The following is a 112,463-nucleotide window of genomic DNA, read 5'->3' on the forward strand; positions in this document are numbered from 1 at the left end:
CGCGCGGCCGTTCGAGGTCGACGTACCGATGACGACGATGCCCGCGAACGCGACCAGGCCGCCGATCACCAACTGCCGTGGGAATCCCTCGCCCAGACCGAACCCGGCGAGTACGGCGATCAGCAGCGGGGCGACGTGCACGAGCATGGCGGCCGTACCGGCGTCGAGGCGGCGTTCGGCCTCGTTCAACGCGAGGTTGTAGACGCCGAACCACAGCACGCCGCAGGCGATCAGCGGTAGCCAGTCACCGCGTACCGGCCAACGGTGTCCTCCCGTCGGCCGTCTGAGGAGGAGCGCGCCGAGGAAGACGCTGCCCAGGCCGAGCCGGGCAAGGGAGAGAGCGCCCGCGGAGATCTCGGTGCCGACGTGCCGGATGGCGACGAACGACGAGGCCCAGAGAACGACGGTGATCGCTGCGGCGCCGGCGGCGAGACCGGTCCGGGCCGGAGCTTCGGTCGAAGTTGTCACGTCGACTACCGTAAGAACGGATGTTGGAGATTTCTATGGCGGTTCGGAGCCTAGGAGGCGGATTTGCTTACCGAAACGAGAAGTCAATTGCTGGATGAGCTCAATTCCCGGATCCTGCACGAGTTGTCCGCGGATCCCCGGCTGCGGACTACCGAGCTGGCCCGGCGGCTCGGGGTGTCGACGCCGACGGTCCGCGAACGAGTCGGCCGGCTGGAGGAGTCCGGCGTGATCCGCGGGTACCGCCTCGACGTCGACCCGGCCGCGCTCGGCCGCCCCGTCGCCGCCTGGGTCCGGCTGCGGCCCGGGCCGAACCAGATCCCGAAGATCATCGAGCTCGCCGGTCGTACGCCGGAAGTCGTCGAGTGCCACCGGATCTCGGGTGAGGACTGCTTCCTGATGCGGGTCCAGGTCGCCGAGATCGCCGCGCTCGAGGACGTTCTGGACAAGTTCCAGGTGCACGGCCAGACCACGAGCTCGTTCGTCGTCTCGACGCCGGTCCCACCACGCAGCGTGCCCTTGTCCGCTGGGTGAACCCCAACCACCGTTGGGAGTGGTCTGCATCACTAGTCTGGTGGCGACTTCAAGCGACGTTCCCCGGAAGGACCCTCGACCATGGCTGTCCGCAGAGTTGCCCTGCTCACCGCCGGCGGGCTCGCGCCCTGCCTGTCGTCCGCTGTCGGCGGGCTGATCGAGCGCTACACCGAGGTGGCGCCAGACGTGGAGATCATCGCGTACCTGAACGGGTACCACGGCCTGCTCAGCGGCCGGTTCCTGACCGTCACGCCCGAGGTGCGGGAGAAGGCTGCGCTGCTGCACAAGTTCGGTGGCAGCCCGATCGGCAACAGCCGGGTGAAGCTCACCAACACCGCCGACCTGGTCAAGCGCGGCCTGATCGAGGACGGGCAGAACGCCCTCCAGGTCGCGGCCGAGCGGCTGGTCGCGGACGGTGTCGACGTACTGCACACCATCGGCGGCGACGACACCAACACCACGGCCGCCGACCTCGCGGCGTACCTGCACGAGCACGACTACGACCTGACCGTGGTCGGTCTGCCGAAGACCATCGACAACGACGTGATCCCGATCCGGCAGAGCTTGGGCGCCTGGACCGCGGCCGAACAGGGCGCACTGTTCGCCCGAAACATCATCGGCGAGCACAGCTCGAACCCGCGGATGCTGATCGTCCACGAGGTGATGGGCCGGAACTGCGGCTGGTTGACCGCCGCCACTGCGCAGGCGTACCAGCAGTGGGTCGACGAGCAGGAGTGGAACCCGGGCATCGGCCTGGACCAGGCCGGCTGGTCGGTGCACGCCGTGTACGTGCCGGAGGCAACGATCGACCTGGACGCCGAGGCGGAGCGGCTGCGCAAGGTGATGGACGCCGAGGACTGCGTGAACATCTTCCTGTCCGAAGGCGCCGGCGTGTCCTCGATCGTCGCGGAGATGGAGGCGCGCGGCGAGGAGGTCGGCCGGGACCCGTTCGGGCACGTCAAGCTCGACACGATCAACCCGGGCGCGTGGTTCGCGAAGCAGTTCGCGGAGCGGATCGGCGCCGAGAAGACGATGGTGCAGAAGAGCGGGTACTTCTCCCGCTCGGCCGCGGCCAACGACCGCGACCTCGCGCTGATCAAGGAGTGCACCGACTACGCCGTGGACGCGGCGCTGCGCGGTGAGTCCGGCGTGGTCGGCCACGACGAGGAGCGCGGCGACGAGTTGCGCGCGATCGAGTTCCCGCGGATCGCCGGCGGCAAGGAGTTCGACCCGGGCGTGGAGTGGTTCGTCGCGCTCAAGTCGGAGATCGGTCAGGCCTGAGCGGCGAGGCGGTCGACCCAGACGTCGGCCGCCTTCTCGATCTGGGCGAGGACGTCGTCGAAGTCCTCGTCCACCCCGAAGTACGGATCCGGTACGTCGTCGCGCGCGAACAACCGCGCCGCGGCGCCGTACCGGTTGAGCGTTTCCAGGTGGCTCGAGTCCATCGCGAGCACCAGGTCCCGGTCCCAGGACCGTTGGTACTGCTGGGCGCGATGCGAGCTCCCGTCGTACCCACGGCGCCGTAGCGCTGCCGCCGCGCGCGGGTCCATCCGGTCGCCGACGTGCCAGTCGCCGGTACCCGAGCTGGTCACCTCGACGCCGTCGATCCCGGCCGCGGCCAGCTTGGCCCGCAGTACGACCTCGCCCATCGGCGACCGGCAGATGTTCCCGGTGCAGACGATCTCGACGTGCGGCACTAGTGGACTTCGGCCTTCTCCGGCAGCACCGCGTTGATGATCATGCCGACGACGCTGATGATCAGCGCGCCGAACAAAGCGGACCAGAACCCGTCGACGTGGAACTGCACGTCGAGCTTGCCGGTGATCCAGGAGGTCAGCAGCAGCATCGCCGCGTTGATCACGAAGGTCAGCAGCCCCAGCGTGAGGATCAGCAGCGGGAAGGACAGCACCTTCACCACGGGCTTCACGATCGCGTTCACGATCCCGAAGATGGCAGCCACGATCAGCAGCGTGAGCACCCGCTTGCTGGTGGTCGCGCCCTGCAGGGTGATACCGCTGACGATCCAGCTCGCCACTGCCAGGGCGACCGCGTTCGCCAGCAACCTGATGATCAAGTTCTTCATGTGTCGATCCTCCCATCCACTCGGTAGCACCACGCCCTGTACACACCCTGATCCGACCCTGGGTCTTGACACTGAAAATGACCAAGTGATCTGATCATTTTCATGTCACGTCCCCTGGTTGCGGTTGTCGCGTTGTCACTTACGGCAGCGAGCCTCGCTGTCCCCGCCGCCTCCGCGGCTCCGTCGACCTGCAGCGCGGTCCAGACGAACTGGACTGCCCAGACGACGCCGCATGCTGCGCCCGAGGGCCTGCTGAACGCCTACAGCAACACCGGGAAGGGTTGGACGGGTGCGGACAGTACGTACTCCGTCGCGCTTCCCGGCGGCCGTACGGCGTGGATCTTCTCGGACACGTTCCTCGGCCCGGTGAACGCGGACGGCAGCCGGCCGACCACGGCGCCGTTCATCAACAACTCGTTCGTCATCCAGCACGGCACCGACCTGAAGACAGTCACCGGCGGTACGGCGACCAACCCGACTGCGCTCGTCCCGCCGCCGTCCGACGGCTGGTACTGGTTCGGCGCTGCTCAGACCAGTCACGCCGGCCAGGACCTCGACGTGGTCGCACTGCGCTTCCAGAAGACCGGCACAGGTCAGTGGGACTGGCGCTGGGCCAGCAACTACCTGGCGCGCTTCGACAGCACGACGTTCAAGCTCAAGTCGCTGACGCCGATCCCGTCCGCTGCGAACGTGCAGTGGTCCGGCTGGTTGCTGAGCGACCAGGGCTACACGTACATCTACGGAGTCGAGGACCTGGGCGCGTCGAAGTACCAGCATGTTGCCCGCGTCCGCGGCGACGACCTCACTGCCAAGCCCTGGGAGTACTGGACCGGCTCCGGCTGGTCGGCTGACGAGACAGCCTCGGCTCGGGTGCTTGAGGGCGTCGCCAACGAGCACAGTGTGACCCGCTGGGGCGACGGCTATCTGCTGGTCACGCACAACACCAAGGAGCTCTTCAGCAAGAGCGTCCTTGGGTACTTCTCGTGCTCGCCGACCGGTCCGTGGGTGAAGCCGGTGGAGCTGTACCAGACTCCTGAGACGGGCGGGAACATCATCACGTACAACTCCCACGAGCACCCGGACCTGCGGAACGGTACGTCGCTTCTGGTGAGCTACAACGTCAACAGCCTGGTGAGTGACGACCTGTACGGCGACGTGAGCATCTACCGACCGCGGTTCGTGTCGGTCACTCTGGCGGCGAGCAAGTGAGCGCCTCGGGAGGCGTCGTACGGCGAAGTCTGCTGGACGACCTGGCGACGTCGATGCTCGCCCTGATCGCGGAGCGCAAGCTGGCGCCGGGGGATCAGTTCGAGGCAGTACGGTCGCTCGCAGAGCGGTTCAAGGTCGCCGTGCCGACTGTCCGCGAGGCCCTGCGCCGGCTGGAAGCCACCGGGGCTGTGGAGCTCCGGCATGGCTCTGGCGTGTACGTCGGCCCGAACGTGAGCCGGCTGGTGCTGGCGAACCCGTTGGCGCTGGCGCCGAGCCCTGACCGGCTGGTGGAGCTGCTGCAAGCACGTGCACTGATCGAGCCGCCTGTTGCGGCACTGGCCGCGAGGACCCGTGTAGAGGCCGCGCTGGAGCAGATGGCGAAGGACCTCGAGGCTGCAGCCGAGCTGATCGCGTCTGGCGACCACGCGCAGCTGGCCGAGGTGAACATGGACTTCCACCGCTCCCTCGCCCAGGCGTCCGGTAACGCGACGCTGGCCGAGGTGGTCGAGTCCGTGACGGTCGTGAACGCCCGCGAGCAACTGGAGATCCTGCACATCCACGGTGACCGCCAGGCCGACCTGGACGAGCACCGCGCGATCTACGACGCGATCCGGTCCGGTGACCCCGACCTGGCCGAGCTGCTCACCCGCGAGCACCTCGACGGCGTCCTCGCCGTCATCAACGAACGTCTTCAGCAACCCTGAGCTGGAAGGACGCAACACATGCAACGCATCTCCAAAGGCAAGGCGTTCACCGCGCTGGCGGTGGTCGGTGCGCTCGCGCTGTCGGCTTGTGGCGGCGGCGCCAAACCCGGTAAGGCCACCGAGGACAAGCCGGTCGACTCGCTGAAGTTCTACAACGACAAGGGCGGCTGGAAGGACGCGTTCACGCAGGTCGGCGCGGCGAGCAAGAAGGACATCGGCGTCGGCATGGAGCCGGTCGGATACTCCGACTCGAACACGTACACGGCCTTCATCCGGTCGTCGTTCCGGACCAAGGAGAAGGCCGACCTGTTCACCTGGCACACCGGCAAGGAACTTCAGGATCTGGTGGACCAGAAGCTCGTTGCCGAGACCACCGACCAGTGGACAAAGGCGGTTGCTGACGGCAACATCCCTGAGCAGCTCAAGCAGTACTTCACCTTCGACGGCAAGCAGTACTGCGTGCCGCTGAACGCCGGGTACTGGGTGATGTACTACAACAAGGCCGTCTTCAAGAAGGCCGGAGTGACCGCGCCGCCGAAGACCTGGGCGGAGATGCTCGCTGCCGCCGACAAGGTGAAGGCGATCGGCGTGAAGCCGTTCTACCAGACCAACATCCTGTTCTCGTTCGTCTGGTTCGAGACGCTGCTGGCCGGCAAGGACCCGGACCTGTACGACGCGCTCGCGACCGGTAAGGCGAAGTACACCGACCCGGGTGTGGTCGACGTGATGAACGAGTGGAAGAAGATGATCGACGCCGGGTACTTCAGCGACCCGGGCTCGAAGACCGAGCCGCAGGCCCAGCTGAAGAACGGCGACGTCGCGATGGAGAACTTCGGCACCTGGTTCAGCGGCAACCTGAACACGCTGAAGATGAAGGCCGGCACCGACTACGACTTCTTCATCATCCCGAACGTGAACCCTTCGTTGCCGAAGACCTCGATGATCTTCGAAACCGGCCCGGTCTGCTCGGCCGCCGCATCCGACCACGCGTCGACGGTCAAGAAGTGGACCGACTGGTGGGTCACCCCGCAGGCGCAGACGGCCTGGGCGAACTCGCGCGGTGACCTGTCGTTCAACCCCAAGGCCGAGATCAAGGACCCGGCGCTGGCGCAGCTGAACAAGGACGTCACCGGGTACCGCCTGATCAACCGGTGGTTCGAGGCGACGCCCGTACCGGTGGCGAACAAGGCACTCGAGGTGTTCGGCGCGTTCGTGACCAAGCCGGGCGACCCGATGCCGGGCCTGCAGAAGATCCAGGCCGAGGCGGACGCCTACTGGGCCAAGCAGAAGTGAAGGACCGTACCGGTGCGCGCGCAGCTCCGCTGTTCGGACTGCCGGCGGTAGCTGTCGTAGCGCTGCTCCTGTACCTCCCGTTCCTGTGGACGACGTACGTCAGCTTCACCTCGTACGACGGGCTCGCGTCACCGGTGTGGTCCGGGCTGGCCAACTACAAGGCGATGTTCAGCGACCCCGACCTGGTCGGGGCGCTGGTCAACACGCTGCTGTGGGTGGTCGGCATGATCACGCTGCCGGTGGCGCTCGGGCTGCTGGTCGCCGTACTGACGTACGGCCACAAATGGGGCACGTGGTTGCGGCTGCCGTTCCTGCTGCCGTATGCGATCTCTGGTGTCGCAGTGGGTGTCATCTGGGGGTTCGTACTGCAGCCGGACGGCGCACTGGGCCAGGCACTCGGGTTCTTCGGGCTCCCGGGTGCCCACACCGGGTGGCTGCAGTCGGGCCCCGGCAACACGATCATGATGATCATCGCCGTCACCTGGCAGGCCGCGGGCGTCAACGCGCTGTTGTTCGTTGTAGGCCTCCAGTCGATCCCTACCGAGCCGCTGGAGGCTGCCCGGCTGGACGGCGCCGACGGCTTCAAGCTGTTCCGCTTTCATCTCTGGCCACAGCTCAGGGCCATCACCACAGTTGTCATCGGACTGTCGCTCGTCGGAAGCCTGAAAACGTTCGACGTCGTCTGGGTGATGACGCAGGGCGGCCCAGGGACCTCGTCCGAGACGCTGGCGTTGTCCATGTACAAGGAGACCTTCGTCCTGAACGACTACGGACAGGGTGCCGCGATCGCACTGTTCCTGAGCCTGGTGACCTTCGCCGCGTCGATCCTGTACCTGCGTTACCAGTTGGGAGACGCCCGTGAGCAGAGTTAAGACGGGGGTTCTGCTGGTACTGGGTCTGTTGTGGATCGCGCCGATCTATTTGCTGATCGTCAACGCCTCGAAGTCCGTCGACGGGTACGACGCCAAGACCGTGTGGAAGCCGGCCGGTTTCGACCTGTTCGCGAACTTCGGGGACGCGTGGAGCAAGGCGTCGCTCGGTGACACGTTGGTGTCGACCACGATGTACTCCGTCGTCGCGCCGGTGCTCGCGGTGCTGGTCGGCGCGGCGGCCGGGTACGCGATCGTCGTACTGCGATTGAAACGCGGTTTCCTGTGGTTCGTGTTCATCTTCGGCGGGACGATCTTCCCGTTGCAGATGATCCTGATGCCGCTGTTCTCCGGGTACGCGAACTCCGGGCTGTACGACACCCGGGTCGGGATGATTGTCGTCTACACCGCGATCAGCGTGCCGTTCTCGGCGTTCGTGATGCGGAACTTCTTCACCGGGATCGCGCGCAGTGTGTTCGAGGCCGCGGTGGTCGACGGCGGCGGGCTGTTCCGGATCTTCCGCAGCATCTACCTGCCGATGGCGGGCTCGGCGCTGGCCGCGATCTTCATCCTGCAGGCGACGTTCGTCTGGAACGACCTGCTGCTCGGCCTCACTCTGAGCCAGTCCGACTCGGTCCGCCCGATCATGCCGGCCCTCACCGGCTTGCAGAGCACGTACGGCGGCGCAGCGCTGCCGACCGTACTGGCCGGCGGCCTGCTGGTCTCGCTCCCCACCGTCATCCTGTTCCTCGCCGCCCAACGCTTCTTCTCCCGGGGCCTGGCCCTGGGTCAGTTCTGAGAGGACACATATGAGTAGCCGCACAGTCGTCGTGACCGGTGGAGCAGCCGGGATCGGACGAGGTGCCGTAGAACGTTTCCTCACCGCCGGTGACCAGGTAGTCGTGCTCGACCGTGACACGTCTGCTCTGGGTGACGAGGTGACCGGCATCCAGGTGGATGTTTCGGATCGGGCTGCGCTGGCCTCCGCCGCGGAGGAGCTCGGCGCGGTGGACGCGCTGGTGTGTGCCGCGGGGATCCAGCGGTACGGAACGGTGGTCGACACGCCTGGAGACGTGTACGACGAGGTGATGGCGGTGAACGTCGGCGGCGTGTTCTTCGCCTGCCAGGCATTCGTACCGAAGCTGCCTCGCGGTGGAAGCGTCGTAGTAGTCGCTTCGGTTCAGGCGTACGCCGCCCAGACGAGCGTTGCGGCGTACTCGATGGGCAAGGGCGCGCTGCTCAGCCTGGTCCGCGCGATGGCCGTCGACCACGCCGCGGACGGCATCCGCGTGAACGCGGTCTGCCCGGGCTCCGTCGACACCCCGATGCTGCGGACATCGGCCGCGCAGTTCGCCGCCGGGCGAAGTACCGACGAGGTGGTCGCGGAGTGGGGCCGGTCGCACCCGCTCGGCCGTGTCGCGACACCGGCGGAAGTTGCCGAGGTCATCTATTTCCTGTCGTCGCCGGCCGCGTCGTTCATGACCGGAGCGGACGTGAAGGTGGACGGCGGACTGACCGCCGGCCTACCTGTCGTACTGCCGGAGGACGCGAAATGAAGATCGTCGACATCCGCGCGACCACGGTGACGATGCCACTGGAGGCGCCGCTGCGGCACAGCAACGGGGCGCACTGGGGACGCTTCGTACGGACTGTCGTGGAGGTCGAGGCGGACAACGGGCTGATCGGCCTGGGTGAGCTGGGCGGCGGCGGGCAGAGCGCCGAGGCCGCGGTCACCGGGCTGAAGCAGTACCTGGTCGGCCATGACCCGGCCCGCACTGAGGCGCTGCGGTGGATGCTCGCGAACCCGACCGCGAGCCTGTACAACAACCGCACTCAGTTGCTCGCGGCAATCGAATTCGCTTGCCTCGATCTGCAGGGCCGCGAGCTCGGTGTGCCCGTGCACGCACTGCTCGGCGGCAAGGTGCGCTCTGAGGTTCCGTTCGCCGGCTATCTGTTCTTCCGGCACGCCAACGACGACGGCACCGGCGAGATCCGTACGGCCGAACAGCTGGTGGCGCACGCTCGTGCGCTGGTCGACGAGCACGGGTTCAGCGTGCACAAGCTGAAGGGCGGCGTCTTCCCGCCGGACTACGAGCGCGAGTGTTTCCGCGCGCTGGCCGAGGCGTTCCCGGGGCATCGTGTGCGGTTCGACCCGAACGGTGCGTTCGGTGTCGAGGAGGCGATCCGGTTCGCCCGCGGTATCGAGGACCTGGACAACGACTACCTCGAGGACCCGACCTGGGGCCTGAACGGGATGCGCCGGGTCCGCGAGAACACCCGGATCCCGCTCGCCACCAATACGGTCGTGGTGAACTTCGAGCAGCTCGCCGCGAACGTCCTGAACCCGGCCGTCGACGTGATCCTGCTGGACACCACGTTCTGGGGCGGGATCCGCCCGTGCATCAAGGCGGCCGGCGTCTGCGAGACGTTCCAGCTCGGCGTCGCCGTGCACTCGTCGGGCGAGCTCGGCATCCAGTTGGCGACGATGCTGCACCTCGGTGCCGTCGTACCGAACCTGTCGTTCGCCGCCGACGCGCACTACCACCACCTGCGCGACGACATCATTGCCGGCGGCAAGCTTCCGTACGTCGACGGCGCGATCGCGGTACCGGACGCGCCCGGCCTCGGTGTCGAGCTGGACCGCGACAAGCTGGCCGAGTACGCCGAACTGTTCCGCGAGCTCGGCCCCTACCCGTACGACCGCGATCCGGCCCGCCCGGACTGGTACCCGCTGCTTCCGAACACCGATTGGGCCGACCCCTCATGATCCCCCGCAGTGCCGACCTGGCCAGCGACGTCCTCACCCACACCTACGACGACATGTTCAACCCGCCCGGGCTGACGAACTTCCTCGGTACGGCGCAGGTGGACCACGATGTGGTCGCGATCCGGAGCGTGAACTTCCCGCCGTACTCGCACGGGGACACGATCACCGCCCAGCTGTACGTCGACGGCCGCCTCGCCCGCTCGTACGGCGGCACCGTCGAGGTCGTGTGGCGCCCGGACCGCGTCGTCCGCTCCACCACGGTCGCCGGCCTGCACATCCGCACGACGACCGCCTGCGTGCCCGGCAGACCAGCTGTGGTCGTACAACTGGACATTGCTGGACAGCCGGGGCGATCGGTTCGGGTTGGGCTTTCACTCGCGAGTACCGCGACCCGCTCGTCCGCCGGCTGGCTGCGCCCGGAGCCTCCGTCCGAACCCAACACGCTGTCGATTGTCGACAATCGGATTGTCGGCACCGGCGCGTCCGAATCAGCCGTCAGTCTGCAAGGTCTCGACGTTCCCAGCACTGTGGACAGAGGGATGCTCGAGGCCACCGTTGAACTGGACGCCGACGGCCGCGCGAGGCTGTCGTACGTGCATGTGCTGGCCGGAACGTTGGAGGAGGCTACGGAGCACTTCGACGTGTGCGTGGCCGACGTACCGGCGGTGATCTCGGTCGCGGAGAGCATGTGGGACGTGGCGATCGCGGACGCGTTCGACCCGTCCAGTGAGGGCTTCAGCGGGTCGCTGCCGGTACTGGAGACGTCCAACGAGGCACTGCGGAAGCTGTACTGGTGGGGCGTCCTCGGAGTGATCTGGTTCCGCCGCGACAACCCGGCGAGCGTACTCGGGCGCACGTACGACACGTTGATGCCGCGGTACTGGCAGACCACGACCTTCATCTGGGACTACAGCCTGTCGTCGCTGACCCATGCCCTGCTCGACCCGGAGCCGATGCGCAAGCACATCGAGCACTGGATCGACCTGGACATCCACAAGCACTTCGGCACCGAGTGGCTGACCGGGGGACCCGTCGGTTACTGGTACTCGGTCAACGACTTCGCCATGACCCGCCTGGTCCGTGACTACGTGCGCTTCACCGGCGACTCCTCGTTCCTAGACGCAGAGGTCGGTCCGAAGGCTGTTGGCGAGCACGTACACGACTGGGCGACCGCCTGGCGCGGGTTGCGCGGTGCGCACGCGCTGGCGGACTACGGCGGCATCGACAACCTGCTGGAGTGCGTGAGCAGCTACGTGCATGAGGTGGCCAGCTTCAACGCGGCCAACGTCTGGTGCATGAGGGTGGCCGCTGAGATCGCGGACCGGTCGGGTGACACGGACCGTGCGGCGCTACTGCGCAAGGAGGCGTCCGCGCAGGCAGGGCACGTCAACGAGCTCTACGTGGACGGCAAGGGCTTCTGGAACGCACGGCAGCCCGACGGCACGCTGGTGCCCGTACGGCACTGCTACGACTTCAACCTCATCGGTACGACGATCCCGGACGACCTGTCCGAGTCGCAGTGCGCGGAGATGGTGACGTTCTTCCAGCAGGAGCTGCAGACACCCACCTGGATGCGCGCGCTGTCACCGTACGACCCAGACGCCGCTTTTAGCGTCCGTCCGGACCACCAGTGGAACGGTGCCTACCCGGCATGGCCGGCCGACGCGGGGCGCGCACTGTTCGCGCTCGGGCGTGGCGACGTACTGCTGGACTGGCTGCCCGGTCTCGCGAAGACCGCGAACCAAGGTCCGTGCGGTCAGGCGCACTTCGTCGAGGAGGCGCAGCCCGCGGTGGCCGGCGGCGCGGCGAAGGCGCCGTCGCAGTTCCCGTACCTGATCGACTGGTCCTGCTCGTCGTCCGGCGCGTGGGTCAGCCTGATCCTGGAGGGCGTCTTCGGTATCGAGGTGGCCCTCGACGGGACGGTCACCGCGAACCCACAGGTCGCCGGCCTCGACCCCCACGCCCGCCTGACCGGCCTCCGGGTCGGTTCCCGGACGTACGACGTGACGGCGGACGGACTGGTCTGAGACTCAGCCCGGCGGTGTCGCGATGGCCTCGAGGAGCGACTCCTCGGCGCCCGCGAGGTGCCGCCGGAGCTCCTCGACGCACTCGTCCAGCTCGCCGCGCTCCAGCAGCCGGATGAGCTTGCGGTGGGACGCGACCTGCTGGCGCGCGTCCTGCCGCAGTGCGTCCACCCGGGCCAGCGCGAGCCGGGCCTCACCGGTGACCGAGTCGGCGGTCGCGATCAGCCGCTCGCTGCCGGTCAGCGCGACCAGGCTCCGGTGGATCGCCAGATGGGTCTCGGTCAGCGCCTCCGGGTCGGCGCCGTCCTTGGCGGTCGCGGCGAACACCCGCATCGCCTCCCGGACCCGCTCCCGCGCTGGCTCGTCGGCGTCGTACCAGGCGCGGATCCCAGCCGACTCCAGCACGAACCGGGCCCGGCAGATGTCCGCCACCGCCTCCGGGTGCAGGATCGCGACGCTGACCCCCTTGTTCGGCTCCCGGACCGCGAGCCCTTCGGTGACCAGCATCGTCATCGCCTCGCGGATCGTGCTCCGCGCGACCCCCAGCGCCTCGGCCAGCGGCTGCTCGCGAAGCGGCGTACCGGGCTCCAGGTCACCCGCGAACATGGCGGCCCGCAGGGCGTCGACCACCCGGTCCACCGTGGTCGAGCGGTCCACCCGCAGCCGTTCGTACATGGGAGGATTCTCGTCCAGACCCGGGCTGTTGTCGCGTCCGCCCCGCCCCGGCCGCCCGGCCTGTGGATAACTCCCGACACGATGACCCGGTTTTCAGGCACCATTTTCCTCAAGTGGCCGCCCCTTCCGCGGACCGGCGCGGAAGTCCACTCGAGCGAGCGAGGAGCAGAACGTGGATTCCAAGAAACTGCTGGTGTTCCTCGCGTCGCCGGCGTTTCTGATCTTTGCGCTGATGCTCGCCATGCTGTTCCTGATGGGCTCGTGCATGAACATCAACGCCCAGGCCGCGGCCTGCACGATGTCCCCGGCGAACGCGGACACGGCCTCGTTCGCCTGGCCGACCGACAAGCACGAGATCTCCCAGGACTGGGCCGACCCCGACCCGGACACCGGCTACAGCCACTCCGGGATGGACTTCAAGGTCGACGAGGGCAGCAAGGTCTACGCGATCGCCGACGGCACCGTCACCTCGACCGCGAACAAGGAGATCGTGCTCAAGCTCGAGGATGCGGTCGAGGCGCACTACCAGTACCTCAAGGACGTCCTCGTCACCAACGGCAAGACCGTCAAGAAGGGCGACCAGATCGCCACCTCGGGATCCGGTGACGAGGACCCGCCAGGGCTGACCGGCGCGCACATCCACCTCGAGATCTGGGTCGACCAGAAAGGCGACGGCCACCTCGAGAACCATCACATCGAGGCCAAGGACAACCCGTTCGTGGTCCAGAGCACCGGAGACGAGGGCGGCGGAAACGCCTGTGGCTGTCCTGCAGGCGATCTGTCGGGTGCGAACAACCAGCAGAAGGCCTTCAACTACTTCGTCTCCCAGGGGTACACCAAGGAGCAGGCAGCGGGCATCGTCGGCAACATGATCGCCGAGTCCGGCGTCGAGCCGCAGGTGCTCAACGGGACCCCCGTCTCCCAGGTCACCACACCCGCCCAGGCACTCGGGATCTCCAAGGCCTGGGGCCTGGTGCAGTGGTATCCCGGCTCGAAGATGATCAACCCGGCGCGGAGTGCCGGCGCCGACGACACGACGATCGGAAGCCTGGCGTTTCAGCTCGATTTCGTGCACAAACAGCTTCTGGGCCAGCCTCCCCTACCGGAGAAAGCTGCGGGTGACGCAGTCAAGGCTGCCACGACAGTCGAGGACGCGGCCTTCCAGTTCGCGTACAAGTTCGAGCGCTTCAGCACCAGTACGACGGACCCCGAGTACGACAAGCGGCGGGCGAATGCCGAGCACGTGTTGGCGACGTTCGGTGGCGGCGCGCCGTCCGATCCGAAGGGTGCCCCGGCATCGGTGGATCCGTGCGGCGCCGGCAGCGGCAACATCGCCCAGGTCGCGAAGAACCTCGCCTGGCCGCAAGGCCCGCACGAGCACTGGAGCGTCGAGGCGAGCGCGGCGAAGCCCGAGTACGTGGCGGCGATGGCGAAGTACAACGACGGCCCCAACGGTGAGACTCCGTACAGTGACTGTGGGCGCTTCGTCGCCACCGTGCTGCACATGAGCGGCGCCGACCCGAAGTTCCCGAACGTGTCCACGTCGACCCAGAGGCAGTACATGCTGGATCACCCGGAGCTCTACGACCACTGGGATTCGACGCCACCCGGCGGGGTGAAACCGGGTGACATCCTGAACGGCCCGGGCCACACGTACCTGTTCGTCGGCCCGTGGGGCGACGGCGGCGGGTGGAACGCGGCGGCGGCCTCTCTCGGTGACCACGTCCCGACGGCTGACATGTTGTACGACGTCGGCCCGGACAAGTTCTGGGTCTTCAGGGTCAAGGGTGGGACCACACCGACGACGACGCCGAAGAACTGAGCAAGGACGGGATGAGCAATGCTGGATGAGAACCGCGGGCTGTTGAAGTTCGCCGGCGTCGCGCTGGTCATCGTTCTCGTACTGGTCGGCGGTCTGCTGCTGTTCCGCGGCAGTTCCAGTACGAAGCTCACCGTGCAGTCGATCCCGAGCGACCTCACGCTGCGCCTGGACGGGCACGAGATCCCGGCGAACGGCCAGGTGAACGTCAAGGCAGGCCGGCACACGATCGAGGGCTCGCGGCGCGGCTTCCAGAGCTACACCCAGACCATCGACGTGTCCGGCAAGGCACTGAACTACAAGATGTACCTGTACGCGAACAGCGCCGAGGGTCGCGAGTGGGCGCAGAAGAACCCCCAGCAGGAGCTGGAGCTGGAACGCGCGGCCGGCCAGCACTACGACGAGATGACCGCCCGGCTGCGCGCCAAGTACCCGGTCCTCGCCTACCTCCCGTACGTCGGCGACGGCTTCGAAGCGACCCAGGCCCCGTCCAAGTCCGACCCGAAGAACCCGGAAGCCATCTCCCTGGCCATCGACGTCTACGCCCCCGACGGCAAGACCAAAGCCCTCCAATGGATCCACGGCTACGGCTGGGACCCCACCACCCTCGACATAATCTGGATCACCAGCAAGTAGTACTGCCTGTGGATAAACCGGTTGTGCCGGCCGCCTAGGCTTTGCCGTTGTGACCGAGAGCTTTGATCCCGTTGCGTACAACCGTGCCGCCTGGGACCGCGAGGTGGAGAACAGCAACGAATGGACCAAGCCGGCCGGGCCGGACGTCATCGCCCGGGCCCGGGCCGGCGATTGGTCGGTCGTCCTGATCGGCTACCAGGCGGTGTCGCGCGACTGGTTTCCGGCTGAACTGGCCGGTGCCGAGGTGCTGTGCCTGGCGTCCGGTGGAGGGCAGCAGGGGCCAGTGCTCTCGGCAGCAGGCGCGGCCGTGACGGTGCTGGACAACTCGCCGCGGCAACTCGACCGCGACCGGGAGGTCGCCACCCGCGAGGGACTGGCCGTCCGGACCGTGCTCGGCGATATGCGCGACCTGGGCGTGTTCCCCGATGCGAGTTTCGATGTCGTCTTCAACCCGGTGTCCAACGTCTTCTGCCCCGAGATTGCCCCGGTCTGGCACGAGTCGTTCCGCGTGCTGCGCCCGGGCGGAATCTTGATGGCCGGGTTCATCAACCCCGACATCTTCATTTTCGACGTCGAGGCGTTGGAGGAGCGGGGTGAGCTCATAGGGCGCCACCCGCTCCCGTTCAGCAGCCTTGATCTGCCGGACGCCGAGCGAGAGCGCACGTACGGGACCGGGCCGATCGAATACAGCCACTCACTCGCCGCGCAGATCGGCGGCCAGCTCGCGGCCGGCTTCATCCTGACTCACTTCGACGAAGCCCCGCACCACGCGGACGCCACCGCCCGCTACCTGCCCGGCTACTTCGCCACCCGAGCCCTCAAGCCGTAACCGCTGCGCGCGCCGGTCAAGCGGGGAGGAGGAGACCGCCGCCTGGGATGGTGATCGGGGTGAGGGGGAAGTCCAGGGGGTTGGTGAGGCAGCGGGCTGAGCCGCCGCCCTTGTGGAACTCGGAGAGGTCGAGGACGACTACCCGCAGGCCGAGGCCGATGAAGATCTCCCGCAGGCGCGGGGAGCAGGCCGGCATGATGATCGTCTCGCCGACCACGATCGAGTTCGCCGAGAACGCGAACGCCTCCTCGTCGGTGAGCACGATCGGGTCCGGCACGATCCCGGACAGCTCCGCCTGGCTCGCGGCGTCGAAGGCCGGCGGGTAGATCATCGCGTGCGTGCTGTCCACCGGGCAGAACGGCAGATCCAGGTGGTACATCCCCTCGTGCGCGATCCGCAGCCCGCGGACGCGGATGTTCCACTCGGTCGCGAGGTGCTTGAGCGCGTCCCCGTCGGTCCGCGGCCCGTACCCGACGACCAGGCTGTCACCGAACACGAACGCGTCCCCGGACTCGAAGTGCGGCCCGACGCCCTCGCCGCCGACCTGGTCCAGCCGGAACCCGTGCCCGGTGAACCAGCCCGCCGCGCTCAGCGACTCCTTCCGGCGCGGCTCGAACCGCATGTGCGAGAGCATCACGCGCCCGTCGGCGGTGGCCAGCCCGAGGTTCATCGCGTACACCATGTCGGGTGAGTCGGCGCGCTGCTCGAGCACCTCGACCTCGCCGCCCGCGTCCACGATCGCCTGCCGCAGCGACTCCCACTGCTTCAGCGTCAGCGCCGGGTCCGGCTGGTCCTGCGTCGACATGTACGGGTTGATCACGTAGTCGATCCGGAAGTGGTCCGGCCGGACCATCAGATAGTGACGCCCCCACCCCAGCGGCTGACCCATGAACACCCTCCCTGACCGTTGAGACCTGATTGCAAGATCCCCTGATTGTCCGACAATCAGTCAGTTTGAGGCTCGCCGTACCCGGAGTCAAACGGTGTGCGCGAGGTCGCTCCGGGGAGGGTGGTTCCCGGGTGAGGTAAGGATTAACCTGCGGGCATGACCCCTGACAACGAGGTTCGCTTTCGCGCCTGCCTGGACGACGTCGCGGCTTACAAGCCGGGCCGCCCGCCGGAGCGCTCGGACGGCCGTCCGACGTACAAGCTGTCCAGCAACGAGAACCCGTACCCGCCGCTCCCGGGCGTGCTCGCCGCCGCGACCGAGGCCGCCGCGCAGATGAACCGCTATCCGGACATGGGCGCGGTCGACCTGCTCGAGGCGCTCTCGGACCGGTTCGGCGTCCCGGTGAGCGACCTCGCGGTCGGTACCGGTTCGGTCGCGCTGCTCTACCACCTGCTGCAGGCCACGGTCGCGGACGGTGACGAGGTCGTGTACGCGTGGCGCTCGTTCGAGGCGTACCCGATCGCGGTGCAGCTGACCGGCGCCACCTCGGTCCGGGTCCCGCTGACCGCCGACGCCCGCCACGACTTCAAGGCGATGGAGGCCGCGATCACCGACCGTACGAAGGTCGTGCTGGTCTGTACGCCGAACAACCCGACCGGCCCGGTGGTCCGGCGGGACGAGCTGATCGGTTTCCTCGACGCCGTACCGGCCAACGTGCTGGTCGTGGTGGACGAGGCGTACCGCGAGTTCGTCCGGGAGACCGACGTGGTCGACGGGGTCGAGCTGTACCGCGACCGGCCGAACGTGGTCGTACTGCGGACATTCTCGAAGGCGTACGGCCTCGCCGGGTTCCGCGTCGGGTACGCGATCGGACGTCCGCCGGTCGTCGGCGCGATCCGCAAGTGCGCCCTGCCGTTCGGGGTGAGCTACGTCGCGCAGGCGGCCGCGATCGCGTCACTCGCGGTCGAGGACGAGCTGCTCGAACGCGTCGATGCGCTGGTCGAGGAGCGGCAGCGGGTCGTCGGCGAACTGCAGGCTGCCGGGTGGAACGTTCCGGAGACGCAGACGAACTTCGTCTGGCTCGAACTCGGCGACGACACGGTCAAGTTCGCCGAAGCCGTCCAGGCCGAGGGCGTCTCGGTCCGCCCGTTCCCCGGCGAAGGCGTCCGGGTAACAATCGGCGAACGCGAAGCCAACGACCTCTTCCTCACGGTCGCCCGCACCTGGAACCAGTAGAGGAAGTCGCGCACCTCGGCCTGATTGTCCATCTCTTCCACCGTACGGCCGGGTAGCTGTCTGTAGGGGTGACTGCCAGTACAGGTATTGGCCGTCCCTCGCGCCCTCGCTGGACCGGTGCTGCACTGGGTCGCACCGAATTCTTCCCACCACTGATCAGGAGCCGACATGCCATCCCAGCCTTCGCCCGCCCAGCAGCTGCTCGGTGACTTCGCACCGAAGATGGTGCAGCTCACCGACGACGTACTGTTCGGTGACGTCTGGCAGCGCGCGGGCCTGTCTCCGCGGGACCGCAGCCTGATCACCGTCGCGGTCCTGGCCGCTACCTCCCGCCCCGACCAGCTGGCCAGCCACCTGCGCCGGGCCCTGGACAACGGGCTCACCCAGGAGGAACTCGTCGAAGCCCTCACCCACATCGCCTTCTACGCGGGCTGGCCCAGCGGCATCGGCGGCCTCACCCAGCTCAAGGCGATCGTCGAGCAAGACGAGAAATAGCAGCACGAACGAAGGAAAGAGTCCCATGCAGACCGTCACCCTCAGCACCGGCGTCGAGATGCCGATCCTGGGATTCGGTGTCTACCAGATCCCGCCCGAGCAGACCGAACAGGCCGTCACCGACGCGCTGGCCGCCGGCTATCGCCTGCTGGACACGGCCGCCGCCTACGGCAACGAAGAGGCCGTCGGCCGAGCGATCAAGAGCAGCGGCATCCCGCGCGAGGAACTGTTCGTCACCACCAAGCTCTGGGTCCAGGACGCCCCCGCCGAGGACAACACGCTGCGCGCCTTCGAGACCTCACTGGCCAAGCTCGACCTGGAGTACGTCGATCTGTACCTGATGCACCAGCCGTACGGCGACGTCTACGGCCAGTGGCGCGCCATGCAGGCCCTCAACAGCGAAGGCCGCGCGAAGGCAATCGGCGTCGCCAACTTCTACCCCGACCGGCTGATCGACCTCATCCTCAACAACGAGATCATCCCCGCGGTCAACCAGATCGAGACTCACCCGTTCTTCCAGCGCACCGCCGACCAGGCGCTCATGCAGCAGCACGGGGTTCAGATCCAGTCCTGGGGAGGATTCGCCGAGGGTAAGAACAACCTGTTCACCAACCCGGTGCTCACCGAGATCGGCGCCGAGTACGGAAAATCCGTGGCCCAGGTCGTGCTGCGGTGGCTCACCCAGCGCGGTGTCGTCGCGATCCCGAAGTCCGTACGGCCCGAGCGCATGGCGGAGAACCTCGACGTCTTCGACTTCGAACTCACCGCCGACCAGCTGACCGCCATCGCCACCCTCGATACCGGGACCACGGTCTTCTTCGACCACCACGACCCCGCCATGGTCGACTGGCTCGCCAAACGGCGCCTGGACGCCTGAGCCACAAAGGGGCGGACCGCCTCAACACAAAGAAGCGGCGCCGGGACGAGTGAGGCTTGGTCCCGGCGCCGCTGTGTTGCGGGTGTTGCGCCGAATCAGTCAACCCACCGAGGTGGCTGGTTCGGGTCCTGCATCACTGACCAGGGAGGGTCAGTTGTTCTGCTCGTTGCTCTGCTCGCAGGTCTTGAGCGAGTCGATGGAGTTGCCATCGTTGTCGAAGCCGAGGATGCCCGTCGGGTTCGTCAGCGGCACAGTGCCGCCGATGCCGGTGGCGTCGATCTCGTTGTGGCAGACCTGCCACGGGCCGACCTTGTTGTCGCTCACCGAGACAACGCCGTTGCCGTCGGCCTTGTACCACTTGCGGTTCTGCTCGTTGCTCTGCTCGCAGGTCTTGACGGCGGTGATGCTGTTGCCGTCGTTGGCCCAACCGATGATGCCGGTGATGTCCTCGGCCGGCACGGTGCCGCCGATGCCGGTGCCGGCACCGAAGTTGTGGCAGGCCTGGACCGCACCGAGGTCGTTGCGGTCGATGGCGACCAGCGAGCCGTCCTTGTGGACGCCCCACCAGCGAGCGTGGCCACCGTTGTAGGAGCCACCCTGCTGGCTGACGGCCGAAACCGTGTCAGCGAGACCCGCGACCTGGGCCTTCTTCTGGGCGTCGTCGAGCATGTTGGCGCCCGCGAAGCTCGCGACACCAAGGGTGGCAACGGTCGCCGCCGCAGCTGCGATGACGATCTTGCGAGTTACCTGCATTTTGCCAGGTTTCCTTTCGGGTTTGACGGATTCGTCTTAGTGGTAACGACGCCTGGCACACCCGGTTACAACCTTTTTTGTCAACTATCTACCGCAGCGGGATGCCTGATGAAACAGCAATATTGGCGAGCGGAAGTTGAAACAGAAGCGCCCGTAACCAGGCCGGAGATCCGTCGTTGAGTCAGCGCGGGTGACGGATGGCCCGGTGAATCCGATCATTGTTTCGGTGGGCTCGGTGGCTGCCGAATTGGCAATAGCACGATTCGTCGGAACAATTTGGACCCATTGCCGGAGTTTCGTGCCGTGTTTTTTCGGGGCAGGGCGCGACCGGCAGCCAGACCCGCTGCCGCGCGCATCGGCAGCGGTGGGAGACCCGGGTCCCTTGGGCCCGGGTCTTTCCTTTTGCCGGCCGTTACGAGCGCCGGCGCTCCGAGGTGACGACGAGGGCGACCCCGACGATGATCACCGCGCCGCCGAGCAGGATCTGCCAGGTCAGGCTCTCGCTCAGGATCAGCCAGCCGAGGAACACCGCGACCGCCGGGTTCACGTACGCGTACGTCCCGACCAGCGAGATCGGCGCGTTCGCGAGCAGGTACGAGTACGCCGAGTACGCCAGCAGCGACCCGAACACCACCAGGTACGCGAGCGCGATCCACCCGCTGCCTTGGATCCGGTCGAGGTGCAGTCGTCCCGGCTCACCCCGTAGTACGCCGAGCAGCACCATCGCCGTACCACCGAAAACCATCTCGTAGAGCGCCGTCACCAGCGGGTCCCGCGGCAACCCGAGCCGGGGTGCGAACCGCGAACCGGTCGCCCAGCAGATCGTGCCGACGACCAGGATCGCGACCGACAGCGGCTTCGCGCTCGTGTTGCCGCCTGACAGCGACAGCAACGCCGCGCCGGCGAAGCCGATCAGTACGCCGGCCCAGGTCAGCGCACGCGGTCGCTCACCGCCACCGACCCGCAACAGCATCAGCCACAGCGGAACGGCGGCCACCAGCAAGGCTGCCAAGCCCGACGGCACGGTCTGCTCCGCGACCGCCACCGCACCGTTGCCGAAAGCAAGGAGCATGATGCCGACCGCGGCCGCGCCGATCGCCTCCCGGCGAGTGATGCGCAACCGGCGCCAGCCCGACTTCACGGCCAGGATCGCCGCCATCAGCACCGCGGCGGCGAGGAAGCGGCTGGCCATTCCGAGCATCGGCGGGATCTTCGCGTCCACGACCACCCGGATCGCCAGGTACGTCGAACCCCAGACCACGTACACCACCGCGAGCGCGGTCCAGATCATCGCGCCGGAGGCCGTCCGGGAACCGGTCTCGACCGCTCCGGCGGGGGCGGCAGTCGTCACCGCGACCTCCTCGAAAATCTGTCAGGGGTGTTCTGCAGGAACGATAATTACGCTACGGCTCGCGCGCGTGGGCGCGCAAGGCGATTTCCGGCCAGTAGGCGGCGGGATCCCGCCAGCGCGGCCTGTCGAGACCAACTTGTGACACTTGCCGTCGACAGGGCCCGGGTTCTGTAATATGAGCGTGCCGATAGGACCAGTGGCTGGACTGGTGTCTCACCTCAGGACCGATTTCGGTACCGCCGTACCTGCCGGAGTCCAGACAGTTAGCGGATCAGGCACCTGGTCGGTACGGTGTCCGGCAAGATGGGAGTGAGACCAGTGAGGGGTCCACTGCCAGCAGTGCATCAACCCCTGGAATCACGCGGACCAGCCTTGAAAGCCTCATCCGGCGCAATGGGCCGGGCCCCGTGCAACGTTGCGGTCGCGGCGATCCCGCGCTCGAACCCGAGGAGTGCATGTGAGTGAGTCGGTGCCGGGCCCTGCCCCGGAAGTGTTCGCGCCCCACAAGGCGCCCGTCAGTCCGCCCCAGGCCTCCGAAGAGGTTGAGTTCGTCCAGCTCCTGACGCCCGAAGGCGAGCGCGTCGAGCACCCGGACTACACGTTCGACCTCGACGACGAGACGATCAAGGGCTTCTACCGGGACATGGTCCTGGTACGCCGGATCGACACCGAGGCGACCGCCCTGCAGCGGCAGGGTGAGCTCGGCCTGTGGGCGTCCCTGCTCGGCCAGGAGGCCGCGCAGATCGGATCCGGCCGGGCCCTGAACAAGAAGGACATGGTCTTCCCGACGTACCGGGAACACGGCGTCGCGTGGTGCCAGGGGGTCAACCCGCTGAACCTGCTCGGCCTGTTCCGCGGCGTCGACCAGGGCGCCTGGGACCCGAAGGACAACAACTTCCACCTGTACACGATCGTGATCGGCGCCCAGACGCTGCACGCGACCGGGTACGCGATGGGCCAGCAGCGCGACCACGCGGTCGGCGACCCGGACAACGGCGAGGCCACGATCGCGTACTTCGGCGACGGCGCCAGCAGCCAGGGTGACGTCAACGAGGCGTTCATCTGGGCCTCGGTGTTCAACGCCCCGGTGGTGTTCTTCTGCCAGAACAACCAGTGGGCGATCTCCGAGCCGATCGACCGGCAGACCCGGATCCCGCTGTACCAGCGTGCCGCCGGCTTCGGCTTCCCGGGCGTCCGCGTCGACGGCAACGACGTACTCGCGACGTACGCCGTCACCCAGCAGGCCCTGAAGCGCGCCCGCGAGGGCAGCGGGCCGACGCTGATCGAGGCGTACACGTACCGGATGGGCGCGCACACGACCTCCGACGACCCGACGAAGTACCGGCTGAACGAGGATCTCGAGCACTGGAAGCTCAAGGACCCGATCGAGCGCGTGCACGCGTACCTGGCCCGGCACGCCCGGGTCGACCACGACTTCTTCGACGAGGTCGACGCCGAGGGCGACAAGATCGCCGCCGAGCTGCGGGCCGGCTGTCTCGCCCTGCCGGACCCGGTGCTCACCGACTTCTTCCAGAACGTGTACGTCGACGAGACGCCGCAACTGGCCGAGCAGCGCGACCAGTACGTCGCGTACGCCGCTTCGTTCGAAGGCGAGGGCTGAGCGATGACCAAGATCACTCTCGGCAAGGCCATCAACGCCGGGCTCCGGGCCGCGATGGAGAAGGACCCGAAGGTCCTCGTGATGGGCGAGGACATCGGCAAGCTCGGCGGCGTCTTCCGGGTCACCGAAGGGCTGCAGAAGGACTTCGGCGAGGACCGGGTGATCGACACCCCGCTGGCCGAGTCCGGCATCATCGGCACTGCCGTCGGCCTGGCGCTGCGCGGGTACCGGCCGGTGTGTGAGATCCAGTTCGACGGCTTCGTGTTCCCGGCGTACGACCAGATCATCAACCAGGTCGCCAAGATGCACTACCGGTCGATGGGCAAGATCAAGATGCCGGTCGTCATCCGGATCCCGTACGGCGGCGGCATCGGCGCGGTCGAGCACCACTCGGAGTCGCCGGAGACGCTGTTCGCGCACGTACCGGGGCTCAAGGTGATCTCCTGCGGCGACCCGGTCGACGCGTACTGGATGATCCAGCAGGCGATCGCGTCCGACGACCCGGTGGTGTTCTTCGAGCCGAAGCGCCGGTACCACGAGAAGGCCGAGCTGGACGAGTCCACGCCGCCCACCTTGCCGCTGCACAAGGCGAAGGTGGTCCGCGAAGGTACGGACGCGACGCTGCTTTGCTATGGGCCAATGGTGAAGACCTGTCTGCAGGCCGCGGAGGCCGCGGTCGAGGACGGGCGGAACCTGGAGGTCATCGACCTGCGGACGATCGCGCCGTTCGACCTGGCGACGATCTTCTCCTCCGTGAAGAAGACGCGTCGCGCGGTTGTCGTGCACGAGGCGCCGTACTCGTTCGGTCCCGGCTCGGAGATCGCGGCGCGGGTGACCGAGGAGTGCTTCTACCACCTCGAGGCTCCGGTGCTGCGCGTAACCGGGTACGACACCCCGTACCCGCCGTCGCGGATGGAGGACGAGTACCTGCCGGACCTGGACCGCGTCCTGGACGGCGTCGACCGGGTGATGGGGTACTGATGGGCATCCAGCAGTTCCGGCTCCCGGACGTCGGTGAAGGCCTCGTCGAGGCGGAGATCGTCAGCTGGAAGGTCAAGCCCGGCGACACCGTCAAGCTCAACGACACCGTCGTCGAGATCGAGACCGCGAAGTCCCTCGTGGAACTCCCGGTCCCGTTCGCCGGCATGATCACCGAATTGCTGGTGCCGGAGGGCGAGACGGTCCCGGTCGGTACGCCGATCATCGCCGTACAGACCGAGTCCGCCGGTGACGAGCCGCTCGCGGACGACATGGTCCCGTCCATCCCGGAGCCGGAGGAGTCCGGCGGCCGCACCGCGGTCCTGGTCGGCTACGGCCCCAAGACGACGGAATCCAAACGCCGAGCCCGCAAGTCAAGCGGGCCTGCTCCGGTGGATGTTGTCGCGGCACCGGTTGCTGCCCCCGCACCTGCACCTGAGCCTGTTGTTGCTAAGAGCAATGAACCGGCTGGGTCCGTGCATGTGTTGGCCAAGCCGCCGGTGCGAAAGTTGGCCAAGGATCTGGGGATTGATCTGGCTGCGGTGACCGCGAGTGGGCCGGGTGGGATCATCACTCGGGCTGATGTCGAGGGTCACGTGGCGGCTCCGGCTGCACCTGTTCCTGAAGCTGCACCGGTGGTGAGCGCGCAGGGCGACACCCGCGTTCCGGTGAAGGGTGTGCAGAAGGTGATGGCGCAGGCGATGGTTGCCAGTGCGTTCACCGCGCCGCATGTGACCGAATGGATCACCGTCGACGTCAGCGCCACCATGGAGCTCGTCGAGCGGCTCAAGACCGACAAGGCGTTCCGGGACCTCCGGGTCTCCCCGCTGCTGATCGTCGCGAAGGCCGTCACGCTGGCGGCCCGCCGTACGCCGATCGTCAACGCGGCCTGGGACGAACAGGCCCAGGAGATCGTCTACAAGGGCGCGGTGAACCTCGGCATCGCCGCGGCCACCCCGCGCGGGCTGATCGTCCCGAACATCAAGGGCGCCGACTCGCTCACCCTGCCGGACCTGTGCCGGGCGCTCAACGACCTGGTCGCCACCGCCCGCGAGGGCAAGACGCAGCCGGCGGACCAGGCAGGCGGTTCGTTCACGATCACCAACGTCGGCGTGTTCGGCGTCGATGCCGGTACGCCGATCATCAACCCGGGCGAGGCCGCGATCCTCGCGTTCGGCGCGGTCCGCAAGCAGCCGTGGGTGGTGGACGACGAGATCGTCCCGCGCTGGATCACCACGCTCGCGCTGTCCTTCGACCACCGCCTGATCGACGGCGAAAAGGGCTCCACCTTCCTCGCCGACGTGGCAAGCATCCTCGAGGACCCGGCCCGCGCCCTGATGTTCTGACCGCGAAGGCCCGGGCACCCGCCCGGGCCTTTCCGTTCAGGCGGACCTCCACCACTCGCCAACCTCGCCTACGACACCCGCCGCTCGCGGGCTCCCGCGTGAACGCGGGCATTGTGCGTTGGTTGGTGAGTCGTGCAGGTCCGGGTGCGCTGCTTGACCTCAAGCGCTTTAAGTGTGTGACCGTGGGCGGCATGACGGTTTTCACCATTCAGGAGGTTGCGCGGCGGAGCGGGCTGAGCGAGCCGACGCTGCGGTACTACGAGGACGTCGGGCTGGTCGGCCCGATCGACCGCGACACGCAGAGCGGGCACCGCCGGTACCGGACCGCGGATGTCGACACCCTCGAAGCCCTCGCCTGCCTGCGCGCGGTCGGCGTCGGCATCGGCGACATGCGTACGTACCTGGCCAACCGCGCCCGCGGCCGCGCCGCAGCCGGCGAACAACGCGACCTGCTCCTCCGGCACGCCGAACGCATCGAGACCGAGATCGCCGCCCAGCAGACACGGCTCCGCTACCTCCGCGAGAAGGCGGCCCTCTGGGACGCCCGCGACCGGGGCGACGAGGCCGCGGAGGCCGCAACGATCGAGCGCCTCGTCGACGTGGTCGACGGTCTGGGAGCCCTCCGATGAGCCCGGCCGGCGGGCAGCGGGAGCTGAGCCCGGCGCTGGTGACCGGTGGATCCGGCTACCTCGCGACCCACCTGATCGCGCGACTCCTGCGTGACGGCCAGGACGTCCGTACGACGGTCCGTTCTCTGGCCCGTGCCGACTCGGTGCGGGACGCCGCACGCCGCGGTGGCGCCGACGACGCCCGCCTGGCGTTCGTCGAAGCGGACCTGCTGTCCGACGACGGCTGGAAGGCGGCGGTCGACGGCTGCGCGGAGATCCACCACGTCGCGTCACCGATCCCGGCGGTACAGCCCGACAACCCGGACGACCTGATCGTCCCCGCCCGCGAAGGCACCCTCCGCGTACTCCGAGCAGCACGAGACGCCGGCGCGCGCCGCGTCGTACTGACCTCGTCCTTCGCCGCGGTCGGGTACACCCCGAAGCCCGGCGCCGAGTACACCGAAGAGGACTGGACAGACCCCGACACCCCCGGCCTCGCGCCGTACCCACGTTCGAAAGCCATCGCCGAGCGCGCCGCCTGGGACCTGATGCGCGACGCCGACACCGAACTGGTCGTCGTCAACCCGACCGCGATCTTCGGCCCGACCCTCACTACCGACCTACGCTCCTCGACCCAGCTGATCAAGATGATGCTCGACGGAAGCGTGGAGGTGGTGCCGCGCGCCCGCTTCGGAGTGGTCGACGTACGTGACGTGGCCGACCTCCACGTCCGCGCCATGGTCAGCCCCGATGCCGCCGGCAACCGATTCCTTGCTGTCAGCAACGACCCCGCCACCAGCTTCCTGGAACTCTCCCAACTCCTGCACGCCCGGCTCGGCATCCCCACCCCCACCGAAGAAGCGCCCGGTCCCGACCTGCCTCGCCCCACCATCCACAACGACCGAGCCCGAACCTTGCTCGGCTGGCAACCCCGAAACGCCGAAACCACCATCCTCGGCACCGCCCAGAGCCTGCGCGACCTAGGCCTGCTACCCCCACGGATCCTCTGACCGCCAGCGCCGCCCCGCCATCGACGGGCGCCCTCGTCGACCGACCACCAATGAGCGGTACGTCGCACGCCAGCTCCTCGGCGGTTGGCGCAGAGTGCGCCGTACCTCGTCCGGCTGCGTCTCGATCGGGAACCGCACGAAGATCTGGAACTGCTCGTCCCTCGCGTGCAGAGCGACCAGGAGCTTCTGCGGATCCCGATGGTCGACGCCCGCCCAGCTGAGCTCCAGGCAGGCGAGGTCGACCTGCCCGATGTCCACCAGCCGCTGCCAGCTCCGGTCGGTGCCGAGCCGGTCGACCTCCGTGTCGTACTGCGTCGAATCGAACGAGACGCCGTGGTCCATCGGCACGTCGCCGAACCAGTCCCAGTGCACCACGCCGTTCCCTCGACTGATCAGCGCCTCCGTCGAACCGCACCCGCTGTCGCCACACCCACACCGCCCAACCACGACCCGTCGCCGAGTAGCCAGCAAGTTGTCGGGCACGAGGAGGTCGAACGGATGCATCCCGATCCCTCCGGCCTCCTCGGCGATCCTCACATCGTTGACGCGGACAACCACCTCCGGCCCGAGCTCGCCGCTCACGACCTCGAGCCGGAGCGTGTCGGTCGGCAGTCGCGCGTACGAGGTGCCTTCGACAACCTGCCCCGGCGCGCGCGGATCCGGCCGAGGGATCGACAACTCGTCAAGTGCCTTCAGGAGAAGGGCCCTGAGCTGACGGTTCCGCATCGTCACCGGCGCATCGGCAAGCTCCCGAAGTGAAACCGACTCGAACCCGTCCGCGACCGCCCGCCGCGCCGCTCCGATCGCCCAGTTGGCCGCTGCGACCGTCTTGCCGCGCGCCGCACACCGCGCCGCGGCGTCGTACAGCCGCTGCTCGGGCGAGGCTGAGGTGTCCACCGCAACATAATCCGCCTGACCCGCCGCCGACACAGTGAGAGGGTGTGGGTGTGGTGGTGATCTTGGTCGTACTCGGTGCGGCCGTGCTGCACGCGACGTGGAACGCGATGGCTCACGGCGCACCGGACCGAGTCGCCGGGCTGGCGTTGTTCGAGCTGGCGGCCGGGGTGATCGGCCTCGTTGCCGTACTGCTCATGGGGTTGCCGCCGGCCGGTACGTGGTGGTACATCATCGCGTCGGCGCTCCTCCACCTCGCGTACCTCGGCGGCTTGTTGGCGTCGTACCAACTCGGCCAATTCAGTCAGATGTACCCGTTGGCCCGCGGTACGTCGCCGTGGGTCGTGGCCGTCGTCTCGATCGTCGTACTCCACCAACACCTCGCCGCGGTCGAACTGGCCGGCGTACTACTCGTCTCAGCCGGCCTGATCGCCCTCGTCTTCATCGGCCGGCCCGGGCGCAACCAACTCCCGGCGATCTTCGCCGCGATCGGCACCGGCCTAATGATCGCGTCGTACACCGTCGTCGACGGGGTCGCGGTACACAAGATGCCGGTGGCAACGTACATGGGCTGGGTCTTCATGCTCCAAGGATTCGCGGTACCGATCGCCGTCCTCGCCTGGCGCGGCCCCAAGACCTTCAACCTCCCGCGCCCGGCGATCCTCTCCGGCCTGGCAGGCGGCGTCGTCTCGATGGTCGCCTACGGCCTCGTCCTCTGGGCCCAGACCCGCGGCACCCTGGCCGCCATCGCCGCCCTGCGGGAAACCAGCATCATCTTCGGCGCCGTCATCGGCGCCCTCTTCTTCCACGAACGCTTCGGCCCCAAACGAGCCACCGCCGCCGCCGTGGTCGTCGCCGGTATCGTCCTGATCACCACCGGCTGAGCCACGACGGCCGCCGAGTCGTGCGATTCGGTCGACGATTCGAACCTCGATCCACGATTCGGCGATCCGAGGCGGAGCCGCATCGCGCCTGGCGGGTGTTTACTCGGGCTATGCGGACCATTGGTCGTGGTGTGAGGTGTGGGGCCGCGCTTGGTTCCTGCTTTCTTTCTTGTCGTGCTCGCTGCGGCGTCGTGCGGAAACGAGAGAACGCCGGCCTCCGGGGCGAGCAGCGCGACGCCAAGCGCCGGTTCGGCGATGCCTCGGAAGACGGCTGGAACGCAGATTCCGGTAGGTCCGGCGACTACGGCGTTTCTCGAGCGGGCGCGTGCCGTCGAGCAGGCCGTCCGGGCTGCGGGGATCCCGCAGGCCCGGAAAGGCATCTTCCTCTACTCTTCCCGGACGCCGGGGCTGGGCTTCGACACCGTCGAGCAGAAGGTTGCGTGGGGTGCCGGGCACGTCACTATCGCGGCGGGAGTGCACGGTGGATCAAGGGGCACGACCCGTATCGAATTCGGCGACGGCTCCAGCCTCGAGGCGAGCGTCCTCGATCCCGGGCGCGCGCTGACCCAAGCGATCGGAACGCCGTACGACAACTGCCGTCAGATGGCGATACCGGCTTCGAAGTGCAAGCTCACGATCACCGGCGTGGTGTTGAAGACAGCTGACGTCGAGACCAGCAGCGGTCGCGCGACCGTACCTGCGTGGTCCTTCACAGCGCAGGGCCTGTCCCGACCGATCGTCGTCCTGGCAATCTCCACCGAGGTACTGCAGCCTCTGGTGGAGCCCACCCCACCGCCCGGACTGAATCAACGGCTGGACCCGAGTCTCGTGCCGGTTGGATGGCTCACCGGGGTCGACGACCGCACGCTCACCTTCACCCTTGATCACGGGTCATGTGACCGCGACCTTCGGGCTCAGGTCCGCGAGTTGAAGGACATGGTGGTCATCGGCGGGAGCATAAGTCTGGTGCGCGACTCCTGTCAGGGCGTCGGTGCCACCTCGCCGGCGACCGTCACCCTTGCCGAGCCTCTCGGAGATCGAGCCGTGATCAACGTCCGCAACGGTGGCAGACTCACCCTCTACCCTCACATTCAGTAATCCCGGAGTTCCTAGCGCCTGACACAGCCTCCTTGAGGGTGAGTGGGGGTCCCGGGCGGTGGACCCCCACTCGGCTTGGGGGTTAGCGGCTTACGGCGTCCAGGGCGTCGGCCAGGCCTTCGCCGTAGAAGGAGTTGTTGGCGGTGGTGCCGGTGCAGCGGGCGTCCGGGGTGGCGGTGGGGCAGGCGACGTCGTCGGCCTCGCGTTGGAGGGCTTGTTCGATGTCTCGGGGGCCCCACCACGGGTGGGTGGATTTCATCAGGGCGGCGATGCCGGTGACGTGGGGCGAGGCCATCGAGGTGCCGCTCAGTTTGGCGTAGCCGCCGGGGACGGTTGACAGGATCGAACTGCCGGGGGCGGCGACGTCGATCTTGTTCAGGCCGAAGTTGGAGAAGCTGCTCTTCACGCGGGCCTGGGTCGTGCTGGCGACGGTGATGACACCGGGCAGCTCGGTCGGCATGTCGAGGCAGTTGTTGTTGATTGTCCGCGTGACCGTGGTCGCGTCGTCCGGACTGTCGCTGTCGGTGGTCTTGTTGGCGAGGTCATAGTTCGAGTTACCGGCTGCCGCGACCGACAGCGTGCCCTGGTCCGACGCCCAGGCGTACGCCCGGCGGACGGCCTCCTGGACGGCGCCCTGGTCGCCGTTGTCGTCGCACCAGAACTCCCACGGGTCGATGAAGTAGCTGTGGTTCGTCACTGCCATGTGGTGCTGGGCGGCCCAGACGATCCCGCAGATCGAGTACTCCGGGTAGATGAAGCCGGCGTCGTTGACCACCTTGACCGAGGCGATCCGGACTCCCGGCGCGACGCCGACGATCCCGACGCCGTTGCGTGCTGCGGCGACGATGCCCGCGACGTGGGTGCCGTGGATGCTGGTCGTCGGCCGCCAGGCGCCGGGCGTGGTGTCGGGTACGCCGTTGTTCACGCAGTTCACCGAGTCCGCCGCATCGAAGTTCGGGGCGAGGTCGGGGTGGGTGTCGTCGACACCGCTGTCGTTGATGCCGACGAGCACGTTCCGCGAGCCGTCGGTCACCGCGTGCGCCTGGTCAGCCTTGATCTGGACCAGGTTCCACTGCTCGCCTTCTCGCGGGTCGGGCACCGGGGTCGCCGTACTCTCGTCGGTCGAGTTCGCACCGCCGGGTCCTTCGCTGACGCCGACCGTGCGGGTGGCGCCGACCGACTCGACCTCGCGGCCGTTGTGCACGGTGCGTATGTCGGTCTTGAAGTCCGGGTTGGTGGACTGTGCGATGACGACGCCGAGCTGCTGGTACGAGACGAGGACCTTGCCGCCCGCGTCCTTGACAGCCTCCTCGGTCTTCCGCACGTGACCGGGGGTGGCCTTCGTGTTGATCACGTAGTTCATCAGCGGTCCGGCCGTCGTGGCGGCGTGCGCGTTCGTCGTGGCGCCGAGCGATACGCACACCAGCGCGGCGGCGGAGAGCCCGGCGGCAAGCCGGCGGGGGCGGGGCGTACGGGACACGAGGCCTCCTCAGGGGCAGGGACCGGACGGACGGGTCCGGACCGGTAACCCGAGACTCTAGGCCGGATCGCGCACCGACGGAGTTCTTCGTCCACAACGCAGGGGAAACCCTGCATGCAGCGGCAGGATCACGCTCAGTTGCCCACATTCTGTGGATCCACCTGTGGATAACTTGGGGAATAACCCGCTTCGACAGTGGATTACCTGTGCATGTAAGATAGATACAACAGAGATACGAGTCGTATGGGTGGGAGTGCAGTGGTAGGCGGGGACGCGGAGAACGACGCGGTGACATTGGGTGACGAGACCGCGGAGATCGCGCGGGTAGTGGTCGAGGCCGCGCCGGGGGTGGAGAAGATCCCCGCGGCCGAGCGCGTGTACGCGTACGTGAAGGCAGCGATCCTCGACCGGGCGTACCCCGGCGGCGAGCTACTCACCGAGGGTGAGCTGGCGACCGCGGTCGGTGTTTCCCGTACGCCGGTCCGCGAGGCTCTGCTCCGTCTCGAGGAGTCCGGCCTGGTCAAGCTCTACCCGAAGAAGGGTGCGCTCGTCCTGCCGGTGCTGCCGCAGGAGATCGAGGACGTGCTCGAGGCCCGGGAGCTGATCGAGACCCACGCCGCCGCGAAGGTCTGGCCGCGCCGCAAGCAGCTGATCGAGGCCCTCAGCACGCGCGTCGACGAGATGCGCGCACACCGCAAGGACGGCGACGCGAAGAGCTTCCTGGAGGCCGACCGGGCCTTCCACGAGGCGATCGTCGATGCCGCAGGCAACCAAATCCTGGCCAAGCTCTACAACAGCCTGCGGGACCGCCAGGTCCGGATGGGCGTGCCCGGGATCGAGGTCCAGCCGGCCCGGATGGACAAGTCGATCACCGCGCACCAGGAGATGATCGACGCGCTCGGCGGCAACAGCGTGAAGCGCTTCCGCGAGCTCGTGATCGCCCACATCGAGACCGCCGCGACGGATCTGCGGGGCACGCGGTGAACGAACTTCGCTACCCCCTGGGCGGACGGCGTGCCTGGGCGGTGTGGGCCATTGCTGTCCTCACGTACCTCGTCACCGTCCTGCACCGCGGCTCGATGAGCGTGGCCGGTCTGCAGGCGGCGGAGCGCTTCCACATCTCCGCGTCAGCACTGGCCAGCTTCACCGTCGTCCAGTTGACCGTGTACGCCGCCATGCAGGTCCCCGTCGGCGTACTGCTCGACCGCTACGGCTCGAAGCGCCTCTTGATCGCTGCGTCCGCGCTGCTGTTCGTAGCGCAGTCTGCGTTCAGCATGGTGAACTCGTACCCCGCTGCGCTAGCCACCCGTGCAGTACTAGGTGTTGGCGACGCCCTGGTGTTCATCAGCGTGCTGCGGGTGGTCATGTCGTGGTTCCCCGCGCTACGCCAGCCCGTGATGTCGCAGGCGACAGGAATGCTCGGTGGTCTCGGAGCGATCATGTCGACGGTTCCGATGGCTGCCGCGTTCCATGCCTTCGGCTGGACACCCACGTTCGCTGCGGCGTCCGTACTGAGCCTGGTGACCGGCGTACTCGTACTACTGCTGCTCAAGAACTCCCCGTACGACGAGCAGCTCCGCCGCGCCAAGCAGCCGCTCAGCGAGGTGAAGAAGAACCTGCGTCGCGCCTGGAACGAGCCAGGTACACGGCTCGGGCTGTGGACGCACTTCACCACCAGCTTCTCCGGCAGCACGTTCGGCCTGCTCTGGGGATACCCGTTCCTCGTACAGGGACAGGGGGTAGCCCCAACGACCGCTGCGGCCATGCTGATCATCCCCGTACTGGCAGGCCTCTGCTACGGCCCCCTGGTCGGACGGTACGCCGCCAGGTTCCCGTTCTACCGCTCGTGGATCGTGCTGGCGGTCATCGCAGGCTCCGTGGTCATGTGGACCGTAGTACTGCTCTGGCCGGGCCGCGCGCCGATGCCCGTGCTGCTCGCACTGATCGTCGTACAAGCGGCCGGTGGGCCGGGGTCGATGCTCGGGCTGGACTACGCGCGGACGTTCAACCCCACCACGCGGTTCGGTGCCGCGAACGGGATGGTCAACACCGGCGGATTCATCGCGACGCTGCTCTGCATCGGCATGGTCGGCGTACTGCTCGACGTCTCGTCCGGCGGCGCTCCGCAGGAGATCGGTGACTTCAAGGTCGCGCTGGCGTTCCAGTACGTGCTGTGGGCGATCGGCACCCGCCAGATCCTCAAGTACCGGCGTAAGGCCCGCGGCAACCTCGCGCGCTACAACCCCGAGGCGTACCAGGCGCTGCTGGCGAACCAGGTCGTCCCGCTGAAAGGCTGAGACAGCGGCGTGCCAGGCCCGTGCCAGCACCTGAGGAGACGGTAGTCCCAGTGAAGTAACAACTGGGAGGTACCGATGACCACAACGAACCAGGCCGCCATCGAGGCGGTCGGTCTGGTCAAGAAATATGGCAGTACCACGGCGCTTGCCGGCGTCGACCTGACCGTGCCGACCGGCACGGTCCTCGGGGTCCTCGGCCCGAACGGCGCCGGCAAGACGACCGCGGTCCGCATCCTCGGCACCCTGCTCCGGCCGGACGCCGGGCACGCGGTGGTCGGCGGGTACGACGTGGTCCGCGAGGCCGGGAAGGTCCGCGGCATCATCGGGCTGACCGGGCAGTACGCGTCGGTCGACGAGGACATGTCCGGCCGCCGGAACCTGATCATGATCGGCCGGTTGCTCGGGTACTCGCGCCCGCAGGCCCGGGCCAAGGCGGCCGAACTGCTGGAGCGGTTCGAACTGACCGACGCCGGCGACCGGATCGCCAAGACGTACTCCGGCGGTATGCGCCGCCGCCTCGACCTGGCCGCGAGCCTGGTCGGCAACCCGAGCATCCTGTACCTGGACGAGCCCACGACCGGTCTCGACCCGCACGCCCGCAACGGCGTCTGGGAGACGGTCCGCAACCTGGTGCTCGACGGTACGACGGTCCTGCTCACCACGCAGTACCTCGAGGAGGCCGATGCCCTGGCCGACTCGATCGTGGTCTTCGACAAGGGCGCCGTGGTCGCGAACGGGCGGCCCGCCGAGCTGAAGGCCCAGGCCGGCCGGCAGTCGCTCGACGTACGCCCGGCCGAGCCGTCGCACATCGAACGGGTCGCCGCGATCGTCGCCGAGTCCGTCGGTACCCGGCCGACCGTCGACGTGGTGAACGCCCTCGTCAGCGTGCCGGTCACGGACGGTTCGTCGATGCCGGTCGTCGTACGACGGCTGGACGAGGCCGGGATCGCGGTGACCGAGTTGTCGCTGCGGCTGCCCAGCCTGGACGAGGTGTTCCTGGCGCTGACCGGTCACACCACCGAAGAGCCGAAAGTCCTGGCAGGAGCCGGCCGATGAGCACGGTGGCAATCGAGACCAGACGGACCAATCCGTTCGCCTGGGTGCAGCAGAGCCTGACGCTGGCCTGGCGGAACATCGTCCGGATCCGCCAGAACCCGGAAGCCCTGGCGGACGTCACGTTCCAGCCGATCATCTTCCTGGTGCTGTTCCTGTTCGTGTTCGGCGGTGCGATCGCCCAGGGCGCCGGATGGCGCGACTACCTGCCGTTCCTGTTGCCGGGCCTGCTCGTGCAGACGGTGGTGTTCTCCACGATGGGTACCGGCGTCGCGCTGAACGACGACTTCGCGAAGGGCGTGTTCGACCGGTTCCGGTCGCTGCCGATCGCCCGGATCGCGCCGCTGGTCGGCGCGGTGCTCGGCGACGCGGTCCGGTACTCGTTGTCGATCGTGATCCTGATGAGTACCGGCTTCGCGCTCGGGTTCCGGTTCCAGAACGGCGTCGGGTACGGCCTACTCGCGCTGCTGGTCGTGCTGGCGTTCGCGTTGTCGATGTGCTGGATCTGGGTCTGGCTCGGACTCTCGCTGAAGACTGCCCAGGGCGTACAGGGTGTGGCGTTCCTGGTGATGTTCCCGCTGACCTTCGGCAGCAACGTGTTCGTGAAGACGGACACGCTGCCCGGGTTCCTGCAGGCGTTCGTGAAGGTCAACCCGGTCAAGTACCTGGTCGACACGATGCGCGGCCTGATGCTCGGCGGCCCGATCGAGAAACCGCTGCTGATCACGCTCGCCTGGATGGTCGGCCTGGTCGCGGTCTTCGCCCCGCTGGCGATCCGCGCCTACCGCCGCCGTACGTAACAACTGTGCCGACCCGGCGCTGGTACGCGTCCGCCGGGTCGGCACCGACTGGTGTGTGGTCTACGAGTTGAGCTCGCCGAAGGACAGGGGTTCGCGGGTGCAGAGATAGGTTGCCCAGTGCAACTTTGTGGGGTGGCCCGCGGGGTCGCGGGTGATGCGGAGGAGTTCGCCGGTTTCGCGGCCGGAGACGGTTCGGTAGACGTCTTCGGAGAGGCGTTCGAAGACGGCGGGGGACTGGTACTCGGCGGCCGCGGGGGACTTGGCTTCGAGGACGCCCTGCTTCACCGAGAAGACGAACGGGTCGCCTTCGGAGAACCAGGTGCCGAGTACGCCGGACAGTTCCTCGGGTACCGACGTACCGGGGACCCAGGCCTCCGGCGGCAGCGGGTCGTCCTCCAGGACCTTGATGATCAGGTCGGTCGCCAGCGCACTCGGGGCCGGCGACGAGGTGGCGCCGAACAGCGCGATGCCCGCCGTACCGGAGGAGCGGTCGACGAACGTCGACGTGATGTGGCCGGGCATGCCGCCGTCGTGGCCGACGAACAACCGGTCGCCGCGCCGCAGCAGCATGAACCCGAGCCCGAACGCGAGCTGCCAACGGTCCACGTCGGCCATGATCTGCACCTGGCACATCTCGTCCAGGGTGTCCTTCGACAGCACCTCGTCGACCGGCTCCGCGATGAACATCGCCCACTTCGCCAGGTCCTCGGCCGTCGACGCCAGCCCGCCGCAGGCGTCCATCGCGCCGATGTCGAGCAGCGGCTCGCGCACCGGTACGTCGGAGAACGGCGGTACGTAGTACCCGGTCTGCGCCGGGCCACCGTCCATGCCGACCGTGGTCCGGCGCATCTCCAGCGGGTCGAGGATCCGCGCCTTGATCGCGTCGTACCAGGACCGGCCGTCCAGCCGCGCGACGATCTCGCCGAGCAACGAGAAGACGAGGTTCGAGTAGTGGAACTTGTGGTGCGGCCTGCCGACCCGCTCGGCCGCGTTCCAGCCCGGGACGAGCTCTTCGCGGGACGGGAACTTCATCAGATCCCACACGTCGCCGACCGGCTCGCGCTGCATCCCGCTGGCGTGGCTCAGCATCTGCCGGACGGTGATGCCCTCGTGCTTGCTGTCCGGGATCAGCTTCTCGATGGCGTCGTCCAGGCTGAGCTTGCCCTCGTCGCGCAGCGCCATGATCGCCACCGCGGTCAGCGTCTTGCTCTGCGACGCGATCAGGAACTGCGAGTCGGCAGTCGGCGGTACGCCGGGACTGTCCAGATCCGCCGATCCGACCCCGACGGACCAGGCCAGTGAGCCGGCGCGGGCGACAGCGCCCACGACTCCCGGCACCCGGCCCTTGGACTGACGTTCAGCGACGATTCGGGAGAGCGCGACCTGCGTCTGCGCGGCGATTTCTGTCACGCCTTCCGACCCTAAGGGAGCTGAGTGACAAAAGGCAGGGGTAATTGGGCAGCGGGATGTGCGAGGCTGGTGGAGTGCGCATAGCGGTGCTTGGGCCTCTCGCGATGTGGGCGGCCGACGGGACTCCGCTCGACATCCGCGGCGTACGCCTGCGCGGGTTGCTCGCACGGCTCGCGTTGAGCGCGGGGCGGCCGGTCAGCGTCGAGACCCTGGTCGACGCGCTGTGGGGGAGCGAGGCCCCGAGCGCGAACGCGCTGCAGTCGCTGGTGTCCCGGCTGCGGGCGAGTCTGCCGGCCACCGAGTCGAGCATCTCGGTGCAGTCCGGCCCAGCCGGCTACACGCTGACGATCGGTCCGGACTGCGTCGACGCCCTCCAGTTCGAGGAGCTGGTACGGCGAGGTCGTGCCCTGCTCACCTCCGACCCGGAGCAGGCGCACGCACTGCTCATGCAGGCCGACAAGCTCTGGCGTGGTGATGCCCTGGCCGACCTGCGCGACCTCCCGTTCGCCACGGTCGAGGCGGACCGCTTGGCAGAGCTAAGACTGGCCGGTGCGGAGGAGCTGGCAGAGGCAGCCGTCAGCTGCGGCCGCGCCCGCGACCTGATCGCCGACCTCGAACGCCTCGCCGCCACGCACCCGCTCCGCGAACGCGTGCACGAGCTGCTCATCCGCGCCCTGTACGCCGACGGCCGCCAGGCGGAAGCGTTGACGGCGTACGAACGTATCCGGGCCACCTTGGCCGACGAGCTCGGTGCTGACCCCGGCAGCCGTCTGCGGGACCTCCACGTGTCCGTACTACGTGGTGACTCGGTTGACCCTGTCGCCAAGAACACCGCCGTACCGGCTTCTGCTCCGGCAGCACCGCGTAGCAACCTGCGGGCGCCGCTGACGAGTTTCGTGGGTCGCCGTGAGGACGTGGCCGAGCTGACCCGGCTGCTGAGCAACGGGACCCGGCTGGTGACCATGGTCGGTCCGGGCGGTGCCGGCAAGACCAGACTCGCCACTGAAACCGGCAGGACTCTCGTGGACCAGTCCGGCGACGGCATCTGGTTAGTGGAGCTCGCACCGCTCGGTGACGCAGCGGACGTGGCACCGGCAGTCCTGTCCACACTGGGCGCGAGTGAGTTCGTGGACCTCACGCCAGCGTCCTTCGCGCCCAAGCACATCCCGACCAGCCGTGCTGCGACGCAGCGACTCGTAGAGGTCATCGGCGACCGTCGCATCCTCCTGGTGTTCGACAACTGCGAGCACCTGGTCCAGGAGGTCGCAGGACTCGTCGACTCGCTCCTAGCCTCCTGCCCGCGGCTGCGGGTGCTGACGACCAGCCGAGAGCCGCTGAGCATCCCCGGCGAGCACCTGCACCCGGTTGGACCGCTCGGGCTCCCGCCAGAAGACACCACGCCGGACGACTACCCGGCGATGCAGCTGTTCGTCGACCGTGCTCGCGCCGTACGCCCTGACTTCCAGCTGACCGACACCAACCGGCAGGCGGTCGCAGAGATCTGCCGCCGGCTGGACGGGATGCCGCTGGCGATCGAGCTGGCCGCAGCACGTCTGCGTGCGCTCACACCGCCGCAGATCGTGGACCGGCTCGCGGACCGCTTCCGGCTGCTCACCAGCGGCTCACGCACCGCCCTGCCGCGGCACCAGACGCTCCGTGCCGTAGTGGAGTGGAGCTGGGACCTGCTGGACCCGGACGAGCAGGCGGTCGCTCGACGACTCTCGCTGTTCTCCGGCGGCGCCACGCTCGACGCGGCCGAGCAGATCTGCAGCGACGAGAGCATCCCCGCGGAGTCCGTGCTCGGCGTACTCGCGTCGCTTGTCGACAAGTCGCTCGTCGAGGCGGCCGCTGACGAGCGGTCCGTGCGCTACCGGATGCTGGAGACGGTCCGCGCGTACGGGGCCGAACAACTGAAGGCCTCCGGTGAGTACGACCGGTTCCGGAAGGCACACACTGCCTACTTCAGCCGCATGCTCCGCAAGGCGCGACCGAAGCTGCGGACCGGTGAGCAGATCGAGTGGATCGCCCGCCTGACCGCCGACAACGAGAACCTGATCGACGCGCTGCGGACCGCGATCGACACCGGCTCCGCGCGGGTCGCCGTACAGATGGTCGCGGTTCTCGGTGAGTACTGGACGATGAGCGGCCGGCCGGCCGAGGCGGTCAACTGGATGCAGACCGCGCTCGCCGTACCGGGTCCGACCGTGCCGCTGGACAAGGCCGAGGCGCTGTACCTGCTCGCGCTCGGGCGGATGTCGTCCGGCGAGGACGCGGCCAAGTCGTTCCGGCAGGCGATCCGCGGTCTGGCCACGGTGCGCTGGATGACCCGCAAGCACCGCATCCTCGTCGACTCGGGGATCGGGTTGTTCACCAACGCGGTCTGGGCCGCGATCCGCCGGGACAAGGCGACCTGCTTCGCCGAGCTGGAGGCCGCGGGCCGGCATGAGGATCCGTGGATCCGGAACATGGGCGTGATGACGAGCGCGATGTTCCGCGAGAACGAGGGCGAGGTCGACGAGATGGCGGCCAACCTCACGGTCGCCCTCGCCGGCTTCCGCGAGCTCGGCGACCGGTTCGGTACGTCGATGGCGCTGCGCGGGCTCGCCGGATACCAGGCGAGCACCGGGGACCACGCCGCCGCGCTGGAGTCGCTGGTCGAGGCGCTCCGGCTGATCGAGGAGCTCGGTACCACCGAGGGCGTCGCCCAGCTGCTCGGAAGCTGCGCGTCGAGCCGGGTCGAGCTGGAGGACTACGACGGTGCCCGCGCTGACCTGGAGCGGGCGCTCCGGTTGTCCGAGGAGACGGGTTCGCGCGGTGGCGAGGCGATGGCGTACATGGGCCTGGCCAAGGTGGAGTTCCGGCTCGGCCGGGTCGACCAGGCGCGCGAGCTCGCGGAGCGCGCGTACGCGACGCTCGACCTCGAGACCGAACGGATGGCGCCGCACGGCCAGGCCGTGATGCTCGGGCAGCTGAGCCGGATCTACGCGACCACCGGCGACGTCGAGAAGGCGCAGGACTGTGCCCGCCAGGCGATCGGGCTCGCACTCGGCACCGAGGACATGCCGGTCGCGGCGGCGGTCGTCGAGATCGGGTTGCACGCCGACCTGCTGACCAGCAGGCCGGAGGAGATCGCGCGGCTGCTCGGCCTGGCCGCCACCATGAAGGGCCTGCGGACGATCCCGGACGCCGACGTCCAGCGGCTCGTCGACGAACTCCGCGATGCCCTGGGCAACGAAGCGTACGAGGCGACGTACGCGGCCGGTGCCGCCGTACCGCGCGACGAAGCCCTCGCCGAAATCCGCAAGCGGTATATCGATTAGGCGGTGATCAGCTCCACGGCGAGGTCGCGCAGGGAGTTCTGCACCTTCTGCTCCGGTGGTCGCGGGTCGGCGAGCATCCAGTCGTGGACGACCGCGTTCACCGCGCCGAAGAACGCCAGCGCGAGGAACCGGAAGTCCTTGCGCTTGATCTCGCCGCGCTCGACCGCGGTGTCGCCGAGGTCCCGGACGTTGCCGATCAGCAGCTCCCGGAACGCGTTCCGCTGCTCCTCGACCGCCGGGCTGGTGCCGACCACCTCGACGAACGAGATCCGGGCCCGCCGCAGGTCGCTCATGATGGTCCGCAGGTACGAGTCGACGGCTGCCGCGATCCGCTCCCGGACCGGCCGGTCGGCGGTCCGGCGAAGCGCGTCCCCGGTACTCCGGACCGCCAACTCGATCACCTGCGCGTGCACCGCGAGCAGCACGGCTTCCTTGTTCTGGAACTCGTGGTAGAAGTGCCGGGTGGACACTTTCGCCTGTGTGCACAGGCGTTCCACGGATGTCGCCGGATAGCCTTCGGTCCCGAAGAGTTCGAGCGCGGCAGCCAGCAGCCGTTCCCGGCGCGCGGCCTTCCACTCCTCGACTGACCGCCCGGAATAACGGCGTACGGAGGGTTCCCTCATCACACCTCTTGTCGCTACCCCGTGCCAGATCCCGGACATCCTATCCACCCCTCGGCGCAGGCGTAACCAGGTCAGTCCAGCTTCGTGTAACCCTTCGTGCCGTCGATCAGCTCGCGGATGATGTCCAGGTGGCCGACGTGGCGGGCGGTTTCCTCGATCATGTGGCACAGCACGTGCCGCAAAGAAGCTGCCTTGTCAGCAGGTTGCCCTACCTCGACGGCCTCCAGTGGCAGGTCCGCGATCGTGGCGTTGGACCGCCGGCACTCCTCGTCGTACTCGTCCAGCAACTGCGCGATCGGTACGTCGTCGACGAACATCTCGGCGTCGGGGTGCCCGTCCTCGGTCCACGGCGTCTGGCCGGTGTCGGGGACGCCCGCGACACCCAGCTGGAACCACGAGTACTCGACCCAGCGCAGGTGCGCGACCAGGCCCGCCGGAGACATCAGCGGCGAGGTCGGTACGACCTTGCGATGGGCATCAGCCTCGCTCAGCCCGGTGCACTTCATCCGGACGAACGAACGCTGAACGTCGAGCCATCCGGTCAACTGCTCACGCTCACCGGCGGTCAGGGCCGGACGCTGTACTTGGGTCATGAGCGCGCACCGTACAGGGCGTCCTCGAGAACCGACCAACCATTTAACGGTCGGCGGGTGCACACAGTCGGCTGGTGGGGTGGCATGCTCGTCGGGTCGGCGACCGCCTTTGGTGAGGGGTGAGACGTGGATCCGCGGTTCGACCTGCCTTTGTACACGCGTGCCGAGGTCGCGCTCCACCTCGGGCTGCCGGCCACCACGCTCGGCGACTGGCTGCGGTCCGGGGCGCTGGAGGCGCGCAGCGGTGGCCGTGGCGAGCCGACGATCACCTTCGCCGGTTTGGTCGAGACGCACATGCTGCGGCACCTGCGCCGTACCGGGCTGTCCCTGCACGCGATCGGCGAGGCCGCGGTCGCGCTCCGCTCGCGGGCCGGCCGCCGGTACCCGCTGGCCTGGTCCGGTCTCGCCCACGACGGCCGCGACCTGCTGGTCGAGATCGCCGCCGAGGGTCGCGAGGCCGGCTGGGAACGGATCCGCGACAGCCAGGGCGGCTTCCCCGGCGTCCTCCGCCGCGGCTCGGCCGCGATCGGCTGGTCCGACGACGGGTACGCCGGAACGCTGCGCCTGGTGATCTACCACGACATCGACGTGATCGTGGACCCCGCACGCGCCTACGGCCGCCCGCTCGTCGGCGACGTCCCGGTCGAGGACGTGATCGACGAGGTTCGTACCGGCGCCTCCTACCGGGACATCGCCACCAAGTTCAACCTCGAGGACTTCGAAGTGGAAGCCCTGGTCCGGCCTCACATCCGCCCACCGGCCTTCCGCAAACCCCGCTCCCTGGAAACCCAAGCCGAGTCTTTGCTCTGAGACCTACTTGCGGTCGTCGCGGATGCGTTTGGCCTTGCCGAGGGAGCGTTCGAGGGCGTGTGGGTCGAGGACCTCGACGGCTGCGGTGACGCCTACCCGGTCTTTGATGCGGCGCGCAAGCGTGGATGCGGCCGCCGAACGGTCCGCGAGGTCCGGGGCGGCCTCGACCTGGACGGTGAGTTCGTCGAGGCGGCCGGGGCGGGTGAGGACGCACAGGTAGTGCGGGGTGAGGCCGTCGACGAGGAGGATCTGTTCCTCGATCTGGGTCGGGAAGACGTTGACGCCGCGGACGATCATCATGTCGTCGGTGCGGCCGGTGATCTTCTCCATCCGGCGCATACCGGGGCGGGCGGTGCCCGGGAGCAGGCGGGTCAGGTCGCGGGTGCGGTAGCGCAGTACCGGGAAGGCTTCCTTCGTCAGCGTGGTGAAGACCAGTTCGCCCTCGGAGCCGTCCGGGAGTACTTCGCCGGTCACCGGGTCGATGATCTCCGGATAGAAGTGGTCCTCCCAGATGTGCAGGCCGTCCTTGGTCTCCACGCATTCCTGCGCGACGCCCGGGCCCATCACCTCGGACAGTCCGTAGATGTCGACGGCGTGGATCCCGGTCCGTTCCTCGACCTCGGTACGCATCGCCTCGGTCCACGGCTCGGCGCCGAAGATCCCGATCCGCAACGCGGTGTCCCGCGGATCAAGGCCGCGCCGTTCCAGCTCGTCGACGATCGCCAGGAAGTACGACGGGGTGACCATGATGATCCGCGCGCCGAAGTCGCGGAGCAGATCCACCTGCCGCTCGGTCATCCCGCCGGAGACCGGTACGACGGTGCACCCGAGCCGCTCGGCCCCGTAGTGCGCGCCCAGCCCGCCGGTGAACAACCCGTACCCGTACGCGACATGGCAGACATCTCCCGCGCGCCCACCCGCAGCCCGGATCGACCGCGCCATCAAGTCGGCCCAGTTGTCCAGATCCCGCCGCGTGTACCCGACCACCGTCGGCCGCCCGGTCGTACCCGAGGACGCGTGCACCCGCACAACCTCGGTCCGCGGCACTGCGAACATCCCGAACGGGTAGTTGTCCCGCAGATCCTTCTTCGCGGTGAACGGCAACCGGCTCAGATCGCTCAACGACTGAAGGTCACCGGGCTTGAACCCGACCGCATCCAGCCCGGCCCGATAGTGCGGCACGTTCTCGTACGCCCGCCGTACAGTTGCCTGCAGCAACGACAACTGGCGGGACCGGAGTTCGTCGACGGACAGCTTCTCGCCGGCGTCGCGCAGCTCCAACGGGCAAGCCTCACCGAACATGACGTCCTCCTAGGGACGGGCGAGCAGGGTCGCGATGCCCTGGCCGACGCCGATGCACATGGTGGCCAGCGCGTACCGGGCATCGCGGTGGCGCAGCTCGAACGCGGCGGTCAACGCCAGTCGCGCGCCGGACATGCCGAGCGGATGCCCGAGAGCGATGGCGCCGCCGTTCGGGTTGACGTGCTCGGCGTCGTCGGGCAGCCCGAGCTCCCGCAGTACGGCGAGGGACTGGGACGCGAACGCCTCGTTCAACTCGATCACCTCGATATCGGACAAGGCGACGCCGGTCCGCGAGAGCAGCTTCCGGGTCGCGGGCGCCGGCCCGATCCCCATGATCCGCGGCGGCACCCCCGCTGCGGCGGTCCCCACCACCCGGGCGATCGGAGTGGCCCCCAACCGCTCCACGGCCTCTCCACTCATCACGAGCAAAGCGGCCGCCCCGTCGTTCACGCCAGAAGCGTTCCCAGCGGTAACGGTGCCAGGAGAGCGGAACGGAGTCTTCAACCCCGCAAGAGCTTCGAGAGATGTTTCGCGCGGGTGCTCGTCAACGTCGACCACGGTCACAGCGCCGCGCTTTCCGGGCACCTCGACCGAGACGATCTCCTCGGCCAACCGCCCGTTCGCCTGCGCCTTCGCCGCTCGCTGCTGCGAGCGCACCGCAAACAGATCCTGGTCCTCACGCGACACGTTGAACTCAGCGGCCACGTTCTCCGCAGTCTCCGGCATCGAGTCGATCCCGTACTGCTCCTTCAGGACCGGATTCACGAACCGCCATCCGATCGTGGTGTCGAACACCTCCGCCTGCCGCGAGAACGCAGTCGTTGCCTTGGGCATCACGAACGGTGCCCGCGACATCGACTCCACGCCACCGGCCACCACGATGTCGTTGTCGCCGGCAATGATCGACCGGGCCGCGTACGCGACCGCGTCCAGGCCCGACCCGCACAGCCGGTTGATCGTCGTACCGGGCACCGAGTCGGGCAGGCCCGCGAGCAGCACCGCCATCCGCGCGACGTTGCGGTTGTCCTCGCCGGCCTGGTTCGCGCAGCCGAGGATCACGTCGTCGATCCGCGCCGGGTCGAGTGCGGTCCGGTTCAGCAGCGACGAGATGACATGCGCGGCCAGGTCGTCGGGACGCACGGCCGACAGCGCACCGCCGTACCGCCCGATCGGCGTCCTCACCCCGTCGACCAGAAACGCCTGGCGGGTCATGCGCCCTCCTCCGATGGAACGATCGTGCCTGACAGTTGCCGGCTGCGGCCGCGGAACTCCGCGATCACCTCGTCGCCGCGGGTGACCGTGATGTCGTAGATCGCGTTCCGGCCGAACGTGGTCCGCTCGCGCGCCTCCGCGACCAGTACGTCACCGCGGTGCGCCGGTGCGACGAACACGATGTCGCAGGCCTGCGCGACCGTCACCCGGTTGCGCGAGTTGCACGCGAACGCGAATGCGGAGTCGGCGAGACTGAACACGAATCCACCATGCGCGATCCCGTGCCCGTTGACCATGTCCTCGCGGACGGTCATCTCGAGCCGCGCCGTCCCTTCGCCGACGTCGACGAGCTTCATCCCGAGTCCGGCGCTGGCGGTGTCCTCCGCCCACATCGCCGCCGCCACCCGAGCCGCCAAATCACTCATCCGCCGCCCAATCGAGAAGAAGGCTTGTGACACCCTGGTCCACGTCGCGCCAACGACTGTAACATCGCAGTCATGACCACGGACCTGCTCTCCTCCCACCGTGAGCGCCTCGACGGCGCGCTGAAGGCGATCCACGACCGCGGCTACCACTCCGCGTTCCCCGAGTCGCCGAGCCCCCGGGTGTACGGCGAGACCGCGGCCGCCGACGGCAAGGCGGCCTTCGAGGCTCACCTCAGTACTGCGTACGAGCTCGACATCCCCGGTGCGCGCGGCACGGTGGTGACCGAGCAGTCGCCGTACGGGATCGCGATGGACGTCGCGTACCCGCGGGTGGTCGAGGACGGCCTGGACGAGTTGCTCACCGCCGCCCAGCAGGGCCTGGCGGACTGGCGGCGCGCCGGGATCGACGGGCGGACCGGGGTCACACTGGAGATCCTCGACCGGCTGCACAAGCGGGTGTTCGAGCTGGCGAACGCGGTCCAGCACACCAGCGGGCAGGCGTTCGTGATGGCGTTCCAGGCCGGCGGTGCGCACGCGCTGGACCGCGCGCTGGAGTCGGTCGCGTACGCCTACGAGGAGATGAACCGGTACCCGGCCACCGCGACCTGGGAGAAGCCCGCGAAGGGTGACCCGATCCGGATGGAGAAGACGTTCACGGTCACCGGCCGCGGCGTCGCGCTGGTGATCGGCTGCAACACGTTCCCCACCTGGAACTCGTGGCCCGGCCTGTTCGCCTCCCTGGTCACCGGCAACGCCGTAGTGGTCAAGCCGCACCCGCTGGCGGTCCTGCCGCTGGCGATCACGGTCGAGGTCTGCCGCGAGGTGCTCGCCGAGGCCGGCTTCGACCCCAACCTGGTCACCCTGGCCACCGAGCGGGCCGGTGACGGCCTGGCCAAGCCGCTGGCCCAGCGCCCCGAGGTGAAGCTGATCGACTTCACCGGCGGCAGCGAGTTCGGCGAATGGCTCGAGCAGAACGCGACGCAGGCGACCGTCTTCACCGAGAAGGCCGGTGTCAACGCGGTCATCATCGACTCCACGGACTCCTTCACGGCGCTGTGCAACAACCTCGCCTTCACCCTGAGCCTGTACTCGGGCCAGATGTGCACCACCACCCAGAACCTGTTCGTCCCGGCCGGCGGGATCGAGACCGACGAGGGCCACAAGTCCTTCGAGGAGGTCGGCTCCGGGATCGCGACCGCGATCGGCAAGCTGCTCGGCGACGACGCCCGCGCGGTCGAGATCCTCGGCGGCATCGTGAACCAGGCCGTGATCAGCCGCCTCGAGCTGGCCCCGGAGTACGGCGAGGTCGTGCTCGAGTCCCGCGCGATCCAGCACCCGGCCTTCCCGGAGGCGGTCGTCCGTACGCCGCTGCTCGTCGCGATCGACGCCGAGGACGCCGATGTCTACCGGCGCGAGTGCTTCGGCCCGGTGTCGTTCCTGGTGAAGACGGCCGACACCGCACAGGCGATCGAGCTGTTCCGGTCCACGGTGACCGAGGGTGGCGCGATGACCGCGGGCATCTACTCGACCGACCCGAAGATCCTGGACGAGGCCCGGGACGCAGCCCTCGACGCGGGCGTCGCGCTGTCCGAGAACCTGACGCAGAGCGTGTTCGTGAATCAATCGGCTGCTTTCAGCGATTTCCACGGCACCGGGGCGAATCCGGCGGCCAACGCGACATACACCGACGGCGCTTACGTTGCGAGTCGCTTCCGCGTCATTCAATCTAGGCGTCATGTCTGAGGCCCTGGATACTCCGCTCGATTCAGCGAACCTGCGCGAAGCGCTCACCTACTACGACAGCTGGCTGAGGTTCAACCAGCGGTATCAACGCGTCCCCGGGGTCCAGGCCGCCGTGTACGCCACGGACGCCGTGGTGTTCTCGAGCGCGTACGGCCGCGCCGACGTGGAGAACGACGTACCGCTGACCGACCAGCACCTGTTCCGGATCGCGTCGCACTCGAAGACGTTCACCGCGACCGCGATCCTGCAACTGGTCGAGCAGGGCCGGCTGCGGCTGGACGACAAGGCGTCGCAGCACGTCACCGAGATCGTCGGTACGGCGGCCGGTGAGCGGACCGTACGGGAGTTGCTCGCGCACGCCGGCGGCCTGACCCGGGACAGCGACGACGCGAACTGGTGGCAGTTGTCCAAACCCTTCCCGGACCGCGACCAGCTCCTCGCCGTGCTGCGGAACGAGGCGTCGGCCGTGATCGCCGAGAACGACCGCTTCAAGTACTCGAACATCGGCTACGGCCTGCTCGGGTTGCTCGTCGAGGCGGCGAGCGGGACGTCGTACAACTCCTACGTCCAGACCGCGATCGTGGACAAGCTCGGGCTGACCGGCCTCGGCCCGGAGCTGGACCCGAAGCGGTCGTCGGAGTACGCGGCCGGCTACAGCGCGCTGGCGTACGCCGACCAGCGGGTGCCGATCGAACACGTCGACACCCGCGCCCTGGCCTCCGCGACCGGGTTCTTCGGCAACGCGCGCGACCTGGTGACGTACTTCTCCGCGCATCTGCCCGGCGACGACCGGCTGCTGTCGGACAAGTCGAAGCGCGAGATGCAGCACCCGCTGTGGATCACCGGCGCCGACGAGAAGGGGCGGTACGGTCTCGGTCTGTCGGTGACGAAGGTCGGCGAGCGAGACGTGTTCGGACACGGCGGGGGCTACCCCGGCCACATCACCCGGTCCCTCGTCGACCCCAAGCAGCGAGTCGTCGTGTCGGTGCTGACGAATGCCATCGACGGCCCGGCCGGGCAGCTCGCCGAGGGCTTCTTCCGGCTCCTCGACCTCGCCACGACGAAGGAACGCGGTGACGCGACCGGCCTGGCCCGGTTCACCGGCCGCTTCGCGAACCTGTGGGGAGTCGCCGATGTCGTGCTGCTCGGGGGCCGTCTCTACGCGACCGACCCGACCGGCGCGAACCCGGCCGAGGAACCCCAGGAGCTCGAGGCCGACGGCGACACCCTGCGCATCATCAGCGGCAACGGCTACGGGTCCTACGGGGAGTCGTACAGCTACGCCTTCGACGCCAACGGTGAAATCGCCTCGGTCAGCGGCGCCGGCGGGCTCACCCTGCACCCGATCGACAAGTTCAGCCTCCCGGAGCGGGTTACCGTGGCGCAGTGACCATTCACGGCGATCACCCGTTCCTGCCGCCCGAGTCCGAGCGGAGTCCGGTCCGCCGGTTCCGCGGGCGGCTGCCGTCGCCGGTCGGCCTGTGGACGACGGAGTACGACGGGAAACGGGCCGGGCTCACCGTGTCGTCGATGCTGGTGGCGGACGGCGAGCCCGGGTACGTGATCGGGCTGCTCGACCCGGACTCGGACCTGTGGGAAACGTTGCGCGAGGCAAGGACCGCGGTGGTGTCGCTGCTCGGCGAACCACACCGGCAACTCGCGGACGCGTTCGGGTACGTCGCACCGGCTCCCGGTGGCCCGTTCCGGCTGATCGACTGGACGGACACCGCATGGGGTCCCGCGCCGGTCGGCGTCAGTACGTGGGCCGGCTGCACGCTGGTCGATCCGGACCCGCCTGAAGTCGGGTGGAGCCTGCAGGTCCAGCTCGAGATCGCGCACGTCGAGTTCGGCCCGGACGACGTACCGGCTCTGGCCCACCGGCGCGGACGGTACGTGACGATCTGACCCTGTTGACGACGGCTGGCTAATGGCATTAGCCTCTGGGCTATGGTCGTTAAAGGGTCGCTGACGCCTGCTGCCGTGGTCGAGGTGGCACTGCGCATCGTCGACGAGCACGGGCCGGACGGCCTGACGCTCGCCGCCGTCGCGCAGGGCTGTGGGGTCGCCACGCCGTCGCTGTACAAGCACGTGGCGAACCTCGGCGAGCTGAAGACACTCGTCGGGGTGCGGGTCCTGGAGGACATGACCGAGCAGTTCACCGCCACTGTCCTGGGCATGAGTCGCGACGAGGCGGTCACCGCACTGATGCACGCCTACCGCGCTTACGTCGCAACCCATCCGAAGCGGTACGCCGCGATGCCGGTGGACCCGCTGCACGACCCGGTGCAGGAGGCAGCGGGCAAGAAGCTGACCGGCGTCATGTTCGCCACGCTGCGCGGCTACGGTCTCGAGGGCCCGGCGGCGGTGCATGCGATCCGGCGTCTCCGGGTGCTCGTGCACGGCTTCGCGTCCGTCGAGTCGGCAGGCGGCTTCGGCCTGCCCGAGGACCTCGACGAGACCTACGACCAAATCGTCCGGATGTATCTCGCCAGTCTGAGGAATGAATCATGAGGATCCCGCTGTCCGTCGCAGGCGTTCTGTTCCTGCTCTATCCCGCCCTCCGCCCGTGGGAGGACGAGTCGACCACCGCCGGTGCCGCCGCCGCGATGGGCGCCGGCGCCTGGGTGATCGCGCACCTGTGCGCGATGATCGGGTTCATCCTGGCCGCGGTCGCGTTGCTGCCGATCAACCGCACGGCGGCGATCGTGTTCTGGATCGGCGCCGGCCTGACCCTGCCGTACTACGGCGCCGAGGACTTCGGCCTGCACGCGATGGCTCACCAGTCGAACATCCTCGACCTGGCCTCGGCTGTGCGCTACAACCCGTTCGCGATCACCATGTTCGGCGTCGGGCTGCTGACCATGGCGGCCGGCGCGATCATCGTCGCGATCCGGCTGTGCAGCGTCCCGGCGATCCTGTTCGCGGTCGGCTTCGGCCTGTTCCTGCCGCAGTTCTTCGGCCCGCCTGCGCTGCGGATCGCCCACGGCGTACTGCTCGCGGCCGCCTGCGTGTGGCTGGCGTGGGACGCCAACCGGGTCTCGAAGGTGCCCGTTCCGGCCTGATCTAGTGTGGGCTCCATGCGAGCCACGGTGATTCATGGAGCGTTCGACGTACGGCTGGAAGAGCGGCCGGACCCGAAGATCGACGGGCCGGGGGACGCGGTGGTCAAGGTCGTTGCCTCGTGCATCTGTGGCTCCGACCTCTGGCCGTACCGCGGGGAGAACCCGGTCAAGCAGCCGCGGCCGATCGGGCACGAGTTCGTCGGCATCGTCGAGGAGATCGGGTCCGAGGTCCGCACCGTCAAGCCCGGCGACTTCGTGATCGCGCCGTTCGTGGTCAGCGACGGCACCTGCCCGCACTGCCTCGCGGGCTACCAGACTGCTTGCCAGAACCTGGTCGGCTACGGCAGTGCGAGGGCGGACGGCGGCCAGGGCGAATACGTGAAGCTTCCGTACGCCGACGGCACTCTGGTCGCGACGCCCGAGGTGCCCGACGACTCCCTCGTACCGTCGCTGCTCACACTCTCAGACGTCATGGGCACCGGGTGGCACGCGGCGCGATCGGCCCGGGTGAAGGCCGGCGACACGGTCGTCGTCGTGGGTGACGGCGCGGTCGGCCTGTGCGGCGTCCTCGCGGCCTCCCGGATGGGCGCGGCGCGGGTCGTTGCCTTGTCGCGTCATGAGCCCCGGCAGAAGCTGGCGAAGGAGTTCGGTGCCACGGACATCATTTCCGAACGTGGCGACGCGGCGCGGGACGCCGTACTCGAACTGACCGCCGGGGTCGGTGCGGACGCCGTACTGGAGTGCGTCGGTACGAAGCAGTCGATGACGACCGCGTTCGAGGTCGCGCGGGCCGGTGCGACGGTCGGCTTCGTCGGCGTACCGCACGGCGTCGAGGTGCCGATCGGGACCATGTTCGGCCGGAACGTCGGGCTGAACGGCGGCGCCGCGCCGTGCCGTGCGTACCTGCCTCAGTTGATGGCCGACGTACTGAGCGGGGAGATCGACCCGGGCAAGGTGTTCGACTCCGAGATCCCGCTCGCGGACGTCGCCGGAGGGTACGCCGCGATGCACGAACGCCGCGCGATCAAGGTGCTGCTGCGGCCCTGATCTTGTGCGCAACGGGTCTGTTCGAACACCCGATGTGCGCGCTCTCACACTGTCAAGGTGTACGGGGTCACGGCTGCGCAACGCGCCTGCGCGGAACGTTGACACCCGCCAGTAACCGGCCGAGAGTTGGGCCGTCAAGGGGGCATCGTTGTCACAGGCGGCTCCATCAACTGATCGGAGAGTGAATCATGCGTGGTGGTCTGAGTAAGACCCTGGCGCTGGTGGGTGCAGCGGGTCTTCTCGCGGTGAGCGCCTGCGGGAACAGCGACAACAGCGGTGGCGGTGGCAACTCGTCGGCGAGCAAGGACGTCACGGTCTTCACCTGGTGGGCAGCCGGTGGCGAGAAGGCCGGTCTTGACGGCCTGGTCTCGGTGTTCGGCACGACCTGCAAGGATTACAAGTTCGTCAACTCCGCCGTCGCCGGTGGCGCGGGCTCGAACGCCAAGCAGGTACTGGCGAACGACCTGCAGGCCGGCAAGCCGCCGTCCACCTTCCAGGCACACGCGGGTGCCGAGCTGAAGGACTACATCAACGCCGGTCAGGTCGACGACGTCACCCAGCTGTACAAGGACTACGGGCTGGACAAGGCGTTCCCGCAGAACCTGATCGACAACCTGACCGTCGACGGCAAGATCTACTCGATCCCGGCGAACATCCACCGGGCGAACGTGGTCTGGGCGAACCCGACCGTGCTGAAGAAGGCGAACATCGACGCCACGACGGCCCCGGCCAACGTGGACGCGTGGATCGCTGACCTGACCAAGCTGAAGGCCGCCGGAGTGAAGGCGCCGCTGGCCGTCTCCAAGGGCTTCGCGCAGGAGATGCTGGTCGAGGCCGTACTGCTCGGCGAGCTCGGCGCGGACAAGTTCAAGGGACTGTGGGACGGCAAGACCGACTGGTCCGGCGGCGACGTGACGGCGGCGCTGAACAAGTACAAGACGCTGCTCACCTTCACGAACACCGACCGCGAGGCGATCGACTGGCCGGACGCACTGGGCTACGTGAACAGCGGCAAGGCCGGCTACACGCTGATGGGTGACTGGGTCGCCGCACAGCAGTTGTCGGACAAGGTTCCGGACTCGGCGTACACCTACTGGCCGTCGCCGGGCACCGGTCAGGACTTCCAGTTCCTGGCGGACTCGTTCACGCTGCCGACGAACGGCGCCGACCCCGACGGGGCGAAGTGCTGGCTGAAGGTCGTCGGTTCGGCCGAGGGCCAGAAGGCGTTCAACACCAAGAAGGGCTCGATCCCGGCCCGCTCGGACGCCGATCCGGCCGACTACCCGAAGTACCAGCAGGGCGCGATGGCCGACTGGAAGAAGGACACGATCGTTCCGTCCTGCGCCCACGGTGCCGCCTGCACTGCCGGTCAGAACAACGACATCCTGTCCGCGCTCAGCCAGTTCAGCGGCAGCCCGGACGTCGCCAAGTTGCAGTCGGCGCTCGGCACCGCGATGAAGACGAGCTGATGCGCAGCGAGTTGCGGACCGGTTCCGGAACGGAGGACTGAGCATGCACGGAAGAATCCGCACCTGGGGACCTGGCGCCCTGGTGCTGCTGCCGACCGTGCTGCTGCTCGGGTACTTCGTCTACGGGCTGATCGCGTGGTCCTTCAACACCTCGCTGACCAGTCGGCACACCGCTCGCAAGGGTTCCTACCCGTACGTCGGGTTCGAGAACTACGGGCATCTGTTCAGTGAGGACCGGTTCCTCAACTCGCTGAAGAACCTCGGCGTGCTCACGGTGGCGTTCATCGTGGGCACGCTGGTCTTCGGTCTGCTCTGGGCACTGCTGCTGGAGAAGGGCGTACCCGGCGAGTCGATCTTCCGGTCCGTCTACCTGTTCCCGATGGCGATCTCGATGATCGCCTCGGGGGTGGTCTGGGGCTGGTTGCTGAACCCCTCCACCGGGGACGACGCCCGCGGCCTGAACCGGCTGTTCGAGATCCTCCACCTGCATTTCCTGGAGAATCCGTGGTGGACCGGTGGCAGTCGATGGACGACGATGGCGTCCATCGCGCTGCCCGCGGTCTGGCAGATGTCGGGGTACATCATGGCGCTGTTCCTGGCCGGGTTCCGGGGTATCCCGCCGGAGCTGCGGGAGGCGGCCCGGGTGGACGGCGCGTCGGAGTTCAAGCTGTACCGGCACGTGCTGTTCCCGCAGCTGTCGCCGATCGCGTTGTCGGCGCTGATCATCCTCGGCCACATCTCGCTGAAGCTGTTCGACCTGATCTACGCGATCACCGGGCCGAACCAGTTCCGTACCGAGGTGCCGGCCATCCTGATGTGGAACACCCTGTTGCGCAGCGACATGGCCAAGGCGGCCGCGATCGGGATCGTGATGCTCGCCGTCGTCGCCGTACTCGTCATCCCGTACCTCGCGTGGACCGTCCGGCAGGAGACTGAGGAATGAGCGCCGACACGACGGCTGTGACCGGGCAGGCCGCAGCGGCGATCCGCCGGAAGCCTTCGAAGAGCCGCGGCGTCATCGCGGACGGCTCGACCAGGCGCAGCCGGACGATCCGGTACGTCCTGCTGTTGCTGTTCCTGCTGTTCGTGCTGATCCCGGTGTACGTCGTACTGATCACCAGCTTCAAGACGTCCAGCGACACCACGGCCGCCGCGCAGTGGAACCTTCCGAAGACCTGGACGCTGGCGCCCTGGCGGAACGCCTGGGACGTGCTGCAGCCGTACATGATCCGGTCGCTGTCGCTGGCGATTCCGGCCGCGATCATCTCGTCGATGATCGGGTCCATCAACGGGTTCGTGCTGGCCCGCTGGCGGTTCCCGGGCGCGAACATCGTGTTCGCGTTCATCCTGTTCGGGATGTTCATCCCGTACCAGGCGGTCATGCTGCCACTGCGGGTGACGTTCACCGACCTGAACGTCACCCGGGGTATTCCGACCCTGATCATCGCGCACTGCATCTACGGCATCCCGATCTGCACGCTGATCTTCCGGAACTACTACGCCACGATTGTGCCGAACGAGATCATCGAGTCGGCCCGGGTGGACGGCGCCGGGCTGGTCCAGACGTACGCGCGGATCATCCTGCCGATCTCGATCTCCGGGTTCGTGGTGACGCTGATCTGGCAGTTCACCTCGGTCTGGAACGACTTCCTGTTCGCGTTGTTCCTGACCCAGCAGAACAACGGCCCGGTGACACTCGGCCTGGCGGCGCTGGCCGGTGGTCAGAAGGTCGACTACGCCGCCTCGATGGCAGGGGCGTTGATCACGTCGTTCCCGACGCTGATCGTCTACATCCTGCTCGGCCGCTGGTTCATCGGCGGTCTGATGGCCGGCGCGCTCAAGGGCTGACGCCCACTTCGACGACCCGTGCTCGGCTGAGCACGGGTCGTTGTCGTTCGAGTTGTCCACAGGGCGCGCGGAGGGGCCTGCGGCGGACTGGCTCCGAACGGTAATCTCACGGAGGTGACCAAGTCTCCGAGTGGACGGGACGGACGGCGCAGCCATTTGCGGCTCGTCGGCTCCGATCCCGACGAGCCCTACGCGCCGCCGGTGGGTGTCGATGTCGACACCACGCCGAGTGTCGCTGTGCTGGAGACCCTGCTGGAAACGCTCTCCCTCGACCTGGCCGCGGTGCCGGCCGCGCTGCACCCGGTGATCGCCGAGGCATCCGTGGCCCGCTCGGCGGCGATGCTCGCCGACCAGTTGTGGCCGGCCGGGCGCCCGGACGAGATCGGTGAGGTCGAGCGGTTCTTCTGGGCCGACGCAGCCCACGTTCTCGGTGAACGCCGTGACCTGGAGTCCTTCGTACTGCTGACCAGTCTGGCCCGGACGGTCGGTCCGGCCGGCCGGCTGCCGTTGCAGCGCGCCCACGTGTCCCGCCTGCGGACGCAGGACGAGGTCCCGGAGTGGGTGACCCGGATCGCCGGGTTCCGGCTGACCAGCGCGATCGTCTCCGAGGACATCACCGGCGACGGGCTCAGCGTCGTCCTCGACTACGACGACGAGCAGCATCCGCACACGCTGGTGGTGTTCGTCGACAACAACCTCGGCGGGATCATCAAGGACGTGTTCGTCGGCCCGCCGGTGGACCGCGTCCTGGACGCGTACCAGCGCGGCGGTCGGGTGACCGTCCGGACCGTGCGGCCGCCGATCGCGGCCGGGATCATCCTGCAGGCGCTCGGCGAGACCCGCGACTACGACGATCCGCCGGTCAGCGAGGACTTCGAGTTCTTCACCGGCCTGCTGGTGAACCGGCTCACCCAGATGCCGGAGCGCCCGGTCCGCCCGCCGATGCGGCCGCTGCTGTCCCCGCGGCAACGCGAGCACCTGGTCGAGGACTTCCTCGAGTCACAGCAGGCCGTTGGTCTGCCCGACGATGCCGCGGACATCGTCCGGCTGTGGATCGACCATGCGGTCGACCACACCGTCGGCGGTCCGCTCCGGGTCAGCGGGGTGCTCGTCGAGCTCTTCCTGGCGCACTGGCTGCCCCGCAAGGTCCTTGCCGACAGCACCTATTTCGACGCGGTGCCGGTCGTGGTGAAGGCCTGGCTGGAGTTCGCCGGCGAGCAGGCCAACCTGCCGCTCGACACCGTCGAGGAGGCCGTCGACGCCGTCGACGTCTGGCAGCCCGCGCTGGAGGCCGCCGCGATGATCGACCCGGTCGGCTCGAAGCCCGGCGAACGGGTCTTCCTCGACGACGCGACGAACGATCTGGAAGACGCTTACCGCGCCCTGGCCGGCCTCGGTTCACCACCCCAGCCCGACCTCCAGGGCCTCGACAACCACCAGGCCGCCACCCTCTCGGTCCTGGCGCCGCACGCCTGGCTGATGGCCGGCGAGACGTTGGGTACGGCGTATGCCCCCGACGCCTTCGACATCGCCGAACGCCTGGTCCGCGACGCCCCCGACCTGCTCGCCAAGGCCCGCCTCTCCACCTGGCCCCGCGCCATCGTCTGGCTGATCGCCCACCGCCACCGCCTGGTCGGCCCCGGCGAAGCCCTCACCCCCTACACCCTCGCCGCCGACCTGTCGTCCTCCCCGGCAACCCTCCGCAAAACCGCCAAACTCCTCACCGACACCCTGATCCTGCCCCGCTGATCTCGCCGGACGGTCCGGTGGCGGCTGCGGTTGAGTCGCGGCGGACAATGGTGGGCATGCATGTGCGTGCGCCTGAGTTGCGGGGTCGTGGGTGGTTGAACACCGGGGGACAGGAGTTGGCGCTGGCCGACTTCCGGGGCCGGTTTTTGTTGCTGGATTTTTGGACGTTTTGTTGCGTTAACTGTCTGCACGTGCTGGACGAGTTGCGGCCGTTGGAGGAGAAGTACGGGGACGCACTCGTGATTGTGGGGGTGCACTCGCCGAAGTTCGCGCACGAGGGTGAGGAGGGGGCGGTCCGGGCCGCGGTCGAGCGGTACGAGGTGGGGCATCCGGTGCTGGACGACCCGGAGCTCGTCACCTGGCAGAACTACACGGCGCGCGCCTGGCCAACGTTGGTGCTGGTGGATCCGAACGGGTACATCGTCGCGCAGTACTCGGGCGAGGGGCACCTGCACGCATTGGACGCGTTGCTGTCCGAGTTGGTCGCCGAGCACGAGGCCACGGGGACGTTGACGCGCGGCAGGTCGCCGTACGTCGCTCCTGTTGCCGAACCGACGGACCTGCGGTTCCCGGCGAAGGTGGTTGCGCTGGACAACGGGTTCCTGGTCGCGGACGCGGGCAACCACAGCATCGTGGAGCTGGCTGCCGACGCGACGACGGTCGTACGGCGGATCGGTACCGGCGAGCGTGGTTTCGTGGACGGAGGCGACTCCGAGGCGCGTTTCTCCGAGCCGAACGGACTGGTGCTGCTCCCGGACGAGGTTGCGGCCCGGACCGGGTACGACGTGGTCGTGGCGGACACGGTCAACCACGCGCTCCGCGGCGTCCACCTGCAGAGCGGGGAGGTGACGACGCTGGTCGGCACCGGCAAGCAGTGGATGGACGGTGACGGGACCGACGTACTGAGCTCACCGTGGGACGTCGCGTGGTGGGGCGGCAAGGTGTGGATCGCGATGGCCGGCGTCCACCAGCTGTGGACGTTCGACCCGTTCAGCGGGGTGACGTCGGTTGCCGCCGGTACGACCAACGAGGGGCTGAAGGACGGGCCGCTCGACGAGGCCTGGTTCGCGCAGACCAGCGGGCTCGCGGCGGACGGGGAGCGGCTGTGGCTCGTGGACTCGGAGATCTCCGCGCTGCGCTGGATCGACATGTCCGTTCACACCGCTGTCGGCACGGGCCTGTTCGACTTCGGGCTGCGCGACGGGAAGGCGAGCGAGGCGCTGCTGCAGCATCCGCTCGGGGTCACCGTGCTGCCGGACGGCTCGGTCGCGATCGCGGATACGTACAACGGCGCCGTACGGCGGTACGACCCGGCCACCGAGACGGTCGAGACGATGGCCACCGGACTGGCCGAGCCGAGCGGGGCCGTTGTCGTGGGCAACGAACTGCTGGTGGTCGAGTCCGCCGCGCATCGGTTGACCCGGATCCCGCTGGGGGCGTCCGCGGTCGCGGACGAGTTCAGTACCCGTGCGCAGCGCCCGCCGATGGATCTGGCTGCCGGTGAGGTGACGCTGGAGGTCGTCTTCACGCCGCCACCCGGGCAGAAGCTGGACGATCGCTACGGCCCGTCGACGCGGCTGCTGGTGTCGTCCACACCGGACAGCCTGCTCCGGGAGGGCGCCGGCGACTCGACGGACCTGGTCCGCCGGTTGGTGATCGATCCGCACGCCGGTTCCGGCGTACTCCACGTCGCCGTCCAGGCCGCGTCGTGCGACGACTCCGCCGAGGTCGAGTTCCCGGCCTGCCACATGCACCGCCAGGACTGGGGCGTCCCGGTCACCATCACCCCCGACGGCCCGAACCGGGTCGAACTGGTCCTCTCCGGAGCCAAGTAGTACCGGCCGCCGGCTGGGCCTGTTCAGAGTTTGGTGTTCGGGTACAGGGAAGACGTCAACCAGCCGCGGCCCGGAGGGAAGCGAGACGTCGATGAGTATCGGTGTGGGGATCTTTCTGATGGTGGTGGGCGCCATCCTGGCGTTCGCCGTACGCGACAGTTGGGACGCGGTGAACCTGCAGGTCGTCGGCTACATCCTGCTGCTCGCCGGCGTGGCAGGCATCGTCCTCTCCTTCTACATCACGAACCGCCGCCGTCGAGTGGAAACCAACGCGATCGACCCCGCAGTAGAAGAGGAATACCGAGTGGTCGAAGAACACCACCGAGACATCAGCGAGTAGCTGACCGGTGAGCGCAGCGATCTGCTGCGTCGCGCGCGGGGGTGCCTCTGTGGGCTATTCCGAGCGGAGTTCTATGTCGCCGGAGGTGGTGGTGGCGGTGATGGTGTGGCTGCCGCTCGCAGTGTTGCCGAGGTTGTCGTCGACATCGCCGTGCTTGCTGTCGAGCTTGGTCTTGTAGTCGGTGCCGGGGGCCTTGATGTCGATGTCGCCGCTCGTACCCTTGGCGGTGACGTCGTTGGCTTCGGCGAGGGTCAGTTCGATGTCGCCGGAGGTGGTTTCGACGTCCACCGCGCCGCCCTTCAGGTCCTTGCCCTCGATGTCGCCGGAGTTCGCCTTGAGGGACAGTTTGCCGTTGAGGCCGTGGACCGAGACGTCGCCGGACGTGACGTGCAGGTTCACGTCGCCGTCGACGTCGCGCAGTTCGACCTTGCCGGACGCGGATTTGGCGTCGACGCCGGCGACGCCGGAGATCTGGATGTCGCCGCTGCCGTTCTCCCCGGTGACCTTGGTTCCGCGCGGAACGGTGACCTCGTAGTCGGCGGTGCACTGCCATCCGCAGTCGCCGTCGAGCTTCAGTACGCCGTCGTTCACGGTGTACGCGTCGCCGTGCTTGAAGAACCAGAACTTGCGCGTCTCCCGGACGCTGGTCTGGTCGTCGTCGGACACCTTGATCGTGATGTCGGAGTGACCGGCGGCCAGTTGAACGGTGGCGATCTTGTCGGAGATCTTGTGGGTCTCGTCGGAGTCCCGGTCCCCGAACTGCCAGAACGCCAGCCCGGCTGCCGCCACCAGCAGGATTATGCCGAGCTGCTTGTTCTCTGCCATCGTCCGCCTCTTCTCGAGCCCCACCCAAGTTGTCGGAACGACAGTAGGCGCCGAGGCGGGTGCCGAGGATCCGGCAGATCCCCCGAGGCGTCCCTGAGCCGCCCCCTCGGTTCGCTCGGGGGCGGGGTTGTCAGGGGTGCAGTTCGCCGCGCGACACCGCGGCGGCCAGGTCGTCGCCGGTGGTGCCGAAGAAGGTCCGCGCCCAGAGCGAGTCCTCGTACCAGTACGGCCCGTCCTTGCCGGGCAGTGACGCCGGCGCGGCCCCGCGCTTCAAAGCCTGCCGGCATTCGTCGCACAACGGCAGCGTCAGCGTCGTACCGTCGGACTCGACCTTGGTCGGCCGCCCGGTCGCCCGCCCGTGCAGCGGGTTGAAGGCACACAGGTCCGGTACGGCGTCCGCCCGGCGGCCCGCCGCGGCCGCAACGGCAGCGTCGTACTCGCGCCGCCCCTTGTCGAGAAGCACCATCGCGCCGACCAGATCGACGAGATCCGGTGACGACGAGTCGAGGATCTTCGAGGCGGCAGCGTGATCGTCCAACGCGGCCTGCTGGTGGACCAGCCCCGCGCCTTCGGTCGTCGGCAGTGCCGCGAGCTGGGACCCGAGCTTGGTGAGCTCGGCGTTGGTGTCCCGCGTCAGCTTCCGCCGCCGCTCGGCCGCCACGGTTGCGGCGACATGCGGCGGGATCCGGAACGTCTGCTCGCGCCGCGGCGCCGAACCCGAACCGCCGCGCCGCCGACCGATCACCAGCCCGAGCCCGATCAGTACGACCAGACCGCCGGCGAGCGAGACCGCGACGATCCACCCGTGCCCGCCCGGTTCCGAGTCGTCGTGCCGATCCGGCGTACCCGAGGAGGGCCGCGGTGACGTACTCGGGATCCCCGGCTGGGCGAGCAGCTCGTACATCCGGGCGACCACCTCGGTCGGCCCCGCGTCGTACCCTTCGTCGTCGAGTGCGCGTTCCCGCGAGGCGTCGAGCTTCTCCTCGCTGAGCTGTGGCACGTCCTTCGTCTCGTACCAGGGGAAGCGGCTGCCGCCGTCGACGACGACGTACAGCCCCGGCTTCTGCATCGCGTCCATCACCAGCGTGAGGACGTTGCTCTCCTGGCCCTGGAACTCGTCGCTCGGCGTCAGCGGCAGGATGATCGTGTACACCGGGTACCCGAGCGCCTTGGCCTTCTTCGAGACGTCCGCGCGCAGGTTCGCGGGCAGCGCGGTCTTGTACGCCGGATCGACGTACAGTGGGTCCTTCGTCAACGCGGTCGCGATCTCGCGGGCCCGCTCCGCCGGCGTCCCGGCCGGCGCGGCTTGTGCCGGCGCGGCGACCACAAGAGTCAGCGCCGCCGCCAGGCAGGCGAACAGGATCCGGGCCTTCACGAGCGTTCCTTCCGTCGTCGTGGGGTGGCGATCGCCGCCACGATCAGTACGATGCCGCCGAGTACGCCGCCGCCGATCAGCCCGATCGCGGTCCCGCCGAGGCCGTTCCCGATCGCCTTGCCGGCGGTGAACCTGTCGTCGCCCGAGGACGACGACTCGGGTGCGGGCGTCGGCGTCGGCGTCGTCCGGGCCGGCTCCGGCGTGCTGTTCTTCGTCTGCACGACGCCGTCGAGGTACTCGGAGAGCTGCTTGCTCAGCGACTCCTTCCCGTCGGGAAAGGTCCAGCTCGGCGCAAACGCGGCGACCTGGTTCGCGACGCCGTACGTCTCGTCGCCGTTCATCACGACGTAGATTCCCGGCTTTCCGTTCGCGGCGGCCATCCGGCCGGCCAACAACCCGGTGTCGCCCTTCTCCGGGAACCACTCGCCGGTCGGTACGACGGCCACGTACACCGGCACCTTGAGACCGGAGATCACCCGGAGCATCTCGTTGCCGTCAGCAACCGATGCGAAGTCCGGGTCGACGTACAGCGGCTCGTGCGCCCAGGCCGCGACCGCGCCGCTCACGCGCGGATCATCAGCCGCCCAGGCGGTCCCGGTGAGCAGCACCAAGGTTGCCGCAAGCAACAGTACGAGCCGCCTCATCGGACCTCGTCCTTCCAGGCCGCGACCCGCTCCGGCAGGTCGTCCGAGAGCGCACCGAACCCGGTCGCCACCATCGGGTTGTCCTCCGGCTCGAGCGTCCAGTACGGCACCTGCTTGCGGTCGTGACCGAGCAGCCCGGACTTCGTCCACACCCGCAGCCCGCGCGGCGTCTTGCCTCGCCGCACGACGGACGCGCACTGCTGGCACGCCGGTACTTCGACGTCGTCCGACCAGTCGACCCTCGCCGTACCGGGGTTGTGCGTCGGGTCGAAGAAACACGGCGGCTGTACGGCGGCACCGGACGCACCCCGCTCCGCCTGCCGGGCGAGTACGAGCGCGCCGGCCGAGGCGAGCAGGTCGTCCGGGTGGTCCGCCCGGAGCGTCCGCGCCGCATCCAGCCGGCGGTACGCGTCGTCGCGCCGGTCCAGCTGCTCCGTCGTCGGATTACGCCGTTTGTCGAGCCGGGCCACCGCCCGCTCGGCCGCCCTGATCCTGTCGTCGGCCTTGAGCTGTACGTCCCACGCGTCGATAGGCGGCTCGTCCTTCGCCGGCGGCTTGCTGCGCTTGGTCACCTTCCCGCGCCGCCGCAGCCCGATCAGCAGGGTGAGCGCGAACCCGAGGACCGCGCCGACCCCCAGGCCGACGTACGCCGACCGGTCCTCCTTGTCGGTCGTCGACAGGCCGTGGTCGCCGTACGAGTGCTCCGGCTCCAGGTCACCGGCCGGTACCGGCGGTAGCGCGCGCCCGTCGAACGCCGTGGACGCCTGCTGGATCGTCCGGACGACCCGCGGCGCCGGGCGGTCCGAGACCAGGTCGAGGCGCTGCTTGTCGTCACCTTCCACGCTGCCCAGGTCACGCCCGCGCAGCCCGCCCTGGCGGTACAGGCCCGCGGTCGTTCCCCAGTAGTTGCCGTCCACAACCGCGAGGACGTACAACCCCGGCGTACCGATCCGCGCATGCAGCAGCGTCGGCATGTCGTACGTGTTCTTTTCGAGGTACGGCGTCCGCGGTACGAGCGCGACGTACACGGGTACGGCCGCGGTGCGCATCGCCGTCCGGATCCGGTCGAGCTCGGTCTTCGGGATGCCGGCCGCCAGCCGCGGGTCGACCGACAGGTGGTCGGTCCGCCAGACGGCGGCGATCCGGTCGGGCAGCTCGGGCGTGTTCGCGCGCGCCGGGAGGGCGGGCAGGAACGCGAGGGCCGCGAGCAGGGCGGTGAGGAGTCGGGCGCGCATCGCGGACAGCGTACGACGACCGGGGGTGGACACATCCAGACGGACGCAGGCAGCCATCGAGCGGTTCCATTCCCCGGAGTTGACGCGACCCTGGCTCGGACAGGGGAGACCAAGCCAGGGTCACGGTGTTTCAGGGCAGAAACGTTGCTACATCCGCACGCCCCGCAACAGGGCAGATCGTGGGGCAACCTGGGGCAGATTCGGCGAATTCATGCCCCGGCGGCCTCCGGCTCGACCCGCGCAAGTGGCCGAGCCGGAGGAGCTCAGAACGCGGTCTCGGGGAGGTCCATCACGTCCAGATCGGTGAGCTCGGCCTTGATCCGCTCGGCCCGCACAGACGGCATCGTGGACCGGACGAACCACTGCGCCGCGGCCACCTTGCCGGTGTAAAAGTCCTGGTCAGCGGCCGAAAGCTCGCCGCCGAGCCGCTCCAGCGCGACCTCGGCCTGGCGCAGCATCAGCCACGAGCAGACCACGTCGCCGAGGACGAACAACAGCCGCGAGGTGTTCAGGCCGACCTTGTAGATGTTCCGGGGGTCGCCGTTCTCGGCCTGGGGGTTGCTGGCCATCAGGGCCTGCCCCATGATGCCCAGGATCTTCTGCGTGTCCTCGAGGCCCTTGGCGAGCAGTCCACGCTCCTCCTTGAGGCGGCCGTTGCCCGCCTCGGAGGCGACGAAGGCCTGCACCTGCTCGGCCAGATGGCCCAGTGCCTTGCCCTGGTCCTTGATGATCTTGCGGAAGAACAGGTCCTGCCCCTGGATGGCGGTGGTGCCCTCGTAGAGCGTGTCGATCTTCGCGTCCCGTACGTACTGCTCGATCGGGTAGTCCTGCAGGAAGCCGGAGCCGCCGAACGTCTGCAGCGACTCGGTGCCGAGCAGCGTCCACGACTTCTCCGAGCCGTACCCCTTCACCAGCGGCAGCAGCAGGTCGTTGACCCGCTCAGCGAGGTCGTCGTGCTCCCCGGCGTACCGCGCCTGCTCGGCCCGGTCCTGGTACGTCGCCGTGAACAGGACGAGCGCCCGCAGCGCCTCCGCGTACGACTTCTGCGTCATCAGCGAACGACGTACGTCCGGGTGGTGGGTGATCGTGACCCGTGGCGCGTCCTTGGCCGGCTGGGTGAGGTCCGCGCCCTGCACCCGCTCCTTCGCGTACTCGAGCGCGTTCAGGTAGCCGGTGGACAGGGTGGCGATCGCCTTGGTGCCGACCATCATCCGCGCGTACTCGATCACCTGGAACATCTGCGCGATGCCGTCGTGCACCTCGCCGAGCAGCCAGCCCTTCGCGGGGCCTCCGTTGTTACTGTCGCCGAAGGTGATCTCGCAGGTCGTGGAGACCTTGATACCCATCTTCTTCTCGACGTTCGTGACGAAGGCGCCGTTGCGCTCGCCGGTCAGCTCACCGGTCTCGAGGTCGAAGTCGTACTTCGGAACCACGAACAGGCTCAGGCCCTTCGTGCCCGGGCCGCCGACACCCTCGATGCCCTGCGGGCGGGCCAGCACCAGGTGGATGATGTTCTCGGTCATGTCGTGCTCGCCCGAGGTGATGAACCGCTTGACGCCCTCGAGGTGCCAGGAGCCGTCGTCCTGCAGCGTGGCCTTGGTGCGGCCGGCGCCGACGTCGGAGCCGGCGTCCGGCTCGGTCAGCACCATGGTGGCGCCCCAGCCGCGCTCGATGATGTGGTGCGCGATCTTCTTGTCCCGCTCGGTGCCGTTGCGCCACAGGACGTGCGCGAAGTTCGGGCCGGCGGCGTACATGTGCACCGGCGGGTTCGCGCCGAGCACCAGCTCGGCGGCGGCCCAGCGCAGCGACGGCGGGGTCGGCTGACCGCCCAGCTCGGCCGGCAGCTCGAGCTTGAACCACTCGGCGTCCATGTAGGCGTGGTAGCTCTTCTTGAACGCCTCGGGCATCCGGACCTCGTGCGCCTCCGGGTCGAAGACCGGCGGGTTCCGGTCCGCCTCCGCGAACGACTCGGCCAGCTCGTGCTTGGCCAGCCGGTCCACCTCCGCGAGCACCTCGCGGGCGGTGTCGACGTCCATCTCGGCGTACGGGCCCTGTCCGAGCACGTCACCCCGGCCCAGGACCTCGAGCAGGTTGAACTCGATGTCCCGCAGATTCGACTTGTAGTGACTCACAGAAGCTCCCTTACTCACGAGTAACTTAAGTATATACCCGCCGGTAATGAAGACAAAGGGGGTTAGCTGTGACTCGTGACCAGGCTGATATACGAGACGCACTCGATCACTGTGGACAACGAGAACGGGATCGCGACCGGATGGTTGCCGGGTGAGCTGTCGCCGGAAGGTCTGCACCTGGCGAAGGAGCTGGGGGAGCGCCGCAAGGACGTCGACGTGGTGTTCAGCTCCGACCTGTTGCGCGCTGTCCAGACCGTGGAGGTGGCCGGCTTCGTAGTGCCGCACCTGCAGGACTGGCGGCTGCGAGAGTGCAACTACGGCGAGCTCAACGGAGCGCCGGTGGACGCGCTCGCCCCCAGGGTCGAGCGCGTCCGGAACCCGTTCCCGGGCGGTCAGTCGTACGCCGATGTCGTCGAGCTGACTCGTTCGTTCCTTGCTGATGTGAAGCAGTGGTACGACGCAGCAACCGTGCTCGTGGTTGCCCACTCCGCCAACAGGTGGGCGCTGGAGCACCTGCTGGGGAGTGGGCGACCGATGGAGGAGCTGATCGAGGCGCCGTTCGACTGGCAGCCCGGCTGGACCTACGCGTTGTAGACGGTGTTGCTGCCGTAGAGCTTCTGGGTGAAGGCGGACATGTACGCCGACGTGTCGGACTCGGTGAGGTTGTACGTGAGGAAGACGCCGTACCCCTCGTTCACCGTCCGCTGCGCGAGGCTGGCTGCGGTGGACGAGCTCGTGTCGGTGTACGAGACGGCGGCCGGGGAGAGGCGGGACTTCTCGCTCGGTGCGCTGGGGACCGACCAGGTGCCGTAGTACGGGTTCCAGCCGTAGTCGAAGGTCTCGACGATGCTCTGGCCGTTGTAGGTGAGGCGGTCGGCCGCCGGGCCGATGTCGTAGAGCGTGATGAGCTTGTTCGGCAGCTTCGCGCGGAGCGCCTGGACGAGGTACACGAACGAGAAGTCGTTCGGCTGGCCGGTGCCGTTGTTGCCGTACTCCGCGTACTCGTCGTCGAAGTCGATGCCGTCCAGGCCGTACTGGTTGACCGCATCGGCGAGCTGCTGCGCGAACGCGTCGGCGGACGCCTGGTCCGGGAAGTTCGCGAAGCCGGCGCCCTGGTGGTTGCCGAGGATCGACAGCAGCACCTTGATGCCCTTCGCCTGCAGCGGGCGGACCTGGGTGGCGACGTTGTTCAGTACGTTCGTCACCTGGTCGTTGAAGTACAGGTAGGCGTTCGAGCCGTCGTAGTTGATGTTCGCCGCGAAGATCACCGCGACGTCGATCACCTGCGCGCCCGTCTTCGCCAGCGTGTACTTGCCGGCGCTCAGCATGCTGTGGTCGTTGACCTCGATGTACGCGACGGTGATCGGGCCGCTCGTCGCGCGCGGCCGGCGCTTGTCCGCGGCCTCGGCCGGCAAGGCGGCACCGGTTGCGGCGGCCGCGGTTCCGGCGGCCAGGGCTGACAACAGGGTCCTTCGCTTCATGAGCTGATCGACTCCTCGTCACAGGTGGGCGGGTCGCTATAACGGTTAAGTACCTGCGACCGCGTGGCGATCCAGCTCCGGCGGTCAGAGCAGATAAACCGGTATAGCGACACCGATCATCGACTGGCGAAAACCCGGGTGTCAAGGGTTCACCGCGGCGGGCCAGGCCCGCGCGGCGACAGCAGGAAGGTTACGCGCCGCGGCGACCGATGAACGAAGATGGACGCTGCGACCGGCCATCGACGGGAGTGACATGCGAGTGATCGGACTGATGTCCGGGACGTCGTACGACGCGATCGACGCCGCTGCCGCGGACCTGCGGCTGGACGGCGACCAGCTCGTACTGACACCGCTGGGGATGCTCAGCCAGCCGTACCCGGACGACCTCCGGGCCGCGATCGCGGCCGCGTTGCCGCCGGCCCCGACCTCGATGGAGCAGGTGTGCAAGCTCGACACCGGGATCGGGCAGGCGTTCGCGGCGGTTGCGCGGCAGGCCGTCGAGCAGCTCTGCGGCGGGTACGCGGACCTGATCGTCTCGCACGGGCAGACGATGTTCCACTGGGTCGACGGCGACGCGGTCCGCGGGACGTTGCAGCTCGGACAGCCCGCGTGGATCGCGGAGGCGACCGGCGTACCGGTGGTGTCGGACCTGCGCGCGCGGGACGTCGCCGCGAGCGGGCAGGGTGCGCCGCTGGTCAGCATCATCGACGTACTGTGGCTGCGCGGGCGTCCTGGCGTACCCGTGGCGCTGAACCTCGGCGGGATCGCGAACATCACCGTCGTCCACGGCGAGCCGGTCGCGTTCGACACCGGACCGGCGAACGCGCTGATCGACGCCGTCGTGCTGGAGCTGACCGGGCGGCCGTTCGACGCGGACGGGGTGATGGCGGCGCGCGGGCAGGTCCATCTCGAGCTGCTCGACCGGTTGCTGGCCGAGCCGTACTACGAACGACCGGCGCCGAAGTCGACGGGCAAGGAGCTCTTCAACCTCGCGTACGTCGCCCGCGCTCTGGAAGGGCTGCCGGTGATCCCGGCCGAGGATCTGGTCGCGACGGTGACGACGCTGACGGCGCGGACCGTGGCCGACGCGGTCCGGCGGTACGGCGGGACCGAGGTGGTCGCCTCCGGTGGCGGGATCCGGAACCCGGCGCTGATGCACCTGCTCGCGGACGAGCTGGAGGTACCGGTCCGGACCACGGACGAGCTGGGCATGCCGTCGGCGGCGAAGGAGGCGTACGCGTTCGCGGTACTCGGGTTCCTGACCGTACACGGCCTGGGCGGGACGGTGCCGAGCTGCACCGGCGCGGCGCACTCCAGCGTCCTCGGCTCGGTCACGCCCGGGCTCAGCGGGCTACCGACGATTTCCGGCGAGGCACGACCTCCCGCGCGCCTTCTGGTCGAATGACCGCACACTAGGACTGTGACGAGGTTGTTCGTGGTGACCGGTGCGCCCGGATCGGGGAAGTCGACGGTTGTGCCGGAGCTGGTCCGGCTCAACCCGGGCAACCTGGTCGTGATGGACATGGACGAGTTGCTGGACGACAACGGGCGGCTGCTCGGGCTCTCCATCGCGAGTCCGACGGCGGCGCCGATCTGGCCGGCGTACAACGCGCTGTGGCTGCGGATCACCGAGCTGATCCGGCGCTCCGGCATCCCCGTGCTGCTGCTCACGCCGGGGCTGCCCTCCGAGCTGCCGGAAGGTCGCTGGCTGCATCTGGACTGTCCGGACGCGATCCGCCGGAAGCGGCTGGCCGTGCGTGGCTGGACTTCGGAGCAGATCGACGAGGCGGTGGCCGACGCGGCGGAGTTGCGCAAGTACGTGCCGCGCTCGGTGCGGTCGGACGTGAACCCGGAGCGATGCGCGAAGGGAATCCTGGACTGGATCCGGGGCGAACGCTTCGGCAAGACCCTCAGCCTGTGGGGCCGGCTCCGGAGTTGACCTTCGAGTTGGTGCAGGGATGAGGGTCGAGCGCATGACGATCAGTGAGTTCGCTCGACTGGTGGGGCTGGCGCCGAGCGCGCTGCGGTTCTACGACGACTGCGGCCTGCTCCCACCCGCGGAGGTCGACACCACCAACGGCTACCGCTACTACGACCCGTCGCAGGCCGACCGAGCCCGCCTCCTCCGCGACCTCCGCGAGCTCGACCTCCCCCTCCCCGACGTCCGCCTCGCCCTGGACGCGCCGCCCGCCGAGATCGCCGAACTCGTACGCGCCCACCTCCGCACCCTCGAAGCGAAATCCACCGCAACCCGCGAAGCCGCCACCCGCCTCCTCACCCAACTCCTCTCCCAGCAAACAACAGCGGTCCTCGGCGGCCCCGAACTGGCCAGCGCCATCCGCCAAGTAACCCCCGCCGCAGCACAGGCCGCTGACGTGAGGACAGACGACGCTGCCGCGGGCGCAGACGCCGAACCAGCTACCGCCGGCGCCGCAGGTTCGTCCGGTGCTGCGGGTGCGTCCGGCGCTGTGGGTGGGCCCGCCCCAGCTGCTGCCGGATCTGCGGGTGCGGCTGGCGCTGGAGGTGGTGCCGGACCTGCGGGTGCGGCCGGCGCTGAGGGTGGTGCCCGTGCTGTGCCGGCGACGGACTCGGCCCCGGGTGGCCGATCCGCCCCGACGGCGGGAGCGCTTGCCGACGCGACCTCCCGCGACTCGTCCACCTCCCGCGGGGCCTCCGCGGCGGGTGGAGGTGAGGACTTGGGGCGGGTGTTGAGTTGTGTGCTGATCGAACTGTCGCCGGACGAAGTCGTGTTCGTGGCGACCGATCGGTATCGGTTGGCGGTGCGGAGTGTCCGGCCGGTGGAGTTCGGGGGGACGTCGGGACGGGTGCTGGTGCCGGCCGCGGAGCTTGCCGCCGTCAGCCGGTGGGTTGCGGCGGGAGACGTCGTACGGGTCGAGGTGGACGGCGGGCTGCGGCTCGTTCGGGGGGACGAATCGCGCGAGCTGGCGACGGTTGATGCGGAGTATCCGGCGTACCAGCAGATCCTCGAGGGATTGGCGCCGCCGGCCTGCCGGGTGGTGGTGGATCGGCTCCAGTTGCTGACAGCGCTGGAAGGGCGCGAGGTTGTTGCCTTCGACATCGACGCGGAGGAGCTGCGGATCGGCGACGAGGTGCGGCTCGACGTGATCGGTACCGGGGCCGTGCGGATCGGGTTCACCGCGAGTCTGTTGGCGGCGGCGTTGGCGGCGAGCGTCGGACCCGACGTACTGCTGGAGATCTGCGAGCCGTCGCGACCGGTCGTCGTACGGTCGGCCGATCAGGGAACCTTCACCACGCTGGTGATGCCCGTCCGGCTGGACGGGTGAACCGCGCGTACTACGGCTGGCTCGCAGGCTCCACCCTCTCGGTACTCGGCGACAACGCACTGTTCTTCGCGCTCGGATGGGCCGCGACGGGCATCGGCCCGCGGGTCGCGGCGCTCGTGCTGACCGGGTTCACGCTGCCGCGCGCCGTCCTCCTCGTGCTCGGCGGCGTACTCGGCGACCGCCTCGGTCCGCGCCGCCTTCTCCTCACCTGCACCGCGATCGTCGGCACCTGCTGTTTCCTGCTGGCGCCGGCGGTCGGGATCCACGGCGTATCGGCCGGCGTCCTCCTGGCCACCTCGATCACGGTCGGCACCGTGGACGCGTTCGCCTTGCCGGCCGCCGGCGTACTGCCCCGGCTCTTCGTACCGGACGACCAGTTGCCCAGGGCAATGGCCCTGCGGACGTCGGCCACGCAGGTGATCACCCTCGCCGGCGGTCCGCTCAGCGGCCTGCTCGTCGCGACGGTCGGCCTCGTCGGAGCGCTCACGCTCGACGGCCTTACGTTCGCCGTCCAGTTCCTCGTACTGCTCCTGCTCAGACCGCCGTACGACGTACCGCCGCAGGCCGATCGTCCGCCCGTCGTCCGCGCCGCGCTGGACGGTTTACGCGTGGCGGTGGCGAATCCGGTACTGCGAACGATCCTGAGCGTGGTCGCACTGGTCGCGGCCTTCGTCCTGCCGGTGACGTCGTTGTGCGTGCCGTTGCTTGCCCGTTCGCACGGCTGGACAGCGGGTCAGGCGGGGCTTGTTGTGGCAGGCAACGTTTGTGGCGGACTGCTCGTAACGGTCCTCGTCGCACGCCTCGGCACATTCGACCGCGCCGGGTCGGCGGGTGGCCTCGGCTGCCTGCTCGCCGCTGCGGGGATCGTGGGCCTCAGCCTCGCGCCGTCCATCCCGGCCGCGGTCGGCGCCACCCTCACACAAGGCCTCGGCGTCGGCCTCTTCACGTCACACCTAGCACCGGTCTTCGTCCGCAGCACGCCGAAATCCCACCTGACCCGCCTGCAATCCCTGCTGTCCTTGGCCCAAACCATCCCCCTGATCGCCTCGACGAACCTCCTGGCAACCGTCGACGTACGCCACGCCCTCGCACTGGCGGCCGGCGCAACCGCGCTCGCCGGACTCGCACTCCTCCACCTCGAACCAGCCGCCGCCAATCACCTGGCCGGATGACGGCCTTTGCGGAAGAAAATCTGCAGATAACGACGAAAAGTTTCCACAAATCGGGGTGCGGCTACTTGGCGAAGTCGATCTCGAAGGTCGGGTAGTCCGGCTGCTGATGGCGCGGCCCGCCCCGCAAATGCGTCCCGTAGTTCTGCACCGCCGCGTACCCGACCAACTCACCCCCGTCCTCATGCCCGAACGCCACCCACCGCGGATCCACCACCAGCTCCGCGAAGAACCCCCGAGACTCCACCTCCCCGAACCGAGTCCCAAACCCTTCCACCAACGGCCACAACCGCCCCCAGTCACCCAACGTCAGCTCACGAACACCCATCTCCACACCCTCCCAGGCCCGGCGGCTCACAAGACCCGGATTCTGGTGGAGTAAGACGGCTTGTCTTACACTGATGGTATGGCAGACACGATCACGATTCGAACCGACGCGGAGACCGAGCATGCGCTGTCGGTGCTGACTCACGACGGCAGTTCGCGGTCGGCTGTGATCCGGCAGGCGGTGCTCGAGGCGGCAGTGCGTCGCGAGCGGGCCGCCGAGATGCGGCGAGCGGTGCTGCGGATGCCGATCGGCGAGCCGGACGGCGTCGATGTCGGCGCGGAGCTCGCCCGGGAACGGGACGGCGACCGCTGATGATCTATCTGGACTCGGCCGCGATCGTGAAGCTGGTCCACGCCGAGGCCGAGTCGGCCGCGCTGCGCGACTGGCTGGACGAGCGGGCCGAGACGGCGTGGGTGAGCTCGGTGCTCGCGGAGATCGAGTCATTCCGGGCGCTCGCGCGGCACGCACCGGAGGCGGTCTCGCGGCTGCCGCGCGTCCTGGATCTGATCGACCTTCGCCACCTGGATGCCGGCAGCCGGATCCTTGCCCAGACCGTACGCCCGGCGACAGTCCGGAGCCTGGATGCGATCCACCTGGCGACAGCGCTCCGAGTTCAGCCGCTCACCTCGTTCGTCACCTACGACAAGCGCCTCGCCGACGCCGCCCGCGTTGCCGGTTTGGTTGTGGATACCCCGGCCTGAGTTATTGACAGCATGTTGTCGTAGTGACAGCATGTTGTCTATGAAGACAGTTTATGTGGCGGTGTACGAGACGTTGGCGGACTGGGAGATCGGGCATCTTCTGGTGGAGTTGCGGACTGGGCGGTTCACCGGGGTGCCTTGGACTGTGGTGACGGTGGGGGAGACGGCTGAGCCGGTCGTGACGATGGGTGGGTTGCGGATCGTTCCTGATGTGGTGATCGGGGATGTGGTGCCGGCTGCAGGGGATCTGCTGGTGCTTGCTGGGTCGGGGCAGTGGGATGCGGGCGGTGGGGACGCGTTCGCGAAGCTGGCGGGGCGGTTCCTGGAGGAGGGCGTACCGGTGGCGGCGATCTGCGGGGCTACGGTTGGGCTGGCTCGGGCCGGGTTGCTGGACGAGCGGGCGCACACGAGCGCGGCGAAGGAGTACCTGCAGGCCACCGGATACCAGGGTTCGGATCGGTACGTCGACGCGCGCGCGGTTGTCGGCGGGGATCTGATCACGGCGGGGCCGGACTCGCCGGTGCAGTTCGCGCGGGCGGTGCTGGAGCGGCTCGAGCTCGCGGACGAGCAGAAGCTGGACGCGTACGAGGGCGTGTTCCACCGCGCCGACCCGGCCGCCTACGCGACGCTGGTGGGATGACGGGCAAGGACGAGACGGCGGTTCCGCCGCGGGACGAGTGGCCGAAGCCTGGCCCGCAGTCGGAAGGTGGTGCGGCGTTGACCGATGTCGTACTCGCCACCTTCCGGCTGAACGCGCGGCTGATGGAGGCCGCGCAGAGCCTGGCCGCGAACGGCGGGCTGACCGCGGCCTGGTGGCAGGTGCTCGGTGGCGTACTGCGTGAGCCGCACTCGGTTGCCGATGTCGGCCGGATCATGGGCGTGAGCCGGCAGGGGGTGCAGCGGATCGCGGACCTGCTGGTGGAGCGCGGGCTGGCGGAGTACCGGCCGAACCCGGCGCATCGGCGGGCGAAGTTGCTCGCATGTACGGAGGCGGGGCACTACGCGATTCGGCAGATCGCGGTCGCGCAGCATCCGTGGACGTCGGAGCTGGCGGAGACCGTCGACATCGACGATCTCCGTACGACGCTCCGCACGATGCAGGCGCTGATCACCAAGCTGGAAGAAGCTTGACGGCGAGACTGCTCCCGTAGGTGTGGCGCGTGGTGAAGGTCAGGCGGGTGCCAGTTGTAGTTCGCTGCACTTGCACGCCAGGCGTCGCGGTCGCAGGCTTCAGGTACTGCGCCGGGAGGTTGATCGTGACGGTGTCGCGCTGCGTCGTCGGATCGGACACGGCAACCTGCACGCTTGCAGCCTCACGACGGATGAGCAGCGATGCCGGACCGTCGACGGTCAGCCCGGGGAGGTGGTGCCGGCCTGGTGTGAAGGTGTTGGCGGCGGTGAGGCGGAGGCTGTTGTGCTGGATCGCCTGCATTTTAACGGTGTTCGACAGTACGGCGAGATTCCCGTGCTGGTAGGCACCGAGGCCCGTCTCTGTTGCGTTGGGCACCAATGCGTAGGCGAGGGAGTGCTTCGGGCCTGGTGGTTGGGTGTGGGTGATCGCGAAGACCTGTTTGGTGACTGCGGTGTCCGGGTTGGACGTACGCACCACTCGACGGCTTCGGGTGACAGTCTGAACATCCACCGAAACAGCCGCCGGCTGTAGGAAGTAGTAGCCCATCGCAACTGTTCCGTCGGTGTAGCGCAACCACCGCGGGTCGGTGCGCGTGACGTCCACCGCAGCACCGGCGGCGGCGATCCGGGTGTCGAGGGTCGTGGTCACTGGACGGGTGTCGTCGCCGACGCCTGCTGCCAGTACGACGATTTCGTTGTCCATGAGGAACCACGACTTGGTCGCACTGGCGTTCTTGTACGTGACGAAGTCGGACGGCAGCTCCGCGCGGGAGGCGTACGCGAAATCGTCCGACTGGATCCAGCCGACGGCACCGTAGGCGTCGAGGGTCGCGCCGCCGGAATACGTATTCGTGCCAAGCGGAAAGTAGACGTACGTGTTCTGCGATTCCGACGACGCGGTGAAGCCGAGCGCGGCGTTGTCGTAGTACGCCGTTCCGTACAGCTCCGGCACCGACTTGCGGGTCTCGACCGGCGCCGTCACCCCGGCGAGAGCGTACGGCGAGACCGTGGTGAAGTAGTCGATGCCGTACGCCTGCGTCTGGTCCTGTCCGGACAGGTACAGGTAATGCGCCCCGTCGCCCTGGAACCACGGCAGCAGGTTCTCCCCGCTCATGTACTCGTACTTGCTGATCCGCGAAGAGTTCCGCGCCAGCGCGAACGCGTACCCCGGCCGCCGGTGCACCGTCCGGTCCATCGCGTTGAAGGCCGTACTGAGCTCCGCCGGGTTGAGATCGGCCGGCACGATCGACGCGTCCGCCTTGAGGTCGGCGAACCGGCCGATGCTGACCGGCGACACGAAGCTGTTCACGTTGATCGTCGGCCGCGACGTGAACTTCGCGAACGCCTTCAACCGCAGGGCGTCAGCGCCGGCGGCGTAATCGGCGAGGTCCACGACCGCCTCGACGATCACCGCGACGTCGTCGTACCCGGTCCCGGTCCGCGACACCGCGCGGCCCTTGACGATCTCCATCATCCAGCCCTCGAAGATCAGCGGCGCGAACCCGTGCTCGACCCAGCCCTGGACGACCCCGACCAGGTCGTCGCCCTGCGCGTACTCCGTCCCCGCGAGCACCTTGATCGTCTGTACGACGCGACTCAGCAGGCCTTTCCCGTACGAGCCCGTGTACGCGACCGACGCGTGCTGGATGAACGAACCGTCCGTGTAGTACCCGTCCGTCACACCGTGCTGCAGGTTGTACGGGTCGACCGTCGCGAATACCGTGAACTGGTCCTGCAGCGCCTTGCGGATCCGCGCGTCGTCGTTCAGCAGCGCGCCCTGCAGTACCCGGTTCGCGGTGATGTCGACGAGGTTCGCACCGGTGTGGAACCGCGAGTCGAGGTCGACGTCGCCGTCCTTCCCGTTTCGCAGGTACGCGTCCATCGACGTGACGTACGTCGTGACCAGGTCGGCTGGTGCGTCGATCAGCGCGAGCGTCTTCGACACGAACGTGGAGATGCCGATCTCCCAGGTGAACCAGTTGCCGTAGTACCCCTTCGACTGGTCGCCGTAGTAGTTGGCGTGCAGCCAGGTCAGCCCGTTCACGATCCGGTCGCGGACGGCCGGGGTCTGCAGGTCGGACGCCGGCCGTGGGCGGCGGTACGCGAGCGCGATCTCGTACAGGTGCTGGTACGACGAGCTGAGGTTCGGGTCGCTCGTACCGAGCGGGAGGCCGGCGAACAGCTCGCCGGTGCCGGCGCGGTCCAGGGCGGACAGCCAGGTACGGGCGGTGCTGTCGATCGCGGTGACCTTCGCGGCGACTTCGGGTCGGGCGTTGGATTCCGGCGTACCGGCGTAGATCGCGATCGCATTCGCCAGCAGTACGCCGGGGTCGGCAGCGATCGCGGTGGCGCGCGCCGTCGAGGCGGGTCGTACGGCGGTCAGCAGCGCGGCGGCGGGGACGACGGACAGCAGGCGGCGACGGGTGAGGTCCACTGGTACTCCCGGGCGGATGGGAAAACCTAACCTCGGAAGTCAACCAGTCGGAACTATTCTTCAGCAACCGCTTGCCGCTGACTTCTCAACCAGCTGCCGAGCTGTCATCGTTGCCCCGTGACCACACACACCCCGCCGTCCGGCCCCGCTACGACGTCCGCGCCGGACACCCGTCTCGCCTCGGCGCTGCGGTTCGGAACCGAGTTGATCGCCTGGGTCGGTGCGCCCTGGGCTCTCTGGTCGCACGGCGCCTGGCTAGCAATTGCGTCGGTTGTCGTGCTGATCGGTCTGCCGACGGTCTTCCAGACGCCGGGTGACAAGCCGCGCGTTGTCGTACCGGTGCCTGGAGTCGTCACCGTTCTGCTTGTTCTGATGCAGCTGGTCGCCGCCGTGGTGGCCGCGTGGTTCGCATGGCCGACCGTTGTCGCCGCGGTCGTCAGCGTCCTCGCGGCCGCCTGTGTAGTCACCGAGCAGCCGCGCTGGCGCTGGCTGCTCGGCCGTGGTCGTCAGACGCCGCCGGCGCCGACCAGCTGAGGATCGACCGACAGCACCTGGACCGGCTTGCCGGACGCCTTGGTCGGGATCACCAGTGCGACCTGGTGCAGGTAGTCCTGGTGCAGGCTCTGCGTGTACTTGACCATGCTGCTGAACGCGGTCGCCTCGCCGCTGGTCCAGTACGCGTTCGAGCCTGGCTCGACGCGCTGCAGGTACTGCTCGGTCAGCGACAGGAACACCAGCGCGTCGCCCTTCGAGGTGATGAACGCGAGCGGCGTGCCGGATGGCAGGAACGCGTCGGTGACGCTCGCGATGTACGGCTCGGCGGTGTCGGCCGTCTTCGCCTTCGCGCGCAGGTCGAGCAGGTTGCTGAGGCTCGCCGACTTCGCGAAGCTGCTCGCCTGCGGGGCCTTCGCGCCGCCAGTCAGGTACGCCGCGAGGTCGCGGGCGACCGCGGCCGGCTGGGAGCGGAGGTTGTTCAGGTCCGTGCTGTCCGGGGTACGCAGGCCGTCGAGGGACGGTACGCCGGCGGACTTCGCCGGGTAGACCGAGTGGGTGAGGAGCCACGGGCTGCCCGCGTCCTCCCGCTGCCAGACACCGAGCTGACGGCTGCCCGGCGCGTTCGAGACGCCGGAGCTGACCACGAAACGCATCGGGTACGACGTGAACTGCGGTGCGCCGATCTCCGGGTCGGTGTAGCTGAACGGCTTCGACACCTCCTTGCCGGCCGCGTCGAGCTTCCGCCCGATCTCGAAACCGGCCAGGGTCTGCGCGAGCGTCGGGTTGCCCTCGATGGTGGCCGACAGCTTGCCGTCGCGGGTGCGGTTCGCCTGGTTGTTCAGCTGGTTGTACCGCTGGACGACGGCCTGCGCGTCCGCCAGCGTCACCGCGGGCCTGCTGTCCGGCGCGGTCAGGCTGTTCTTCGGCGGCATCAGCCCACAGCTCGTTGCCGTCAGCAACATAGCCCCGGACGCCAGCAGCGCCGCGGTCCGCCGTACCGCCTCATCACTCTTCACAAACTCCGGCGACTCGTTCAGCGGCACAGTCTCGGTCGCCCCGTCCGCCGTCCGCCCTTCGTCAGCCGCCCCGGTCGCGTCGGTCGTCCGGGTCCCGTCGGTCGTCCGGGTCGCGGCGGACGCGACGTCCGCGGACGTCGGCACGGCGGACGTCGCTTGCTCGTACGGCGGTTCGTCGTACGACGGCCGGCCGTTCCCGTTGTGCCGGGCGCCGGCGCCGATCAGCACCGGCGCCTTGGCGCGCGCAACCGCGGCAGCCGACATGAACATCGGCGCCGCCGGCACCGCAACCGGCGCAGTCCGCACCGCACCCGTCCGCACCAGCGCCGGATGCGCCGACACCACAGGAGCAGGCACGCCCTCGCCCGCCGGAGCGGTCGTCTCCGCCGCAGCAGACGCCGCCAACGGAGCGCTCGTCTCCGCAACGGACGCCGCCAACGGAGCGGTTGTCTCCCGAACGGTCGCCGCCACCGGCGCGAGCTCGGGATCTGCCGGAGCCGACTCGAGCGGCGCTTCCTCTTCTTGCTTCTCCTCTGAGAGAGGAGCGAAGGGGCTCACCCGGTCGGGGTGGAAGGGGGAGACTCGGTACGCCGGGGTGTTCTCGGCCGGCTTGGCGGGCGTTGAGACGAGGGCCGGGACGCGGGTGAGCTTGACGACCGGGATCTCGATGGTGTCGGTGACCTCGGCATTCCCGGCGGCCGGGCGACGGCGGCAGAGCAACCACAGGCCGACGCCGAAGAGCAGAACGCCGGCTCCGAGCACCAGCAGGCAGATGCCGAAGAGCCGGTGGACCTGGATGCCGAAGGTGACGTCGGCGCCGACCGCCGGCGAACCGTCCGCGTTCATCACGACGACGTCGTACCGCCCGTCCTGGACCGGCCAGCTGACCGACTGCGCACCCGCGGCGGACTGCGCGACCCACCAGTCCAGCTCGCCGGGCGGCGTCAACTTGTTGGTACGGCCACGCATCTCCCGCGTGCCGAACGTGGCCGGCAGGTCGACGCGAACCACCTGCGTGTGCGCGGCCCCCGAGAGGTAGTCGCGGACGTCGAGGTCCTGCCCGACGCCGATGAACAGCGGCTTGTCGCCGGTCGCGGACACGTGCAGCGTCGGGCCGTGCCGGTCCAGCAGCGACGGCGCGCTGACGACCGCGAGGCCCGTACTGGCGAGCTGACGGCTGGGGGTGGTGATCGTGTTGTCCGGGCCGACCAGCCAGAAGGCTGCGACCGCTCCGGCGGCGGCGGCCGCCAGGCCTGACAGTGCCAGCAGCAGACCCAGGGTGATGCGGGCGAAACGCATGAAGAGGCTCCCGTTGTACGACGAGCCCGGCGACGGACGGGTGCACCGGACGGCGGGGCTGCGGTCCGGACCCCTCTCCACGACTGCACGGTGTCCGAACGCTTACCCGTTGTCACTGACTAACTGAGCGAACAAGGATCTGTTACGATCCCGTGTGTTAACGAATGGCGATTCACAAACTCGGAGGCGAACGGATGGCCCGCCCGCGGCTGGTGAGCGACGACGTCATCCTCGACGCGACCCGCGAGGTGCTGGCCGAGCTCGGACCGGTGAAACTGACCCTCGCCGCGGTCGGATCCCGGGTCGGGCTGGCCCCGCCGACCCTGATGCAGCGGTTCGGTTCCAAACGCGGCCTGCTGCTCGCGTCCGCCGCCCGTTCGCCGGTGATGGTCCAGCGACTGGCCGAACAGGTTGCCGGCCGCAACACCTCACCGCTGGCCACCCTCCGGGACTTCGCGCTGTCCGCGGTCGCGCACATCGAGCACCGCGAGCAGCTCGGCAACGGTCTCGGATTCGTCCAGCTCGACGTCGCGGACCCCGAGTTCCGGCAGCACGCGCTGGCGCACTCGGCAGCGATCGTCGACAGCTGCGACCGGCTCTACCGGGCGGCGGTGGCAGCGGGCGAGCTGCGCGCGGACTCCGACGTACCGGCGCTGGCGCGGCACACCCTTGTCTGTTTCAACGGCGCACTCCAGGTCTGGGCGGTGAACGGCTGGGGCTCGTTGACCGAGTTCCTCAGCGAGCAGCTCGACCTGATGATCGCGCCCTATCTCATCCAGGAGTAGCAGTGTTCTTGCGGGTGGTGGTCTTCTACCTGACCACGATGATCTTCAGCGGCATCCTGAACGCGTTGCAGTCGGCAACCGGTCCGAGCCCGGACCTGATCCAGCTGGTCCAGTTCGCGCCGGCGCTCGGCGTGGGCATGATGTTCCTGCTGTTCCGCCGTACGACGCGGGTCGACGCGCGGTTCGCGCCGGCGAAGGTCGCCGCCGGGCGGAGTGCCTTGGTGGTGGGCATCGTCGTGGTGGCGATGCTGGTGTCGGTGCTGGTGCACGTGATCGCGGGGCGGCCGTGGCGGGCGGAGAGCCTGTCGTTCCCCTTCTGGACGTTGGTGATCACGATGATCGTCGGTGCGGCCGGCGAGGAGCTCGGCTGGCGCGCGTACCTGCAGCCGTACCTGCAGACCCGCTTCTCGGTACTGCGCTCCTCGCTGATCGTCGGCGTGCTGTGGGGGTTCTGGCACATCGGTGGGTTCGCCAACGGTCTCGTCTACATGGGCCTGTTCGTGGTGATGACGACGGGGTTGTCCGTGGTGATGGGCGCCGTGCTCCGGGACGCACGCCGTACGAACCTGGTCGTCGCGACCGCCGCGCACGCCGCCGTCAACCTCTCGCTGATCCTGCTGTTCACCGAGGAGGACGGCGACGTGTTCCCGATGGCGGTGCTCGCTGGGGTCTGGACGGTCGCCGCCGTCGTCGTCAGCTCAGTGCAGGTACGACGCCCCGTTGAAGTCGAGGACCGCTCCGCTCGCCCAGTTCGCATCGGCTGAGGCGAGCCAGTAGATCGCGTTGCCGACCTCGTCGGCGGTGGCGACCCGGTTGAACGGGCTCTGTGCCCGGATCGCGTCGCCACCGGGGCCGGCCAGGAACGACTCGGTCATGTCGGTGGCGGTGAATCCGGGCGCGATTGACGTCACCGTGATGTCATGTGGCGCCAACGATGCCGCCAGCGACTGTCCGAGCGAGTGCACTCCGGCCTTCGAGGCGCCGTACGCGGGTACGTCGGGCTCCCCGCGGTACGCGCCGCGGGACCCGACGTTGACGATCGCGCCCCGCCGTACGCCGTCCGCGGGCTCCGTGTCGAGCATCTGCCGCGCCACGCACCAGGTCACGTGCGCGGGCCCCTCCAGGTTGACGGCGAGCGTACGGCGCCAGACCGCGACCCACTCCTCGTACGGCGTATCGGCCAGCGGGTGACCGACCCGGCGCGACCCCGCGACCGGCTCGTCGACGAACATTGCCGCGTTGTTCACCAGTACGTCGATCCGCCCGAGCGCGGCGGCCGATTCCTCAACCAGGGCAGGGATTGTGGCCGGATCGCCGAGGTCCGCGGCGACTACCGCATGCCCGTCGCCGGGTAGTGAGTCCCGGACCTGTTCGGCCCGGTCGACGGCGCCGCGGCAGTGCAGCACGACCCGGTCGCCGGCTCGTGCGAACGCCTGCGCGGCCGCCGCGCCGACTCCTCTGGATGCACCGGTGATCAATACGCCTCTGCTCATGGGCTCATTCTGCCCTGACGCCGGTTCGACGGCGTCGTGACATCACCAGAGGTTGACAGTGACGTCATGATGACGTCATGATTGCGTCATGGAACTTGACCACTACCTCGAGTCGGTCCGGCGGAGCGTGGAGAACGCGACCGCCCTGGCCGACGAGCAGACTCGCTCCGTGGCACAGCGCCTCGGAGCCACGCTGGACGACGCGGGCCGACTGGCCCTCATCTCAGCCCTGTCCGACGCCGCCGGGGAGATCAGCCGCGAGCTGTCCCCGGGCTCGGTCGAGCTCCGGATGGCCGGTGGCCGCCCGGAGTTCGTGGTCACGCCGGCGCCGAGCCAGCTGACCGGTCCGGACGAGATCGAAGAGGACCTCGAGGACGAGGCGGACGACGGCGCGGAGCAGTTCGTGCCGGACGCCGACGAGCCGAACGCGCGGATCACGCTGCGGCTGCCGATGTCGATCAAGAACAAGGTGGACGAAGCCGCCGACGCCGAGGGCATCTCCTCGAACGCGTGGCTGATGCGCACCGTGATGACCGAGCTCAGCGTCGGCCGCCGCGGCGGCCCGCGCCCGCCCCGTCCGCCCCGCCCACCGCGCGGCCCGGTCTTCGGCCCGGAGGGCCCGCTGGGTCCGAACGGTCCGCTCGGTCCCGACGGAGTCTTCGGCCCGAACGGTGTGTTCGGCCCGAACGGTCCGTTCGGTGAGGAAGGCGTGTTCGGTACGGACCGCGGGCGCGACCGCCGCCGGGACGACCGGGAGCGTCGCCGCGAGGACAAGGAACGGCGTCGTGGCGGCCACGGCCCGGGCCAGCGAGTGACGGGATGGGCGGAATGAGCGACCACGGCGCGACCCAGTTCATCGACGACGAGAACGAGCGGATCGACCGGATCCGGATCGACATCGGCTCCGGCCTGGTCGAGCTCGGGCCCAACCCGGACGGTGCCGGCACCACGGTGTCGATGGAGGTCGACGGTGACGACGACGGCGTGATCTTCGAGGTCACCGGCGGCGAGCTGATCGTCGAGAGCCCGCGGAACGTCCGGCGCGGACCGGAGATCACGGTCCGGATCGCCACCTCCGCGGTCCTCGACGCCCGGGTCAAGACCGGGTCCGGTGACATCGTCTCCGAGGTCCCGCTCGGTTCGGCGCGGCTCGCGACCGGCTCCGGCGACGTCAGGCTGACCCGGGTCGAGGACGAGCTCGGCATCAACACCGGCAGCGGCGACGTGAAGGTCGAGAGCGCCGCGAGCGCGGTACGTGCCAGTACCGGCTCGGGTTCGATCGACATCGAGGAGGCCGAGGACGCGCTCGGGCTGAGCACCGGCTCCGGTGACGTCACGATCGGCGACGCCGCCGGTCCCACCTCCGTCAAGGTCGGCTCGGGTGACATCACCATCGAGCGGATCCGCGACCACTCGGTCGCCACCTCCGGCTCCGGCGACGTCAAGGTCGAGATCGCCGACGGGCCGAGCGTTCAGGCCGAGACGGCCCGGGGCGACGTACAGATCGGGGTCCCGGACGGACTCCCGACGTACCTGGACCTGAAGACCGTCACCGGACGGATCCGCTGCGACCTGCAGCCCGGCGCGAAGCCGGCCGAGGGTGAGCGCGCCCTGATGCTGCGCGCCCGTACGGTCTCCGGCGACATCACTGTCGTCAAGGTCTGACCCAGCGCCTGCACGTGTCGGACTGAGGCGTTCGGGTTCGTTGTCTTGATGTAGCCAACGGTCCCGCCACTGGGGGCGGGACCTGGGCGAAGCATTGCCGAAAACCAACCACAGCACGGGGATTACGCAAGGGGAGCACCATCATGATCAGCGAACAGCAGGAAGTTGCGCGGTACCGCGTCGCCGAGCAGTTGCGGGCGGCCGAGTCGAGGGCACGCCGGAACGAAGGCAAGATCCGCAGCACCCCTCGGGAAGGGCTGGCCGGCGCACTGCACCGGCTGGCCGACCGGCTGGCGCCGGCCTCCCGGGCGCTGACGGAGCCGGCCACCCGGGTGCTGACCGAGCCGCAGCCGCGGCGCCGCGGGACCGGCCTGTCGATCGTCCGGTGACCGGCGTACCGGTCAACGGCGCCGCGGTCTTCGGGCTGCTGGGACGGCTGGGGCTCGTCTAGCCCGCGGCGCCGAGGACAGCACCCCAGAGGTGTGTTGCAGGTTCGTGCAATGCCTGTGGATAACTGCCGGGCGGACCCGCGAACACTGCTAGCGTTCAGTCGATCATTCTCGGCGACCTGGGAGAGAAGCCAACGATGTTGCGTCCGATGGTGGCGACCACAGCTGTCACCGCAGCCCTGCTTCTGGTAGCCGGCTGCGGCGGCAACGACAAGAAGTCCGACTCGGGCTCCGGCACCAACGGTGGTGGTTCCACCAGCTCGCCGACGCCGACCGCACCGGCCGTCCCGACCTTCGACCCGCCCAAGGCCTTGGCGATCGGCGGCGCGTTTCCGGTGTTCAAGGACCAGACCATGGTCTCCCTCACCGAGGCTCAGATGGCGATCGTCGGCAAGGTCGCCGTGGCCGGCACGATCAAGAGCCTCGCCGGTCACGATGTCACCGACCCGAGCAAGTCCTGGTCGGTTCCCGCGGCGCAGGCGGCGACCACGAAGGTCAACACAGCATTCCGGGCGAAGGCGGTGAAGGTCGACGGCAAGGACGTCGCGGTCGTCGTCTACTCGGAGACCGACAAGGGCAACGGCACCCAGAAACCGCAGGGCCTCGTGGTGATCCAGTGGATCGACGTGGCGACCGGCGACAAGATCGCCGAGACGTCGACGAAGACCGCGTACGACGACGCCGCGATCGGGAGCGTGGCCTACGACGTGGAAACCGGTCAGGTCGCCGTCGGGACGACGGGTGCGGGCTCGGGCGGGAACGTGCAGTACGTGACGGTGTACGCCGACCCGGCGACCAAGAAGAGCACGCTCGTGCCGGGTATCACCCCGGCCGCTGTGCACGGCGGCGTGATCGCGGGCACGAAGGCGCCGACGTCGACCAACACGAACGACGCCGTGCTGGCTCTCGCCGACGGCCCGAGCGGAAAGGTCACGAAGCAGGTCGGGCCGCTGCAGACCAACTACCAGCCGATCGCCGGCACCGGCAAGCACGCCTACTTCCTCGGTGACAAGTACATCGGCGACCCCGGGTACGACATCGCGCTCTACGCGGTCGACCTGTCGACCGGAGCTGTCGTCGTCACGCCGCTCCCGCGGCTCCAGAACAGCACCGACATAGGCGGATGGTCCTGCTTCGGTGACGAGGCGGCCTCCGTTGTCTGCACCGGGAAGACGAAGTCGCAGAGCAACCAGACCGACACGATGATGGGCTTCGACGATACGACCGGCAAGAAGGCCTGGAGCTTCTCCAACGACTCCGGCAACCGCATCGTTCCGAACATGACTGCGGCTTACCACGGCGTCGTCTACGCCCAGACCGAGGCGCAGCCGGTGCTGCTGGACGCGAAGACCGGTGCGGACCTGCCGAGTCCGACGCCGTCCGGGAGCCCGGGCTCGAGCGACACCCCGTCCAGCGGCAGCACACCCTCGGACGGCAGCAGCCCGACGGTCGGCGACACTCCGTCCGACGGAAGCACCCCGTCGGACGGCGGCAGCCCCGGGAACGGTGACCTCGGCCTCTGGGACGGCAAACTGCGGTCGCCCGAGTCCGTCTCGCCGTACGGCGGCGTGTACATGCAGCTGCCGCACGGTGACTACAGCGTCACGAACGAGCTCGATTCGGTGTGTGTGTTCGTGAAGGCGACCGCCTGATCGACCTGACGAGGGCCCCGGGATTCCCGGGGCCCTCTTTCGTTGGTCAGATCTCGGTACGGTGGAAGTTCTGGTAGGAACGGGACGGCGTCGGGCCGCGCTGGCCCTGGTACCGGGAGCCGTACTTCGCCGAGCCGTACGGGTTCTCCGCGGGCGAGGACAGCCGGAAGAAGCAGAGCTGGCCGATCTTCATCCCGGGCCAGAGCTTGATCGGCAGCGTGGCGACGTTCGACAGCTCGAGGGTCACGTGACCGGAGAAACCCGGGTCGATGAAGCCGGCCGTCGAGTGCGTGAGCAGACCGAGACGGCCCAGCGACGACTTGCCCTCGAGGCGGGCGGCCACGTCGTCGGGGAGCGTGACCAGCTCGTACGTCGACCCCAGGACGAACTCACCGGGGTGCAGGATGAACGGCTCGTCGCCGTTCGGTTCGACCAGCCGGGTCAGGTCGGGCTGTTCCTCGGCCGGGTCGATGTGCGGGTACCGGTGGTTCTCGAAGACCCGGAAGAACCGGTCCAGCCGTACGTCGACGCTCGACGGCTGCACCATCGCAGCGTCGAACGGATCCAGCTGGACCCGCTTCGCGTCGAGCTCGGAAAGAATGTCGCGATCGGAGAGCAGCACGGTCGCACGTTAGCAGCGTGCTGCTCATCCGCACAGCGTCGAGTCCCCCGGGAGCCGGTTCTGGTGATGGAGTCGTCCGGAGCCCTCAGCTCTCCGGCTGCCGCACCACCAGACCTGGGCCTGAGGCAACTATCGTCAGTTGGCCAGCTTGTTGAACTTCGACACCTGGGTGGCGAAGGTCTTGACCTGCGCGGGCGACCAGTCCTTGAGCAGGTCCTCGATCACCTTGTGGCGCTTCTTCCGGGCCGCCGTCAGCTTGCGCTTGCCGGCCGCGGTCAGCGTCAGCAGAGTCGCCCGGGCGTCGGACTTGTCGGCCGCCCGCTTCAGCAGGCCCTCTTCCTCCAGTCGCGCGCAGGCCCGGCTGACCGGACCCTTGTCGACCTCGAGCGCAGCCACCAGGTCGGCCATCCGCACCGGCGCCAGCTCTTCCACGTGGTTCAGCAACGCGTACTGTGCCGGCTCCAGGTCCGGGTGCGCCTCGTCGGACAGCGTCCGCTGCAGCCCGCGCAGCCGGCGTGCCAACGTGACGAGCTCCTTCTCGAGGTTGTCCACCGCGTCACTTGTGTCTGTTGCCACCGTTCACCCCTTCATCCAGTTGCCCCGCAACCATCTTCGTCCGGTCCAGGGACCGTCATCCTCACGTTGCGTCAAATGTTGCCCCCGGCAACGCGTTCTAATCTGCCAGAAGATGACGTAGCTGCCCAGTCCTGAACGTGCCCTTTGTGGAAAACTGCCCAAGAACCCCCGGTGCAAACCGCCCACGGGGCTCTTTTCGATGCGCGGGGCACCTTCTTCGGCTGTATCCGGCTGACGCCGCAGCAACCTGGCTTTGAATGCCGAGGGAAGGCTCGCTGCCCGGAAGTAGTCAGTTGATTCCGGCGCGCGGACCCGGCGTGGTTGAGAGCCCCGACATCGGCTATGCTCTTCACCGCCGCCGGGAGACCGGCCAGGCGGGTGTAGTTCAATGGCAGAACATCAGCTTCCCAAGCTGACAGTGCGGGTTCGATTCCCGTCACCCGCTCCACAGCTCAGCCCCAGGTCAGAGGCAATTTCTGACCTGGGGCTGAGTCATCTGAGGGTCTATTGTTTGGCGGCATGAGCTACCAGCAGCAGCCGCCGCCCTCGCAGTTCCAGCCGCAGCAGCCGTACCAGCAGTATCAGCCGCAGGGTCCGATGGGGATGCTGCAGCTGACCATCCAGGGCAGTGCGATGACGTCCAACCTGGTCCCGCCGACGGTGCGCCTGAACGGCTACCCGGTGCCGGTCAAGTACGGCCGGAACGACATCCCGGTGCCTGCTGGACCGCTGCACATCGACGTCCACTCGCAGTGGGTTCTCACCTACGGCAAGGCCACGCTCGACTGCACGGTGCAGCCGAACCAGGCCGTGCCGGTGTTCTACGCGTCGCCGTACCACCAGTTCACCTCCGGCAGCATCGGCCACACCAAGGTGAAGCGGAAGGGCCTCGGTACGCTCCTCGGCATTGTCGGGGCGATTCTTGTAGTGGTCGTTCTGGCGGGCGTCCTCGGGGCGCTCGGCTGACGATCAAACGGTTGACCTAGGCGGCTGTTGCCCAGGTCAACCGTGTTGGGGTCAGATGATCGGGCCGGTGTTGATGGACGTGCTGGCCTGGGCGCCGATGAAGGGGTTGTTGACGGCCCAGAGGACGCCGGGCTGGTAGTTCGGTACGTCGAAGTCGCACATCACCCAGCCGCCGGCCTCGCCACGGGTGTTGAAGCATTCGCGGTACCAGCTGGTGTGGCTCGGGAGTGACTTGATCGTGCCGGCCGCTGACTCGCCGTTCGCCTTGGTGTCCTTCACCCAGACCTTGTCCGAGCCCTCCTGGTAGCACGCCTTCGCGCCGGTCACCGACACGCAGGTGACACCCGACGGCGGCGCGCCGCTCGGCGTGCCAGTGGTCGCCGATGCTGCTGTCGCCGTGCCGGCGGTGATCGCCAGCGCCACCAGCGGAACAGCCATCAATGCGCGCCACTTCTTCATGCAGTACTCCTTTTCAGCTCCCGTAGACCTCGAGTTCGACGATCCGGGAGTACGTGTGGTCGTTGCCGTCGAGGCAGAGGATACGTACGGCGTCGGCTCGGACCGGGGTGAACGTCGACGTGACATGACCCACGGTGTTGCCGCGGACCTGGGCCACGGTCTGCCAGCCGCCGTCGACCTTGACCTGGACGTCCCAGTCGCGCAGGCCGTTCACGCGGGCGGGGTACTTCGCGGAATCGAGGGTGTACAGCTCCACCCGGCTGATCGTGGCGGGGGCAGAAAGCGCGACGTCGTACGTGTCGGGGAAGACCGCGCGGGTGCCGTCGTTCCAGCCGGTCAGGGTGTCCCAGTGCTCGGAGTCCTTGTCGCCGTCGACCGCGCCGCAGAGAGTGAAGTTGCCGTGCGTCGACGACGCCGTCGCCTGCTCGCCGAGGGCGAGGTTGTCGCCGGCACCCTTGGGCGGCAGCGGCTCGACGGTCACCGGTACGTTCACCCGCGTCCGGTCGACCTCGACGCCGATCGCGTACGAACCGGGCTTCGCGTCCCGCGGTACCCGGACCTCGACCGGCGCGGACACCGGCTGGTCCGGGTCGACCGCGGGCAGCCACGACGAGAACAGCGTGCGGGACAGCTGCAGCGGCCCGGTCGGCTCGAGCGTCAGATCGGCGTACCGCGGCTGCGCGCCGGTGTTCGTCATCGTCAGGTTGAGCTGCCCCGGGAAGCACGGGAGGCCGACGACGCTGAGCTGCTCCGGCGCGACGCCGACCGCCACCTCGGCGGCCCCGGCACCCGACGCCGACCCGCCGGCGTCTGAAGTTGCCTTAGGCATCGAACTGGAGCCGAGCAGCGCGGCGGCGACGAGCGTACCGGCCGCGACCACGGTCTGGCGGGGGAGCTTCATTCCTGGACCTCCGCGATGCCGGGCCGGCCGTCCTCGACGAGGAGTTTGGCGCGGGTGGTGACGGTGCCGTTCTGGACGGACACCTTGTCGACGACGCGGTAGTCGGAGATCCACCGCTGGGGGGTGATGCTGCAGCTGACGTAGCCGCGCTGGAAGTTGCCGAACTTCATGTGCGGGTTCTCCCGCAGCAACGTCGCGCCTCCCGGGTCCAGATCCTCACCGTCGATGCCGGACGTGATCGACGTACCGACGAACTCCGCGCCGACGGTCGCGGAGGCCGGATCGGTGAAGTCCAGCTTGAGGTCGGACGCCACGCTGCGGTGCAGGTCGCCGGCGATCGAGACGAGGTTGCGGACCTTGCGCTGCGCCGCGCCGCCGAGAACGCGGTTCCGGGACGCCTCGTACCCGTCCCAGGTGTCCATCGGGACCAGCACCCCCGGCCCGTCCTTGGTGTCCAGCCGGGCGATCGCGGTCTGGTGCGCGAGCACGTTCCACCGGGTCTGCGACGCCGCCCAGCCGTCGAGCAGCCACTTCTCCTGCGCGTCGCCGGTGATCGTCCGCGCCGGGTCGGCCGTCTCCGGGCCGGGCGCCTTCGTACCGTCGCCGTACGCCTGGTCGGAGCGGTACTGCCGGGTGTCGAGCACGCTGAACTCGGCCAGCCGCCCGTACCGGATCCGCCGGTACAGCTGCATGTCCGGCCCTGCCGGCAGTTGCGCGAACCGCAGCGGCATGTGTTCCCAGTACGCGCGGAACGCGTTCGCCCGCCGTACCAGGAACTGCGCCGGCGGCGCGCTCGGGTGCGCCTCGTCGGCCCAGTTGTCGACCACCTCGTGGTCGTCGAGCGTGACGATCCACGGCGCGACCGCGTGCGCGTTCTGCAGATCGGGGTCCAGCTTGTACGCCGCATAGCGCTGGCGGTACTCGTCCAGCGTCACGGTCTGCTGGGTGATGTACGGCTCGTTCGAATGCGGGCGGATGCCGCGGTCGATGCCGAACTCGTAGATGTAGTCGCCGAGGAAGAACACCACGTCGTGGTCGCGCTGCGCCAGGTCGGCGTACGCCGTGTACCAGCCCTCCCACCACGCCTGGCAGGACGCGAACGCCAGCGACAGCTCGGACAGTTGCGTGTCGTACGCCGGAGCCGTCTTGGTCCGGCCGACCGGGCTGACGTGCCCGTTCACCCGGAAGCGGTACCAGTAGTGCCGCCACGGGCGCAGGCCTCGTACGTCGACGTGCACCGAATGGCTGGACTCCGGACCGGTTCGAGCCGTCCCACGGCGGACGATCCGGCGGAACTGGTCGTCCTCGGCGACCTGCCACTGGACCTCGACCGGCCGCCGGTCCATCCCGCCGAACGGCGCGAGTGGATCGGGGGCCAGCCGCGTCCAGATCACCACCGCGTCCGGCAAGGGATCGCCGGACGCGACGCCGAGCGTGAACGGGTCCCGCCGGTCCGGGCGGCCGGTCCGGCCGGCCGCCGCGGCCCGGACCTCCGGGAGGCTGCCGCTCAGCGCGAGCGCCGCCGCTGCTCCGCTGACGGTGAGGAAGTTACGTCGACTGCTCAACATCGGCACCCACCCACCCGATCATCCCGAGGTGATCACATCCGCAACGGGAGATTACGAGAAGTTCACACGATCGGGTGGGAAGATGACCGATACCGGCCGTTACTTCACGATCTTGCTCGCCGGCGGCGCGGTGATGTGCACCGGCTTGTTGTAGTCGGTCATGTTCATCACCATCGAGACGCTGCTCAGGTCGAAGCTGAGCCGGCGGATCAGGTGCGACTTGTCCATCCACATCACGTAGGTCAGCGTCGCCGGGACACCGGCCGGGACCTTCTTGCCCTGTGCGGCGAGTGCCTTCGCGGTGTTGACCGTGACCTGGTACTTGTCGAGCTTCTGGCCGCCGACCGTCTCCTCGCCGACGAACTTGGCGTCGACCAGGCTGGAGCGGAACGACTGGTAGATCTTCGTCGGGTCGCCGCCCTGGACCAGTTGGGACAGCTGGTCGTTCGAGCCGGACTTGAAGGTCGCGAACTTCCCGGCCGGGGTCAGCCCGGGGATCGACACGTAGCCGATGTTCTTGATCACGAGGATCTTCGCGGTCTTGCCCTGGAAGGCTTGGCCGCTCATCTCCATCGACACCGCGACCGGGTTGGCGGTCTGGTAGCCGTCCATGGTCATCATCGTGGTGCCGTTCATCGACATCGTGCCGGTGATGTGCCAGGACTTCTGCTTGCTGACCGCCGACGTCATCGCCGGGACGAAGGTCACGCGGTTCAGGTGCGCGACCGGGGCCGGCTGGGCGGGTTCGGTGGTCTTGGTGGCGACCGGCGTCGGCGCGGTCGACGTGGTCGTCGTGGTGGCCGGGACCGTCGGCTTGTAGCCGGTGGCCTTGGGCTCGCTGTTGCCGCAGGCGGCGAGGCCGAGGGCGAGTGGTACGGCGGCGGCGGTGGCCACGGCGGCACGGAACTTCATGATGCTGATTCCTCCCCAGGTGATGCAGACGGTGGATCTTATGGTCTGGACCGCCTGGGAAGGAAGGCTTTTGCAGCTAGTTGCAGGTCAGCTTTCGCCACGCTTTACAGACGCCAGCAGGAGCTGGGCGACGTCCTGGACCTCGACGGACTCGCGGGCCGAGCCGTCGGCCTGCTTCGCGGTGAGGCCGTCGGAGAGCATCACCCGGCAGAACGGGCAGCCGGTCGCGATCTTGTCGGCGCCGGTTTCCACCGCCTCGGTGGTCCGGTTCAGGTTGATGCGGGTGCCGAGCTTCTCCTCCATCCACATCCGGGCGCCGCCGGCGCCGCAGCAGAACGACTTCGTCTGGTTGCGGGGCATCTCGGCGAATTCCGCGCCGGGGATGATGTCGAGCAGTTCGCGCGGGGCGTCGTACACCTGGTTGTGGCGGCCGAGGTAGCACGGGTCGTGGTACGTGATCTTCTGCCCGTTGAGCGAGCTGTCGGCCGGTGCGACCGGGGTCAGCTTGCCGTCGCGGACGAGCCGGTTCAGCAGCTGGGTGTGGTGGATGACGTCCAGCTCGACACCGAGCTGGCTGTACTCGTTCTTCAACGTGTTGAAGCAGTGTGCGCAGGTCGAGACGACCTTGCGTACGTTGGTCTCCTTGAAGACCTCCGCGTTCTGCATCGCCAGCTGCTGGAACACGAACTCGTTGCCGGACCGCCGCGCCGGGTCGCCCGTACAGGTCTCACCGTCACCCAGTACGGCGAACGAAACGCCGGCGATGTTCAGCAGTTCCGCGACTGCCTGCGTGGTCTTCTTCGCGCGGTCCTCGAACGCGCCGGCGCAGCCGACCCAGAACAGGTACTCGACCTCGTCCAGCGACTCGACGTCCGTCCCGACCTGCTTGACCTCGAACGGCAGGTCCTTGGCCCAGTCCATCCGGCCGGACGGGTTCATGTTCCACGGGTTGCCCTTGTTCTCCAGGCCCTTGAACAGCCCGTTGAGCTCGGACGGGAACGACGACTCGATCAGCACCTGGTACCGGCGCATGTCCATGATCGCGTCGACGTGCTCGATGTCGACCGGGCACTGCTGCACGCACGCGCCGCACGACGTACAGGCCCACAGCGCGTCCTCGTCGATGACCGCAACGTCCGCGGGACCGACCAGCGGCTTCTCCTGCTCCGCGAGCACCAGCTCGGGCAGCGACTTGCGCGCGTCGTCATCGGCGGCGAGCAGATACGGCGCTTTCGCGTACGCGTGTTCGCGAAGGCCCATCATGATCAGCTTCGGCGACAGCGGCTTGTCGGTGTTCCACGCCGGGCACTGCGACTGGCACCGCCCGCACTCGGTGCAGGTGGTGAAGTCGAGCAGGCCCTTCCAGGTGAAGTCCTCGACCTTGCCGACGCCGAGCGCCGCGTCCTCGTCGAGCTCGTCGATGTTCTCGAAGTCGATCGGTGCGCCGTTCACCATGATCGGCTGCAGCGCGCCGAGCGCCGTACGACCGTCGGCCTCGCGCTTGAACCAGATGTTCGGCCACGCGGTGAACCGGTGCCACGCGACACCCATGGTCGCGTTCAGCGAGATCGTGATCATCCAGGCGAACGAGATCAGGATCTTGATCATCGCGACCAGGTAGACCGCGTTCTCCAGACCGTGCACGCTCAGCCCGCCGAACAGCCCGCTGCCCAAGAAGAACGTCATCGGGAAGTGGAACGTCGAGGCGCCGCTCAGCTGGTACTCGAGACCGCGGAGCAGCAGGATGCAGATCAGTACGCCGAGGATCGTGTACTCGACGTAGTACGCCTGCCACGACGTCGAGCCGTAGAACCGGGACGAGCGCGGGTTGTCGCCCTTCGGCAGATGCGTCAGCCGGTAGATCATCAGTCCGACGATCGACACCAAGCCGGTCCAGGTGAGCGCTTCGCTGACCCACTCGAACACGAACCAGTGACCGATCACCGGCAGCGCCCAGTGCGGGTCGAAGAGCTGGCCGAACGCGGTCACCAGGGTCAGGAACAGCCCGATGAACCCGAACGCAACGAACCAGTGCATCACCCCGATGTGACTCCACTGCAGCATCCGGGTGTGGCCGAGACTCTCCTTGACCAGGGTGACCGTCCGCTTGCCCGGGTCGTTCGTCCGCCCGGCCGGCTGCCCGAGCTTGATCACGGACACGATGTGCCCGATCGTCTTGCCGAACAACGCCACGGCGACAAGCGTCACCGCGAGCGAGACGACGATGGCGAGGATCTGCATACCAGCGATGTTATTGGTTGGTTACTCGTGAGTCATGTGCATGCGGCCCTCATCACGCCTGCGTGTTCCGTGTCACTTCCGTTCAGCGTTCAGCGTTCGAGACGGTCGAGGCGGGCGGCGACGGCCGCGCGCCGCGGGTCGTCCCGCGGGAGAGTGGCCTCCAGTGATTCGAAGATCTCCAGGTCCTCGGCGCCGGTCGGGGTTTGGGCGTAGCGCCACAGGAGGTCGGAGTCGTGGAGGTCGAGGGTGGCGCGGCGGAGGGTGGCGTCGAGTTCGTCGCGTTCGGCGCGGAGCGCGGGGGCGTCGGAGCGGGCGAGCAGGGGACCGGCGTACAGGTCGAGGGCCTTCGACAGGTCGCCGTTGCGCAGCGCCGCCTGGACTTCGGTCACGTCGCCGGTGACGTCGGCGATGATCCGGTACGGCTTGGTGTCGAGGACTCCTCCGCCGAGGAGATTGCGCAGGCGGTGCATCTCCGCGCGGACCGTCGTCGGGTTGCCCTCGTCGCCGTACAGCTGGAGCATCAGCTGCTCCGCGGTCAGACCTGTTGGCTGTAGTAATAACAGTGCGAGTACTTCGGCCCGCCGCAATGTCAGCGCGACCTCGCGGCCGCCGACGACCGCGACGGGTTGACCGGAGCCGAGGAGCTTCAACCGCAGGGACTGACGGGCGCGGCGGACCGGCGTACCGGGCATCCGCAGCAGGTACCCCTCGTCGAGGCGTTCGACGATTCCCTCGCGGCCGTCGCCGAGGTCGATCCGGTCGGCGCCGTCCGGTACGACTAGCCGGTTCGGCAGCCATTCGAGCGGCTGGACCGCGAGGACGCGGCCGGTCGGGGTGAGCAACGCGCCGGGTGCGTCACCGAGCGCCATCAGGTGCCGCATGTTGCGGGCGCGCAGCATCTCGTCGGCGGCGGCCATCCGGACCTTCAGCTGTCCTTCGGCGAGCTGGGCCGCGGCGGTGACGAGGGCGACCATCGCGGGATGGACGGTACGCAACGGGCCGGATACGTCGACCGCGCCGAGCAGCTTGCCGGTGTCGGGGTCGTGCACGGGTGCCGCGGCACACGTCCACTCGTGGATCCGCCGTACGAGGTGTTCGGCGGAGTGGATCTGGACCGGTCCGCCGACCGCGAGCGCCGTACCCATGCCGTTGGTGCCGATCTGGTCCTCGGACCACACCGCGCCCTCGGACAGCGCGATCCGGTCCGCGACGCGCTTCACGTCGGCGGCACCCTCGCGCCACAGGATCATGCCCTGGGCGTCGGTGATGATCATGATGTGCGACGCCTCGTCGGCGATCGACGTCAGCGTCTGCCGGAGCACCGGGAGGACGGCGCGGAGCGGGTGGTCGGCGCGCAGTTCCTCGACCAACTGTTGCTCGAGGATCATCGGCGGCAGATCGAGGTCCGGGTCGACGGCGGCGGCGAGCGAGCGTTCCCAGGACGCGGCGACCAGCGGGCGCGGTCCGGTGCCGGGCTCGTCGCCGGGGCTGCCGGGGCGGTTGCCGGCGAGCACGTCGTCGTACACCCCGCTCAACCGGCGGGCCTGCTCCGGTGCGTCCATCCGACCTCGCTCCAAGCTGCAACGTCCGTGCAACGTCGCAGTACCTAGGTTCGGTCCAACGCCGGTTCCGAGGGAGGACCTATGACGATCTTCGCAGCTCCCGGGCAGGATGGCAGCCCGGTCGCGTACAAATCGCGCTACGAGCACTACATCGGTGGCGAATGGGTGCCACCGGTCAAGGGCGGGTACTTCGAGAACCCGACTCCCGTCACGGGTGAGAACTTCACCGAGATCGCCCGCGGTACGGCCGAAGACGTCGAGGCCGCGCTGGACGCCGCGCACGGCGCCGCGCCCGGCTGGGGACGTACGTCGCCCGCCGAACGGGCGAACATCCTGAACAAGATCGCCGACCGGATCGAGGCCAACCTCGAACTGCTCGCGGTCGCCGAGACCTGGGACAACGGCAAGGCGGTCCGGGAGACGCTGGCCGCCGACCTGCCGCTGGCGGTCGACCACTTCCGGTACTTCGCCGGCGCGCTCCGGGCCCAGGAGGGTTCGGTGTCGGTGATCGACGACGACATGATCGCGTACCACTTCCACGAGCCGCTCGGCGTGGTCGCGCAGATCATCCCGTGGAACTTCCCGATCCTGATGGCGGTCTGGAAACTGGCGCCCGCGCTGGCGGCCGGCAACTCCGTCGTGCTGAAGCCCGCCGAGCAGACCCCGGCGTCCATTCACGTGTTGGTAGAACTCATCCACGACCTGCTGCCGCCCGGCGTGCTCAACGTCGTCAACGGGTTCGGCGTCGAGGCCGGCAAACCGCTTGCCTCTAGCAACAGAGTGGCCAAGGTCGCGTTCACTGGTGAGACCACGACCGGCCGGCTGATCATGCAGTACGCCTCGGAGAACATCATCCCGGTCACACTCGAGCTGGGCGGCAAGAGCCCGAACGTGTTCTTCGCGGACGTGGCGTCGTCCAAGGACGACTTCTACGACAAGGCGCTCGAGGGCTTCACGATGTTCGCGCTGAATCAGGGCGAGGTCTGCACCTGCCCGTCCCGGGCGCTGATCCAGTCGTCGATCTACGACTCGTTCCTGGCCGACGCGGTCGGGCGCACCCAGGCGATCAAACTGGGTAACCCGCTGGACACCGACACGATGATGGGCGCCCAGGCGAGCAACGACCAGTACGAGAAGATCCTCGCCTACATCGAGATCGGTCGCGCCGAGGGGGCGCGCGTGGTCACGGGCGGAGCACCCGCCGAGCTCGAGGGCGACCTGGCCGGCGGGTACTACATCCAGCCGACGATCTTCGAGGGCGACAACAAGATGCGGATCTTCCAGGAGGAGATCTTCGGCCCGGTCGTCTCGGTCACCCGGTTCGACGACTACGCCGACGCGATGAAGATCGCCAACGACACGCTGTACGGCCTCGGTGCGGGCGTGTGGTCGCGGGACATCAACACGGCGTACCGGGCCGGCCGCGAGATCCAGGCCGGGCGGGTGTGGACGAACAACTACCACGCCTACCCCGCGCACGCGGCGTTCGGCGGGTACAAGAACTCCGGCATCGGCCGGGAGAACCACAAGATGATGCTCGACCACTACCAGCAGACCAAGAACCTGCTGGTCAGCTACAGCCCATCGAAGCTCGGGTTCTTCTGAGTGGTCGACAAGGTTCTGCTCACCGACGAGGCGGCGCGCTGGTTGCGTCGCCTCACCGGGATGCACGGTCCGCTGATGTTCCACCAGTCCGGCGGCTGCTGCGACGGCAGTTCGCCGATGTGTTACCCGGACGGGGAATTTCGAACGGGGTCGGCGGACGTGCATCTCGGTGACCTGGTCGTCGACGGCGTCGACAAGCCGATCGGGTTCTGGATGTCGGCGAACCAGTACGAGTACTGGAAACACACCCAGCTCACCGTCGACGTGGTGAAAGGCCGCGGCAGCGGATTCTCGGTGGAGGCCCCCGAAGGCATCCGTTTCCTGATCCGCTCCCGCCTCTTCACCGACCAAGAGTCCGCAGACCTCGGACTCCTCTGAACGAGTGCCGCCCGCCCGGTGGCGTTGCCGGGCGGCCGGCACTCTCCCATGGTTGACAGATCCTCACCGGGGCGGAAGGCTGATTCGGAAAGATCTTTCGGAAGTGTTGCCCCTTCGCCCGAGGTGACTCGCTATGAGATCTGTCCGTTTGGTGCTGGCCGGTGTGGTTGCGGCGGTGTCCGTCCTGGTTGCGCCGTCTGCTCCGGCCACCGTTGTCTCTGGTGGGCCGGCGCGGGAGGCGTTGGTGCGGCTGGTTGGTGAGCGGTATGCCGATCAGGTTGTGTTGCAGACGCTGGAGCGGGGTAGCGGGAAGGACTTCTTTCGGGTTGGGGCGGTCGGAGGGAAGGTGCTGGTCGGCGGTACGACGCCTGCTGTGCAGCTGGCCGGTTTCGGTTGGTACCTGCGGCACGTGGCGCATGCGGATATCGAGCTCGAGGGTGAGCAGTTGAACCTGCCGGCGAAGCTTCCGCTCCCGGCGCAGCCGATCGAGCAGCGGGCGTCCGTCGACAACCGGTTCGCGTTGAACGACACCAACGAGGGGTACGCCGGCCCGTACCTCAGCTGGTCGCAGTGGCAGCGCCGCATCGACGTACTCGCGCTGCACGGCATCAACCAGGTCCTCGTGTACGAAGGGCAAGAGGCCGTCTACGAACAGGCCTTCCAGAAGTTCGGGTACTCCGCTGACGAGCTGCGCGCGTGGATCCCGCAGCCGGCGCACCAGGCCTGGTGGCTGCTGCAGAACGAGTGCTGCCTCGGCAGTCCGATCTCCCAGCAGCTCATCGACCGCCGTACCGTGCTCGGCCGCCAGCTGGCCGACCACCTCCGCGAGCTGGGCATGGTGCCGGTCCTGCCCGGGTACTTCGGCACCGTACCGTCCGGCTTCGCGGCCAAGAACCCAGGCAAGACCGTGCCGCAAGGGAAGTGGGACGGCCTCGCCAGACCGGACTGGCTCGACCCGACGAATCCCCTCTTCGCACAGGTGGCGGCTGAGTTCTACCGCGTACAGACGGACCTGTTCGGGCCCAGCACGATGTACAAGATGGACCTGCTGCACGAGGGCGGTACGGCTGGTAACGTGAGCGTCCCGGACGCCTCCCGCGCGGTGCAGAACGCTCTTGAAGCAGCACATCCCGGAGCGATCTGGGCGATCCTCGGCTGGCAGAAGAACCCGCTGCCGGCGACCCTGCAATCCATCGACCGCTCCAAGATGCTGGTCGTCGACGGAATCTCCGAGGCGTCCAACGTCACCGACCGGGACAAGGACTTCCTGGGTACGCCGTACGCGTTCGGCACCATCTGGAACTTCGGCGGCCACTCGAACCTCGGCGCCTCGCTGGCCGCGTGGAACGACAAGTTCCATGCCTGGCTGGCCAAACCCGGTACGGCGCTGAACGGGATCGCGCTGATGCCGGAGGCGATCGACAACAACCCGGCCGCGGTCGCGTTCTTCACCGACCTGGCCTGGCAGAGCCAACCCGTCGATCTGCAGCAGTGGTTCACGGACTATGCCACCAGCCGTTACGGCACAGGGGATCCGCATGCGGTCGCGGCTTGGCGCATCCTCGGCAACACCGTGTACAACTGGCCTGCTGCAGCGGACAGCAAGCACCCGACCGGTCTGTTCGACTACGAGCCCAGCCTTGGTGTGAGCGGTACGGCGATCCCGTACGACCCAGAGGCGTTCCGCCAAGCGCTCGGTGAGCTGTTGGCGGTGCCGCCGGCGCTCAGGGGCAGTACGGCGTACCGCTACGACCTGGTCGACGTCGCGCGACAGGTGGTCGCCAACGACAGTCGTGCGTTGCTGCCGCGGATCTCGGCGGCCTACCAGGCCGGTGACCTGCAGCAGTTCCGGAAGCTGACGGCTGACTGGATGCAGCGGCTCCAGTTGCTCGACGACCTGCTCGGAACGGACGACAACTTCCTGCTGGGTTCGTGGCTGGCCGGTGCGACGGCACAGGCGGCCAACCCAGAGGAAGCAGCAGCCCTGCGGTACGACGTACGCACGCTGATCACCGACTGGACTGCTACGGCGACCCTGCAGGACTACGCACGCAGAGAATGGAACGGACTGGTCGGCGACTACTACGCGGGCCGTTGGCGCACGTACTTCGCTGCGCTCAACACTGCTCTTTCTACTGGTCAGCCAGCAGCCCCTGTCGACTGGAAGGCCTATGCGGAGCGGTGGGCACACACAGACACGCAGTACCCGACCATGGCGCGGGGCGACGCTTATCAGTTGGCCTCGCGCATTGCGGCGATCCCTACCGGGTCGCTGCGGTTGGAGCCGGCTGCGCGGGCGGCACGGCTAGGCGGGACGGTGCGGGTCATGGCGACGTACAGCAACACGAACACCTTGCGTCCGGCGCAAGCGGTCCGGGTAGCGCTGACTGCTCCTGCGTCCTACGGCGTCAAGGCGGTTGGGCCTCCGGTTGCTGCGCAGGTGGCGCCTGGCGGGACGTTCAGTGTGGCGTACGACGTGACTGTGCCGGCCAGTGCACACGCTTTCGACGTGCCGGTGCTGTCGGCCGCTGCGAACTGGGAGGGCGTTTCAGAGGCGGCTCGTACTCGGCTGCTCGTCAGTGGAGATGTCAGTGCGCCTTGGAAGACCGTCGGTGATGAATCGTTCGCGGTGTCCGGCGACGACATCGGCATCGCTGGTGACGATCCTGGGGCGGTCTACCAGCAGCAGGTGCTTGCGGAAGGGCAGTCGGTGACCAGTCAGGTCACGTCCCAGGACGGGACTGCGTCGGCTGCGCGTGCTGGGCTGCTGGTCGGCAACGATCTGTCGGCTGGGTCTGACGCCGGCATCGCCGTCGCGCCGGGCCGCGGGTGTCTGTTCAGCTGGGACTCGAACGGGGACGGCACGCTGGACAGCTCTACGGCCGCTGACGGTTTCGCTGCGCCTGCGTACGTGCGGATCGCTCGCTCTGGTGGACGGCTCAGCGGCGCGTGCAGCGAGGACGGACAGAACTGGACCGTTGCTGGTTCGGCTGTGGTGCCGGGTGTGGCCGCAGTGCAGGACGTCGGCGTGTTCATGACTACTGGGATTGCGACGTTCCATGGGTTCACGGTGGCGCCGTACGCGTCTCGGGACAGCTCTGGCGACACCGTGATCAGTGTGCGCAAGCCGGTGAGTGCCCTTGGCGAGGAGGACGGTCACCCGGCCACTGCGGCCAACGACGGGAGCAGGTCCAACAACCCGTACTGGGGTGGGCCGTTGGGTCCGACGTGGTGGCAAGTGGATCTTGGTACCGCGTCGGCGGTGTCGGCGATCAACGTACGCAACTACGTGGACGGGACCCGGTACTACAACTACCGGTTGCTGGGGAGCCTCGACGGGTCGCACTGGTTCCGGCTGGGCGGGCGTTTCGGCACCGTGCCTGTTGTCGATGCCGGCGACACGTTCCGGACCGAGGCGACGGCGCGGTACGTACGGGTCGAAGGTTTGAGCAACTCCGCCAACAACACCTTCCACCTGACAGAGGTGACCATTACCGGTACCTCGAATGGTTGAGGGGCGGTACCGGGAAACTCACGGGGAATCCTTCACGGACCACAGTGCCCACCGTGACCGCGTGATCACGCGGGAATTCCGGTCCGATCGGGTCGGATGTCATGGGTCCGCCGATGACATTTGTCAGTGGTCCAACTGCTGGCATCCGCACCGGCGAGGGACGCACGATGCGAACACCCCCAAATCAAGCCGGCCTCCGCCCACTGGCCGAACGGGACCGCACGCGGAGGCCTGCCCAATCTCGAGGAGTCCAGTTGAGGCAACGGATTCTCGTCTCCGCCCTGAGTGCCGGTGCGCTGGCCGTGGTCGGAGCGACCGCGGCGATGGCGAGCGCATCAGCACAGACCGGAGCCGCGGCGGCGCCCACGCCGTACACCGCCGGGAAGCACGCCGCCAAGGTCTGCTCCGCGACCACGGCCGCCCACACCGCGGTCTGCAACGCGATCAAGCTGGTGAACGACAAGGGCGTCGCGCCCGCGTCCACCACGCCGCCGTCGACCGGTCTGACGCCGGCGCAACTGCAGGATGCGTACAAGCTGACGGGCCTGTCGGCGAGTGGCCGTACGGTCGCGATCGTCGACGCGTACGGGTACCCGAACCTGGAGCGCGACCTCAACGTCTACCGCTCGCAGTTCAGCCTCGGCCCCTGTACGACGGCCAGCGGCTGCCTGAAGGTCATCGACCAGAACGGCGGCACGGCGCTGCCGCGCTTCAACGCCGGCTGGGCCGGTGAGCAGGCGCTCGACGTCGACGCGGTCTCGGCTGCGGCGAAGGACGCGAAGATCATCGTCGTACAGGCGAAGTCCGCGAGCTTCGCGGACCTCGGCGCCGCGGTGCAGACCGCGGCGAAGCAGCCCGGAGTCGTTGCTATCTCCAACAGTTACGGCGGCGGCGACGCGGACGACGCGACGTACGGCGCGTACTACAACCACCCGGGTATCGCGGTCACCGCGTCCACCGGTGACAACGGCTACCAGGGCGGCAGCTACCCGGCGTCCTCGTCGTACACGACGGCCGTCGGCGGTACCTCGTTGGTTACCGCGAGCAACACGCGGGGCTGGAGCGAGTCCGTGTGGAGCGGCGCCGGCTCGGGTTGCTCGACGTACAACACGGCCCTGAGCGCCGCGTCGTCGTTCGACACCGGCTGCTCGAAGCGCGCGATGGCCGACGTCTCGGCCGCGGCCGACCCGGGCAAGGGCGGCATGGCGATCTACTACCCGACCAGCAAGACCGCGTCGACCTGGGCGCAGTTCGGCGGGACGAGTGAGGCCGCGCCGATCATCGCCGCGGTGTACGCGCTGTCCGGCAACACGGCCGGGTACGCGAACGCCTTGCCGTACGGCCACGCGAGCTCGCTGTTCGACGTGACCAGCGGCACCAACGGCACGTGCCCGACTACCCAGTGGTGCAACGCGCGCACCGGGTGGGACGGCCCGACCGGCCTCGGTACGCCGAACGGCGCCGGCGCTTTCTGATATCGGGTAATTCTCAGGAATGTGACACCAGGAGCAATCGGGTAGTGGCTGCGTGCAACTGCCCGATTGCTCCTAGTACTGTTCCGAACACGAAGGACAACCCTCGACTCCGTGACAATCCGGGGATTTCTCTTCCCCGGCCGTTTCCGCAGGCCTAAGGTCAGCCCCCGGGACGGGTCGTGGAGGGCGACCCGCTGATTCGAACTCCATGGAGATTTTGCTGTGACAACATCACGCAGAGGGCGGGGGCTCCTGGCAGTCTCAGCCGTCTCCGCGGCCGCCGTCGCGCTGGCCATGACGGCCGGTGGCGCGGACGCCGCGCAGACTGCCGGCCCGGACAAGGGCAAGGCTGCTCAATCCGAGAACTTCACCGGCAAGGAGCAGAAGGGCTACTACGACGCCCGGACGCCCGACGCCAAGACGACGTACGCACGGGCCGCGAAGGTGGCCGGCAAGGAGACCGCGGCTTCGGAGAAGTTCCGGAACTCGCTCGGCACCCAGGGTGTCGTCGAACTCGACCCGAACACCGGTACCCCGGCCCAGGTGACCAAGCTGAACGGCTTCCTCACCGGTAAGAGCGCCAAGAAGCCCGAGGCCGTCGTCCTCGGCTATGTGAAGGCGCACCCCGAGGTCTTCAAGCTGTCCGACGCGGACCTGGCGACGCTGAAGCTGCGCAAGGACTACGTCGACGACCTCGGTACCCACCACGTCTTCTGGTCCCAGGTGGTCGACGGTGTCGAGGTCTTCGGCAACGGCCTGAAGGCGAACGTCACCAAGCACGGCCAGATCGTCTCGATCATGGGTTCGCCGGTCTCCGGGCTGACCTCCGCGGCGCAGTCCCGGTCGGCCGCGGCCGCACCGAAGCTGTCCGCGGCCGGTGCCCGCAGCGCCGCCATCGAGGACGTCGGCGGCAGCGCGAAGTCCGCGACCGAGAAAACCTCGGGCGTGAGCACCACCTTCAGCAACGGCGACACCGCGAAGCAGGTCTGGTTCCACACCGCCGACGGTCTGCGCAAGGGCTGGCTGACCTACGTCAACGCCGGTGGCACCAAGGTCTACTCGCACGTCATCGACGCGCAGACCGGCTCCCTGCTCTACCGCCGGAACCTGTCCAGCGCCGCCAACGGCGATGCACTTGTCCAGGACTACTACCCGGGCGCGGCCAAGGGCGGCACCCAGCGGGTCGAGAACCTGATCTACAACAAGTGGCTGCCGAAGAACGCGAAGACCCTGCTCGACGGTACGTCGGTCGCGGCCTGGGCGGACATCAACGACGACAACCAGCCGAACGCCGGTGAGACGGTCAAGGTGCCCGGCACCAAGACCGGCGCCGAGTACAAGCTGACCAGCTTCCCGAAGGCGTCGTCGTTCTGCTCGACCTCGTTCATCTGCACCTGGGACCCGGCCAAGCCGGACTCCTGGAAGACGAACATGAACCAGGACGTCACCAACGCGTTCTACCTGGCCAGCAACTTCCACGACTGGCTGGCGAAGCCGCCGATCAGCTTCACCCCGGCGGCCGGCTCGTTCGACGCCGCGGGCGGCGACCCGGTGCACCTGAACGCGCTGGACGGCGCGGCCACCGCCGCGAACGGCGGCCCGGACGCGAACCACATCGACAACGCCAACATGAACACCCCGCCGGACGGCACCCCGCCGACCATGCAGATGTACCTGTGGCACTTCCCCGGTACGACGGACGCGCAGGAGGGCTACGTCCCGTCCAGCGGCGCCAACGACGCCAGCATCCTGTACCACGAGTACACCCACGGTCTGTCGAACCGCCTGGTCGTCGACGCCACCGGGAACTCCACGCTGAACAGCATCCAGGCCGGCTCGATGGGCGAGGCCTGGAGCGACTTCTACGCGATGGACTACCTGGTCTCGCACGGTCTGGAGAAGGACACCACCGCTCCGGGTGAGGTCCTCGAGGGCCGGTACGTCAGCCACGGCGAGCTGTTCCGTACCCAGGCGATCGACTGCCGGGTGCACGCGGTCAGCCCGAACTGCATCCAGCCCGACGGTTCGAAGGGCGGCTACACCTACGCCGACTTCCCGACCATCGGCGGCTCGCCCGAGGTGCACGCCTCCGGTGAGGTCTGGGCGCAGACGCTCTGGGACCTGCGCGAGCGCTTCGGCCGTAGCTACGCGATGAGCATCATCACCCGCGCGATGGAGCTGGCTCCGGCGGACCCGACGATGCTCGACATGCGCAACGCGATCGTCCAGGCCGACCTGATCGCCAGCGGCGGCAAGAACGCCGACATCATCTGGACCGTCTTCGCCAACCGTGGCATGGGCTGGTACGCCGGTGTCACCGACGGCGGCGACGCGTACCCGGCCGAGGACTTCCACAAGCCGCCGACGGGTGCGACCACCACGCTCAGCGGCACGGTGATGGACAAGGACACCGGCGCTCCGGTCGTGGGCGCACTGGTCTACATCGGCGGTCACTCGTCCGGCTACGCCGGCGACTACGCCGCATCGACCGATGCCCAGGGCAACTACACCATCACCGGTGTGGCGCCGGGCACGTACCCGAAGGTCGTCGTCTCGGCCCCCGGCTACGAGCTGATCGTCCAGTCGGTCAAGGTTGCCAATGGCACCAAGGCCGCCTTCACCCCGCGCCGCAACTGGGCCGCCGCGTCCGGTGGCGGCACGATCGCCGGCTTCAACGGCCCGGACTTCAGCCCGCAGTGTGGGCCGGCGTTCGCGATCGACAACGCGCAGGGCACCGGCTGGGGCAGCACCACCGGTGACGACAAGGGCACGGCGACCAACCAGATGATCGCCAAGCACGTCGACATCAAGCTGCCGGCGAAGGTCAACATCAGCAACTTCAACATCGACCCGTCGAACACCTGTGGTGACCCGGGCAGCGCGTCCACCGGGCAGTTCAAGGTCGAGACCTCGGCCGACGGCACCACCTGGGCCACCGCGGCGTCCGGCACGTTCGACTCCACGAACCGGGGCAAGTACAACCTGGTCGCCCCGACCGGCAACGCGACCGGCGTCCAGTACGTCCGGTTCTGGATGCTCAGCCCGCAGGTCCCGGACTTCCAGAACAACTGCCCGAACGGCGCGTTCGGCGGCTGCAAGTTCACGGACATGACCGAGATCCAGGTCTTCGGCACCAAGTAACGCAGTTGTCGTGAAGGCCGGTCGAGCATCCAGCTCGGCCGGCCTTCCGGCGTTTCAGGAGCGTTTTGAGGGCTTGGCCGGGGGGACGGTCTGGGCCCAGTCGGCCCAGTCGGCGAGGGCGGTGTAGACGCGGATGCCTGCTTCGATCGTGACGCGCATCGACTGCGTTTGTTCGCTGTAGCCGAATTCGCCGCGGTCCTTGCGGGCGGCGTAGTCCGTGTACTGCTCGGCCAGCTCGCGGTAGTACCGCGCCTCAGCCTCGAGGTGTTGCTTCAGCTCGTCGCGGTCCATCATCCAGAAGAACAGCGAGCGCAGGAGCGGTTGCAGGCGCATGGTGTGGTCGACGTCGACCTCGGTCAGCCAGCGTTTCACCTCCGCGACTCCGGCGTCGGTGATCCGGTACGCCTTCCGCCGCCGCGGTCCCTCACTCTCGACCTCGACCAGGCCCTCCGCGGCCAGCTTGTTCAGTTCGGCGTAGATCTTCGGGTGTTGCGCCGGCCAGATCGAACCGAGTACCTCGGTGAACCGCCGGGCCAGGTCGTACCCACTTGCCGGCCCTTCCGCCAGCAGCCCGAGCAGCCCGTGCCGCAATGACATGTCCCGCCTCCTTCTCCGGGACACATCTTGACATGTCCCCACGGACATGTGCATGCTCTCATATGTCCCTAGGGACATGTCCTGGAGAACATCTCAGAGGAGTCGATATGAAGGCGGTTCTCGTCACAGGTTCGACCGGCGGCATCGGTACGGCGACCGTCGGACTGCTGCGGCGCCGGGGATTCACGGTGTACGCCGGGGCGCGCGGGCCGGCCGACTTCGGGCCGGAGGTTCGCGTCGTACCACTGGATGTCGCCGACCCGGAGAGCGTCGCGGCCGCGGCGAAGCGGATCGCGGGGGAGGTTGACGGGCTCAGCGCCGTGATCAACAACGCCGGCGTCATCGTGCAAGGCCCGCTCGAACTGGTACCGGCCGACGAGTGGCGGCGTCAGCTGGAGGTGAACACGCTCGGCCCGGCGTCGGTCATCCGCGAGTTCCTGCCGCTTCTGCGTACGGGATCGGCGGTGGACGGCTCGTCGTCCCGCGTCCCCGGCCGGATCGTCAACGTCAGCGCGGCAACTGGGCGGGTCGCGATGCCGTTACTGGGCGCACTGTCCGCAAGCAAGGCCGGTCTCGAGGCGTTGTCGAACGCGCTCCGCCTGGAGTTGGCGCCGTGGAAGATCCCGGTCGTCGTCATTGAGCCCGGCACCACCGAGACGGAGATCTTCACGCGAGCAGGCGTCGCCGCGGATGCAGCGCTGGAGCAGGCCGACCGCTCGCGGGTCGACCTGTACCGCGCACACCTGGCGGCGTACGAAAAGGCCATGAGCCGCTTCAAACCGGGCCCGGTCGACAAGGTCGCCGAAGTCATCGTCCGCGCAGTCGAGGCCCGCCACCCCCGTCGCCGCTACGCCGTCGCCGAGGCCCGCACGCTGGGCGCGATCCTCCCCAAGCTCCCCGCCGGTCTGAGGGACCGCGCCCTCGCCGCGGCCGTAGGACTGAACGGCATCGAGCCGTAGATCTGCACGCGTGACTCGGAACACCTCCTGGGGTCGCACGACAAGCTATTGCCTGTCGTGCGACCCCAGCGGGTGTCCCGGGTCCCGCCTGGACGCGCGTGGGCAGGGTGTCCGGATGGTGGGCAATGGCGAGTAAGTCGAGTGACCTGGTCTAGTTTCGACGGGTGCAGCCTGTTGCGGAGGAGGTGCCGGTTCGCCTAGTGGGGCGGGGCGGCGACCGAGCCGCGTTCGATCAGGGTCGGGGTGAGGGTGGTACGGCGGACGCGGCGGTTGGTGTCCACGGCCGACGTGACGCGGGTGACGACGTGGGTGACCAGGTCGTCGAGGGGCCAGTGGAACGTCGACAGCGGCGGCGTCAGCAGTTGGGACATCGGCTGGTCGTCGTAGCCGAGGAGCGACAGGTCCTCGGGGATTCGCAGGCCGAGCTCGCGGCTGGCGGCGTACACCCCGAAGGCCATCGAGTCGGCGAGCGCCAGGATGCCGGTGGGCCGGGTCGGACCGGACAGGAGGTTGCGGGCTACCTCGGTGGCGCCGGCCAGGTCGTGCGGGCATTGCAGGAGGCGGATGTTCAGGCCGAGGTCGCGGGCTACGCGCTGGGCGATCTGTTCGGCGGGACGTTCGACCTCGAAGCGGCGGGTCGGGCTGAGTACGGCGATGTCGCGGTGGCCGGCGTCCGCGAGGCGGCGCAGCGCCGTACTGACGCCGGTCTCGTTGTCGAGGATCACCTCGGACTTCGCCTTCGCGCCGGGCAGGGCGTCGCCGATCGCGATCACCGGCACCTCGCGGGCGATCTCCGCCCAGGCCTTGGCGGCCGGGTTGATCGGTACGACGACGATCGCGTCGGCGCGGTGGTCGACGAGGTGCTGGGCGAGCTCGAGCTGCCGGTCGGCGTCGCCGGCGGAGTCGATGATCCACGCGTTCCGGTCGGGGGCGAGGAGTTCGCGGCCGAGGGCTGCGGCGACGCGTTGCTGCCAGAGGTCTTCGAGCGACGCGCAGAGTACGCCGATCGAGCCGCTGCGCCCGGACGCGAGCGCGCGGGCGACCGGATCGGCCTGGTAGCCGAGCCGGTCGGCCGCCTCCTGGACCCGCTGCCGGGTCTCGGGCGTGCCGTGCAGACCGCGCAGCGCGTACGACACAGCGGCCATCGAGAGCCCGGTCTCGGCGGCGATGTCCTTGAGGGTTGGCCGACGGCCGTTTCCGGACATGTCCACGACCCTAGCCGGGTCCACCGACAAAACCATCCCGCGGCACCGGCGGCCGGTGAGATACCGCTTGACAAGACACCCTTTGAAGCGCTTCACTCTATTCATCCTGAAGCGCTTCAATCTGATCAAACCGGCGGGAGGAGAAGCTGATGATCGACGTTCACCAGCACCTCTGGCCGGAGGCTTTCGTCGACCGCCTTCGGGCCCGCCGCGAGCCGCCGTACCTCGACGGCTGGACGTTGCACACCGCGACCGAAGCGCCGTACGACGTGGATCCGGCCGCACATGAAGTGGACAAGCGGGTCGCGCTCGAGCAGGACGCCGGCACCCAGTTGGCCGCGGTGTCGCTGTCGAGCCCGCTCGGGGTAGAGGAACTCGGCGACGCCGAGCTGCTCGCCGCCTGGCACGACGGAGCGGCCCAGTTCCCGAAGCCGTTCCGCGCCTGGGCCTCCGTCGATCTCCAGGCGCCTGACGTCGCCCAGCTGAAAAGCCTTCTGAACAACGGATTCCTGGGTCTGCAGCTGCCGGCCCATGTGCTGACGACGCCGGCAGCATGGGAAGCGCAGGCCCAGCTGCTGGAAACCCTCGAGCAGCTGAACAAGCCGATCTTCGTGCACCCCGGTACGGCGCGGACGCCGGAGGCGCCGTGCTGGTGGGCACCCGTCGTCGACTACACGGCTCAGCTGCAGGCGGCCTGGTGGGCGTGGCACGCGTACGGCGGACGTCGTACGTTCCCGAAGCTCCGGCTCTGCTTCGCCGCCGCCGCCGGTCTCGCACCGGTGCATCACGAACGGCTGGCCGCCCGCGGCGGGCGGCTCGGCACCATCGACCCCAACCTGTACGTCGACACCTCGAGCTACGGCCCGCAGGGGATCGACGCGGTCGCGCGGGTACTCGGCATCGACCAGGTCGTGCACGGCACCGACCGGCCGTACGCCGACACCGCCGACCTCCGCCAGGGCGACGCCGCGACCGCGGTGATCCGCCACGACAACCCAAACCGACTTTTGTTCGGTACAACTACTCCTGAGAGGGGAGTGCAGTGACTGCTCAGCCGATCGACCTACCCAACGTCCCGGCGCGCCAGGCCAGCCGGCTCGTGGAGCTCAACAACTGTCTGTCGCTGGACGACCTTCCGGGCCGCGACCTGACGCCGGCGGAGCTGTCCGAGCTGGCCGCGTCGATCGCCGCGCAGCCGCACCTGTGGGAGGACCAAGTCGCGTACAGCGACGAGGAGCGAGTGTTCGCCTCGCTGCACCGGGACGCAAACGTCGACGTCTGGCTGATCTGCTGGACGCCGGTCAACGACACCGGTTGGCACGACCACGATGTCTCCTCCGGTGCGGTGGCCGTTGCCCGGGGCAAGCTCGTCGAGCACAACCTGGCGATCGGTACCGAGTCCATCGAGACCGAGGTCGAGGCGGGCGACGTGTACGGGTTCGGCCCGGAGCACATCCACCGGCTGACCGGGCTCGACATGGGCAGCGTCACCGTGCACGCGTACAGCCCGCCGCTGTGGCGGATGGGTCAGTACTCCGTGAAGGACGGCGTCCTGCGCCGGGTCTCGGTCTCGTACGCCGACGAACTCCGCCCGATCGACTGACAATCCCGTGAGGCCGGGCCGAGAGGTCCGGCCTCAGGTCAGGCCGTTTCCGATGAAGGCCCTGGTCAGGGCCTCGATCTTCCGCAGTTCCGCTTCGGACGAGTCCCGCAGCGGGCCCTGTCCGGTGAGTACGGCCGTCCCGTGCACGACCGACCAGATCGGGTACTCGATACCGTCGCGTCGGCGCGGGTCGAGGACGCCCGCCTCCACCAGTTCGTCGAGCGCGTCCCGCAGCAGCCCGAGTGGAGTCCGCGTGGCGTAGGCGTGCTGCTGCGGTATCGCGAACGCCGTAGCGAACAACCCAGGCTCGGCCCGCGCGAATTCCAGGTACGCCGTCCCGATCGCCCCCAGCCGCCGTTGCGCCGCGGCCGCATTCCCGCGCCGTCCGCGGACCCGGGCGATGCCGTCGGACATCCGCGACGTCAGCTCGGCCATCGCCGCCGCGCACACCTCGGCCAGCAACTCGTCGCGGTCGGCGAAATGCCGGTACGCCGCGTTCGGTACGACGCCGACGATCCGCGTCGCCTCCCGGAGGACGACGGCGTCGGGGCCGCCCGCGCGTGCCAGCTCGACCCCGGCCGCGACCAGGCCGGCCCGGACGTCGCCGCGTGCCCGTCGCCGCCGCGGTGCTGGTTCGCTCATCGGCCCAGGATAACGGCTCAGACGACAAGGTGGACACTGTCCACCTCTCCGAGCTAATGTGGACAGTGTCCACTAAAGGAGAATCGATGAGCGAGAACGAAGCGGTCCCGTACCGGACCGGAACCGTACGCGCCGACGTCGAGCGCGCACTTGTTGCTGCCGGCAAACAGCTGGACGGGCTGGAGGTCGCGGAGCTGGCGATGCTGGAGGACTACCACACCGGCGGCCGGCTCACGACGGCCCAACTGGTGGAGCTGGCCGGCATCGACGAGACGACGAAGGTACTGGACGCCGGTACAGGCATCGGCGGAACGGCGCGGTACGTCGCCGACCGTTTCGGGTGCGAGGTGACCGCCGTCGACCTGTCGGACGAGTACTGCGACACTGCCCGCTGGCTCAATGACCTCGTCGGCCTGCGGATCGACGTACAACGGGCCGATGTGACGGCGCTGCCGTTCGACGACGCGTCGTACGACGTCGTGTTCAGCCAGCACGTACAGATGAACGTGGCGGACAAGCCCGCGCTCTACCGCGAGGCCGCCCGGGTCCTGAGGACCGGCGGCAAACTCGCGCTGTGGGACATCACCGCAGGTGACGGGCAGCCGCTCGACTACCCGCTGCCGTGGGCCGACGGACCCGAGCGCTCACATCTCAGTACGCCTGACGAGCTGCGACCGGTGATCGAAGCGGCAGGCTTCACCGTCGAGCACTGGCAGGACCTGACCGACGACGTCAGCGCCATGATGCGGACGATCCAGTCCCTCCCGCCGAGCCCACTCGGCCTGCACGCGTTCGTCCCCGACTTCCGTGAACGCGTCAAGAACCTCACCGAAGCCCTTGGGGACGGCCGTCTCCGGGCGATCCGGGCAGTGGCCGGCCGCGACTGATGCTCGGTCGGGGAGGATCTCCTGCGCGAGTCGGCACGAGATCCTCCCCAACCTCGCGGTCAGGGCATTTGGAGCTGGCCGAGAAGGCCGTGGGATTCGTCGTCGGGGCCGGCGGAGAACCACAGGACGTTGGTGCCGCCGGTGGCGGCGGTGCCCTGTAGAAGCGCCCACAGGCCGTCGATCACCAGGGTCTTGCCGTGGGGGTCACGCACCTGGCCGGCGAACGCGTAGCCGCCGCGGTGCTGCGGACGGAACACGTTGATGCGGCCGTTGCCGAAGTTGCCGACGAGCAGCGTGCCGGACGGCTGTCCCCAGGCGGCTGGAGCGAGCGCGAGGCCCCAAGGAGCGTTCAGTGTGCCGTGCGCGGCGACGCGGGCGATCAGCTTGCCGTCGACGGAGTACTCGTCGACGAACCCGAGCCCGGGACCGTCGATCTCGTCGTCGGTCTTCCGGTTGACCAGCGCGTACGAGACGAAGAGGTGGTCACCGAGCGCCTGTACGTTGAACGGACCGTACCCGTGCGGCACACGGCTGTCCCGGAACGCCCAGCGCGGCAGCTTCACCGGCTGGAACGTGTTGTCGAAGACGTCGATCCGGCGCTGCGAGAAGTTCGCCGCGAACAGGTGGTCGTCGGCCAGCGCGAGGCCCTTGTAGACCGCGCCGGGCGTGCTGGCTTTGATCTCGGCGTCACCGATCGGCGGATCGACCAGCCGGCTCCAGGCTGCGATCTTCCCTTCCTCGCTGGCGAAGATGAAGTTCGCCGGCGCGCTGGTGGTGCGGTTGCTGAGGACGAACCCGGTGGTCGGGTTGTTGACCTGCCCGGTCGGCGCCGGCACGTTCACCCGGACCTGCTGCACCTTCGTGGCGTCGTTCGAGCCCGGTACGGACGAGTACAGCGTCGACGAATCAGTACCGTTGTTGGACACCCACAGCGGGGTGGTCGCGCCGAGCGACAGCCCCCACGGGTTGACCAGGTCAGGATCCAGACGGACGGCGGCGCCCGGCTGGTCGGAGACCAGATTCACCTGCCGTACGGCGAGATTGTGCGACGTACCGTGCGCGTCGGCGGTCGCGGGTGCGACCAGTGCGAGGCTGCCGGCGAACGCGGTCACAACTGCGATTGAGCGCAGTGACATGACACTTCCCCCTCGATCGGGATGCGGACACCCTCGATACGGCTCGGCGGCGCCCGCGGTTCAAGGCCACTCGCAGCAGAAGTGGATATGGCCCGCCCCGGCCGCGGCTGGTTAGCGTCTGGGACATGAGGATTCGCGTTGTTGATGCCTTTGCGGAGCGAGCGTTCACCGGAAACCCGGCCGGTGTGTGCGTACTCGAAGCAGGTCCGTGGCCGGACGAGAGCTGGCTGCAGAGCGTGGCGGCGGAGCTGAACCATGCCGAGACCGCGTTCGTACGGCCGTCGGAGCGGGACGATGCGGACTGGGACCTGCGCTGGTTCACGCCGACGCTCGAGGAGCGGCTCTGCGGTCACGCCACGCTCGCGACCACGCACGCGCTGGCCGCGGACGGCAAGGTGTCCGGGAAGGTTTCGTTCGCGACCCTCAGCGGCATCCTGACCGCGACGGTCGCCGACGACGGGATCACGCTGGACTTCCCGGTCAACCTGCCGATCGCGACGCCGGTGCCCGACGGGCTCGCGGCGGCACTGCAGGCTGAGCCGCTCGAGACGTACGTGACCGGCGAGCTCCGCGATCTGCTCGTCGTCCTCCGGGACGAGGCGACGGTGCGCGCGGTGGTCCCGGACTACGACGCGCTGGCGGGGATCATCGAGCGCGGCAACCTGCGCGGAGTGATCGTCACGGCGCAGGGTTCGGAGTACGACTTCGTCTCCCGGTTCTTCGCGCCCGGGAGCGGCATCCCGGAGGACCCGGTGACGGGCAGTGCACACACCAGCCTCGGACCGTACTGGGCCGAACGCCTCGGGCAGGACGAACTGGTCGGCTACCAGGCATCCACCCGAGGCGGCGTAGTCCGCGTCGTACCGTCCGGCGACCGCGTCTACCTCAAGGGCACCGCGGTCACCGTGCTCGACGGGGAGTTGTACGTGTAGGAGCTAGGCCCAGGTTTCGGCGTGGGTGGCCACGCCGTTGGGGGCGATCAGTTCGGTGACGACGTCCTCGGCGTCGGCGTCCAGCGGTTCGAACGGCGCTTCGGGGACGACGTACGCCCGGGCGCCGGCGACCATCTCGATGCCGGGCAGCTCGAACCACGCCTCGCCGACCTCGCGGCTGATCTCGTAGATCGCCTGCTCCGCGGTGTCGACCGGGTCGCGATCGCCGGACTCGTCCAGCTCGGCCGGGTGCCGTTCCTGCGCCTCGCGCCCGGCCTCCAGCAGCGCGTCCAGGTCGACCACGCGCAGGTCGAACCGCGACACCACGCTGATCACCTGCTCCGGCTCGGCTTCGTCGTCGTCCTCGTCGTCGACGGAGTCGTCCAGCAGCAACGGCGTCGTACCGGTGTGCTCGAAGACGGCGTCGTTCCAGTCCTCGACCACGCCCTCGAGCGCGGCGTTGTGCTCGAAGAGCGTCGCGGTGTCCTCGTCACCGGTCATCGCGAGCAGCGCGTCGGTGTGCGCCTGCAGCCGCTCCGCGAGCTTGCGGCTGGCCTCGGCCAGCGCGGCCCGGCTCTCCGCGGAGAAGAACTGCTCGGCCGG

The 112,463-nt window shown here is 68.4% G+C and carries 106 protein-coding genes and 1 tRNA gene (2 of these 107 only partly in view); 69 read left to right on the top strand and 38 right to left on the bottom strand.

Going from position 1 to position 112,463, the window contains the following annotated elements; translation table 11 throughout:
- On the bottom strand, positions 1-468 hold the 5' portion of the coding sequence (locus tag ACZ5BU_RS33365; RefSeq protein ID WP_465704441.1) for a DMT family transporter. It extends 423 nt beyond the left edge of the window; 468 of the gene's 891 nt are visible here — the first part of the coding sequence; its start codon is at positions 466-468; its stop codon lies beyond the left edge, outside the window.
- 87 nt (positions 469-555) lie between these two features.
- Here ACZ5BU_RS33365 and ACZ5BU_RS33370 point away from each other — a divergent pair, with 87 nt between their 5' ends.
- The gene (locus tag ACZ5BU_RS33370) at positions 556-999 is read left to right on the top strand and encodes an Lrp/AsnC family transcriptional regulator (protein WP_465704442.1); all 444 of its coding nucleotides are present in this window, start codon (positions 556-558) and stop codon (positions 997-999) included.
- 81 nt (positions 1,000-1,080) lie between these two features.
- Complete coding sequence (locus ACZ5BU_RS33375) at positions 1,081-2,280, top strand: pyrophosphate--fructose-6-phosphate 1-phosphotransferase (protein ID WP_465704443.1); 1,200 nt, start codon at positions 1,081-1,083, stop codon at positions 2,278-2,280.
- Here ACZ5BU_RS33375 and ACZ5BU_RS33380 read toward each other — a convergent pair.
- Together ACZ5BU_RS33380 and ACZ5BU_RS33385 are read right to left on the bottom strand one after the other, a co-directional pair.
- The gene (locus ACZ5BU_RS33380) at positions 2,271-2,696 is read right to left on the bottom strand and encodes a low molecular weight protein-tyrosine-phosphatase (protein WP_465704444.1); all 426 of its coding nucleotides are present in this window, start codon (positions 2,694-2,696) and stop codon (positions 2,271-2,273) included. The genes ACZ5BU_RS33375 and ACZ5BU_RS33380 overlap by 10 nt on opposite strands.
- Positions 2,696-3,082, bottom strand: coding sequence for a phage holin family protein (locus ACZ5BU_RS33385; RefSeq protein ID WP_465704445.1), 387 nt, complete (start codon positions 3,080-3,082; stop codon positions 2,696-2,698). The genes ACZ5BU_RS33380 and ACZ5BU_RS33385 overlap by 1 nt, the downstream gene beginning before the upstream one ends.
- A gap of 102 nt (positions 3,083-3,184) precedes the next feature.
- Here ACZ5BU_RS33385 and ACZ5BU_RS33390 point away from each other — a divergent pair, with 102 nt between their 5' ends.
- Genes ACZ5BU_RS33390 through ACZ5BU_RS33425 form a run of 8 tightly spaced genes read left to right on the top strand, consistent with a single transcriptional unit; the run spans position 3,185 to position 11,951 of the window.
- Positions 3,185-4,291, top strand: a complete 1,107-nt coding sequence (locus ACZ5BU_RS33390; protein WP_465704446.1) for a DUF4185 domain-containing protein — start codon at positions 3,185-3,187, stop codon at positions 4,289-4,291.
- Positions 4,288-4,995: a FadR/GntR family transcriptional regulator gene (locus ACZ5BU_RS33395; RefSeq protein WP_465704447.1), complete on the top strand. Its 708-nt coding sequence runs from the start codon at positions 4,288-4,290 to the stop codon at positions 4,993-4,995. The genes ACZ5BU_RS33390 and ACZ5BU_RS33395 overlap by 4 nt, the downstream gene beginning before the upstream one ends.
- An 18-nt stretch (positions 4,996-5,013) precedes the next feature.
- Positions 5,014-6,288, top strand: coding sequence for an ABC transporter substrate-binding protein (locus tag ACZ5BU_RS33400; protein ID WP_465704448.1), 1,275 nt, complete (start codon positions 5,014-5,016; stop codon positions 6,286-6,288).
- Positions 6,285-7,160 (top strand): carbohydrate ABC transporter permease, encoded by an 876-nt coding sequence (locus ACZ5BU_RS33405; RefSeq protein ID WP_465704449.1) that lies wholly within the window; start codon positions 6,285-6,287, stop codon positions 7,158-7,160. Before ACZ5BU_RS33400 ends, ACZ5BU_RS33405 begins: the two co-directional genes overlap by 4 nt.
- On the top strand, positions 7,147-7,956 hold the full coding sequence (locus ACZ5BU_RS33410; protein ID WP_465704450.1) for a carbohydrate ABC transporter permease: 810 nt from the start codon (positions 7,147-7,149) through the stop codon (positions 7,954-7,956). Before ACZ5BU_RS33405 ends, ACZ5BU_RS33410 begins: the two co-directional genes overlap by 14 nt.
- A gap of 10 nt (positions 7,957-7,966) precedes the next feature.
- On the top strand, positions 7,967-8,713 hold the full coding sequence (locus tag ACZ5BU_RS33415) for an SDR family NAD(P)-dependent oxidoreductase (protein ID WP_465704451.1): 747 nt from the start codon (positions 7,967-7,969) through the stop codon (positions 8,711-8,713).
- Positions 8,710-9,924 carry an enolase C-terminal domain-like protein gene (locus ACZ5BU_RS33420; RefSeq protein WP_465704452.1) on the top strand — a complete coding sequence of 405 codons (1,215 nt, stop codon included), beginning with the start codon at positions 8,710-8,712 and terminating at the stop codon, positions 9,922-9,924. Before ACZ5BU_RS33415 ends, ACZ5BU_RS33420 begins: the two co-directional genes overlap by 4 nt.
- On the top strand, positions 9,921-11,951 hold the full coding sequence (locus ACZ5BU_RS33425) for a glucosidase family protein (RefSeq protein ID WP_465704453.1): 2,031 nt from the start codon (positions 9,921-9,923) through the stop codon (positions 11,949-11,951). The genes ACZ5BU_RS33420 and ACZ5BU_RS33425 overlap by 4 nt, the downstream gene beginning before the upstream one ends.
- A 3-nt stretch (positions 11,952-11,954) precedes the next feature.
- Here ACZ5BU_RS33425 and ACZ5BU_RS33430 read toward each other — a convergent pair whose 3' ends face one another.
- The gene (locus ACZ5BU_RS33430; protein WP_465704454.1) at positions 11,955-12,623 is read right to left on the bottom strand and encodes a GntR family transcriptional regulator; all 669 of its coding nucleotides are present in this window, start codon (positions 12,621-12,623) and stop codon (positions 11,955-11,957) included.
- 172 nt (positions 12,624-12,795) lie between these two features.
- On the opposite strand from ACZ5BU_RS33430, the gene ACZ5BU_RS33435 reads away from it, so the two are divergent.
- The 3 genes from ACZ5BU_RS33435 to ACZ5BU_RS33445 are packed head-to-tail and all read left to right on the top strand — an operon-like array spanning position 12,796 to position 15,907.
- On the top strand, positions 12,796-14,445 hold the full coding sequence (locus ACZ5BU_RS33435) for a phage tail tip lysozyme (protein ID WP_465704455.1): 1,650 nt from the start codon (positions 12,796-12,798) through the stop codon (positions 14,443-14,445).
- Between the two features lie 18 nt (positions 14,446-14,463).
- Entirely contained in the window at positions 14,464-15,078 is a 615-nt protein-coding gene (locus tag ACZ5BU_RS33440; protein WP_465704456.1) for a PEGA domain-containing protein, read from the top strand.
- Positions 15,079-15,127: 49 nt separating this feature from the next.
- Positions 15,128-15,907, top strand: coding sequence for a class I SAM-dependent methyltransferase (locus ACZ5BU_RS33445; protein WP_465704457.1), 780 nt, complete (start codon positions 15,128-15,130; stop codon positions 15,905-15,907).
- Positions 15,908-15,923: 16 nt separating this feature from the next.
- On the opposite strand, the gene ACZ5BU_RS33450 is transcribed toward ACZ5BU_RS33445, so the two are convergent.
- Entirely contained in the window at positions 15,924-16,796 is an 873-nt protein-coding gene (locus ACZ5BU_RS33450; RefSeq protein WP_465704458.1) for a dimethylarginine dimethylaminohydrolase family protein, read from the bottom strand.
- Between the two features lie 156 nt (positions 16,797-16,952).
- On the opposite strand from ACZ5BU_RS33450, the gene hisC reads away from it, so the two are divergent.
- The 3 genes from hisC (at position 16,953) to ACZ5BU_RS33465 (ending at position 19,404) form a co-directional block, all read left to right on the top strand.
- The gene (hisC, locus tag ACZ5BU_RS33455) at positions 16,953-18,032 is read left to right on the top strand and encodes a histidinol-phosphate transaminase (protein ID WP_465704459.1); all 1,080 of its coding nucleotides are present in this window, start codon (positions 16,953-16,955) and stop codon (positions 18,030-18,032) included.
- Positions 18,033-18,200: 168 nt separating this feature from the next.
- Positions 18,201-18,527 carry a carboxymuconolactone decarboxylase family protein gene (locus ACZ5BU_RS33460; protein WP_465704460.1) on the top strand — a complete coding sequence of 109 codons (327 nt, stop codon included), beginning with the start codon at positions 18,201-18,203 and terminating at the stop codon, positions 18,525-18,527.
- A 25-nt stretch (positions 18,528-18,552) separates the two neighbouring features.
- On the top strand, positions 18,553-19,404 hold the full coding sequence (locus tag ACZ5BU_RS33465; protein ID WP_465704461.1) for an aldo/keto reductase: 852 nt from the start codon (positions 18,553-18,555) through the stop codon (positions 19,402-19,404).
- A 150-nt stretch (positions 19,405-19,554) separates the two neighbouring features.
- Here the strand turns inward: ACZ5BU_RS33465 and ACZ5BU_RS33470 are convergent, their stop codons facing one another.
- Both ACZ5BU_RS33470 and ACZ5BU_RS33475 read right to left on the bottom strand, forming a co-directional pair.
- Positions 19,555-20,157 carry a hypothetical protein gene (locus ACZ5BU_RS33470; protein WP_465704462.1) on the bottom strand — a complete coding sequence of 201 codons (603 nt, stop codon included), beginning with the start codon at positions 20,155-20,157 and terminating at the stop codon, positions 19,555-19,557.
- Between the two features lie 412 nt (positions 20,158-20,569).
- Entirely contained in the window at positions 20,570-21,508 is a 939-nt protein-coding gene (locus tag ACZ5BU_RS33475; RefSeq protein WP_465704463.1) for an EamA family transporter, read from the bottom strand.
- Positions 21,509-21,965: 457 nt separating this feature from the next.
- Here ACZ5BU_RS33475 and pdhA point away from each other — a divergent pair, with 457 nt between their 5' ends.
- The 5 genes from pdhA to ACZ5BU_RS33500 all read left to right on the top strand — a co-directional run bounded on the left by pdhA (position 21,966) and on the right by ACZ5BU_RS33500 (position 27,071).
- A complete protein-coding gene (pdhA, locus tag ACZ5BU_RS33480) occupies positions 21,966-23,129 on the top strand; it encodes a pyruvate dehydrogenase (acetyl-transferring) E1 component subunit alpha (protein WP_465704464.1) in 1,164 nt (387 codons plus the stop codon).
- Positions 23,130-23,132: 3 nt separating this feature from the next.
- Positions 23,133-24,110, top strand: a complete 978-nt coding sequence (locus tag ACZ5BU_RS33485) for an alpha-ketoacid dehydrogenase subunit beta (protein ID WP_465704465.1) — start codon at positions 23,133-23,135, stop codon at positions 24,108-24,110.
- On the top strand, positions 24,110-25,453 hold the full coding sequence (locus ACZ5BU_RS33490) for a dihydrolipoamide acetyltransferase family protein (RefSeq protein ID WP_465704466.1): 1,344 nt from the start codon (positions 24,110-24,112) through the stop codon (positions 25,451-25,453). The genes ACZ5BU_RS33485 and ACZ5BU_RS33490 overlap by 1 nt, the downstream gene beginning before the upstream one ends.
- 191 nt (positions 25,454-25,644) lie before the next feature.
- Positions 25,645-26,082: a MerR family transcriptional regulator gene (locus ACZ5BU_RS33495; protein ID WP_465704467.1), complete on the top strand. Its 438-nt coding sequence runs from the start codon at positions 25,645-25,647 to the stop codon at positions 26,080-26,082.
- The gene (locus ACZ5BU_RS33500; protein WP_465704468.1) at positions 26,079-27,071 is read left to right on the top strand and encodes an NAD-dependent epimerase/dehydratase family protein; all 993 of its coding nucleotides are present in this window, start codon (positions 26,079-26,081) and stop codon (positions 27,069-27,071) included. Before ACZ5BU_RS33495 ends, ACZ5BU_RS33500 begins: the two co-directional genes overlap by 4 nt.
- Here the strand turns inward: ACZ5BU_RS33500 and ACZ5BU_RS33505 are convergent.
- A complete protein-coding gene (locus ACZ5BU_RS33505) occupies positions 27,051-27,968 on the bottom strand; it encodes a hypothetical protein (RefSeq protein WP_465704469.1) in 918 nt (305 codons plus the stop codon). The genes ACZ5BU_RS33500 and ACZ5BU_RS33505 overlap by 21 nt on opposite strands.
- Before the next feature lie 50 nt (positions 27,969-28,018).
- Here ACZ5BU_RS33505 and ACZ5BU_RS33510 point away from each other — a divergent pair, with 50 nt between their 5' ends.
- The gene (locus ACZ5BU_RS33510; RefSeq protein WP_465704470.1) at positions 28,019-28,849 is read left to right on the top strand and encodes an EamA family transporter; all 831 of its coding nucleotides are present in this window, start codon (positions 28,019-28,021) and stop codon (positions 28,847-28,849) included.
- A gap of 174 nt (positions 28,850-29,023) precedes the next feature.
- Entirely contained in the window at positions 29,024-29,947 is a 924-nt protein-coding gene (locus tag ACZ5BU_RS33515; protein WP_465704471.1) for a hypothetical protein, read from the top strand.
- 82 nt (positions 29,948-30,029) lie between these two features.
- Here ACZ5BU_RS33515 and ACZ5BU_RS33520 read toward each other — a convergent pair whose 3' ends face one another.
- The gene (locus ACZ5BU_RS33520; RefSeq protein WP_465704472.1) at positions 30,030-31,427 is read right to left on the bottom strand and encodes a S8 family peptidase; all 1,398 of its coding nucleotides are present in this window, start codon (positions 31,425-31,427) and stop codon (positions 30,030-30,032) included.
- 243 nt (positions 31,428-31,670) lie between these two features.
- On the opposite strand from ACZ5BU_RS33520, the gene ACZ5BU_RS33525 reads away from it, so the two are divergent.
- The 4 genes from ACZ5BU_RS33525 (at position 31,671) to ACZ5BU_RS33540 (ending at position 35,577) form a co-directional block, all read left to right on the top strand.
- A complete protein-coding gene (locus tag ACZ5BU_RS33525; protein ID WP_465704473.1) occupies positions 31,671-32,411 on the top strand; it encodes a GntR family transcriptional regulator in 741 nt (246 codons plus the stop codon).
- Positions 32,408-33,724, top strand: a complete 1,317-nt coding sequence (locus tag ACZ5BU_RS33530) for an MFS transporter (RefSeq protein WP_465704474.1) — start codon at positions 32,408-32,410, stop codon at positions 33,722-33,724. Before ACZ5BU_RS33525 ends, ACZ5BU_RS33530 begins: the two co-directional genes overlap by 4 nt.
- Positions 33,725-33,799: 75 nt before the next feature.
- Entirely contained in the window at positions 33,800-34,780 is a 981-nt protein-coding gene (locus ACZ5BU_RS33535) for an ATP-binding cassette domain-containing protein (RefSeq protein WP_465704475.1), read from the top strand.
- Positions 34,777-35,577: an ABC transporter permease gene (locus tag ACZ5BU_RS33540; protein ID WP_465704476.1), complete on the top strand. Its 801-nt coding sequence runs from the start codon at positions 34,777-34,779 to the stop codon at positions 35,575-35,577. The genes ACZ5BU_RS33535 and ACZ5BU_RS33540 overlap by 4 nt, the downstream gene beginning before the upstream one ends.
- Positions 35,578-35,637: 60 nt before the next feature.
- Here the strand turns inward: ACZ5BU_RS33540 and ACZ5BU_RS33545 are convergent, their stop codons facing one another.
- Entirely contained in the window at positions 35,638-36,987 is a 1,350-nt protein-coding gene (locus ACZ5BU_RS33545; RefSeq protein ID WP_465704477.1) for a serine hydrolase domain-containing protein, read from the bottom strand.
- 86 nt (positions 36,988-37,073) lie between these two features.
- Between ACZ5BU_RS33545 and ACZ5BU_RS33550 the strand changes: the two genes are divergently transcribed.
- Positions 37,074-40,307, top strand: a complete 3,234-nt coding sequence (locus ACZ5BU_RS33550) for a BTAD domain-containing putative transcriptional regulator (protein WP_465704479.1) — start codon at positions 37,074-37,076, stop codon at positions 40,305-40,307.
- Here the strand turns inward: ACZ5BU_RS33550 and ACZ5BU_RS33555 are convergent.
- The gene (locus ACZ5BU_RS33555) at positions 40,304-40,930 is read right to left on the bottom strand and encodes a TetR/AcrR family transcriptional regulator (RefSeq protein WP_465704481.1); all 627 of its coding nucleotides are present in this window, start codon (positions 40,928-40,930) and stop codon (positions 40,304-40,306) included. The genes ACZ5BU_RS33550 and ACZ5BU_RS33555 overlap by 4 nt on opposite strands.
- 71 nt (positions 40,931-41,001) lie before the next feature.
- On the bottom strand, positions 41,002-41,523 hold the full coding sequence (locus ACZ5BU_RS33560) for a DinB family protein (RefSeq protein ID WP_465704483.1): 522 nt from the start codon (positions 41,521-41,523) through the stop codon (positions 41,002-41,004).
- A gap of 126 nt (positions 41,524-41,649) precedes the next feature.
- Here ACZ5BU_RS33560 and ACZ5BU_RS33565 point away from each other — a divergent pair, with 126 nt between their 5' ends.
- Complete coding sequence (locus ACZ5BU_RS33565) at positions 41,650-42,333, top strand: hypothetical protein (protein WP_465704485.1); 684 nt, start codon at positions 41,650-41,652, stop codon at positions 42,331-42,333.
- A 3-nt stretch (positions 42,334-42,336) separates the two neighbouring features.
- Here the strand turns inward: ACZ5BU_RS33565 and paaK are convergent, their stop codons facing one another.
- The 3 genes from paaK to paaI are packed head-to-tail and all read right to left on the bottom strand — an operon-like array spanning position 42,337 to position 45,272.
- Entirely contained in the window at positions 42,337-43,635 is a 1,299-nt protein-coding gene (gene paaK, locus ACZ5BU_RS33570; RefSeq protein WP_465704487.1) for a phenylacetate--CoA ligase PaaK, read from the bottom strand.
- A 9-nt stretch (positions 43,636-43,644) separates the two neighbouring features.
- On the bottom strand, positions 43,645-44,847 hold the full coding sequence (gene pcaF / locus ACZ5BU_RS33575; protein ID WP_465704489.1) for a 3-oxoadipyl-CoA thiolase: 1,203 nt from the start codon (positions 44,845-44,847) through the stop codon (positions 43,645-43,647).
- Positions 44,844-45,272 carry a hydroxyphenylacetyl-CoA thioesterase PaaI gene (gene paaI / locus ACZ5BU_RS33580; RefSeq protein WP_465704491.1) on the bottom strand — a complete coding sequence of 143 codons (429 nt, stop codon included), beginning with the start codon at positions 45,270-45,272 and terminating at the stop codon, positions 44,844-44,846. The genes pcaF and paaI overlap by 4 nt, the downstream gene beginning before the upstream one ends.
- Positions 45,273-45,344: 72 nt before the next feature.
- On the opposite strand from paaI, the gene paaN reads away from it, so the two are divergent.
- The 12 genes from paaN to ACZ5BU_RS33640 all read left to right on the top strand — a co-directional run bounded on the left by paaN (position 45,345) and on the right by ACZ5BU_RS33640 (position 58,365).
- Positions 45,345-47,015 (top strand): phenylacetic acid degradation protein PaaN, encoded by a 1,671-nt coding sequence (paaN, locus tag ACZ5BU_RS33585; RefSeq protein ID WP_465704493.1) that lies wholly within the window; start codon positions 45,345-45,347, stop codon positions 47,013-47,015.
- A complete protein-coding gene (locus ACZ5BU_RS33590; RefSeq protein WP_465704495.1) occupies positions 47,008-48,405 on the top strand; it encodes a serine hydrolase domain-containing protein in 1,398 nt (465 codons plus the stop codon). Before paaN ends, ACZ5BU_RS33590 begins: the two co-directional genes overlap by 8 nt.
- On the top strand, positions 48,402-48,920 hold the full coding sequence (locus ACZ5BU_RS33595; protein ID WP_465704496.1) for a flavin reductase family protein: 519 nt from the start codon (positions 48,402-48,404) through the stop codon (positions 48,918-48,920). The genes ACZ5BU_RS33590 and ACZ5BU_RS33595 overlap by 4 nt, the downstream gene beginning before the upstream one ends.
- A 42-nt stretch (positions 48,921-48,962) precedes the next feature.
- Positions 48,963-49,526 carry a TetR/AcrR family transcriptional regulator gene (locus ACZ5BU_RS33600; protein ID WP_465704498.1) on the top strand — a complete coding sequence of 188 codons (564 nt, stop codon included), beginning with the start codon at positions 48,963-48,965 and terminating at the stop codon, positions 49,524-49,526.
- Entirely contained in the window at positions 49,523-50,077 is a 555-nt protein-coding gene (locus ACZ5BU_RS33605) for a hypothetical protein (protein WP_465704500.1), read from the top strand. The genes ACZ5BU_RS33600 and ACZ5BU_RS33605 overlap by 4 nt, the downstream gene beginning before the upstream one ends.
- A 15-nt stretch (positions 50,078-50,092) precedes the next feature.
- Positions 50,093-51,124 (top strand): zinc-dependent alcohol dehydrogenase family protein, encoded by a 1,032-nt coding sequence (locus ACZ5BU_RS33610; protein WP_465704502.1) that lies wholly within the window; start codon positions 50,093-50,095, stop codon positions 51,122-51,124.
- Between the two features lie 188 nt (positions 51,125-51,312).
- On the top strand, positions 51,313-52,593 hold the full coding sequence (locus ACZ5BU_RS33615; protein WP_465704504.1) for an ABC transporter substrate-binding protein: 1,281 nt from the start codon (positions 51,313-51,315) through the stop codon (positions 52,591-52,593).
- A gap of 43 nt (positions 52,594-52,636) precedes the next feature.
- Positions 52,637-53,536, top strand: coding sequence for a carbohydrate ABC transporter permease (locus ACZ5BU_RS33620; RefSeq protein ID WP_465704506.1), 900 nt, complete (start codon positions 52,637-52,639; stop codon positions 53,534-53,536).
- Positions 53,533-54,441, top strand: coding sequence for a carbohydrate ABC transporter permease (locus tag ACZ5BU_RS33625; RefSeq protein ID WP_465704508.1), 909 nt, complete (start codon positions 53,533-53,535; stop codon positions 54,439-54,441). The genes ACZ5BU_RS33620 and ACZ5BU_RS33625 overlap by 4 nt, the downstream gene beginning before the upstream one ends.
- 114 nt (positions 54,442-54,555) lie before the next feature.
- Positions 54,556-56,190, top strand: coding sequence for a hypothetical protein (locus tag ACZ5BU_RS33630; RefSeq protein WP_465704510.1), 1,635 nt, complete (start codon positions 54,556-54,558; stop codon positions 56,188-56,190).
- Positions 56,191-56,246: 56 nt separating this feature from the next.
- The gene (locus ACZ5BU_RS33635; RefSeq protein ID WP_465704512.1) at positions 56,247-58,025 is read left to right on the top strand and encodes an NHL domain-containing thioredoxin family protein; all 1,779 of its coding nucleotides are present in this window, start codon (positions 56,247-56,249) and stop codon (positions 58,023-58,025) included.
- Between the two features lie 91 nt (positions 58,026-58,116).
- Positions 58,117-58,365 (top strand): DUF6458 family protein, encoded by a 249-nt coding sequence (locus ACZ5BU_RS33640; protein WP_465704514.1) that lies wholly within the window; start codon positions 58,117-58,119, stop codon positions 58,363-58,365.
- A gap of 54 nt (positions 58,366-58,419) precedes the next feature.
- On the opposite strand, the gene ACZ5BU_RS33645 is transcribed toward ACZ5BU_RS33640, so the two are convergent.
- The 5 genes from ACZ5BU_RS33645 to ACZ5BU_RS33665 form a co-directional block, all read right to left on the bottom strand.
- Positions 58,420-59,190, bottom strand: coding sequence for a DUF4097 family beta strand repeat-containing protein (locus tag ACZ5BU_RS33645; protein ID WP_465704516.1), 771 nt, complete (start codon positions 59,188-59,190; stop codon positions 58,420-58,422).
- A 130-nt stretch (positions 59,191-59,320) separates the two neighbouring features.
- Positions 59,321-60,565 carry a hypothetical protein gene (locus ACZ5BU_RS33650; RefSeq protein WP_465704518.1) on the bottom strand — a complete coding sequence of 415 codons (1,245 nt, stop codon included), beginning with the start codon at positions 60,563-60,565 and terminating at the stop codon, positions 59,321-59,323.
- On the bottom strand, positions 60,562-61,209 hold the full coding sequence (locus tag ACZ5BU_RS33655) for a hypothetical protein (RefSeq protein ID WP_465704520.1): 648 nt from the start codon (positions 61,207-61,209) through the stop codon (positions 60,562-60,564). Before ACZ5BU_RS33655 ends, ACZ5BU_RS33650 begins: the two co-directional genes overlap by 4 nt.
- Positions 61,206-62,444, bottom strand: a complete 1,239-nt coding sequence (locus tag ACZ5BU_RS33660) for a hypothetical protein (RefSeq protein ID WP_465704522.1) — start codon at positions 62,442-62,444, stop codon at positions 61,206-61,208. Before ACZ5BU_RS33660 ends, ACZ5BU_RS33655 begins: the two co-directional genes overlap by 4 nt.
- A 263-nt stretch (positions 62,445-62,707) precedes the next feature.
- Positions 62,708-64,576 (bottom strand): acyl-CoA dehydrogenase, encoded by a 1,869-nt coding sequence (locus ACZ5BU_RS33665; RefSeq protein WP_465704524.1) that lies wholly within the window; start codon positions 64,574-64,576, stop codon positions 62,708-62,710.
- Positions 64,577-64,651: 75 nt separating this feature from the next.
- Between ACZ5BU_RS33665 and ACZ5BU_RS33670 the strand changes: the two genes are divergently transcribed.
- Entirely contained in the window at positions 64,652-65,170 is a 519-nt protein-coding gene (locus ACZ5BU_RS33670; protein ID WP_465704526.1) for a histidine phosphatase family protein, read from the top strand.
- Here the strand turns inward: ACZ5BU_RS33670 and ACZ5BU_RS33675 are convergent.
- Positions 65,158-66,057, bottom strand: a complete 900-nt coding sequence (locus ACZ5BU_RS33675) for an endo-beta-N-acetylglucosaminidase H (protein ID WP_465704528.1) — start codon at positions 66,055-66,057, stop codon at positions 65,158-65,160. The two genes, ACZ5BU_RS33670 and ACZ5BU_RS33675, sit on opposite strands and share 13 nt — an antisense overlap.
- 253 nt (positions 66,058-66,310) lie before the next feature.
- On the opposite strand from ACZ5BU_RS33675, the gene ACZ5BU_RS33680 reads away from it, so the two are divergent.
- From ACZ5BU_RS33680 to ACZ5BU_RS33695, 4 genes are read left to right on the top strand one after another with little or no spacing between them, the layout of a single operon-like run.
- Positions 66,311-67,462, top strand: a complete 1,152-nt coding sequence (locus tag ACZ5BU_RS33680) for an anhydro-N-acetylmuramic acid kinase (RefSeq protein WP_465704530.1) — start codon at positions 66,311-66,313, stop codon at positions 67,460-67,462.
- Between the two features lie 15 nt (positions 67,463-67,477).
- Positions 67,478-67,996 (top strand): AAA family ATPase, encoded by a 519-nt coding sequence (locus ACZ5BU_RS33685; protein ID WP_465704532.1) that lies wholly within the window; start codon positions 67,478-67,480, stop codon positions 67,994-67,996.
- A 34-nt stretch (positions 67,997-68,030) separates the two neighbouring features.
- Positions 68,031-69,362: a DNA polymerase III subunit beta family protein gene (locus ACZ5BU_RS33690; protein WP_465704534.1), complete on the top strand. Its 1,332-nt coding sequence runs from the start codon at positions 68,031-68,033 to the stop codon at positions 69,360-69,362.
- A complete protein-coding gene (locus tag ACZ5BU_RS33695) occupies positions 69,359-70,534 on the top strand; it encodes an MFS transporter (RefSeq protein WP_465704536.1) in 1,176 nt (391 codons plus the stop codon). The genes ACZ5BU_RS33690 and ACZ5BU_RS33695 overlap by 4 nt, the downstream gene beginning before the upstream one ends.
- Positions 70,535-70,595: 61 nt before the next feature.
- On the opposite strand, the gene ACZ5BU_RS33700 is transcribed toward ACZ5BU_RS33695, so the two are convergent.
- Positions 70,596-70,859 carry a hypothetical protein gene (locus ACZ5BU_RS33700; RefSeq protein WP_465704538.1) on the bottom strand — a complete coding sequence of 88 codons (264 nt, stop codon included), beginning with the start codon at positions 70,857-70,859 and terminating at the stop codon, positions 70,596-70,598.
- A gap of 78 nt (positions 70,860-70,937) precedes the next feature.
- Between ACZ5BU_RS33700 and ACZ5BU_RS33705 the strand changes: the two genes are divergently transcribed.
- The 4 genes from ACZ5BU_RS33705 to ACZ5BU_RS33720 are packed head-to-tail and all read left to right on the top strand — an operon-like array spanning position 70,938 to position 72,691.
- Positions 70,938-71,171 (top strand): hypothetical protein, encoded by a 234-nt coding sequence (locus ACZ5BU_RS33705; protein WP_465704540.1) that lies wholly within the window; start codon positions 70,938-70,940, stop codon positions 71,169-71,171.
- A complete protein-coding gene (locus tag ACZ5BU_RS33710) occupies positions 71,171-71,560 on the top strand; it encodes a type II toxin-antitoxin system VapC family toxin (protein ID WP_465704542.1) in 390 nt (129 codons plus the stop codon). The genes ACZ5BU_RS33705 and ACZ5BU_RS33710 overlap by 1 nt, the downstream gene beginning before the upstream one ends.
- Before the next feature lie 40 nt (positions 71,561-71,600).
- A complete protein-coding gene (locus ACZ5BU_RS33715) occupies positions 71,601-72,200 on the top strand; it encodes a DJ-1/PfpI family protein (RefSeq protein WP_465704544.1) in 600 nt (199 codons plus the stop codon).
- The gene (locus ACZ5BU_RS33720) at positions 72,197-72,691 is read left to right on the top strand and encodes a MarR family winged helix-turn-helix transcriptional regulator (protein ID WP_465704546.1); all 495 of its coding nucleotides are present in this window, start codon (positions 72,197-72,199) and stop codon (positions 72,689-72,691) included. Before ACZ5BU_RS33715 ends, ACZ5BU_RS33720 begins: the two co-directional genes overlap by 4 nt.
- On the opposite strand, the gene ACZ5BU_RS33725 is transcribed toward ACZ5BU_RS33720, so the two are convergent.
- On the bottom strand, positions 72,669-75,125 hold the full coding sequence (locus ACZ5BU_RS33725; protein WP_465704548.1) for a polysaccharide lyase family 8 super-sandwich domain-containing protein: 2,457 nt from the start codon (positions 75,123-75,125) through the stop codon (positions 72,669-72,671). The two genes, ACZ5BU_RS33720 and ACZ5BU_RS33725, sit on opposite strands and share 23 nt — an antisense overlap.
- Positions 75,126-75,242: 117 nt before the next feature.
- Here ACZ5BU_RS33725 and ACZ5BU_RS33730 point away from each other — a divergent pair, with 117 nt between their 5' ends.
- Positions 75,243-75,659: a hypothetical protein gene (locus ACZ5BU_RS33730; protein ID WP_465704550.1), complete on the top strand. Its 417-nt coding sequence runs from the start codon at positions 75,243-75,245 to the stop codon at positions 75,657-75,659.
- Here the strand turns inward: ACZ5BU_RS33730 and ACZ5BU_RS33735 are convergent.
- Positions 75,632-77,935 (bottom strand): DUF8094 domain-containing protein, encoded by a 2,304-nt coding sequence (locus tag ACZ5BU_RS33735; RefSeq protein WP_465704551.1) that lies wholly within the window; start codon positions 77,933-77,935, stop codon positions 75,632-75,634. The genes ACZ5BU_RS33730 and ACZ5BU_RS33735 overlap by 28 nt on opposite strands.
- 164 nt (positions 77,936-78,099) lie before the next feature.
- Between ACZ5BU_RS33735 and ACZ5BU_RS33740 the strand changes: the two genes are divergently transcribed.
- Together ACZ5BU_RS33740 and ACZ5BU_RS33745 are read left to right on the top strand one after the other, a co-directional pair.
- Positions 78,100-78,720: a TetR/AcrR family transcriptional regulator gene (locus ACZ5BU_RS33740; protein WP_465704553.1), complete on the top strand. Its 621-nt coding sequence runs from the start codon at positions 78,100-78,102 to the stop codon at positions 78,718-78,720.
- A gap of 2 nt (positions 78,721-78,722) precedes the next feature.
- Positions 78,723-79,484, top strand: coding sequence for a CPBP family intramembrane glutamic endopeptidase (locus ACZ5BU_RS33745; RefSeq protein ID WP_465704555.1), 762 nt, complete (start codon positions 78,723-78,725; stop codon positions 79,482-79,484).
- On the opposite strand, the gene ACZ5BU_RS33750 is transcribed toward ACZ5BU_RS33745, so the two are convergent.
- Complete coding sequence (locus tag ACZ5BU_RS33750) at positions 79,419-80,213, bottom strand: SDR family NAD(P)-dependent oxidoreductase (RefSeq protein ID WP_465704557.1); 795 nt, start codon at positions 80,211-80,213, stop codon at positions 79,419-79,421. The two genes, ACZ5BU_RS33745 and ACZ5BU_RS33750, sit on opposite strands and share 66 nt — an antisense overlap.
- 88 nt (positions 80,214-80,301) lie before the next feature.
- Between ACZ5BU_RS33750 and ACZ5BU_RS33755 the strand changes: the two genes are divergently transcribed.
- The 4 genes from ACZ5BU_RS33755 (at position 80,302) to ACZ5BU_RS33770 (ending at position 83,979) form a co-directional block, all read left to right on the top strand.
- The gene (locus tag ACZ5BU_RS33755) at positions 80,302-81,045 is read left to right on the top strand and encodes a hypothetical protein (RefSeq protein WP_465704559.1); all 744 of its coding nucleotides are present in this window, start codon (positions 80,302-80,304) and stop codon (positions 81,043-81,045) included.
- Positions 81,042-81,878 carry a DUF4097 family beta strand repeat-containing protein gene (locus ACZ5BU_RS33760; RefSeq protein ID WP_465704561.1) on the top strand — a complete coding sequence of 279 codons (837 nt, stop codon included), beginning with the start codon at positions 81,042-81,044 and terminating at the stop codon, positions 81,876-81,878. Before ACZ5BU_RS33755 ends, ACZ5BU_RS33760 begins: the two co-directional genes overlap by 4 nt.
- Before the next feature lie 143 nt (positions 81,879-82,021).
- Entirely contained in the window at positions 82,022-82,267 is a 246-nt protein-coding gene (locus tag ACZ5BU_RS33765) for a hypothetical protein (protein ID WP_465704563.1), read from the top strand.
- A 197-nt stretch (positions 82,268-82,464) separates the two neighbouring features.
- Positions 82,465-83,979 (top strand): hypothetical protein, encoded by a 1,515-nt coding sequence (locus ACZ5BU_RS33770; protein WP_465704565.1) that lies wholly within the window; start codon positions 82,465-82,467, stop codon positions 83,977-83,979.
- 46 nt (positions 83,980-84,025) lie between these two features.
- Here the strand turns inward: ACZ5BU_RS33770 and dcd are convergent, their stop codons facing one another.
- Together dcd and ACZ5BU_RS33780 are read right to left on the bottom strand one after the other, a co-directional pair.
- Complete coding sequence (gene dcd / locus ACZ5BU_RS33775; RefSeq protein ID WP_465704567.1) at positions 84,026-84,601, bottom strand: dCTP deaminase; 576 nt, start codon at positions 84,599-84,601, stop codon at positions 84,026-84,028.
- Between the two features lie 135 nt (positions 84,602-84,736).
- Positions 84,737-85,177 (bottom strand): MarR family winged helix-turn-helix transcriptional regulator, encoded by a 441-nt coding sequence (locus ACZ5BU_RS33780; protein ID WP_387655085.1) that lies wholly within the window; start codon positions 85,175-85,177, stop codon positions 84,737-84,739.
- A 374-nt stretch (positions 85,178-85,551) separates the two neighbouring features.
- On the opposite strand from ACZ5BU_RS33780, the gene ACZ5BU_RS33785 reads away from it, so the two are divergent.
- A tRNA-Gly gene (locus ACZ5BU_RS33785) sits at positions 85,552-85,625 on the top strand.
- Between the two features lie 71 nt (positions 85,626-85,696).
- Positions 85,697-86,143, top strand: a complete 447-nt coding sequence (locus tag ACZ5BU_RS33790) for a hypothetical protein (RefSeq protein WP_465704569.1) — start codon at positions 85,697-85,699, stop codon at positions 86,141-86,143.
- Positions 86,144-86,194: 51 nt separating this feature from the next.
- Here the strand turns inward: ACZ5BU_RS33790 and ACZ5BU_RS33795 are convergent, their stop codons facing one another.
- The 6 genes from ACZ5BU_RS33795 to ACZ5BU_RS33820 form a co-directional block, all read right to left on the bottom strand.
- Positions 86,195-86,602, bottom strand: coding sequence for a hypothetical protein (locus ACZ5BU_RS33795; protein ID WP_465704571.1), 408 nt, complete (start codon positions 86,600-86,602; stop codon positions 86,195-86,197).
- 13 nt (positions 86,603-86,615) lie between these two features.
- Positions 86,616-87,503, bottom strand: coding sequence for a galactose-binding domain-containing protein (locus tag ACZ5BU_RS33800; RefSeq protein ID WP_465704573.1), 888 nt, complete (start codon positions 87,501-87,503; stop codon positions 86,616-86,618).
- A complete protein-coding gene (locus tag ACZ5BU_RS33805; protein WP_465704575.1) occupies positions 87,500-89,071 on the bottom strand; it encodes an alkaline phosphatase D family protein in 1,572 nt (523 codons plus the stop codon). The genes ACZ5BU_RS33800 and ACZ5BU_RS33805 overlap by 4 nt, the downstream gene beginning before the upstream one ends.
- A 99-nt stretch (positions 89,072-89,170) precedes the next feature.
- Positions 89,171-89,983, bottom strand: a complete 813-nt coding sequence (locus tag ACZ5BU_RS33810; protein WP_465704577.1) for an SCO4651 family lipoprotein — start codon at positions 89,981-89,983, stop codon at positions 89,171-89,173.
- An 87-nt stretch (positions 89,984-90,070) separates the two neighbouring features.
- Positions 90,071-92,224: a (Fe-S)-binding protein gene (locus ACZ5BU_RS33815; RefSeq protein WP_465704579.1), complete on the bottom strand. Its 2,154-nt coding sequence runs from the start codon at positions 92,222-92,224 to the stop codon at positions 90,071-90,073.
- Positions 92,225-92,313: 89 nt separating this feature from the next.
- Entirely contained in the window at positions 92,314-93,786 is a 1,473-nt protein-coding gene (locus ACZ5BU_RS33820) for a GAF domain-containing protein (protein ID WP_465704581.1), read from the bottom strand.
- A gap of 81 nt (positions 93,787-93,867) precedes the next feature.
- On the opposite strand from ACZ5BU_RS33820, the gene adh reads away from it, so the two are divergent.
- The 5 genes from adh to ACZ5BU_RS33845 all read left to right on the top strand — a co-directional run bounded on the left by adh (position 93,868) and on the right by ACZ5BU_RS33845 (position 103,899).
- A complete protein-coding gene (gene adh, locus ACZ5BU_RS33825; protein WP_465704583.1) occupies positions 93,868-95,391 on the top strand; it encodes an aldehyde dehydrogenase in 1,524 nt (507 codons plus the stop codon).
- The gene (locus tag ACZ5BU_RS33830) at positions 95,392-95,769 is read left to right on the top strand and encodes a DUF779 domain-containing protein (RefSeq protein WP_465704585.1); all 378 of its coding nucleotides are present in this window, start codon (positions 95,392-95,394) and stop codon (positions 95,767-95,769) included.
- 133 nt (positions 95,770-95,902) lie between these two features.
- Entirely contained in the window at positions 95,903-99,283 is a 3,381-nt protein-coding gene (locus tag ACZ5BU_RS33835) for an alpha-N-acetylglucosaminidase TIM-barrel domain-containing protein (protein WP_465704587.1), read from the top strand.
- A gap of 254 nt (positions 99,284-99,537) precedes the next feature.
- Positions 99,538-100,758, top strand: a complete 1,221-nt coding sequence (locus ACZ5BU_RS33840) for a S53 family peptidase (protein WP_465704589.1) — start codon at positions 99,538-99,540, stop codon at positions 100,756-100,758.
- A gap of 222 nt (positions 100,759-100,980) precedes the next feature.
- Positions 100,981-103,899, top strand: coding sequence for a M36 family metallopeptidase (locus ACZ5BU_RS33845; protein WP_465704591.1), 2,919 nt, complete (start codon positions 100,981-100,983; stop codon positions 103,897-103,899).
- A gap of 54 nt (positions 103,900-103,953) precedes the next feature.
- Here the strand turns inward: ACZ5BU_RS33845 and ACZ5BU_RS33850 are convergent, their stop codons facing one another.
- The gene (locus ACZ5BU_RS33850; protein WP_465704593.1) at positions 103,954-104,496 is read right to left on the bottom strand and encodes a helix-turn-helix transcriptional regulator; all 543 of its coding nucleotides are present in this window, start codon (positions 104,494-104,496) and stop codon (positions 103,954-103,956) included.
- A 107-nt stretch (positions 104,497-104,603) separates the two neighbouring features.
- Here ACZ5BU_RS33850 and ACZ5BU_RS33855 point away from each other — a divergent pair, with 107 nt between their 5' ends.
- Positions 104,604-105,455 (top strand): SDR family NAD(P)-dependent oxidoreductase, encoded by an 852-nt coding sequence (locus ACZ5BU_RS33855; protein ID WP_465704595.1) that lies wholly within the window; start codon positions 104,604-104,606, stop codon positions 105,453-105,455.
- A 197-nt stretch (positions 105,456-105,652) separates the two neighbouring features.
- Here the strand turns inward: ACZ5BU_RS33855 and ACZ5BU_RS33860 are convergent, their stop codons facing one another.
- Positions 105,653-106,660, bottom strand: a complete 1,008-nt coding sequence (locus ACZ5BU_RS33860; protein ID WP_465704597.1) for a LacI family DNA-binding transcriptional regulator — start codon at positions 106,658-106,660, stop codon at positions 105,653-105,655.
- 149 nt (positions 106,661-106,809) lie between these two features.
- On the opposite strand from ACZ5BU_RS33860, the gene ACZ5BU_RS33865 reads away from it, so the two are divergent.
- Together ACZ5BU_RS33865 and ACZ5BU_RS33870 are read left to right on the top strand one after the other, a co-directional pair.
- Positions 106,810-107,706, top strand: coding sequence for an amidohydrolase family protein (locus ACZ5BU_RS33865; RefSeq protein WP_465704599.1), 897 nt, complete (start codon positions 106,810-106,812; stop codon positions 107,704-107,706).
- On the top strand, positions 107,703-108,263 hold the full coding sequence (locus ACZ5BU_RS33870) for a cysteine dioxygenase (RefSeq protein WP_465704601.1): 561 nt from the start codon (positions 107,703-107,705) through the stop codon (positions 108,261-108,263). Before ACZ5BU_RS33865 ends, ACZ5BU_RS33870 begins: the two co-directional genes overlap by 4 nt.
- 33 nt (positions 108,264-108,296) lie before the next feature.
- Here the strand turns inward: ACZ5BU_RS33870 and ACZ5BU_RS33875 are convergent, their stop codons facing one another.
- Positions 108,297-108,905, bottom strand: a complete 609-nt coding sequence (locus tag ACZ5BU_RS33875; RefSeq protein ID WP_465704603.1) for a TetR/AcrR family transcriptional regulator — start codon at positions 108,903-108,905, stop codon at positions 108,297-108,299.
- An 86-nt stretch (positions 108,906-108,991) separates the two neighbouring features.
- On the opposite strand from ACZ5BU_RS33875, the gene ACZ5BU_RS33880 reads away from it, so the two are divergent.
- Positions 108,992-109,792: a class I SAM-dependent methyltransferase gene (locus tag ACZ5BU_RS33880; protein ID WP_465704605.1), complete on the top strand. Its 801-nt coding sequence runs from the start codon at positions 108,992-108,994 to the stop codon at positions 109,790-109,792.
- Between the two features lie 59 nt (positions 109,793-109,851).
- Here ACZ5BU_RS33880 and ACZ5BU_RS33885 read toward each other — a convergent pair whose 3' ends face one another.
- Complete coding sequence (locus ACZ5BU_RS33885) at positions 109,852-110,928, bottom strand: TIGR03118 family protein (RefSeq protein ID WP_465704607.1); 1,077 nt, start codon at positions 110,926-110,928, stop codon at positions 109,852-109,854.
- Between the two features lie 125 nt (positions 110,929-111,053).
- Here ACZ5BU_RS33885 and ACZ5BU_RS33890 point away from each other — a divergent pair, with 125 nt between their 5' ends.
- Positions 111,054-111,860 carry a PhzF family phenazine biosynthesis protein gene (locus tag ACZ5BU_RS33890; RefSeq protein WP_465704609.1) on the top strand — a complete coding sequence of 269 codons (807 nt, stop codon included), beginning with the start codon at positions 111,054-111,056 and terminating at the stop codon, positions 111,858-111,860.
- A 3-nt stretch (positions 111,861-111,863) separates the two neighbouring features.
- Here ACZ5BU_RS33890 and ACZ5BU_RS33895 read toward each other — a convergent pair whose 3' ends face one another.
- Positions 111,864-112,463: the 3' portion of a hypothetical protein gene (locus ACZ5BU_RS33895; protein ID WP_465704611.1), read on the bottom strand. It continues 24 nt past the right edge of the window; the window shows 600 of its 624 coding nt (coding positions 25-624); the start codon falls outside the window, past its right edge; it ends in the stop codon at positions 111,864-111,866.

The organism is Kribbella sp. NPDC031520 (assembly GCF_055580825.1).

Excerpts from the sequence above, each read along its gene's own strand:
- ACZ5BU_RS33375 (WP_465704443.1), top strand. The coding sequence starts at position 1,081 with ATGGCTGTCCGCAGAGTTGCCCTGCTCACCGCCGGCGGGCTCGCGCCC.
- ACZ5BU_RS33385 (WP_465704445.1), bottom strand. The coding sequence starts at position 3,082 with ATGAAGAACTTGATCATCAGGTTGCTGGCGAACGCGGTCGCCCTGGCA.
- ACZ5BU_RS33390 (WP_465704446.1), top strand. The coding sequence starts at position 3,185 with ATGTCACGTCCCCTGGTTGCGGTTGTCGCGTTGTCACTTACGGCAGCG.
- ACZ5BU_RS33400 (WP_465704448.1), top strand. The coding sequence starts at position 5,014 with ATGCAACGCATCTCCAAAGGCAAGGCGTTCACCGCGCTGGCGGTGGTC.
- ACZ5BU_RS33415 (WP_465704451.1), top strand. The coding sequence starts at position 7,967 with ATGAGTAGCCGCACAGTCGTCGTGACCGGTGGAGCAGCCGGGATCGGA.
- ACZ5BU_RS33420 (WP_465704452.1), top strand. The coding sequence starts at position 8,710 with ATGAAGATCGTCGACATCCGCGCGACCACGGTGACGATGCCACTGGAG.
- ACZ5BU_RS33425 (WP_465704453.1), top strand. The coding sequence starts at position 9,921 with ATGATCCCCCGCAGTGCCGACCTGGCCAGCGACGTCCTCACCCACACC.
- ACZ5BU_RS33430 (WP_465704454.1), bottom strand. The coding sequence starts at position 12,623 with ATGTACGAACGGCTGCGGGTGGACCGCTCGACCACGGTGGACCGGGTG.
- ACZ5BU_RS33440 (WP_465704456.1), top strand. The coding sequence starts at position 14,464 with ATGCTGGATGAGAACCGCGGGCTGTTGAAGTTCGCCGGCGTCGCGCTG.
- ACZ5BU_RS33450 (WP_465704458.1), bottom strand. The coding sequence starts at position 16,796 with ATGGGTCAGCCGCTGGGGTGGGGGCGTCACTATCTGATGGTCCGGCCG.
- hisC (WP_465704459.1), top strand. The coding sequence starts at position 16,953 with ATGACCCCTGACAACGAGGTTCGCTTTCGCGCCTGCCTGGACGACGTC.
- ACZ5BU_RS33460 (WP_465704460.1), top strand. The coding sequence starts at position 18,201 with ATGCCATCCCAGCCTTCGCCCGCCCAGCAGCTGCTCGGTGACTTCGCA.
- ACZ5BU_RS33465 (WP_465704461.1), top strand. The coding sequence starts at position 18,553 with ATGCAGACCGTCACCCTCAGCACCGGCGTCGAGATGCCGATCCTGGGA.
- ACZ5BU_RS33470 (WP_465704462.1), bottom strand. The coding sequence starts at position 20,157 with ATGCAGGTAACTCGCAAGATCGTCATCGCAGCTGCGGCGGCGACCGTT.
- ACZ5BU_RS33485 (WP_465704465.1), top strand. The coding sequence starts at position 23,133 with ATGACCAAGATCACTCTCGGCAAGGCCATCAACGCCGGGCTCCGGGCC.
- ACZ5BU_RS33490 (WP_465704466.1), top strand. The coding sequence starts at position 24,110 with ATGGGCATCCAGCAGTTCCGGCTCCCGGACGTCGGTGAAGGCCTCGTC.
- ACZ5BU_RS33495 (WP_465704467.1), top strand. The coding sequence starts at position 25,645 with ATGACGGTTTTCACCATTCAGGAGGTTGCGCGGCGGAGCGGGCTGAGC.
- ACZ5BU_RS33500 (WP_465704468.1), top strand. The coding sequence starts at position 26,079 with ATGAGCCCGGCCGGCGGGCAGCGGGAGCTGAGCCCGGCGCTGGTGACC.
- ACZ5BU_RS33525 (WP_465704473.1), top strand. The coding sequence starts at position 31,671 with ATGGGTGGGAGTGCAGTGGTAGGCGGGGACGCGGAGAACGACGCGGTG.
- ACZ5BU_RS33535 (WP_465704475.1), top strand. The coding sequence starts at position 33,800 with ATGACCACAACGAACCAGGCCGCCATCGAGGCGGTCGGTCTGGTCAAG.
- ACZ5BU_RS33540 (WP_465704476.1), top strand. The coding sequence starts at position 34,777 with ATGAGCACGGTGGCAATCGAGACCAGACGGACCAATCCGTTCGCCTGG.
- ACZ5BU_RS33555 (WP_465704481.1), bottom strand. The coding sequence starts at position 40,930 with ATGAGGGAACCCTCCGTACGCCGTTATTCCGGGCGGTCAGTCGAGGAG.
- ACZ5BU_RS33560 (WP_465704483.1), bottom strand. The coding sequence starts at position 41,523 with ATGACCCAAGTACAGCGTCCGGCCCTGACCGCCGGTGAGCGTGAGCAG.
- paaK (WP_465704487.1), bottom strand. The coding sequence starts at position 43,635 with ATGTTCGGTGAGGCTTGCCCGTTGGAGCTGCGCGACGCCGGCGAGAAG.
- pcaF (WP_465704489.1), bottom strand. The coding sequence starts at position 44,847 with ATGACCCGCCAGGCGTTTCTGGTCGACGGGGTGAGGACGCCGATCGGG.
- paaI (WP_465704491.1), bottom strand. The coding sequence starts at position 45,272 with ATGAGTGATTTGGCGGCTCGGGTGGCGGCGGCGATGTGGGCGGAGGAC.
- paaN (WP_465704493.1), top strand. The coding sequence starts at position 45,345 with ATGACCACGGACCTGCTCTCCTCCCACCGTGAGCGCCTCGACGGCGCG.
- ACZ5BU_RS33590 (WP_465704495.1), top strand. The coding sequence starts at position 47,008 with ATGTCTGAGGCCCTGGATACTCCGCTCGATTCAGCGAACCTGCGCGAA.
- ACZ5BU_RS33600 (WP_465704498.1), top strand. The coding sequence starts at position 48,963 with ATGGTCGTTAAAGGGTCGCTGACGCCTGCTGCCGTGGTCGAGGTGGCA.
- ACZ5BU_RS33605 (WP_465704500.1), top strand. The coding sequence starts at position 49,523 with ATGAGGATCCCGCTGTCCGTCGCAGGCGTTCTGTTCCTGCTCTATCCC.
- ACZ5BU_RS33610 (WP_465704502.1), top strand. The coding sequence starts at position 50,093 with ATGCGAGCCACGGTGATTCATGGAGCGTTCGACGTACGGCTGGAAGAG.
- ACZ5BU_RS33615 (WP_465704504.1), top strand. The coding sequence starts at position 51,313 with ATGCGTGGTGGTCTGAGTAAGACCCTGGCGCTGGTGGGTGCAGCGGGT.
- ACZ5BU_RS33620 (WP_465704506.1), top strand. The coding sequence starts at position 52,637 with ATGCACGGAAGAATCCGCACCTGGGGACCTGGCGCCCTGGTGCTGCTG.
- ACZ5BU_RS33625 (WP_465704508.1), top strand. The coding sequence starts at position 53,533 with ATGAGCGCCGACACGACGGCTGTGACCGGGCAGGCCGCAGCGGCGATC.
- ACZ5BU_RS33635 (WP_465704512.1), top strand. The coding sequence starts at position 56,247 with ATGCATGTGCGTGCGCCTGAGTTGCGGGGTCGTGGGTGGTTGAACACC.
- ACZ5BU_RS33640 (WP_465704514.1), top strand. The coding sequence starts at position 58,117 with ATGAGTATCGGTGTGGGGATCTTTCTGATGGTGGTGGGCGCCATCCTG.
- ACZ5BU_RS33645 (WP_465704516.1), bottom strand. The coding sequence starts at position 59,190 with ATGGCAGAGAACAAGCAGCTCGGCATAATCCTGCTGGTGGCGGCAGCC.
- ACZ5BU_RS33655 (WP_465704520.1), bottom strand. The coding sequence starts at position 61,209 with ATGAGGCGGCTCGTACTGTTGCTTGCGGCAACCTTGGTGCTGCTCACC.
- ACZ5BU_RS33660 (WP_465704522.1), bottom strand. The coding sequence starts at position 62,444 with ATGCGCGCCCGACTCCTCACCGCCCTGCTCGCGGCCCTCGCGTTCCTG.
- ACZ5BU_RS33675 (WP_465704528.1), bottom strand. The coding sequence starts at position 66,057 with ATGAAGCGAAGGACCCTGTTGTCAGCCCTGGCCGCCGGAACCGCGGCC.
- ACZ5BU_RS33680 (WP_465704530.1), top strand. The coding sequence starts at position 66,311 with ATGCGAGTGATCGGACTGATGTCCGGGACGTCGTACGACGCGATCGAC.
- ACZ5BU_RS33690 (WP_465704534.1), top strand. The coding sequence starts at position 68,031 with ATGACGATCAGTGAGTTCGCTCGACTGGTGGGGCTGGCGCCGAGCGCG.
- ACZ5BU_RS33700 (WP_465704538.1), bottom strand. The coding sequence starts at position 70,859 with ATGGGTGTTCGTGAGCTGACGTTGGGTGACTGGGGGCGGTTGTGGCCG.
- ACZ5BU_RS33705 (WP_465704540.1), top strand. The coding sequence starts at position 70,938 with ATGGCAGACACGATCACGATTCGAACCGACGCGGAGACCGAGCATGCG.
- ACZ5BU_RS33710 (WP_465704542.1), top strand. The coding sequence starts at position 71,171 with ATGATCTATCTGGACTCGGCCGCGATCGTGAAGCTGGTCCACGCCGAG.
- ACZ5BU_RS33715 (WP_465704544.1), top strand. The coding sequence starts at position 71,601 with ATGAAGACAGTTTATGTGGCGGTGTACGAGACGTTGGCGGACTGGGAG.
- ACZ5BU_RS33720 (WP_465704546.1), top strand. The coding sequence starts at position 72,197 with ATGACGGGCAAGGACGAGACGGCGGTTCCGCCGCGGGACGAGTGGCCG.
- ACZ5BU_RS33735 (WP_465704551.1), bottom strand. The coding sequence starts at position 77,935 with ATGCGTTTCGCCCGCATCACCCTGGGTCTGCTGCTGGCACTGTCAGGC.
- ACZ5BU_RS33740 (WP_465704553.1), top strand. The coding sequence starts at position 78,100 with ATGGCGATTCACAAACTCGGAGGCGAACGGATGGCCCGCCCGCGGCTG.
- ACZ5BU_RS33750 (WP_465704557.1), bottom strand. The coding sequence starts at position 80,213 with ATGAGCAGAGGCGTATTGATCACCGGTGCATCCAGAGGAGTCGGCGCG.
- ACZ5BU_RS33755 (WP_465704559.1), top strand. The coding sequence starts at position 80,302 with ATGGAACTTGACCACTACCTCGAGTCGGTCCGGCGGAGCGTGGAGAAC.
- ACZ5BU_RS33760 (WP_465704561.1), top strand. The coding sequence starts at position 81,042 with ATGAGCGACCACGGCGCGACCCAGTTCATCGACGACGAGAACGAGCGG.
- ACZ5BU_RS33765 (WP_465704563.1), top strand. The coding sequence starts at position 82,022 with ATGATCAGCGAACAGCAGGAAGTTGCGCGGTACCGCGTCGCCGAGCAG.
- ACZ5BU_RS33770 (WP_465704565.1), top strand. The coding sequence starts at position 82,465 with ATGTTGCGTCCGATGGTGGCGACCACAGCTGTCACCGCAGCCCTGCTT.
- ACZ5BU_RS33790 (WP_465704569.1), top strand. The coding sequence starts at position 85,697 with ATGAGCTACCAGCAGCAGCCGCCGCCCTCGCAGTTCCAGCCGCAGCAG.
- ACZ5BU_RS33795 (WP_465704571.1), bottom strand. The coding sequence starts at position 86,602 with ATGAAGAAGTGGCGCGCATTGATGGCTGTTCCGCTGGTGGCGCTGGCG.
- ACZ5BU_RS33800 (WP_465704573.1), bottom strand. The coding sequence starts at position 87,503 with ATGAAGCTCCCCCGCCAGACCGTGGTCGCGGCCGGTACGCTCGTCGCC.
- ACZ5BU_RS33805 (WP_465704575.1), bottom strand. The coding sequence starts at position 89,071 with ATGTTGAGCAGTCGACGTAACTTCCTCACCGTCAGCGGAGCAGCGGCG.
- ACZ5BU_RS33810 (WP_465704577.1), bottom strand. The coding sequence starts at position 89,983 with ATGAAGTTCCGTGCCGCCGTGGCCACCGCCGCCGCCGTACCACTCGCC.
- ACZ5BU_RS33815 (WP_465704579.1), bottom strand. The coding sequence starts at position 92,224 with ATGCAGATCCTCGCCATCGTCGTCTCGCTCGCGGTGACGCTTGTCGCC.
- ACZ5BU_RS33820 (WP_465704581.1), bottom strand. The coding sequence starts at position 93,786 with ATGGACGCACCGGAGCAGGCCCGCCGGTTGAGCGGGGTGTACGACGAC.
- adh (WP_465704583.1), top strand. The coding sequence starts at position 93,868 with ATGACGATCTTCGCAGCTCCCGGGCAGGATGGCAGCCCGGTCGCGTAC.
- ACZ5BU_RS33835 (WP_465704587.1), top strand. The coding sequence starts at position 95,903 with ATGAGATCTGTCCGTTTGGTGCTGGCCGGTGTGGTTGCGGCGGTGTCC.
- ACZ5BU_RS33850 (WP_465704593.1), bottom strand. The coding sequence starts at position 104,496 with ATGTCATTGCGGCACGGGCTGCTCGGGCTGCTGGCGGAAGGGCCGGCA.
- ACZ5BU_RS33855 (WP_465704595.1), top strand. The coding sequence starts at position 104,604 with ATGAAGGCGGTTCTCGTCACAGGTTCGACCGGCGGCATCGGTACGGCG.
- ACZ5BU_RS33860 (WP_465704597.1), bottom strand. The coding sequence starts at position 106,660 with ATGTCCGGAAACGGCCGTCGGCCAACCCTCAAGGACATCGCCGCCGAG.
- ACZ5BU_RS33865 (WP_465704599.1), top strand. The coding sequence starts at position 106,810 with ATGATCGACGTTCACCAGCACCTCTGGCCGGAGGCTTTCGTCGACCGC.
- ACZ5BU_RS33875 (WP_465704603.1), bottom strand. The coding sequence starts at position 108,905 with ATGAGCGAACCAGCACCGCGGCGGCGACGGGCACGCGGCGACGTCCGG.
- ACZ5BU_RS33880 (WP_465704605.1), top strand. The coding sequence starts at position 108,992 with ATGAGCGAGAACGAAGCGGTCCCGTACCGGACCGGAACCGTACGCGCC.
- ACZ5BU_RS33885 (WP_465704607.1), bottom strand. The coding sequence starts at position 110,928 with ATGTCACTGCGCTCAATCGCAGTTGTGACCGCGTTCGCCGGCAGCCTC.
- ACZ5BU_RS33890 (WP_465704609.1), top strand. The coding sequence starts at position 111,054 with ATGAGGATTCGCGTTGTTGATGCCTTTGCGGAGCGAGCGTTCACCGGA.